This window comes from Mesonia sp. K7 (assembly GCF_003233725.1).
In the GTDB taxonomy this organism is placed as follows: Bacteria; Bacteroidota; Bacteroidia; order Flavobacteriales; family Flavobacteriaceae; genus Mesonia.
The window spans coordinates 115,344-230,686 of record NZ_QKQV01000003.1; the positions used below are offsets into that span (position 1 = coordinate 115,344).

112 protein-coding genes and 2 tRNA genes (2 of these 114 cut by a window edge) are annotated in these 115,343 nt (G+C 34.9%); 30 read left to right on the forward strand and 84 right to left on the reverse strand.

Features of this window, described 5'->3' with window-relative positions; all coding sequences use genetic code 11:
• Window positions 1-169, reverse strand: the start of a protein-coding gene (locus DNG35_RS03280; protein ID WP_111126329.1) for an aldehyde dehydrogenase family protein. 1,385 nt of this gene lie to the left of the window's left edge; only the first 169 of its 1,554 coding nucleotides appear in the window; it begins with the start codon at window positions 167-169; the stop codon falls past the left edge of the window.
• 57 nt (window positions 170-226) lie between these two features.
• Window positions 227-769 (reverse strand): 3-hydroxyanthranilate 3,4-dioxygenase, encoded by a 543-nt coding sequence (locus tag DNG35_RS03285; protein WP_111126330.1) that lies wholly within the window; start codon window positions 767-769, stop codon window positions 227-229.
• 68 nt (window positions 770-837) lie between these two features.
• Here DNG35_RS03285 and DNG35_RS03290 point away from each other — a divergent pair, with 68 nt between their 5' ends.
• From DNG35_RS03290 to DNG35_RS03310, 5 genes are all read left to right on the forward strand, one after another.
• Window positions 838-1,884, forward strand: coding sequence for an isoaspartyl peptidase/L-asparaginase family protein (locus DNG35_RS03290; RefSeq protein ID WP_111126331.1), 1,047 nt, complete (start codon window positions 838-840; stop codon window positions 1,882-1,884).
• A 109-nt stretch (window positions 1,885-1,993) separates the two neighbouring features.
• Window positions 1,994-2,473, forward strand: coding sequence for a GbsR/MarR family transcriptional regulator (locus DNG35_RS03295; protein ID WP_111126332.1), 480 nt, complete (start codon window positions 1,994-1,996; stop codon window positions 2,471-2,473).
• Between the two features lie 20 nt (window positions 2,474-2,493).
• Window positions 2,494-3,618, forward strand: coding sequence for an efflux RND transporter periplasmic adaptor subunit (locus DNG35_RS03300; RefSeq protein WP_111126333.1), 1,125 nt, complete (start codon window positions 2,494-2,496; stop codon window positions 3,616-3,618).
• Between the two features lie 17 nt (window positions 3,619-3,635).
• Window positions 3,636-6,779 carry an efflux RND transporter permease subunit gene (locus DNG35_RS03305; RefSeq protein ID WP_111126334.1) on the forward strand — a complete coding sequence of 1,048 codons (3,144 nt, stop codon included), beginning with the start codon at window positions 3,636-3,638 and terminating at the stop codon, window positions 6,777-6,779.
• A gap of 16 nt (window positions 6,780-6,795) precedes the next feature.
• A complete protein-coding gene (locus DNG35_RS03310) occupies window positions 6,796-8,202 on the forward strand; it encodes an efflux transporter outer membrane subunit (RefSeq protein ID WP_111126335.1) in 1,407 nt (468 codons plus the stop codon).
• Window positions 8,203-8,258: 56 nt separating this feature from the next.
• On the opposite strand, the gene DNG35_RS03315 is transcribed toward DNG35_RS03310, so the two are convergent.
• Genes DNG35_RS03315 through DNG35_RS03325 form a run of 3 tightly spaced genes read right to left on the reverse strand, consistent with a single transcriptional unit; the run spans window position 8,259 to window position 9,891 of the window.
• Complete coding sequence (locus tag DNG35_RS03315; RefSeq protein WP_233494441.1) at window positions 8,259-8,771, reverse strand: YciI family protein; 513 nt, start codon at window positions 8,769-8,771, stop codon at window positions 8,259-8,261.
• On the reverse strand, window positions 8,768-9,241 hold the full coding sequence (locus DNG35_RS03320) for a CYTH domain-containing protein (RefSeq protein ID WP_111126337.1): 474 nt from the start codon (window positions 9,239-9,241) through the stop codon (window positions 8,768-8,770). The genes DNG35_RS03315 and DNG35_RS03320 overlap by 4 nt, the downstream gene beginning before the upstream one ends.
• A complete protein-coding gene (locus DNG35_RS03325; protein WP_111126338.1) occupies window positions 9,229-9,891 on the reverse strand; it encodes an NAD(P)H-binding protein in 663 nt (220 codons plus the stop codon). Before DNG35_RS03325 ends, DNG35_RS03320 begins: the two co-directional genes overlap by 13 nt.
• Before the next feature lie 53 nt (window positions 9,892-9,944).
• Here DNG35_RS03325 and dinB point away from each other — a divergent pair, with 53 nt between their 5' ends.
• On the forward strand, window positions 9,945-11,039 hold the full coding sequence (gene dinB / locus DNG35_RS03330) for a DNA polymerase IV (RefSeq protein WP_111126339.1): 1,095 nt from the start codon (window positions 9,945-9,947) through the stop codon (window positions 11,037-11,039).
• A 4-nt stretch (window positions 11,040-11,043) separates the two neighbouring features.
• On the opposite strand, the gene DNG35_RS03335 is transcribed toward dinB, so the two are convergent.
• From DNG35_RS03335 to DNG35_RS03365, 7 genes are all read right to left on the reverse strand, one after another.
• Window positions 11,044-11,511 carry an RNA methyltransferase gene (locus DNG35_RS03335; RefSeq protein ID WP_199489092.1) on the reverse strand — a complete coding sequence of 156 codons (468 nt, stop codon included), beginning with the start codon at window positions 11,509-11,511 and terminating at the stop codon, window positions 11,044-11,046.
• 30 nt (window positions 11,512-11,541) lie between these two features.
• On the reverse strand, window positions 11,542-12,036 hold the full coding sequence (locus tag DNG35_RS03340; protein ID WP_111126340.1) for a hypothetical protein: 495 nt from the start codon (window positions 12,034-12,036) through the stop codon (window positions 11,542-11,544).
• A 1-nt stretch (window position 12,037) separates the two neighbouring features.
• Entirely contained in the window at window positions 12,038-13,468 is a 1,431-nt protein-coding gene (gene pyk / locus DNG35_RS03345) for a pyruvate kinase (protein WP_111126341.1), read from the reverse strand.
• Entirely contained in the window at window positions 13,468-13,944 is a 477-nt protein-coding gene (locus DNG35_RS03350; RefSeq protein WP_111126342.1) for an IPExxxVDY family protein, read from the reverse strand. The genes pyk and DNG35_RS03350 overlap by 1 nt, the downstream gene beginning before the upstream one ends.
• A gap of 76 nt (window positions 13,945-14,020) precedes the next feature.
• The gene (gene rnc / locus DNG35_RS03355; protein WP_111126343.1) at window positions 14,021-14,758 is read right to left on the reverse strand and encodes a ribonuclease III; all 738 of its coding nucleotides are present in this window, start codon (window positions 14,756-14,758) and stop codon (window positions 14,021-14,023) included.
• Window positions 14,759-14,763: 5 nt separating this feature from the next.
• Complete coding sequence (gene fabF, locus DNG35_RS03360; RefSeq protein ID WP_111126344.1) at window positions 14,764-16,017, reverse strand: beta-ketoacyl-ACP synthase II; 1,254 nt, start codon at window positions 16,015-16,017, stop codon at window positions 14,764-14,766.
• 9 nt (window positions 16,018-16,026) lie between these two features.
• Window positions 16,027-16,263: an acyl carrier protein gene (locus DNG35_RS03365; RefSeq protein WP_111126345.1), complete on the reverse strand. Its 237-nt coding sequence runs from the start codon at window positions 16,261-16,263 to the stop codon at window positions 16,027-16,029.
• A gap of 149 nt (window positions 16,264-16,412) precedes the next feature.
• On the opposite strand from DNG35_RS03365, the gene DNG35_RS03370 reads away from it, so the two are divergent.
• The gene (locus tag DNG35_RS03370; RefSeq protein ID WP_111126346.1) at window positions 16,413-17,000 is read left to right on the forward strand and encodes a phosphoribosylglycinamide formyltransferase; all 588 of its coding nucleotides are present in this window, start codon (window positions 16,413-16,415) and stop codon (window positions 16,998-17,000) included.
• A complete protein-coding gene (locus tag DNG35_RS03375) occupies window positions 17,000-17,638 on the forward strand; it encodes a viroplasmin family protein (protein WP_111126347.1) in 639 nt (212 codons plus the stop codon). The genes DNG35_RS03370 and DNG35_RS03375 overlap by 1 nt, the downstream gene beginning before the upstream one ends.
• A gap of 1 nt (window position 17,639) precedes the next feature.
• On the opposite strand, the gene bla is transcribed toward DNG35_RS03375, so the two are convergent.
• Together bla and DNG35_RS03385 are read right to left on the reverse strand one after the other, a co-directional pair.
• Window positions 17,640-18,380, reverse strand: a complete 741-nt coding sequence (gene bla, locus DNG35_RS03380; RefSeq protein WP_111126348.1) for a subclass B1 metallo-beta-lactamase — start codon at window positions 18,378-18,380, stop codon at window positions 17,640-17,642.
• Between the two features lie 2 nt (window positions 18,381-18,382).
• Complete coding sequence (locus DNG35_RS03385; protein ID WP_111126349.1) at window positions 18,383-18,601, reverse strand: hypothetical protein; 219 nt, start codon at window positions 18,599-18,601, stop codon at window positions 18,383-18,385.
• Window positions 18,602-18,639: 38 nt separating this feature from the next.
• On the opposite strand from DNG35_RS03385, the gene DNG35_RS03390 reads away from it, so the two are divergent.
• Window positions 18,640-19,569 carry a PfkB family carbohydrate kinase gene (locus tag DNG35_RS03390; protein ID WP_111126350.1) on the forward strand — a complete coding sequence of 310 codons (930 nt, stop codon included), beginning with the start codon at window positions 18,640-18,642 and terminating at the stop codon, window positions 19,567-19,569.
• A 14-nt stretch (window positions 19,570-19,583) separates the two neighbouring features.
• The gene (locus DNG35_RS03395; protein ID WP_111126351.1) at window positions 19,584-21,482 is read left to right on the forward strand and encodes an amidophosphoribosyltransferase; all 1,899 of its coding nucleotides are present in this window, start codon (window positions 19,584-19,586) and stop codon (window positions 21,480-21,482) included.
• A 187-nt stretch (window positions 21,483-21,669) separates the two neighbouring features.
• Here DNG35_RS03395 and DNG35_RS03400 read toward each other — a convergent pair whose 3' ends face one another.
• Window positions 21,670-22,278, reverse strand: a complete 609-nt coding sequence (locus DNG35_RS03400; RefSeq protein WP_111126352.1) for a superoxide dismutase — start codon at window positions 22,276-22,278, stop codon at window positions 21,670-21,672.
• A gap of 124 nt (window positions 22,279-22,402) precedes the next feature.
• Here DNG35_RS03400 and DNG35_RS03405 point away from each other — a divergent pair, with 124 nt between their 5' ends.
• The 5 genes from DNG35_RS03405 (at window position 22,403) to DNG35_RS03425 (ending at window position 31,133) form a co-directional block, all read left to right on the forward strand.
• Window positions 22,403-25,576, forward strand: a complete 3,174-nt coding sequence (locus DNG35_RS03405) for an exodeoxyribonuclease V subunit beta (RefSeq protein ID WP_111126353.1) — start codon at window positions 22,403-22,405, stop codon at window positions 25,574-25,576.
• 18 nt (window positions 25,577-25,594) lie between these two features.
• Window positions 25,595-26,794 carry a glycine C-acetyltransferase gene (kbl, locus tag DNG35_RS03410; RefSeq protein WP_111126354.1) on the forward strand — a complete coding sequence of 400 codons (1,200 nt, stop codon included), beginning with the start codon at window positions 25,595-25,597 and terminating at the stop codon, window positions 26,792-26,794.
• A 116-nt stretch (window positions 26,795-26,910) separates the two neighbouring features.
• Window positions 26,911-28,284 carry an OmpA family protein gene (locus DNG35_RS03415; RefSeq protein WP_111126355.1) on the forward strand — a complete coding sequence of 458 codons (1,374 nt, stop codon included), beginning with the start codon at window positions 26,911-26,913 and terminating at the stop codon, window positions 28,282-28,284.
• 72 nt (window positions 28,285-28,356) lie between these two features.
• Entirely contained in the window at window positions 28,357-31,059 is a 2,703-nt protein-coding gene (locus tag DNG35_RS03420; RefSeq protein WP_111126356.1) for a PD-(D/E)XK nuclease family protein, read from the forward strand.
• Window positions 31,060-31,133 (forward strand) — tRNA-Ala (locus DNG35_RS03425).
• Window positions 31,134-31,158: 25 nt separating this feature from the next.
• Here the strand turns inward: DNG35_RS03425 and DNG35_RS03430 are convergent.
• From DNG35_RS03430 to DNG35_RS03545, 24 genes are all read right to left on the reverse strand, one after another.
• Entirely contained in the window at window positions 31,159-32,379 is a 1,221-nt protein-coding gene (locus DNG35_RS03430; RefSeq protein ID WP_111126357.1) for a murein hydrolase activator EnvC, read from the reverse strand.
• A complete protein-coding gene (locus DNG35_RS03435; RefSeq protein ID WP_111126358.1) occupies window positions 32,372-33,148 on the reverse strand; it encodes a DUF4292 domain-containing protein in 777 nt (258 codons plus the stop codon). The genes DNG35_RS03430 and DNG35_RS03435 overlap by 8 nt, the downstream gene beginning before the upstream one ends.
• 10 nt (window positions 33,149-33,158) lie before the next feature.
• Window positions 33,159-34,409: a tetratricopeptide repeat protein gene (locus DNG35_RS03440; RefSeq protein WP_158524866.1), complete on the reverse strand. Its 1,251-nt coding sequence runs from the start codon at window positions 34,407-34,409 to the stop codon at window positions 33,159-33,161.
• Window positions 34,410-34,450: 41 nt separating this feature from the next.
• Window positions 34,451-35,467: a sugar phosphate nucleotidyltransferase gene (locus DNG35_RS03445; protein ID WP_111126360.1), complete on the reverse strand. Its 1,017-nt coding sequence runs from the start codon at window positions 35,465-35,467 to the stop codon at window positions 34,451-34,453.
• A gap of 14 nt (window positions 35,468-35,481) precedes the next feature.
• Window positions 35,482-35,916, reverse strand: a complete 435-nt coding sequence (gene dut / locus DNG35_RS03450) for a dUTP diphosphatase (protein ID WP_111126361.1) — start codon at window positions 35,914-35,916, stop codon at window positions 35,482-35,484.
• A complete protein-coding gene (locus DNG35_RS03455) occupies window positions 35,894-37,339 on the reverse strand; it encodes a polysaccharide biosynthesis C-terminal domain-containing protein (protein ID WP_233494442.1) in 1,446 nt (481 codons plus the stop codon). Before DNG35_RS03455 ends, dut begins: the two co-directional genes overlap by 23 nt.
• Before the next feature lie 90 nt (window positions 37,340-37,429).
• The gene (atpG, locus tag DNG35_RS03460; RefSeq protein ID WP_111126362.1) at window positions 37,430-38,308 is read right to left on the reverse strand and encodes an ATP synthase F1 subunit gamma; all 879 of its coding nucleotides are present in this window, start codon (window positions 38,306-38,308) and stop codon (window positions 37,430-37,432) included.
• A 69-nt stretch (window positions 38,309-38,377) separates the two neighbouring features.
• Entirely contained in the window at window positions 38,378-39,958 is a 1,581-nt protein-coding gene (gene atpA, locus DNG35_RS03465) for a F0F1 ATP synthase subunit alpha (RefSeq protein ID WP_111126363.1), read from the reverse strand.
• Between the two features lie 38 nt (window positions 39,959-39,996).
• Window positions 39,997-40,548, reverse strand: a complete 552-nt coding sequence (gene atpH, locus DNG35_RS03470) for an ATP synthase F1 subunit delta (RefSeq protein ID WP_111126364.1) — start codon at window positions 40,546-40,548, stop codon at window positions 39,997-39,999.
• A gap of 7 nt (window positions 40,549-40,555) precedes the next feature.
• The gene (locus tag DNG35_RS03475; protein ID WP_111126365.1) at window positions 40,556-41,056 is read right to left on the reverse strand and encodes a F0F1 ATP synthase subunit B; all 501 of its coding nucleotides are present in this window, start codon (window positions 41,054-41,056) and stop codon (window positions 40,556-40,558) included.
• 84 nt (window positions 41,057-41,140) lie between these two features.
• Window positions 41,141-41,332, reverse strand: a complete 192-nt coding sequence (gene atpE, locus DNG35_RS03480) for an ATP synthase F0 subunit C (RefSeq protein ID WP_053970734.1) — start codon at window positions 41,330-41,332, stop codon at window positions 41,141-41,143.
• 33 nt (window positions 41,333-41,365) lie between these two features.
• Entirely contained in the window at window positions 41,366-42,454 is a 1,089-nt protein-coding gene (atpB, locus tag DNG35_RS03485) for a F0F1 ATP synthase subunit A (protein WP_199489093.1), read from the reverse strand.
• 97 nt (window positions 42,455-42,551) lie between these two features.
• Complete coding sequence (locus tag DNG35_RS03490) at window positions 42,552-42,944, reverse strand: DUF6168 family protein (RefSeq protein ID WP_111126366.1); 393 nt, start codon at window positions 42,942-42,944, stop codon at window positions 42,552-42,554.
• Entirely contained in the window at window positions 42,934-43,176 is a 243-nt protein-coding gene (locus tag DNG35_RS03495) for an AtpZ/AtpI family protein (protein WP_199489094.1), read from the reverse strand. The genes DNG35_RS03490 and DNG35_RS03495 overlap by 11 nt, the downstream gene beginning before the upstream one ends.
• A complete protein-coding gene (locus DNG35_RS03500; protein ID WP_111126368.1) occupies window positions 43,127-43,555 on the reverse strand; it encodes a polymer-forming cytoskeletal protein in 429 nt (142 codons plus the stop codon). Before DNG35_RS03500 ends, DNG35_RS03495 begins: the two co-directional genes overlap by 50 nt.
• Window positions 43,556-43,557: 2 nt before the next feature.
• Window positions 43,558-46,161, reverse strand: a complete 2,604-nt coding sequence (locus DNG35_RS03505; RefSeq protein WP_233494443.1) for a hypothetical protein — start codon at window positions 46,159-46,161, stop codon at window positions 43,558-43,560.
• Between the two features lie 154 nt (window positions 46,162-46,315).
• Entirely contained in the window at window positions 46,316-46,843 is a 528-nt protein-coding gene (locus DNG35_RS03510; protein WP_111126369.1) for a hypothetical protein, read from the reverse strand.
• Between the two features lie 9 nt (window positions 46,844-46,852).
• Window positions 46,853-47,419 (reverse strand): hypothetical protein, encoded by a 567-nt coding sequence (locus DNG35_RS03515; RefSeq protein WP_111126370.1) that lies wholly within the window; start codon window positions 47,417-47,419, stop codon window positions 46,853-46,855.
• A 12-nt stretch (window positions 47,420-47,431) separates the two neighbouring features.
• Complete coding sequence (locus DNG35_RS03520; RefSeq protein ID WP_111126371.1) at window positions 47,432-49,156, reverse strand: hypothetical protein; 1,725 nt, start codon at window positions 49,154-49,156, stop codon at window positions 47,432-47,434.
• Between the two features lie 104 nt (window positions 49,157-49,260).
• Entirely contained in the window at window positions 49,261-49,956 is a 696-nt protein-coding gene (locus DNG35_RS03525; protein ID WP_111126372.1) for an ABC transporter ATP-binding protein, read from the reverse strand.
• A gap of 6 nt (window positions 49,957-49,962) precedes the next feature.
• Entirely contained in the window at window positions 49,963-51,435 is a 1,473-nt protein-coding gene (locus DNG35_RS03530; RefSeq protein WP_111126373.1) for a DUF5687 family protein, read from the reverse strand.
• 40 nt (window positions 51,436-51,475) lie between these two features.
• Window positions 51,476-52,180 (reverse strand): hypothetical protein, encoded by a 705-nt coding sequence (locus DNG35_RS03535; RefSeq protein WP_111126374.1) that lies wholly within the window; start codon window positions 52,178-52,180, stop codon window positions 51,476-51,478.
• Entirely contained in the window at window positions 52,177-52,800 is a 624-nt protein-coding gene (locus DNG35_RS03540) for a hypothetical protein (RefSeq protein ID WP_111126375.1), read from the reverse strand. The genes DNG35_RS03535 and DNG35_RS03540 overlap by 4 nt, the downstream gene beginning before the upstream one ends.
• A complete protein-coding gene (locus DNG35_RS03545) occupies window positions 52,797-53,138 on the reverse strand; it encodes a PadR family transcriptional regulator (RefSeq protein WP_111126376.1) in 342 nt (113 codons plus the stop codon). Before DNG35_RS03545 ends, DNG35_RS03540 begins: the two co-directional genes overlap by 4 nt.
• A gap of 199 nt (window positions 53,139-53,337) precedes the next feature.
• Here DNG35_RS03545 and DNG35_RS03550 point away from each other — a divergent pair, with 199 nt between their 5' ends.
• Window positions 53,338-54,390 carry a ferredoxin--NADP reductase gene (locus DNG35_RS03550; RefSeq protein ID WP_111126377.1) on the forward strand — a complete coding sequence of 351 codons (1,053 nt, stop codon included), beginning with the start codon at window positions 53,338-53,340 and terminating at the stop codon, window positions 54,388-54,390.
• A gap of 9 nt (window positions 54,391-54,399) precedes the next feature.
• Here DNG35_RS03550 and DNG35_RS12145 read toward each other — a convergent pair whose 3' ends face one another.
• From DNG35_RS12145 to DNG35_RS03585, 8 genes are all read right to left on the reverse strand, one after another.
• A complete protein-coding gene (locus DNG35_RS12145; protein ID WP_146228829.1) occupies window positions 54,400-54,579 on the reverse strand; it encodes a hypothetical protein in 180 nt (59 codons plus the stop codon).
• 86 nt (window positions 54,580-54,665) lie between these two features.
• Window positions 54,666-55,703 carry a glycosyltransferase family 9 protein gene (locus tag DNG35_RS03555; protein ID WP_111126378.1) on the reverse strand — a complete coding sequence of 346 codons (1,038 nt, stop codon included), beginning with the start codon at window positions 55,701-55,703 and terminating at the stop codon, window positions 54,666-54,668.
• 148 nt (window positions 55,704-55,851) lie between these two features.
• Window positions 55,852-56,040, reverse strand: coding sequence for a DUF559 domain-containing protein (locus DNG35_RS03560; protein ID WP_111126379.1), 189 nt, complete (start codon window positions 56,038-56,040; stop codon window positions 55,852-55,854).
• A 78-nt stretch (window positions 56,041-56,118) separates the two neighbouring features.
• Window positions 56,119-56,727, reverse strand: a complete 609-nt coding sequence (locus tag DNG35_RS03565) for a DUF4254 domain-containing protein (protein ID WP_111126380.1) — start codon at window positions 56,725-56,727, stop codon at window positions 56,119-56,121.
• A gap of 92 nt (window positions 56,728-56,819) precedes the next feature.
• Complete coding sequence (locus tag DNG35_RS03570; RefSeq protein WP_111126381.1) at window positions 56,820-57,203, reverse strand: endonuclease domain-containing protein; 384 nt, start codon at window positions 57,201-57,203, stop codon at window positions 56,820-56,822.
• A gap of 78 nt (window positions 57,204-57,281) precedes the next feature.
• Window positions 57,282-58,280 carry a DNA adenine methylase gene (locus DNG35_RS03575; protein WP_111126382.1) on the reverse strand — a complete coding sequence of 333 codons (999 nt, stop codon included), beginning with the start codon at window positions 58,278-58,280 and terminating at the stop codon, window positions 57,282-57,284.
• The gene (locus DNG35_RS03580; RefSeq protein ID WP_111126383.1) at window positions 58,277-58,912 is read right to left on the reverse strand and encodes a hypothetical protein; all 636 of its coding nucleotides are present in this window, start codon (window positions 58,910-58,912) and stop codon (window positions 58,277-58,279) included. The genes DNG35_RS03575 and DNG35_RS03580 overlap by 4 nt, the downstream gene beginning before the upstream one ends.
• Window positions 58,906-59,835 (reverse strand): DUF6427 family protein, encoded by a 930-nt coding sequence (locus DNG35_RS03585; protein WP_111126384.1) that lies wholly within the window; start codon window positions 59,833-59,835, stop codon window positions 58,906-58,908. The genes DNG35_RS03580 and DNG35_RS03585 overlap by 7 nt, the downstream gene beginning before the upstream one ends.
• Before the next feature lie 47 nt (window positions 59,836-59,882).
• Between DNG35_RS03585 and DNG35_RS03590 the strand changes: the two genes are divergently transcribed.
• Window positions 59,883-60,128, forward strand: a complete 246-nt coding sequence (locus DNG35_RS03590; protein WP_111126385.1) for a uracil phosphoribosyltransferase — start codon at window positions 59,883-59,885, stop codon at window positions 60,126-60,128.
• On the opposite strand, the gene purD is transcribed toward DNG35_RS03590, so the two are convergent.
• The 4 genes from purD to DNG35_RS03610 are packed head-to-tail and all read right to left on the reverse strand — an operon-like array spanning window position 60,125 to window position 65,096.
• Window positions 60,125-61,399: a phosphoribosylamine--glycine ligase gene (gene purD, locus DNG35_RS03595; RefSeq protein ID WP_111126386.1), complete on the reverse strand. Its 1,275-nt coding sequence runs from the start codon at window positions 61,397-61,399 to the stop codon at window positions 60,125-60,127. The two genes, DNG35_RS03590 and purD, sit on opposite strands and share 4 nt — an antisense overlap.
• A 51-nt stretch (window positions 61,400-61,450) precedes the next feature.
• Window positions 61,451-62,800, reverse strand: a complete 1,350-nt coding sequence (locus DNG35_RS03600; protein ID WP_111126387.1) for an undecaprenyl-phosphate glucose phosphotransferase — start codon at window positions 62,798-62,800, stop codon at window positions 61,451-61,453.
• Window positions 62,801-62,803: 3 nt separating this feature from the next.
• Window positions 62,804-63,790: a UDP-glucuronic acid decarboxylase family protein gene (locus DNG35_RS03605; protein ID WP_111126388.1), complete on the reverse strand. Its 987-nt coding sequence runs from the start codon at window positions 63,788-63,790 to the stop codon at window positions 62,804-62,806.
• A 1-nt stretch (window position 63,791) separates the two neighbouring features.
• Window positions 63,792-65,096 carry a UDP-glucose/GDP-mannose dehydrogenase family protein gene (locus DNG35_RS03610; protein ID WP_111126389.1) on the reverse strand — a complete coding sequence of 435 codons (1,305 nt, stop codon included), beginning with the start codon at window positions 65,094-65,096 and terminating at the stop codon, window positions 63,792-63,794.
• Window positions 65,097-65,325: 229 nt separating this feature from the next.
• On the opposite strand from DNG35_RS03610, the gene DNG35_RS03615 reads away from it, so the two are divergent.
• Both DNG35_RS03615 and DNG35_RS03620 read left to right on the forward strand, forming a co-directional pair.
• Complete coding sequence (locus tag DNG35_RS03615; protein WP_111126390.1) at window positions 65,326-66,279, forward strand: glycosyltransferase family 2 protein; 954 nt, start codon at window positions 65,326-65,328, stop codon at window positions 66,277-66,279.
• 10 nt (window positions 66,280-66,289) lie between these two features.
• The gene (locus DNG35_RS03620) at window positions 66,290-67,759 is read left to right on the forward strand and encodes a glycosyltransferase family 39 protein (protein WP_158524867.1); all 1,470 of its coding nucleotides are present in this window, start codon (window positions 66,290-66,292) and stop codon (window positions 67,757-67,759) included.
• A 22-nt stretch (window positions 67,760-67,781) separates the two neighbouring features.
• On the opposite strand, the gene DNG35_RS03625 is transcribed toward DNG35_RS03620, so the two are convergent.
• The 3 genes from DNG35_RS03625 to DNG35_RS03635 all read right to left on the reverse strand — a co-directional run bounded on the left by DNG35_RS03625 (window position 67,782) and on the right by DNG35_RS03635 (window position 71,049).
• Window positions 67,782-68,993, reverse strand: a complete 1,212-nt coding sequence (locus tag DNG35_RS03625) for an O-antigen ligase (protein ID WP_111126392.1) — start codon at window positions 68,991-68,993, stop codon at window positions 67,782-67,784.
• Window positions 68,994-69,073: 80 nt separating this feature from the next.
• Window positions 69,074-70,192 (reverse strand): glycosyltransferase, encoded by a 1,119-nt coding sequence (locus DNG35_RS03630; protein ID WP_111126393.1) that lies wholly within the window; start codon window positions 70,190-70,192, stop codon window positions 69,074-69,076.
• A gap of 20 nt (window positions 70,193-70,212) precedes the next feature.
• Window positions 70,213-71,049: a glycosyltransferase family A protein gene (locus DNG35_RS03635; RefSeq protein WP_111126394.1), complete on the reverse strand. Its 837-nt coding sequence runs from the start codon at window positions 71,047-71,049 to the stop codon at window positions 70,213-70,215.
• A 53-nt stretch (window positions 71,050-71,102) separates the two neighbouring features.
• Here DNG35_RS03635 and DNG35_RS03640 point away from each other — a divergent pair, with 53 nt between their 5' ends.
• On the forward strand, window positions 71,103-72,206 hold the full coding sequence (locus DNG35_RS03640; RefSeq protein WP_111126395.1) for a polysaccharide pyruvyl transferase family protein: 1,104 nt from the start codon (window positions 71,103-71,105) through the stop codon (window positions 72,204-72,206).
• Here DNG35_RS03640 and DNG35_RS03645 read toward each other — a convergent pair.
• From DNG35_RS03645 to DNG35_RS03685, 9 genes are read right to left on the reverse strand one after another with little or no spacing between them, the layout of a single operon-like run.
• Entirely contained in the window at window positions 72,169-73,584 is a 1,416-nt protein-coding gene (locus tag DNG35_RS03645) for an O-antigen ligase (RefSeq protein ID WP_111126396.1), read from the reverse strand. The genes DNG35_RS03640 and DNG35_RS03645 overlap by 38 nt on opposite strands.
• 6 nt (window positions 73,585-73,590) lie before the next feature.
• Window positions 73,591-74,820 (reverse strand): hypothetical protein, encoded by a 1,230-nt coding sequence (locus DNG35_RS03650; protein ID WP_111126397.1) that lies wholly within the window; start codon window positions 74,818-74,820, stop codon window positions 73,591-73,593.
• A gap of 8 nt (window positions 74,821-74,828) precedes the next feature.
• A complete protein-coding gene (gene cysQ / locus DNG35_RS03655; protein WP_111126398.1) occupies window positions 74,829-75,584 on the reverse strand; it encodes a 3'(2'),5'-bisphosphate nucleotidase CysQ in 756 nt (251 codons plus the stop codon).
• On the reverse strand, window positions 75,585-76,436 hold the full coding sequence (gene rfbD / locus DNG35_RS03660) for a dTDP-4-dehydrorhamnose reductase (RefSeq protein ID WP_111126399.1): 852 nt from the start codon (window positions 76,434-76,436) through the stop codon (window positions 75,585-75,587).
• Window positions 76,433-76,978: a dTDP-4-dehydrorhamnose 3,5-epimerase gene (gene rfbC, locus DNG35_RS03665; RefSeq protein WP_111126400.1), complete on the reverse strand. Its 546-nt coding sequence runs from the start codon at window positions 76,976-76,978 to the stop codon at window positions 76,433-76,435. Before rfbC ends, rfbD begins: the two co-directional genes overlap by 4 nt.
• 1 nt (window position 76,979) lies before the next feature.
• Window positions 76,980-77,930 (reverse strand): hypothetical protein, encoded by a 951-nt coding sequence (locus DNG35_RS03670; RefSeq protein ID WP_111126401.1) that lies wholly within the window; start codon window positions 77,928-77,930, stop codon window positions 76,980-76,982.
• Window positions 77,920-79,605 carry a hypothetical protein gene (locus DNG35_RS03675; protein WP_111126402.1) on the reverse strand — a complete coding sequence of 562 codons (1,686 nt, stop codon included), beginning with the start codon at window positions 79,603-79,605 and terminating at the stop codon, window positions 77,920-77,922. Before DNG35_RS03675 ends, DNG35_RS03670 begins: the two co-directional genes overlap by 11 nt.
• Window positions 79,606-81,099: a GH3 auxin-responsive promoter family protein gene (locus DNG35_RS03680; RefSeq protein ID WP_111126403.1), complete on the reverse strand. Its 1,494-nt coding sequence runs from the start codon at window positions 81,097-81,099 to the stop codon at window positions 79,606-79,608. It lies immediately after the preceding gene.
• Window positions 81,100-81,102: 3 nt separating this feature from the next.
• Complete coding sequence (locus DNG35_RS03685; protein ID WP_111126404.1) at window positions 81,103-81,975, reverse strand: M23 family metallopeptidase; 873 nt, start codon at window positions 81,973-81,975, stop codon at window positions 81,103-81,105.
• 114 nt (window positions 81,976-82,089) lie between these two features.
• Between DNG35_RS03685 and tatA the strand changes: the two genes are divergently transcribed.
• A complete protein-coding gene (gene tatA / locus DNG35_RS03690; protein WP_111126405.1) occupies window positions 82,090-82,299 on the forward strand; it encodes a twin-arginine translocase TatA/TatE family subunit in 210 nt (69 codons plus the stop codon).
• Window positions 82,300-82,302: 3 nt separating this feature from the next.
• Here tatA and DNG35_RS03695 read toward each other — a convergent pair whose 3' ends face one another.
• Genes DNG35_RS03695 through pgk form a run of 3 tightly spaced genes read right to left on the reverse strand, consistent with a single transcriptional unit; the run spans window position 82,303 to window position 85,998 of the window.
• On the reverse strand, window positions 82,303-83,277 hold the full coding sequence (locus DNG35_RS03695) for a DUF4837 family protein (RefSeq protein WP_111126406.1): 975 nt from the start codon (window positions 83,275-83,277) through the stop codon (window positions 82,303-82,305).
• Window positions 83,278-83,313: 36 nt separating this feature from the next.
• Window positions 83,314-84,801: a LysM peptidoglycan-binding domain-containing protein gene (locus DNG35_RS03700; RefSeq protein ID WP_111126407.1), complete on the reverse strand. Its 1,488-nt coding sequence runs from the start codon at window positions 84,799-84,801 to the stop codon at window positions 83,314-83,316.
• Between the two features lie 12 nt (window positions 84,802-84,813).
• The gene (gene pgk / locus DNG35_RS03705) at window positions 84,814-85,998 is read right to left on the reverse strand and encodes a phosphoglycerate kinase (protein ID WP_111126408.1); all 1,185 of its coding nucleotides are present in this window, start codon (window positions 85,996-85,998) and stop codon (window positions 84,814-84,816) included.
• An 88-nt stretch (window positions 85,999-86,086) separates the two neighbouring features.
• On the opposite strand from pgk, the gene DNG35_RS03710 reads away from it, so the two are divergent.
• Window positions 86,087-87,235: a DNA polymerase III subunit delta' gene (locus DNG35_RS03710; RefSeq protein WP_111126409.1), complete on the forward strand. Its 1,149-nt coding sequence runs from the start codon at window positions 86,087-86,089 to the stop codon at window positions 87,233-87,235.
• On the opposite strand, the gene DNG35_RS03715 is transcribed toward DNG35_RS03710, so the two are convergent.
• The 7 genes from DNG35_RS03715 to DNG35_RS03745 form a co-directional block, all read right to left on the reverse strand.
• Window positions 87,236-88,081: a DUF4249 domain-containing protein gene (locus tag DNG35_RS03715; protein WP_111126410.1), complete on the reverse strand. Its 846-nt coding sequence runs from the start codon at window positions 88,079-88,081 to the stop codon at window positions 87,236-87,238. It lies immediately after the preceding gene.
• A gap of 4 nt (window positions 88,082-88,085) precedes the next feature.
• Window positions 88,086-90,449: a TonB-dependent receptor gene (locus DNG35_RS03720; RefSeq protein WP_111126411.1), complete on the reverse strand. Its 2,364-nt coding sequence runs from the start codon at window positions 90,447-90,449 to the stop codon at window positions 88,086-88,088.
• Between the two features lie 68 nt (window positions 90,450-90,517).
• Complete coding sequence (locus DNG35_RS03725; protein ID WP_111126412.1) at window positions 90,518-91,027, reverse strand: OmpH family outer membrane protein; 510 nt, start codon at window positions 91,025-91,027, stop codon at window positions 90,518-90,520.
• Between the two features lie 209 nt (window positions 91,028-91,236).
• Window positions 91,237-92,088, reverse strand: coding sequence for a class I SAM-dependent methyltransferase (locus tag DNG35_RS03730; RefSeq protein WP_369908031.1), 852 nt, complete (start codon window positions 92,086-92,088; stop codon window positions 91,237-91,239).
• Window positions 92,089-92,139: 51 nt separating this feature from the next.
• Window positions 92,140-94,011, reverse strand: coding sequence for a tRNA uridine-5-carboxymethylaminomethyl(34) synthesis enzyme MnmG (gene mnmG, locus DNG35_RS03735; RefSeq protein ID WP_111126414.1), 1,872 nt, complete (start codon window positions 94,009-94,011; stop codon window positions 92,140-92,142).
• Window positions 94,012-94,019: 8 nt separating this feature from the next.
• Entirely contained in the window at window positions 94,020-94,439 is a 420-nt protein-coding gene (gene ybeY, locus DNG35_RS03740) for an rRNA maturation RNase YbeY (RefSeq protein ID WP_111126415.1), read from the reverse strand.
• A gap of 1 nt (window position 94,440) precedes the next feature.
• On the reverse strand, window positions 94,441-97,863 hold the full coding sequence (locus tag DNG35_RS03745) for a hypothetical protein (RefSeq protein ID WP_111126416.1): 3,423 nt from the start codon (window positions 97,861-97,863) through the stop codon (window positions 94,441-94,443).
• A 97-nt stretch (window positions 97,864-97,960) separates the two neighbouring features.
• On the opposite strand from DNG35_RS03745, the gene gltX reads away from it, so the two are divergent.
• Together gltX and DNG35_RS03755 are read left to right on the forward strand one after the other, a co-directional pair.
• Window positions 97,961-99,487, forward strand: coding sequence for a glutamate--tRNA ligase (gene gltX / locus DNG35_RS03750; protein ID WP_111126417.1), 1,527 nt, complete (start codon window positions 97,961-97,963; stop codon window positions 99,485-99,487).
• A 30-nt stretch (window positions 99,488-99,517) separates the two neighbouring features.
• Window positions 99,518-100,516: an SPFH domain-containing protein gene (locus DNG35_RS03755; RefSeq protein WP_111126418.1), complete on the forward strand. Its 999-nt coding sequence runs from the start codon at window positions 99,518-99,520 to the stop codon at window positions 100,514-100,516.
• Between the two features lie 29 nt (window positions 100,517-100,545).
• Here the strand turns inward: DNG35_RS03755 and DNG35_RS03760 are convergent, their stop codons facing one another.
• The 4 genes from DNG35_RS03760 to DNG35_RS03775 all read right to left on the reverse strand — a co-directional run bounded on the left by DNG35_RS03760 (window position 100,546) and on the right by DNG35_RS03775 (window position 103,429).
• Window positions 100,546-100,842: a DUF6327 family protein gene (locus DNG35_RS03760; protein ID WP_111126419.1), complete on the reverse strand. Its 297-nt coding sequence runs from the start codon at window positions 100,840-100,842 to the stop codon at window positions 100,546-100,548.
• Window positions 100,839-101,255 (reverse strand): hypothetical protein, encoded by a 417-nt coding sequence (locus DNG35_RS03765; protein ID WP_111126420.1) that lies wholly within the window; start codon window positions 101,253-101,255, stop codon window positions 100,839-100,841. The genes DNG35_RS03760 and DNG35_RS03765 overlap by 4 nt, the downstream gene beginning before the upstream one ends.
• 8 nt (window positions 101,256-101,263) lie before the next feature.
• A complete protein-coding gene (locus tag DNG35_RS03770; protein ID WP_111126421.1) occupies window positions 101,264-101,638 on the reverse strand; it encodes a YtxH domain-containing protein in 375 nt (124 codons plus the stop codon).
• Between the two features lie 111 nt (window positions 101,639-101,749).
• A complete protein-coding gene (locus tag DNG35_RS03775) occupies window positions 101,750-103,429 on the reverse strand; it encodes a glutamine--tRNA ligase/YqeY domain fusion protein (RefSeq protein ID WP_111126422.1) in 1,680 nt (559 codons plus the stop codon).
• 122 nt (window positions 103,430-103,551) lie between these two features.
• Between DNG35_RS03775 and folB the strand changes: the two genes are divergently transcribed.
• Window positions 103,552-103,908, forward strand: a complete 357-nt coding sequence (folB, locus tag DNG35_RS03780) for a dihydroneopterin aldolase (RefSeq protein WP_111126423.1) — start codon at window positions 103,552-103,554, stop codon at window positions 103,906-103,908.
• Between the two features lie 283 nt (window positions 103,909-104,191).
• Window positions 104,192-104,262: transfer RNA gene (locus DNG35_RS03785), tRNA-Cys, on the forward strand.
• Here the strand turns inward: DNG35_RS03785 and DNG35_RS03790 are convergent.
• From DNG35_RS03790 to rnr, 3 genes are read right to left on the reverse strand one after another with little or no spacing between them, the layout of a single operon-like run.
• Window positions 104,234-104,971: a LysE family translocator gene (locus DNG35_RS03790; RefSeq protein WP_111126424.1), complete on the reverse strand. Its 738-nt coding sequence runs from the start codon at window positions 104,969-104,971 to the stop codon at window positions 104,234-104,236. The two genes, DNG35_RS03785 and DNG35_RS03790, sit on opposite strands and share 29 nt — an antisense overlap.
• 39 nt (window positions 104,972-105,010) lie before the next feature.
• Window positions 105,011-105,679, reverse strand: a complete 669-nt coding sequence (locus DNG35_RS03795; protein WP_111126425.1) for a head GIN domain-containing protein — start codon at window positions 105,677-105,679, stop codon at window positions 105,011-105,013.
• Between the two features lie 6 nt (window positions 105,680-105,685).
• Window positions 105,686-107,887, reverse strand: a complete 2,202-nt coding sequence (rnr, locus tag DNG35_RS03800; RefSeq protein WP_111126426.1) for a ribonuclease R — start codon at window positions 107,885-107,887, stop codon at window positions 105,686-105,688.
• Between the two features lie 848 nt (window positions 107,888-108,735).
• On the opposite strand from rnr, the gene rpiB reads away from it, so the two are divergent.
• From rpiB to DNG35_RS03820, 4 genes are read left to right on the forward strand one after another with little or no spacing between them, the layout of a single operon-like run.
• Window positions 108,736-109,167 (forward strand): ribose 5-phosphate isomerase B, encoded by a 432-nt coding sequence (rpiB, locus tag DNG35_RS03805; RefSeq protein WP_111126427.1) that lies wholly within the window; start codon window positions 108,736-108,738, stop codon window positions 109,165-109,167.
• Window positions 109,168-109,169: 2 nt separating this feature from the next.
• Window positions 109,170-110,078 (forward strand): cation diffusion facilitator family transporter, encoded by a 909-nt coding sequence (locus DNG35_RS03810; RefSeq protein WP_111126428.1) that lies wholly within the window; start codon window positions 109,170-109,172, stop codon window positions 110,076-110,078.
• A gap of 3 nt (window positions 110,079-110,081) precedes the next feature.
• Complete coding sequence (locus tag DNG35_RS03815; RefSeq protein ID WP_111126429.1) at window positions 110,082-110,525, forward strand: GNAT family N-acetyltransferase; 444 nt, start codon at window positions 110,082-110,084, stop codon at window positions 110,523-110,525.
• A 59-nt stretch (window positions 110,526-110,584) separates the two neighbouring features.
• Window positions 110,585-112,114 carry a SulP family inorganic anion transporter gene (locus DNG35_RS03820; protein WP_111126430.1) on the forward strand — a complete coding sequence of 510 codons (1,530 nt, stop codon included), beginning with the start codon at window positions 110,585-110,587 and terminating at the stop codon, window positions 112,112-112,114.
• Window positions 112,115-112,135: 21 nt separating this feature from the next.
• On the opposite strand, the gene DNG35_RS03825 is transcribed toward DNG35_RS03820, so the two are convergent.
• The 4 genes from DNG35_RS03825 to DNG35_RS03840 form a co-directional block, all read right to left on the reverse strand.
• Complete coding sequence (locus DNG35_RS03825; protein WP_111126431.1) at window positions 112,136-112,864, reverse strand: DUF1853 family protein; 729 nt, start codon at window positions 112,862-112,864, stop codon at window positions 112,136-112,138.
• An 84-nt stretch (window positions 112,865-112,948) separates the two neighbouring features.
• Window positions 112,949-114,577, reverse strand: coding sequence for a S41 family peptidase (locus tag DNG35_RS03830; protein WP_111126432.1), 1,629 nt, complete (start codon window positions 114,575-114,577; stop codon window positions 112,949-112,951).
• Between the two features lie 131 nt (window positions 114,578-114,708).
• On the reverse strand, window positions 114,709-115,080 hold the full coding sequence (gene rnpA, locus DNG35_RS03835) for a ribonuclease P protein component (RefSeq protein WP_111126433.1): 372 nt from the start codon (window positions 115,078-115,080) through the stop codon (window positions 114,709-114,711).
• A 73-nt stretch (window positions 115,081-115,153) separates the two neighbouring features.
• Window positions 115,154-115,343, reverse strand: partial view of a M1 family metallopeptidase gene (locus DNG35_RS03840; RefSeq protein WP_111126434.1) — the 3' end only. 1,679 nt of this gene lie beyond the right edge of the window; 190 of the gene's 1,869 nt are visible here — the last part of the coding sequence; the start codon falls outside the window, past its right edge — the gene reads right to left on this strand; the stop codon is at window positions 115,154-115,156.

The following is a 115,343-nucleotide window of genomic DNA, read 5'->3' on the forward strand; positions in this document are numbered from 1 at the left end:
TAGTTGCTTTTACTTTCCCTATTAAAGCTCCATCTACTGGAGAATACGATTCGATAATTTCGCCTTGAGCGAAAAAATATTTTCCTGTGGAAGTTCCATCGTTGATCTCTTGAAGGTCTAAATCTTTTAAGACTTGAGCCATGCCAAAGTCTTTTGCTTTTTTACTCATTAAATCTATTTTTACAGTTTTATGTTAGGTTTTTGCGAATGTAAGAAAAATAAAACGCTATTCCTCATCGGCAGTAAAACGTTCGTCAACGGGCATTTCCGTTCCGCATTTATCACAGGTTCTCAATTCTTTACTTCCGTAGAAATGCTTAAAGTGTTTTAAGAAGTCCTTTTCAACATCTTCCAACGGGAAATAAACCTCATGCAATTTGTGATTACAATTGTCGCAAAACCATAGCAAGCCATCTTTTCCGCTAAGGTCTTTACGTTTTCGTTCTACCACCAGTCCGATAGAATTTTCGCCCCTTTCTGGAGAATGTGGGACTTTTCCTGGATGTAAATACATATCTCCTGGGCCGAGTTTCATGGTTTTTTTCTCACCATTTTCTTGGATGTGTACTTGTATATTACCTTCTAATTGGTAAAACAATTCTTCGGTTTCGTTATAGTGATAGTCTTTTCTGGCATTTGGTCCAGCCACAACCATCACAATATAATCCCCTGCATCTTTATAGAGGTTTTTATTTCCGACAGGTGGTTTTAACGTATCACGGTTTTCTTCTATCCATTGGTTAAGATTAAAGGGTTTTTGAATAGCCATAGCGTTTATTTTTTTAATTTAGTAAATCGAAGTTTTAGGATTTCTAAAATTACTTAATTATTCATAAAATGAAAAACATTCTGCTCCTATTCATCGCTATCGCTTTTTTTGCTTGTAAGCAAGAAAACAATTTACCTCTAGTGGAAAAAAATTCAACGAAAGTTGAACCCGAAAAAGTAGCCGATTATGGGATTGTCATTCACGGTGGCGCTGGATTTATCAAAAAAGAAAATATAAGCGACTCTCTAGAAAAAGTGTATAAACAAAAGTTACAAGAAGCTATTTTGGCAGGAAACGAAATTCTAAAAAATGGCGGAAAGGCTGTTGATGCTGTAAAAGCAAGTATTGTTATTTTAGAAAATTCACCCTTGTTTAACGCTGGAAAAGGAGCCGTTTTATCCCATGAGGAAAAGGCAGAACTTGATGCTTCCATTATGGACGGAAAAACCTTAAATGCGGGAGCTGTCGCTGGAGTTACCACTATCAAAAACCCAATTCTTTTAGCAGAAAAAGTGATGATCAATTCTAAACACGTGATGCTTTCGGGAAAAGGAGCTGAAAAATTTGGTGAAGGACAAAAACTAGAAATGGTTTCTCCCGAATATTTCATCACCGAAAAACAGTTAGAAAATATCAAACGCATTAAAACTGAAGAGAGTAAAAAAGTGAGTTTTTATGATCCTACACTTCAAAACGCAAAATTTGGAACGGTAGGTTGCGTTGCCCTTGATAAAAATAGTAATCTCGCTGCAGGAACTTCTACAGGTGGAATGAGCAATAAAAAATACGGTAGAATTGGCGACTCTCCCATTATTGGAGCCGGAACTTATGCCAACAACCAAACTTGTGCGGTTTCTTCTACGGGTTGGGGCGAATATTACATTCGTGGTGTTGTAGCTTACGATATTTCTACCCTGATGGAATATAAAAGGCTGACTCTTGAAGAAGCCACCAAAGAAGTGATCCACAAAAAACAACCTCAACTTGGCGGAAACGGAGGCATTATCGCTATTGATAGAAATGGAAATATTTCTATGGAAATGAATACTCCCGGAATGTTTAGAGCAAGTTTGGTGAATGAGGAATTAGACATTCAACTTTACGGAAAACCTTAATTTTTTTTATCCATTTATAGGTGTAATTCTTATTTAACTTTAAATTAATTTCTTTTACTTCGGAAAATTCCGAACTAAACGTATATTTGCCATTTCAAATCATAATTTTATGACCCCAAACGAAAATAAAAAATGTAAATTAGTTGAAAAACTAGGTATAAGCATAGAGAAAAAAGAGCAAATGGCTCCTATGGCCGCACGCATTTTTTCTTATGTTATTTTAAATGGAAAGCAAGGTGCTACCTTTGAAGAATTGGTTTCTAACCTTTGTGCAAGTAAAAGTACCATTTCCACGCATCTTAACCATTTGCAAGATTTAAAAAAGCTAAGTTATTATACCAAAACCGGTGACCGGAAAAAGTACTTTATACTCAATCAAGACACCATGATTCAAGGTATTAATAATATGATTGAAGAATGGAAAGAAGAAAAACAATTACACCTAGAAGTGATGTCCTATAAACAAGAAATGAATAAGACATTAAATAAAGAAAACCTATTTGAACTTAGTTTTCACGAAAGTTTTATTGGTTTTTTAGATGGGGCTATTTCTTCTATTACTAAACTAAAAGAAAACTATAGTAAATAATAAACACTAATTTATAAAAAATGAAACACCTAAAAATATATCAAATTACCTTTCTTGCTTTAAGCAGTATTTTTTTTACTAGCTGTAAGCAAGAACAACAACAAGCTCCACAACAGCAGGCTTTACCATTGGCTGTAACTCAAGTTCCACAAAAAAATGTTACGGCCTACACCAGTTACCCAACAACCATAGAGGGAACTATAAGTAGCGAGGTACGTGCCAAAGTATCGGGCTATATTCAAGCAGTATTGGTAGATGAAGGGCAAAAAGTAAATAAAGGTCAAGCTCTTTTTAAGTTAGAAACCCAGTCGTTAAGCCAAGATGCAGAAGCCGCAAAAGCAAATGTAAATGCAGCTCAAGTAGAAGTAGACAAACTAAAACCGCTGGTAGAAAAAAATATCATTAGTTCAGTACAGTTAGAAACAGCAAAAGCCAAATTAGCCCAAGCAAAGAGTGCTTATAATAGTTTGATGGCCAATATTGGTTACGCTACGGTAACAAGTCCGGTAAACGGATATGTAGGAGCAATTCCGTATCGCGAAGGGTCGCTGGTAAGTGCTACCAGTGCAAAACCCCTAACTACTGTAGCTAGTATTGAAAAAGTGTTTGCTTATTTTTCGATGAACGAAACCGAATACCTCAACTTTATTCAGAAGGCCGAAGGAAAAACATTGCAAGACAAAATCGATAATTTCCCAAAGGTGAAATTGCTATTGGCTAACGGACAAACCTATGCACAAAAAGGAAAAATAGAAACCGTTACGGGCCAAATAGACGCCAATACAGGAACAGTAAGCTTTAGGGCTACTTTTGAAAACCCTAACTTATTATTAACCAACGGAAATAGCGGAACCATTAAAATCCCAACCACATACGAAAATGCTTTAGTCGTACCACAATCGGCTACCTATGAGCAACAAGGTCAAACCTATATTTATGGGGTCGATAAAGAAAATAAAGCGATAGCAACTTTAATACAGGTAAAAGACAAAACAGATCTTTTATATATCGTGAAAAGCGGTATCAAAAAAGGGGATTTAATTGTAGTAAAAGGCATCGGAAAGTTAAGGAACAACATGCCTATTCAACCACAAAAAGTAGCTTTTGATAGCATTGTTAAGCCTATCAAACCCTTATTTCAATAATTTTCAGAAAAATTGTTATGTTAAAAACATTTATAGAAAGACCGGTTTTATCTACCGTTATCTCCATCATCATTGTGATTTTGGGAGTGTTGGGCTATACTTCCCTTCCGGTGGAACAATATCCTGATATCGCTCCGCCAACCATTCAGGTAAATGCCACCTACCCAGGTGCCAGTGCCGAAACCATATTAGAGAGTGTTATCATCCCGATAGAAGAACAAATTAACGGAGTAGAAGGAATGACTTATATGACTTCTTCTGCCGATAATAACGGTACGGCCAATATCACCGTTTATTTTGATCAAGTAATGGATCCAGATATTGCTGCGGTAAACGTTCAAAACCGTGTAGCCCGTGCCAATCCTTTATTACCACAAGAGGTGATTCAAACTGGGGTAACCACACAAAAACAGCAAACCTCAGCCTTAATGTTCTTATCGGTGTATTCAGAAAACGATGATTACAACGCTACGTTTGTTCAAAATTATTTAAAAATAAATGTAATTCCTGCTTTACAAAGGGTAAATGGCGTAGGAAATGTAAATGTATTTTCTAACCAAGATTACGCCATGCGTGTATGGTTAAAACCAGAAAAATTAGCTGCTTATAATCTAGTTCCTACCGATGTGACCGCAGCATTAAGAGAACAAAGTTTAGAAGCTTCTGCTGGATCTTTAGGTAAAAATAACGGAAATGCTTTTTCGTACAACATTAAATATAGTGGGCGTTTTAAAACCGAAAAGCAATACGAAGACATCATCATTAAAGCGATGGATAATGGCGAGTATTTGCACTTAAAAGATGTGGCTAAGATCGAATTAGATGCACAAGGTTACGACTCATACGGGTTTACAGGAGGTCACCCAAGTGTTAACATGGGAATTTACCAAACTGCAGGCTCAAATGCGCAGGAAATCATAGAAAATATAAAATCTGAATTAGACCGTTTATCGCAAAGCTTTCCTGAGGGCATAAAGTATGAGATTAATTACGACACCAATGAGTTTTTAACCGCCTCGATGAACAAAGTAAGAAACACTTTAGTCGAAGCCTTCTTACTCGTATTTTTGGTGGTTTTTATTTTCCTTCAAGACTTTCGTTCTACTTTAATTCCGGCTATTGCCGTTCCAGTAGCTATTGTAGGAACTTTCTTTTTCTTAAACCTATTTGGCTATTCGGTTAACTTATTAACCTTATTTGCGTTAGTTTTAGCAATTGGTATTGTAGTAGATGATGCTATTGTAGTGGTTGAAGCTGTACACGCCAAAATAGACGAAGGTGCTAAAAGTGCTAAAAAAGCAACGATAGATGCAATGCATGAAATTTCAGGAGCTATCATCTCGATTACCTTAGTTATGGCAGCGGTATTTATTCCGGTAACCTTTATTCAAGGGCCTACGGGAGTATTTTACGAGCAATTTGGAGTTACTTTAATTGTGGCCATTTTAATTTCAGCGGTAAACGCCCTCACTTTAAGTCCGGCTCTTTGTGCGCTATTCTTAAAAGGACACGATGATCACGAAGATAAAAACAAAAGTTTTTTACAAAAATTCTACGATAAATTTAATGCAGGATTTAACGCTACTACAGAACGCTACGGAAAATCATTACAATTTTTATACAAAAACAAATGGATTACCGGAGCTATTTTGGTGTTGTCTGGAGTAGGAATTTGGTGGACAGCCAATACCACGCCTACTGGTTTTGTTCCTAACGAAGATCGTGGTATCATTTTTATGAATGTAGAGTTACCTGCTGGAGCTTCTATGGATAGAACCAATATGGTAACCCAAGAATTGTATCAAAAAGCAACACAAATTCCAGGAGTAAAAGGCGTAACCGTTATTAACGGAAGAAGTTTAATTAGTGGTGCTGGTAGCAATTTCGGATTAGGTTTTGTAAAGCTAAAAAATTGGAGCGAAAGAGAAAGTGACGACCAATCGTCTAATGCCATTGTCGGAAAACTTTTCGGAATTGCAGCTACTATTCCCGATGCTAATATTATTTTCTTTGCACCACCAAGTATACCTGGTTTTGGACTCTCTGGCGGATTTGAAGTAAACTTATTAGACAAGTCTGGAGGAAGTTTTGAAGATCTCGATGCAACCACACAAGAGTTTATTGGCAATCTAATGAAGCATCCAGAAATTCAGTACGGGCAAACTTCTTTTAACACAAAGTACCCACAATACGAATTAGATATAAACGTTCCTCTAGCCAAAAGATACGGCGTCTCGGTAAGTAGTATTTTCTCTACTTTACAAGGTTACATAGGCGGGGTTTATGCCGCAGACTTTGCCCGCTTCGGAAAACAATATCGGGTATATGTACAAGCTTTACCAGAAGACAGAACTGATAAAAACTCACTCAACGAACTGTACATCAAAACCAAAAACGGAGAAATGGCTCCTATCACACAATTTGTTAATTTAAAACGGGTATATGGACCACAATCGGTAACCCGCTTTAACCTGTATAATTCTACTAAAATTAGCGGAGCTTCTAACCCTGGATTTAGTACAGGTGATGCTATTGCTGTAGTTCAAGAAGAAATCAAAAATCTACCTAGTAATTTTGATGTAGCCTATTCTGGGCTATCACGAGAGGAAGTAAATGCCGGTAACCAAACCATGGTTATTTTCTTATTGGTAATCGTGTTTGTATACTTTTTATTGGCCGCTCAATACGAAAGTTATTTGCTACCTCTTGCCGTAATTTTCTCGTTACCTCTAGGAGTATTTGGCGCTTTCTTTTCTACCAAAATGATGGGACTAGAAAACAACATTTATTTTCAAATTGCTTTGATTATGTTGGTCGGCCTCTTGGCAAAAAATGCTATTCTTATTGTAGAGTTTGCCATACAAAGAAGAAGGCACGGAGAAAACCTTGTTGATGCAGCCATTCATGGAGCCAAAGCACGTTTACGCCCTATTTTAATGACTTCCTTTGCCTTTATTTTAGGATTAATGCCGTTGGTATTAGCCAAAGGTGTAGGAGCCGAAGGTAATAACTCGATCGGAACAGGAGCTGCTGGAGGAATGCTTATCGGAACTATTTTAGGGGTCCTTATCATTCCTATTTTATTTATTCTTTTCCAATGGTTGCAAGAAAAAATATCAGGTCAGCCAAAAGATAAAACAGCCATTGAAGCTACAAACTAAAAATTGTACCCTAAAGATGAAAAAAAACAAAATATATCATATATCTCTAGTAATGATTTCTTCTTTGCTCATGACCTCGTGTTTTGTAGCTAAAGATTACGAAAGACCAGAATTAGAAGAAGAAACAGAAAATCTTTATAGAACCAACGAGCTGCCACAAGATAGCCTATCAATGGCAAATATTTCTTATCAAGAATTGTTCAACGATGCTTTTTTAAAAAACTATATAGAAGAGGGATTACAAAATAACCTCGACATTAGAGTAGCTTTACAAAACTTAGCTTCCGCGGAAGCTTATGTAAAACAAGGAAAAGTAGGCTATTTACCAAGCCTCTCTGCCAACGGGCAAGCAACGCATCAAGAGTTTTCAAAAAACAGTCAGTTTGGAAGTATCTTTAACGGCGGTTTAACTCAATACGAACTAACAGCCAACCTCTCTTGGGAAGCCGATATTTGGGGAAAAATACGCAGTCAAAAACGTGCTTTTGAAGCTTCATACCTGCAAAGTGTTGCTGCACACCAAGCGGTAAAAACACAATTGGTGTCTAGCATTGCCACTACCTATTACCAACTTTTGGCTTTAGACGCACAGTTAGAAGTTACCCAGCAAACTATTGCTACAAGAGACAGCAGTGTTACGACTATAAAAGCTTTAAAAGATGCTGGGCAAGTAACCCAAGTAGCGGTAGATCAAAACATTGCTCAGTTTAACAATGCTAAAGCTTTAGAAATAGACTTAAAAGCTGCTATTTTTGAAACTGAAAATGCCCTAAATTTACTTTTAGGTCGCGGGCCTATGGCCATCGAAAGAAGTAAATTAGACCGACAATCACTTAACGCAGAAATAGCTTTGGGTTATTCAGTTTCTTTATTGAGCAATCGCCCCGATGTAATGCAAGCAGAATATGCCTTGGTTGAAGCTTTTGAAATGACCAATGTATCACGTAGTAACTTTTATCCATCACTAACCATTACAGGTTCTGGTGGATTTCAAAGCTTAGAATTAGATGAGTTGGTAAATGTCAATTCTCTTTTTGCCAATATTGTAGGCGGTATAGCGCAACCTATATTTAATCAAAGAAAAATTAGAACTCAACATGAAGTTGCCAAAGCACAACAAGAACAAGCTTTATTAAACTTTAAAAAAGCTTTACTCGTTGCCGGAAACGAAGTTTCTAATGCTTTATACAACTACAAAGCAGAAACAGAAAAATTTGAATATAGAGAAGAAGAAGTTAAAGCATTAAAACGAGCAGAAAGTAACTCAGAAGAACTATTAAATAATGGTTTTGCCAATTATTTAGATTTATTAACGGCAAGACAAAGTGCCTTGAGTGCAGAGCTCAATATGATAGATAACAAATTACAACAATTGTTAACTACCGTAACTTTATACAAAGCTTTAGGTGGCGGTTGGAGATAATTTTAATATTTGATGTTTGTAAGTGAAAAGTCTTGTACCAAAGTGCAAGGCTTTTTTTATTGAAGTTTTCCGCCTTTACCTACCCACCAAGGATGAACTTCAACTTCTAACCTTCCCGCTTTTACGATCGGATCGAGTTTTGCCAAACTGTCGGCCATTTCTATATTTGGTGTATTGTAAACAACAATCCCACGAATATCTCCATCATCACCAAAAGGCCCTGTCAAACTCGTATAACCTTCGTTTGCCATTCGGGTTAAATGAGCTAAATGTTGTTTCTGTAACTCAGCTGTTTCTGTAGAGTCTTGATTTCTGTTTTCTCCTTTTTTTAAGAATACCATAAAATATTGTTGCATCAAATAAGTAGAATCTTCTGCTTTGTAATGAAAAACCTGATAGCCTTTTTCTTCGAGTGCTTTTGTTCTTTCTTCTAATGTTAAAACCTTTGATTCTTCTCTTTTTGAAATCGTATCCTCTGATTTTTCATCATCTAAATTTCCGTTTTTTATAGTCATCTCGCAGGAGCAAAACAATATTGACGATAAAAATAGAAAAGTAATTTTTTTCATGATTTCCATGTTTTAAAAGGTTGTTTAGACAAATAGGCGTTATAATATTTTTGATCTCCGGTTACTTCTTCGCCAATCCAATCGGGAAGATTGATAATTTCATTTTCATTTTCTAATTCAACCTCAGCGATGATTAAGCCTTGGTTTTCTTCTTCAAAAACATCTACTTCAAATATATGGTTTTTGTACGTAACCAAATACCTGGTTTTAACTACACAACCATTTTCGCACAACGCAAAAAGTTGTTCGGCTTCTTTGGTATCGATTTTCTTTTCCCATTCAAACCGTGACATTCCAGATGCTGAAGATTTTCCCTTAATGGTTAAAAAAGCTTGATTTTCAGTAATTCTAATACGTACAGAACGCTCCGGATGTGAGCTGAGATAACCTTGTTTTATCGAAAATTGCTTTTTCGCGAAAGCCATAAAACCTTGATTTTTGACTAAAAACTTACGCTCTATTTCTTGCATATCTCTTTCATTTCTTCTGATTCTATAATCGCTTTAGGATAATTGTTTTTAGCTAAAAAATGCATACAATTGTCTATGGTTTTCGCTTTTATTGAGCGGTACTTTTTTAAAGGCCCAAACATCAATAAATTAGCTAATTTCATTATTTTTTTCCAAGCAAACTCAAAAGGTCTCGTTTCGTCTCTGTTACCATCAATAAGCGAAGGTCGTAAAATATAGGTTTCCGGAAGTTGCTGTTTGAGCACTTTTTCTTCCATTTCTCCTTTGGTTTTGTTATAGAAAAACCGACTTTCTTTATCAGCTCCCAAGGCAGAAACTACAATCATTTTTGAGATGTTGTTTGCCTTTGCCAATTTTGCAGCCGTTACTGGAATACCGTAATCTACTTTTTTATAAACCTCTTGGTCTGGGGTTTTCTTCTGCGTACTTCCTATACAGCAAAATACCACATCGGCATTAAACTGGTTTTGGTATTTTTCCAACGCAAATAAGTCGACCAAATGCTCTTCTATTTTGGGATTTTGTTGGGTTACTTTTCTTCTCGAAAATAATATTACCCGTTCAAAATTATCGTCTTTTAGAAGCAAGTCTAACAACAGATTACCTGTTAAACCCGTTGCGCCAAGAATAATTGCTGTTTGCTTTTTCATTATAGAAAGATATAAAATAAACTTCAAAAAAGAAGATTGGTTAACTTTGTCTTGTGGAGCAAAACAGAAAAATCATACACATCGATATGGATGCTTTTTACGCCTCTGTAGAGCAGCGTGATCATCCCAATTTACGCGGAAAACCTTTGGCTGTTGGCGGAGGTTCCAAACGTGGTGTGGTAAGCGCTGCGAGTTATGAAGCTCGGAAATTTGGGGTGAAAAGTGCGATGAGTGGTGTTTTGGCTGCAAAACTTTGCCCAGACCTGATTTTTGTACGTCCCGATTTTGAAAAGTACCAAAAGGTGTCAAAACAGATTCGGAAGATCTTTTTTGAGTATACCGATCTGGTCGAACCGCTTTCGCTCGACGAAGCTTATCTAGATGTGACCGAAAACAAAAAAGGAAACCCAAGTGCAAGTTTGATTGCCGAAGAAATCAGGCAGAAGATTTTTGAGAAAACGGGTTTAACTGCTTCCGCTGGAATTTCTATCAATAAATTTATTGCTAAAATTGCAAGCGATTACAACAAACCCAACGGACAAAAAACGGTAAATCCGGAAGAAGTTTTAGATTTTTTGGAACAATTAGACATCAAAAGGTTTTACGGAATCGGTAAAGTTACCGCAGAGAAAATGTACAACTTGGGCATTTTTACGGGTAACGATTTAAAAAATAAAAGTTTAGAATTTCTCGAACAGCATTTCAGTAAAAGCGGAAAATATTATTATCACGCTGTTCGCGGAATTCACCGAAGTGAGGTAAAACCAACTAGAGCTCGTAAATCACTTGGTGCCGAACGCACTTTTTTTGAAAACATCACTTCGGAAATCTTTATGCTCGAAAAGTTAGAGAAAATTGCTATCGAACTCGAACGCAGACTTCAAACAAGCAATGTTGCAGGAAAAACCATTACTTTAAAAATAAAATACAGCGATTTCACCGTACAAACACGCAGCAAAACCCAAAGTTATTTTATCGCCTCTAAAGATTTGATTTTTGAGGCCGCAAAAGAATTATTATTCCAAGAAAAAATGAAAGATTCAGTCAGGCTTTTGGGCATTTCGGTAAGTAACCTTAACACGGATAGAAAAGAGAAAAATGAACCGGAAAAACAAGAATTGTACGTGCAGTTACGTTTTGATTTTTAGAGTACTATCTTAAAATCACCGTACCTTTGGTGTTTCTGTCATACATCACAATACTTCCTGCGACAGAGACATTTAAACTTAACTGCGAAGAAAATTGCACTAAACGATGACAATGTTGTATCGCTTCTTGCGTCAGACCATGATCTTCTGCTCCCAATAAATACACACAACGTCTTGGATGTTGAAAATCTTCTAGTTTATCAGCATTTTCTGTTTTTTCTACCCCAATAAGCAAAGCACTTTTAGGTAAATGTTTATAAAAATTCTCGAAGTCATCATAATGAAAGTAAGGCAAGGCTCCAACTGCTTTGTGCGTATCACACGCTTGTTTTTCGTATCTATTGCCAATGGTAAATATAAAACTTGCCCCCATATTTTGGGCACTTCGCCACAAAACACCTAAATTTTCTGGGGTTTTACCGTTTTGAATTCCAATACCAAAATAGCCTTGTGATAAGTTGTCCAGTATCATAGCTCATAAATTCTATAACGAAGATAAAATTTATTGATTGATAATTTGCCTTACTTTTCTTTCTATGTCTAAAGCATTTTCAGCAATAATTGTCAATTTCTTTTTCCCAAAATTCAAGTTTAAGGAATAAGGTTTTCCGAAAAAGCTTGAAACTTTCATACTTTTTAAAGCAGAAATAGGATAAACTTTATCTTGTCTATGCAAGGTAACAATTAGGTTTTGATTGGTTATTTTTAAAGGTATTTGTTCAGGGTATGTTGTACTAAAATCATAGGTTTTATATTCATTTAGTAAACTTTCTCCATCCTCTAATTGGTATGTTTTTCTCTTGTTAATCAGCATCAATAATTTAGCAATTTTTGGTACAAGAAAAACAAATACAATACTAAAGATAATTATATAAACTATTTGATATGTTAAAGATGCTTCTATTTCTTTAAAAATTGTGAGCCTATTAAAGAAAAAAAATGCAATACCCACAATCACTATCTGGATTGCTATCATCAAATAAATTCTACTTTTCATTCTATTCCATTTCAGAAACCCGAAGTGTATTCACCATCCCTTTATCTGCAATAGGCATTGCTGCAAGATTAATAATAAAATCTCCTTTTTTTACATATTTATGATCCAAGGCAATTTGGTTAACGTCTTCTACAGTTTCATCGGTACTCACAAACTTGTCATAATAAAAAGAAGTTACTCCCCAAAGTAAACTCAGTTGGGTCAAAATTCTTTTATTGGAAGTAAATGCCAAAATACTCGCATCGGGTCGCCATGCCGAAATCTGAAAAGCTGTATAACCACTATTGGTTAACGTACAAATAGCTTTGGCTTCTATCTCATTTGCCATAATTGCCGCGTGGTAACAAACCGATTTAGTGATATACCTTTTGGTTCTGATATGAGGTGGATTATGTGGCACTTGTATCAAATCTGAAAGCTCTACACTTTTGATGATTTGCGCCATTTTCTCGATCACCTGAACAGGATATTTCCCAACCGAAGTTTCTCCACTCAACATCACGGCGTCTGCACCATCCATCACCGAGTTGGCAACATCGTTTACTTCGGCTCGTGTTGGCGTGAGACTGCTGATCATGGTTTCCATCATTTGGGTCGCGATAATCACCGGAATTCTTGCTTTTTTTGCCCTTAAAACCAATTCCTTTTGTATCAAAGGAACTTCGTGTGCCGGTATTTCAACCCCTAAATCGCCACGAGCCACCATCAATCCGTCGCAAGACCCAATAATTTTATTGATATTTTTAACCCCTTCTGGTTTTTCTATTTTCGCAATAATTGGAATTTTATGATTGCTTTCTTTTTCAATAATTCTGCTTAACTCCTGTAAATCTTGAGCATTTCGTACAAAAGAAAGTGCAATCCAATCTACTTCTTGTTGTATCGCAAATCGAGCATCATTGATATCTTTTTCCGTTAATGCAGGTAATGATATATCGGTTTGAGGCAAGTTTACTCCTTTTCGCGAACGTAATGGCCCACCTTGAATGACTTTAGCTTGTACTTCGTCTTTATGGTTGGTGTTGAGCACTTCAAAAATAAGTTTTCCATCATCAAGCAAAATTCTTTCTTTAGGCTTTACATCCTGCGGAAAGCTGCTATAGTTCATATAAATTTTTTCTTTATCACCTTCAAATTCATCTCCAGTAATAAAAGAAATCACATCGCCTTTGTTGACTACGACTTCGCTTTTCATATTTCCTACACGAAGTTTTGGCCCTTGTAAATCGGCTAAAATACCCGCATTAAAACCATATTTGCCGTTTAATTCTCTAATGGTTTTAATAAGTTTCTCTACCTCTTCGTATTTGGCATGAGAAAAATTGATCCTGAAAATATTCACCCCTTCTTCCAACATCGCTTTTAAAGTGGTTTTATTGTTGGTTGAAGGACCTAAAGTGGCTACTATTTTTGTTTTTTTGAGGCTACGCATTAATTAAAAATTAGATTTTCTTTGGTTTTTATTTTTGAAGGTTCGATCACATAACTTGTGATAATGTTAGGTATTTGCTGTAAACTATTCACAATTTTCTTTTCGAAAAAAGAAGAAACTTCATTCTCTATTTTCAAAAAAAAATCAATCTTTTTAAATTCTGGCAGCAAATATATCGAATAACTTGTTTGCTGCATAAATAAAGCATTGTCTAACGCTGTTTCACTATTTATTTTACATTTGTTTTCTACCAAATAATAAGAACATTCTTGTTGAAAATTCCAGTAATGGTAAAGTTTGTAATAAGCAGTTTGTTCTTTATCTAAATAGTCTAAGTCGGTTTTTTCACGACAAAAACTGGTTTTTAAATGTTTATTGATCAAAAATGCTAACTGAAAAGCTTCTAAAGAGGTATGAATACCTATCAAACTATAGGTTTCGTCCAAACTCGTATCTAGCAACAATTTATTAGCCATATCTTTTTTAAAAACAATATAAAAATAGCTTACGCGAAATGATTTTCGCAGAGAAATACGTTAAAAAATAATCAAATTATTTTTGATCAATCTCGTTCTGAAAGGCAAAGTAAGCTCTTTTGGAGGCTTTTTCTTCAGCTTTTTTCTTGGAAGTTGCTCTTGCTTTCGCAATAACTTTACCATCTACATAAAGTCTTACGCCAAAATGCTTTTGCAGGTCGACGCCGTTGTCTTCATATATCTCGTAATTGTAGTTTTTCTTCTCTTTCTGGCACCATTCTATAAATAAACTTTTATAACTTATCACTCGACCTTCCAGTTTATCGATATCAACATAAGGTTTGATCACGCGTTTAAAAATAAACCGCTCACAAGCTTTATAACCTTGATCTAAATAAATCGCTCCGATAAGTGCTTCAAAAAGATTTCCGTGAATGTTGTCGCCATAATGAGACGTAGGAATATTGCTCCGTACAAATTCTGCAAGATTCAAATCCATTCCTAGTTCGTTCAGGTGTTGTCGACTCACTACTTTAGATCGCATTTTGGTGAGGTAACCTTCGTTACCTGTAGGGACTTCGTTAAACAAATATGCCGAAATAATAGAGCTCAACATCGCGTCACCTAAAAATTCGAGACGTTCGTAGTTTAGTTCATTCCCTTTTTCGTCTTTCAGGTTTAATGATTTGTGGGTAAAAGCCCTTTGGTAGTGAGCAATGACTTTAGGTTTAAATCCTAAAATTTGCTTTATGGCAGAAAAAAAATTCCCGTCTCTTTCAGGACGGGAATTCCATATATTTCGAATAATATTCATAAAAATTATTCGCTTATTTTTTTAAATAATATACAGGCATTATGACCACCAAAACCAAACGTATTACTCATCGCTACATTTACTTCACGATTTTGTGCTTTGTTTAGCGTTAAGTTGAGTTCTGGATCGATATTCTCATCTACCACTTCGTGATTAATCGTTGGAGGAATGATGCTATTTTTCATCGCGAGTATAGAGGCAATCGCTTCAATTGCTCCAGCAGCTCCCAACAAGTGACCTGTCATCGATTTGGTAGAATTGATATTGATTCTCTTTGCGTGATCTCCAAAAACTTTACTAATCGCTTTGAGTTCTGCCACATCGCCTAAAGGCGTCGAAGTTCCATGTGTATTAATCATATCTACTTCTTCAGCTTGCATATTGGCATTGTCTAAACAGTTTTGCATCACGGCAATCACACCTATTCCTTCTGGATGTGGAGCTGTCATATGGTATGCGTCAGATGACATTCCGCCACCAACAACTTCTGCATATATTTTTGCTCCTCTTGCTTTTGCATGCTCATATTCTTCCAAAACTAAAGCTCCAGCTCCTTCACCTAAAACAAAACCATCTCTGGTTGCATCAAAGGGTCTTGAGGCTTTTTCTGGCTCGTCGTTTCTTGTAGAAAGTGCATGCATTGCATTAAAACCACCCATTCCGGCTTGTGTTACTGCTGCTTCACTCCCTCCAGTAACAATTACATCACAATGACCTAATCTGATATAGTTTAAGGCATCTATAATTGCATTGGCTGAAGAAGCGCACGCAGAAACCGTTGTGTAATTTGGCCCCATAAAACCATGTTTTATAGAGATATTACCTGGCGCGATATCGGCAATCATTTTTGGAATAAAAAACGGATTGAACTTTGGAGTTCCGTCACCATTGGCAAAGTTTTTTACTTCTTCCTGAAAAGTTTCTAAACCGCCAATTCCTGCACCCCAAATTACTCCAACTCGATATTTATCTACGTTTTCTACTTCTAGCGAAGCGTCTTTTATAGCTTCGTCTGATGCTACAATAGCATATTGCGCAAACTTATCGAGCCTTCTGATTTCTTTCCTATCAAAATAAGCATCGAAATCGAAGTTTTTTATCTCACAAGCGAATTTAGTTTTGAACTTTTCGGTGTCAAAATAGGTGATAGGAGCGCTTCCGCTCTTGCCATTTTTTAACCCTTCCCAATATTCTTCAATATTGTTCCCTATTGGAGTTAATGCACCTAAGCCTGTAACTACAACTCGCTTTAAATTCATATATGTATATTATTGTTTTGCAGTTTCGATGTATGAAATTGCTTGACCAACAGTAGCAATGTTTTCTGCTTGATCGTCTGGAATCTGAATATCAAATTCTTTTTCGAATTCCATGATTAATTCTACGGTGTCTAAAGAATCCGCACCTAAATCGTTTGTGAAGCTAGCTTCGTTTACTACTTCGTTTTCGTCAACTCCTAATTTATCAACGATAATTGCTTTTACTTTTGATGCAATGTCTGACATAATCTTATAATTTTTAAATTTGATTAAGTGGCAAAAATAAAAAACTTTAGTTTAAAACAAGTTATCTTGCCAAAAATGTGTGTCTAATTTACATTTTTTTAAACTAAGTCGCTATTTTTACGGTCTAAAATAGTATAAATTTTAACATCTTGGAATCAAAAAATAAGTATTCACCAAAAAAAATTGTAATTTTTGCTTCGGGCACCGGTTCTAACGCCAAAAAAATTATCGAATATTTTGCAGATAACCCCAATATAGTTGTGTCTCAGGTGTTTTCTAATAACATCAAAGCAAAGGTTTTAAAAACTGCACATGAACTCGATGTGCAAGCTTTACATTTTGATAAAGCCGCTTTTTATGACACCAATGAAGTGTTAAATGTGCTAGCAGATATCAAACCAGACCTCATTGTTTTAGCTGGATTTTTATGGTTGATGCCAAATAAGGTCCTTAAAGAATTTCCGGACAAGGTCATCAACCTTCATCCGGCACTTTTACCAAAATATGGCGGAAAAGGTATGTACGGAAATCGGGTACACGAAGCAGTTTTGGCAAATAACGAAAAAGAAACAGGCATCACATTCCATTATGTGAACGAAAAATACGACGAAGGTAAAATCATCGCTCAAGAGAAAGTAACAATAGAAGAAGGCGAAACCTTAGAAAGTTTGGTCAAAAAAATACACGCTTTAGAACACAAACATTTTGTAAAAGTGATTGAAAACCTGTTGACCTAATGGCAAAAAAACAGAAGTTTTACGTCGTCTGGAAAGGTAAAAAACCTGGTATTTATGAGTCTTGGGACGATTGTAAGGCTCAAATAACAGGTTTTAAAGGAGCTCAATACAAAAGTTTTTCTTCTTTTGAAGAAGCAAAAAAGGCCTACAATAAAAGTTATCACGAGGTAAAAGAAACGAAGACCCCTAAAAATGAACCTACTTTAGAGCAGCTAGAAAACCGTGTAAAATATGTCGATTTTAATGCGATTGCTGTCGATGCCGCTTCTAGCGGAAATCCTGGAAAAGTGGAATATCGTGGGGTGAACTTAAAAAACAACCAACAAATTTTTCATCAAGGACCGTTTGAACAAGGCACCAATAATATTGGTGAGTTTTTGGCTTTGGTACACGCTTTGGCTTTATTACAAACCAAAAAAAGCAATAAAAGTGTTTATTCTGACTCTAAAATTGCGATTGGTTGGGTTTATAAAAAGAAATGCAATACCAAGCTAGAAGCAACTCCCAAAAACAAAGCTATTTTTGAATTGGTCACCCGTGCAGAAAACTGGCTAAAAACCAATCGCTTTCCCAACAAAATCATCAAATGGGACACCAAAAATTGGGGTGAAATTCCTGCAGATTTTGGGAGAAAGTGATTTAATCTTGAAATAACTGAATCGTGTAGTCTAACAATTCAGTATTTCCAAAGTTACCATGGCCCGGAATGACTACTTCTACTTTTGGGTAGGCATTTTTTATACTTTTAACCGTTTTAGACCACTCTTTTTCATTGGCATCAGCTAAATTACCCTTACTAGCACCAATTGCTTTTATCAAACAACCGCCAAACAAAACTTTTTCTTTCGGAAAATAACCCACTACATTGTCCTGGGTGTGACCTTCACCAAAAAATTTAACCACTACTTTTTCTTCACCTAAGTATAAAGTGATTGCGTCTTGAAAGCTCATTTTTGGGAGTTCATTATTTTCTACTATAGCAAAATCTATGGTTTTCTGATAGGCAAAAGAGGTCAGACCACTTTCGTGAAAGGCATTGAGACCGCCTAAACAATCTTCATGAAAATGGGTTGGAATAATTGCTTTTATCTCAAACTCTTGCTGTTTTAACCATTCTATCAGTTCAACGGAAGTTTTGTCATCAATCGGCGTATCAAAAACAATTGCTTGTTGATTGTTGGTAAAAATTGCTCCGTTGCAGGGTACATTTCCCCAATCTTGGGTTTCTAAATAAGAAGTATGCACAAAACTGTTTTCCGTAACTTGTGTGATTTTTAAAGTTTCCGTTTCGTAAACAATTGTTTTGTTAATGGCTCTTTTTTGAGCTTCACAAGCAATTAATAAAAGAACAATAACTATAAAAACCTTCGGTTTAAGCATTTTTAATTTTTAAAGTAACTATAAAACCCATAAAGTATGAACAAAAACCCTATAAGCGCCAATAGATATTTTATGATTTCATTGTGCTGAAAAAAACCAGCACTTGCGGCAATTATTGTTCCTAAAATATAAGCTTGTCCTGGTCGTAATCGAAAAGTTTTTTTCCCTTCCATAGATGGTAAAAGTAAACAATTTATATCAAGGCTAAAATCATTCTTCATATTGTTTATTTCAACGTATATTTGCACAAAAATTTGTGATGAACAAACTTTTAATTGTTGGTACGGTTGCTTTTGATGCGATTGAAACCCCTTTCGGTAAAACCGATAAAATCTTAGGCGGAGCCGGGACTTATATCGCTTTAGCTGCAGAAAAATATAAGGTAGACTCTGCTATTGTTTCTGTAGTGGGCGGTGATTTCCCGAACGAATATTTAGATCTTTTCCGTAGAAAAAAAATCAACACACAAGGTATAGAAATCGTTCAGGACGGAAAAACTTTCTTCTGGAGTGGTCGCTACCATCACGATATGAATAAACGCGACACCTTAGATACACAACTGAATGTTCTTGCCGATTTTCGGCCCAAAGTACCTGAAGCCTACAAAAATGCTGAAGTAGTGATGTTAGGAAATTTACATCCTGCCGTGCAAATGAGCGTGTTGGAACAAGTAGAAAATTCTAGCCTCATTATTTTAGACACTATGAACTTTTGGATGGACCAGACTTTAGAAGAACTAAAAGAAGTGATTGCCAAAGTAGATGTGATTACCATCAATGATGAAGAAGCAAGACAACTTTCTGAAGAATATTCTTTGGTGAAAGCGGCCCGAAAAATCCAAGAAATGGGACCAAAATTTGTAGTGATTAAAAAGGGAGAACACGGCGCTTTGTTATTTCACCAAGACCAGATGTTTTTCTCACCGGCTTTACCACTAGAAGAAGTCTTTGACCCAACAGGAGCAGGAGACACTTTTGCTGGGGGTTTTGCAGGATATTTGGCAGAAACCAACGATTTTTCTTTCGAAAACATGAAAAGTGCAATCATTCACGGTTCTAACCTCGCTTCCTTTTGTGTAGAAAAGTTTGGTACCGAAAAAATGCTTGATCTCGAAAGGAATATCATCAAAAAACGACTAAGGCTTTTTAAACAGTTAACCCAATACGAAATCAAAGAAACTAATTCTTAAAAGACATATTATTTATGAGTGATGCTCTAAAACACGAATGCGGAATCGCCCTTATTAGACTTCTAAAACCTCTTGAATATTACAAAGAAAAATACGGCACCGCATTTTATGGGCTTAACAAAATGTACCTCATGCTCGAAAAACAGCACAATCGTGGTCAAGATGGTGCAGGTTTGGCAAGTATAAAATTCGATACTGCCCCAGGCGAAAGGTACATCAGCAGAGTTCGCTCAAACCAGGCACAACCCATACAAGATATTTTTGCCCAAATAAACGACCGCATCAACGAAGAACTGAAACTTCACCCAGAATACAACGATGATGTTGCCGCACAAAAAAAGAACATTCCGTATATCGGAGAGTTGTTTTTAGGTCACGTGCGATACGGGACTTTTGGTAAAAACAGTATCGAGAGCGTTCATCCGTTTTTAAGACAAAACAACTGGATGCATCGTAACCTCATTGTTGCGGGTAACTTTAACATGACCAACGTTTTTCAGTTGTTTGATAACTTAGTAGAATTAGGACAGCATCCTAAAGAAAAAGCCGATACGATTACCGTAATGGAAAAAATCGGTCATTTTTTAGATTCTGAAGTTCGTAAACTCTATAAAAAATTAAAGAAAGAAGGTTTCTCTAAAAAAGACGCTTCACCTCATATTGCTGAAAAACTCAATGTGGCCAAAATCCTTAGAAAATCATCTAAAGATTGGGATGGTGGGTATGCGATGGCCGGATTGATGGGTCACGGAGATTCTTTTGTATTGAGAGATCCCGCAGGAATCAGACCAGCTTATTATTATCAAGATGATGAAGTGGTAGTCGTTGCCTCAGAAAGACCCGTCATACAGACTACTTTTAATGTAAAGTTTGACGAGGTAAAAGAGTTAGCTCCTGGTCATGCTTTAATTACCAAACAAAGCGGAAAAGTTTCTATCGAAAAAATTATTGAACCTCTAGAAAGAAAAGCTTGCTCTTTTGAGCGAATTTATTTTTCTCGCGGAAGCGATGCCAAAATCTATCAAGAACGTAAAAATTTGGGACGTTACATTATGCCGGAAGTTTTAAAGGCGATAGATTATGATACCATTAATTCGGTGTTTTCTTTTATCCCAAATACCGCAGAGACTTCTTTTTACGGAATGGTAGAAGCGGCTCAAGACGAACTTAATCGTCAGAAAAATGACACTATTTTAGAGGAAAAAGAAAACTTGACCGACGAACGCTTATCAGAAATTTTATCGCACCGTCTTCGCACCGAAAAAATCGCGATAAAAGATGCCAAACTCAGAACTTTTATCACCGAAGATAGTAGCCGTGACGATTTGGTCGCCCACGTTTACGATGTCACTTATGGTGTGGTAAAACCAGAAGATAATCTGGTAATTATCGACGATTCTATTGTACGCGGAACAACGCTCAAAAAGAGTATCATTAAAATGTTAGACCGCCTTGGCCCTAAAAAAATTGTGATTGTTTCATCGGCACCCCAAATTCGATATCCTGACTGTTACGGTATAGATATGGCAAAACTTGAGGATTTTATCGCTTTTAGAGCGGCATTAACCTTGTTAAAAGAGAACAATAAATATCATATTGTAGATGAGGTTTACAAAAAATGTAAGGCTCAAATTAACTTAAAAGATAAAGATGTACAGAATTTTGTGAAAGACATTTACGCTCCGTTTACAGCACAAGAGATTTCTGATAAGATTGCAGAACTCTTATGTGACGAAAGCATAAAAGCCGATGTAAAAATTATTTATCAATCGATAGAAATGCTGCACAAAGCTTGTCCAGAGAACTTAGGCGATTGGTATTTTACGGGTAATTATCCAACTCCAGGAGGAAAAAGAGTGGTCAATAGAGCTTTCATCAATTTTTATGAAGGTAATAATGAAAGGGCTTATTAGAAGATAAAAACTCAATAAAAAAGTATTTTCACTGAAAAGTTTTGGAATTATTTTGATTTTTAATAAAAATTTCTATATTTACAAAACCATAACAAGTAGGTTAAGTTTATGGTAAAATTTGGGGCAAAAAAGGTGGCTATATTTTAACCACCTTTTTACTTTTTATATGTTTTCGCTTTAAGCTAAACTATTTATTTTTAGCATATCTCGAAGCTACTTCTTCCCAGTTAATCACATTAAAAAAAGCATTGATATAATCTGGACGTCTATTTTGATAGTTAAGATAGTAAGCGTGTTCCCAAACATCAAGTCCTAAAATCGGGTAACCACCACAACCAATGCCTGGCATAAGCGGATTATCTTGATTTGCCGATGAGCAGATTTCTAGTTTTCCTCCTTCTTGCACACAAAGCCAAGCCCAACCCGAACCAAATCTCGATCCTGCTGCTTTAGAAAACTCATCTTTAAAAGCATCGAAAGAACCAAACGCGCTATTAATTGCTTTTTCTAGCTCGCCTGTAGGCCTTCCTCCACCTTTTGGAGACATCACAGCCCAAAACAAATTGTGGTTATAAAAGCCACCTCCGTTATTTCTTACGGCTTTGTTTTCCATATCTAAATTAGACAATATATTTTCGATGTTTTTTCCAGCCAAGTCAGTACCTTCGACCGCATCATTCAATTTGCTAGTATATCCTGCATGGTGTTTTCCGTAATGGATTTCCATGGTTTTGGCATCAATATTTGGCTCTAAAGCATCAAAATCATATTTCAGTTTATCCTGTTCAAATGGCATAATTATAATTTTTTATGGTTAATATTTTTCTGAAAGATACCAAATTTAAGCATATCCTTATTTATAACGAAATAAAATAATGTTATAATATCCTTAAAAGAAATTATCGTAAATTGATTTTTAATTGAAAAAAATCATTATAAATTTAAGCTCCCAAAAGAAAATCAACCAAAAAATGCAACTAAATCCAGCACCTTCTTTTTTTATTTATAATGCTTCTGCAGGTTCGGGAAAAACCTATACCATAGTAGTAAAATATCTGGGTATTTTGTTGCTTTCACCCAAAAAAGATACTTATAAAAACATTTTGGCCATTACGTTTACCAATAAAGCTGTCGCTGAAATGAAGACCCGAATCATCACTGCGCTCAAAAACCTTTCGGAAGAAGAAACTGAGGCTACTCAAAATTTATTCGATTCTGTTGTCGAAGAAACGGGTTTATCTAAAACCTCGATTCGTCAGCGAAGTAAATCTATCCTTTTAGAAATTCTGCACAATTACGCAGCGCTCGAAATCAACACCATCGATGGTTTTACGCATCGACTAATTAGAACTTTTGCCAAAGAGCTAAAAATATCAAGTGCTTTTGGCGTTGAGCTTGACACGCCATATATTCTGCAAAAAGCAGTCGATCAGGTTTTAGACCAATTGGGTACAGAAAAAAACATTACCAAAGCGGTAGTCGATTTTGCGATGCGAAAGGTTGACGATGACAAAAGCTGGAATTTAGGCCGTGATTTAACCAAGTTTGGGCAGATTCTTTTTAATGATAACCACCTAGAAGCCATTTCACGATTAGAAAAATATGAATTGGAAGATTTTTCTGTTTACACGAAAGAATTGCAACAGAAAATAAGTGCTTTAGAGCAAAAAGCGATTGATATTGCAGAAGGTTTTTTTGAGTTATTAAATGAAAACAACCTCGAAGATGGCGACTTCACTAGAAAAACCATTCCTAATTATTTTCATAAAATAATTGATAGAGGTGATTGGTTTCCATCACAAAGTCAATGGCAAACAAATATTGAGGAAGCTTCTTTTTACAACAAAACTTTAGATGAAGTAAAAAAAGAAACTATCGAAACCCTTCGCCCTAAAATTGCAACAACTTATAGAGCAATAGAACAAATTGCTTATCGCAAAAAATTGTACGAAGACGTTTTGCGAAATGTCTCTCAGCTCTCACTGCTCAACGCGATCGAAAAAGAAATAGAAAACATCAAAGCTGAAGAAGATCTTTTACTCATTTCAGATTTTAATAAAACCATTTACGAAGCCATCAAAGATTTGTATGCTCCTTTTATTTATGAGCGTTTGGGAGAAAAATTTAATTACTTTTTTATTGATGAATTTCAGGACACTTCGGTTTTACAGTGGGAAAATATATTACCGCTTCTAGATTACAGTTTGACTAATTCTTTACAAATACAACCACAAGGAAAATTGTTTACCGTGGGCGATGTAAAACAGGCGATTTATCGTTGGCGTGGCGGAAAACCTGAACAGTTTTTAGAACTTACCGAGGGTAAAAATCCTTTTCAGGTAAAAGAAGAAGTTTTAAGCCTTGAAGACAACTGGAGAAGTTACCAAAACATCATCGATTTTAATAACGATTTTTTTAAGTTTCTAACTCCTGTTTTCGGAAAAGAAGCTTATCAAAAGTTATATCAAAAAGCGAGTCAACATAAGAAAAAGCAGGAAAAAGGCTATGTTGCTATAAATTTTGTAGAAGCCTCTAAAAAGGAAGAGCGTTTACAATTATACGCCGACAAATGTCTCGAAATTCTAAAAGATTTACAGGCAAAAAACTATATTTTGGGAGAGGTTTGCATTTTGGTCAGAAAAAAAGATATAGGTGTTTTTATTTCTAACTATCTCGCAGAGAATGGTTTTGAGATTAACTCTTCAGAAACTTTGTTGCTAAAAAACTCGAAAGAGGTTAATTTTATTATCAATATTTTATACAGCATTCTCAACCCAAAAGACAATCATTTTAAGTTTGCTTTACTTTATTATTTATACCAACATTTAAAAATAGAAGAAGATGTATATACTTTTGTTTTTGAAAAATTGAAGTATGCTGAGCAAGATTTTTTCAGACAGCTCATTCCGTACCATATTTATTTTGACCTTCATCAGTTTTCACAATTCAGTTTTTACGAAAGTGTAGAATACCTCATCAGAAGTTTTAATCTACCCAAAGAAGCCTCGGCACATCTTATTTTCTTTCTCGATTTTGTGTACGAATTTTCACAAAAAGAAAAAGCCTCTCTACTAACATTTTTAAAGAAATGGGAGCAAAAAAAAGACAAACTCAGTTTAAAAAATTCTCAAAACAGAAATGCCGTAAATGTGATGACCATTCACCAATCGAAAGGTTTGGAGTTTGACACCATTATTTTACCACTGGAAGAAGACAAATTTACAGATACGAGCAAAGATCACTTATGGATAAACTTACCAGAGAATTTCAGTGTCAATCTAGGTTATATCAACGTGAGTCAAAGCACACCTTTGCTTTCAGAAAATATTGCTTTACAATATGAAGAGTTGCTACACGAAAAGCAATTGGATATCATCAATTTATATTATGTCGCTGCGACAAGAGCCAAGAAAAACCTATTTATTCTACCACAAAAAGTAAAGAATGAGAAAAATTCCGTTAACGGATATTTGCAAACTTTTCTTTCACAACAAAAAAATTGGGACGGTGAAAGTCTTTTTGAGATGGGAAACATGTTAGAAAACCAAACCAAAAAAAGCCAGCCTGAAGCTACAACGCCTATTTATTTTGAATCGGTGAGTCCGCAACAGCATCAGATAAATATTATTACCAAATCGGGATTACTTTGGGACACCCCGCAGGAAACCAGCATCCATTTTGGGTTATTGCAACACGAGACCCTAAAGCACATTCATTATGTAGGAGATATCTTCACTTCTGTGGAAAAACTTACCGCTGAAGGTCTGATTTTGGAAGAAGAAAAAGAGCTTTATGTCAGAGAAATTGAAAAAATTGTGCTTCATCCGGAGCTCAAAAAGTATTATGAAAAACCCTATGAAATAAGAAACGAAGTAGAGGTTTTGCATCAAAAGGAGTTTATTCGCTTAGATCGTTTATGCTTACACAAAAATAAAGCTGTGATCATCGATTACAAAACAGGAAGCCCAAAAGAAAAAGATGAAATTCAGTTAAAAAATTACGCGGAAGCAATAGAAAATATGGGCTATCAGGTCGAACAAAAAATATTAATCTACATAAAACATGATGCTCCCATAAAGATTGTTTATTTTTGAGCTAAAATTTTAAGAATTATGTACAGCAATAACATCAAAGATTTCTTACAACAAGAGTTAAACGATATCAAAGAAAGCGGATTGTATAAAAAAGAGCGTATTATTACGACACCACAAGATGCAGTCATAAAAATTAACACTGGTGAAGAAGTCATCAATTTTTGTGCAAACAATTACCTGGGGCTTTCTTCTCACCCAGAAGTGATACAAGCTGCAAAAGACACCTTAGATTCGCATGGTTTTGGGATGAGCAGTGTTCGTTTTATTTGCGGCACACAAGACATTCATAAAGAGCTAGAGAAAAATATTGCCAATTTCTATCAAACAGAAGATACCATTCTTTACGCCGCAGCTTTCGATGCTAATGGTGGTGTTTTTGAACCTCTATTAACTGCTGAAGATGCCATTATTTCAGATTCTTTAAACCACGCTTCGATTATAGATGGCGTTCGTTTATGTAAAGCAGCAAGATACCGTTATGAAAATAACAATATGGAAGATTTGGAAAAACAGCTGCAAGCTGCCAATGATAATGGAGCACGGTTTAAAATTATTGTAACCGATGGCGTTTTTTCGATGGATGGTTTAGTAGCCCCACTAGATAAAATATGCGATTTAGCTGATAAATATGACGCATTGGTAATGATAGACGAATGTCATGCCGCAGGTTTTATTGGTGCTACCGGAAGAGGAACACTCGAAGAAAAGAACGTGATGGGAAGAATCGACATTATTACTGGAACGCTTGGAAAAGCACTAGGTGGAGCCATGGGTGGTTACACAACCGGGAAAAAAGAGATTATTGAAATCTTGAGACAACGTTCTAGACCATATCTATTTTCAAACTCTTTAGCGCCAGCAATTGTAGGAGCTTCTAATAAAGTTTTTGAAATGCTTTCCTCTAATACGGAGTTGAGAGATAAATTAGAGAGCAATACCAAACAATTCAAAAATGGGATGAAAGAAGCAGGTTTTGATATTGTAGATGGAGATTCTGCAATCGTTCCCGTAATGTTGTATGATGCCAAGTTATCACAACAAATGGCAGACATGCTTTTAGAGGAAGGTATCTACGTCATCGGATTCTTTTACCCTGTAGTTCCTAAAGGAAAAGCGAGAATTAGAGTGCAATTATCTGCTGCTCATTCTGAAGAAAATATCGAAAAAGCAATTGCTGCATTTACAAAAGTTGGAAAAAAATTAAACGTGATTTCTTAAAATATTGTTGTTATTGTATTCGTATTAAGAAAATTTTATTAAATTTAATTTTGTATAATCACACTTAACAAAGTATTTTTGTGAGTAATTAACACTTAAAATTAAATCAATTAAATATGAAACATCTTAGCAGATTATTATTAGTGTCTATGTTTTTTATGGTAGCATTTACCGTAAACGCACAAGACAAAAACAATCCTTGGGTTCTTGGTATTGGTACTAATGCCGTAGATTTTTACCCAGCTCAAAAAGACGCTCCTTTTAGTGAGTTTTTTAATGCAGGAGATCACTATAACATTCTCCCTGCTGTATCTAGAATCTCATTAACGAGATATATTGGGTCTGGTTTTTCTGGTCAGTTAGCAGGTTCTTTAAATAACATAGATCAAATTGGTGATTATGGCGTAGAAGATTTTATGTATTATTCTGCAGATGCTACAGTTTTATACAATTTGAGATCGCTTATTAATCCAGAAGGTTGGTTTGATCCTTATTTAGGTATTGGAGGAAGTTATGTATGGCTTGGTGAAGAAGAAACTTTTATGGCAAATGGTACAGCTGGTATTAATTTTTGGGTAGCTGACAATATAGCTATAAACTTGCAAACTATTTTCAAATATGATGTTTCTGACGAATTGATGTTTGAAGATGTACCAGATGGTGCTAGCCACTTCCAACACGTATTAGGTATTAAATTTGCTTTTGGAGGAACAGATACTGATGGTGATGGTATTTATGATGATGAAGACGAGTGTCCAGAAACACCAGGTTTAGAAGAATTTAATGGATGTCCAGATTCTGACGGAGATGGTATCGAAGATAGAAAAGATGACTGTCCAAACGAGGCTGGTCCTGCTGAATTAAACGGATGTCCTGACTCTGATGGTGATGGTATCGCTGATAAAGATGATGATTGTCCAAATGAAGCTGGTTCTGCTGAACTAAACGGATGTCCTGACTCTGATGGTGATGGTATCGCTGACAAAGATGATGATTGTCCAGAAGAAGCTGGTCCAGCAGAAAACAATGGTTGCCCATGGCAAGATAGAGACAATGATGGTGTTTTAGACAAAGACGATCAGTGTCCTGATGTTGCTGGTACAACTGCAAACAATGGTTGCCCTGAAGTAACTGTTGAAATCATCAACGAATTAAATGAGTACTCTAAAACTATCTTATTCGACTTGAATAAATCAACAATCAGAAAAGAGTCTTATGATGCATTAAATTCGATAGCAAGTATTATGAATGAGTATCCAAACGCTAAATTTCATATCGAAGGACATACAGATAGTCAAGGTAGCGATGCTTATAACATGAAGTTATCTAAAGAAAGAGCTGCTTCTGTAATGACATACTTATCTGGTCACGGAGTATCTGCTTCTAGAATTACTTCAGAAGGTTATGGTGAGTCTAGACCAATTGCAACTAACAAAACTGCAGCTGGAAGACAACAAAACAGACGTGTAGAAATTTCTTTACAGAAGTAATAGAAATTTAAGCAAAAATAATTCAAATAAAACGCCCTCTTTTTAGAGGGCGTTTTTTATTTTAGTAGGTATATGAAAAGTTTTTTAGAGGAATCCATAGACCATATTTTAGAAACAGAAAGTGAAATAGAAAAACTCACTTTTATACTACCGAGTAAACGTGCTGTCGGGTTCTTAAAACACCTTTTTAAAAAGAAAATAAAACACACTGTTTTTGCTCCAAAAATTCTAAGCATAGAAGAATTTATTGAAGACATAACCCAACTTCAAAGTTTATCTTTTATTGAAACAACATTAGAATTTTATAAGGTATACAAAGCAATTGTTCCTAAAGAAAAGCAAGAAAACCTCAACGATTTTTTCAATTGGTCGCAAACCATCATTCATGATTTTAATGAAATAGATCGATACCTTATCGATGACCAACAGTTTTTTACTTACTTATCAAATATTCAAGAAACCAATTATCTCTTCTTAAAAGGAACTTCCGATATTTTAGACAGTTATTTAGATTTTTGGCAGAACCTACCTCAACTCTATCAACAATTAAAAAAGAACTTGTTAAATCAACAAAAAGCTTATCAAGGTTTAGTTTACCGAAAAGCTGCAGAAGACATTCATAAATATATTTCAAAAAGCAATTCTAAACACTTTTTTTTAGGTTTTAACGCATTAAATAATGCCGAGCAATATATATTCCAACAATTCATAGAAAAGGGAAAAGGAGAAGTATTCTGGGATGCAGATGAAGCTTTTATGCAAACCAATTATGAACACAGTGCTGCTTTGTTTCTAAAAAAATATAAAAAGACGTGGCACATCTTCCAAAACAAGCCTTTTTATTTTATTCGAAACAATTATGCCCAACCTAAAAATATTCAACTTTTGGGTATTGCCAAAAATATTGGCCAAGCGAAAGCAGTTTATCAAGTTTTGGAAGATTTACCTTCAGAAGAAATAAAACAAACCGCTATTGTACTAAATGATGAAGCCATGCTGCCCATTGTCATCAATTCATTACCTGATAAAATTGATGAGATAAATATTACTATGGGCTTTCCGTTGGCTCAAACACATGCTTCGAAATTATTTGATATTTTCTTCGCTCATCAAAAAGACCAGAAACAAGACATCTATTATAAGCAAATTATTGGCTTTCTAAAGCATCCACTTATTCAAAAAGTTATTGGGAGTGATGCCAAAACACTTGAAAAACACCTTATTTCCAATAATATTATTTACCTCAAATTGAGTGAAATAAAGAACTTGAATCTCACTCAAAGTGAATTTTTTACCACTTTCTTTCAAAAATATGATTCCAGCGAAAGTTTTTTAAATGCTATTTTCAAAATCATAGTGCACATCAAGAGCAAGCTCAAAAAAGAAGATACTTTAGAATTAGAGAGTCTATTTCATATTCATCAATTGTTTGTAGAACTAAAAAATAATCTTTCCAATTATCAATTGGATATTGATATTAAAACACTCTACCTGTTTTATAAGGCTTCTTTACAGCAAAAAAGTTTAGACTATCAGGGTTCAGCTTACGAAGGCTTACAACTAATGGGAATGTTAGAAACGCGGTGTCTCGATTTTAAAAATATTATCCTTACCAACGTCAACGAAGGTTTATTACCTTCAGGGAAATCTGTAAATTCTTATATTTCTTATGATCTAAAAAAGGAATACGGCTTACCAACCTACAAAGAAAAAGATGCCATTTATGCTTATCATTTTTATAGGCTTCTACAAAGAGCAGAAAACGTATATATCTTGTATAATACCGAACAAGAAGGTGTTTACGGAGGTGAAAAAAGTAGGTTTGTTACCCAGTTAGAAATAGAAAAAAACATAGAGCCGAAACAAGTTAACTTTTACAGTAAAACCGCTCAAAAAGAACTTTTAGTGATTGAAAAAACACCCGAAGTGATTGAAAAAATAAAAGACTTCGCAAGTTATGGTTTTTCACCTTCGGCATTAACTACTTACATCAGGAATCCGATAGATTTTTACAAGCGTTATATTCTTGAGATTAAAGACGAAAATAGCCTTGAGGAAGTTATCGAAAGCAACACGTTCGGAACGATTATACACGATACTTTAGAAAATTTATATCAAGATTTTAAAGGTAAAATTTTACAAAATGAAGATATAGAACATTGTCTTGACGTTTTTGAAGTAGAATTAAAAAAGCAGTTTCAAGAAAATAACCAAATAAAAAATATAGCTTCTGGAAAAAACTATTTGGTGTATGAAGTCGCCAAAAAATATGTTTACAATTTCTTGAAAATAGAGCAGGAATTGATTTCTCAAAACGATATCAAAATCGTTTCGTTAGAAAAACCATCAAGCTGCGAACTCAATAACTTACCGTTAGATTTTCCTGTAAAACTTCGCGGAAAAGTAGACAGAATAGACCTCATGAATGGACAAAAGCGTATTATCGATTACAAAACTGGTAAAGTCTTACCAACCGATTTAACAGTAAAAGATTGGTCGCTTCTACAAGAGGACGAAAAGTACAGCAAAGCTTTTCAAGTGCTGTGTTACGCCAAAATGGAAATCCAGGACAATGAATTTGATACTACACAGATTGGCGTGATTTCTTTTAAAAATATGAAAGCAGGTTTTTTACCTTTTAAAGAAGATAAAAACAATTTTATTTCTAAAGAAACTTTACTTACATTTGACCAAATTCTTTCAGAACTGATTGCAGAAATCTGCAATCCCGAAGTTCCTTTTATAGAAAAAGAGCTCAAAGAAGTCAAATTTTAGGGGGAATTAGCTCAGTTGGCTAGAGCGTTTGGCTGGCAGCCAAAAGGCCACCGGTTCGAATCCGGTATTCTCCACAAAAAATCCGCTTAAAGCGGATTTTTACATTTTATAAACCCACGTGGCTGGATCTAAATACTGTGTGTTTTTAAGGATATAAAAAAAGACCGTTGGTCTTCCGGTAGAAGTCGCGTGACCAACTCTACCAATAGTTTGCCCTGTCGTCACTTTATCGCCCGTTTGAACACTTACACTAGAAAGGTTGTTATATACCGAAATGTAATTACCATGGGCAATCATCACGGCTTTATTGGCTCCTTTGATAGCTTGTATTTTAATCACTTGACCGTTAAAAATAGATTTTACAGCCTCGTTTTCGTTGGTTTCTATTCGAACCCCATTACTTTTTATGGTCGTTGTTCGCACCACAGGATGCGGATGAACTCCAAAACGCATCGAGACATTTCCAGACTTTACTGGCCAAGGTAATTTTCCTTTATTGGCGGTAAAATTGTCTGCCAATTCTTTGGCTTCTGGGGTCAACTCGAAGGTAGAAGTATTGCTCGATTTTCCTTTTTTGGCATTTTCGGCGGCAATCGCTTCTCTAATCAGTTTTTCTATCTGAGCATCTATCCTAGAAATTTCTTGTTGTCGTGTTGCCAATTGCTTTTTAAAGGTTCCTGCTTTGGCTTGTATCTGCGCTACTAAAGCTTCTTGCGTTTTCTTATCTTTTAGTAGTTTACTTTGGGTTTCTCTATTTTCAGTAAGCAGTTTTTCCTTTTCTTTTTTCTGATCGACCAACTTTTTATTAAGCTCTTGCAATGCCAAGGTTTGTGATTTGATTTCTTCCCCTTGCTGCTCACGATAATTGGCATATTGCTTCATATATTGCATACGCTTGTAGGCTTGTAAAAAGTTTTCGGAAGACAATAAAAACATAATACGGCTTTGTTGTGATTTGCTCTTGTATGACTTTCTGATCATTTTAGCATAATCTTCTTTTAAAACCTCCAATTCTTTTCGCAACTCAGCAATTTTATTGGTGTTAGTGTTGATCTCGCGCGTCAGTAAATTGGCTTCTTGATTGGTTACCTTTATTAAGTTCTCCGTTGCTTTTATCCTTCGGTCGATATCTTCTACTTGTGTTAAAACCGATTGCTTTTCCTTGACGTTTTTTTCCAATAATGAGTTAATCTGACGAATCTCTTGACGTAATTCCAAACGCCTCTGCTCAAGTTTTTCTTTTTCGCTTTGTGAAAATCCGGCGAAAGCCATCAGAAAACAGCAACTCACCAACACTATTTTGATTATCTTGTTATTCATCTATTTTTATTTCTTCGTATCCGTTTGGTATTTCAAAAGGAAAAGTCACCTCAACATTGGTTTCTATTTGGCGGTAATCTATCTCTATCTGTGTAGTTTTATCGTCTTCTTGAGCGATAATTTTAATCTCGTAAGGAAACCATTCTTCTCCAACTTTTTGATAATTTGCATAAGTGATGGTTAAGGTTTGGTTTTTTAGCTTTCGCGAAATGATTTGTTTATCCAACAAATAATGAGAAGGATTGATGTGGTATTCTTTCTGAACAATCTCATTTTTGCTCTTTAAAACATAAGCCGTTGGAGTGTTTTCTTGGCTAAATTTATCGTCGTTTAAATCGTAGATACTTTGTCCTAAAAACATGTTTTGAACTTTCTCAAAATCGAGATCTGTTCCGAGCCAATCGGTCAACAAGAGAAAATCACCATCAAAATATTCTTGATTGATTTTTTCGTAAAACTGCACTTTTCCTGGCGTAATATAGGCTTTTGCCAACGGAATCACACCGCCCAATTTAGCACTTAACCAAATCGCTTGATCTTTCTCCATTCGCAAAGCAATGGCGATAGATTGCTCATCATCTTCACTTTTGTATGCGCCTCTTACTCTTGCCTGAAGCGTTCTAAAATCTACTTCTGCATCTTTATGGGCTTTGACAAGAGTTTTGGTACTAACGTTGTCTGCAACCTCGCCTACAGGCAATTTTTTTTTAGCTCCGCACGAAACCAAAAACAGAAAACTGCAAATTATTAAACCTATTTTACGAATCATTTAATCTTTTTTACTGTAATTTTTTAAGTTCAGTATTTATCTTTAGAGTTAGATTTTCATCATCTATGATATAATCTAAACCTTCTTTCAGCAAATTTATTGCCTCTTGTTTTTTGCCGATTTGGCTGGCCGCAACTCCTTTATAATAATAAAAATAAGGTTGTGACGGGTAAATTTCTAAAGCTGCATTACTCCTTTTGTAAGCCAAATCGTAGGCTTTTTGTTCAAGCTCTAGTTCGATGACTTTTTTAAGCAACTCAAAATTGGTCGGATCGTTCTCCAATTGCTTGATGTAAACGTTATAACCTTTTTTAGTGTCTTCACTCACATAATAATTTTCGATGATTTCTTGGTCGGTAATTTCGCTTTCAACCAATTGCATCAAGCTATTTTTATATTTGGTGTCTCTCTGTGCTAATTTTACAAAATCTTGTAAAAGCATTTTTTTAACGGATTCATCTTCAGTGTGATGAACAACATTTTTTATTTTTACCACAGCTTCATCGTGTTTGTTTTCTTGCAATGCAACTTGATATCCATAAAAATCGTTCAAGACGGAATTAGGATGGTTTTTCTGTAATTTTTGAGCCACTTCAACCATTTTATTCTTCTGATTGGTGGTTTTGTACATATACATCAAACGCAAGTAAAAGTTTGGATTTGCCGAATTTCCATCTACTTGTTCTTGCAAATAATTCATTTCAAAATTAGGGTTCTTTGCTTTTGCAAAAATTTTACCTCTCAATTCTTGATGAAACTCATTAAAGCCTCGCTTTTCGTCTAATTTTTCAACCGATGCTAAAGCTTTTTCATATTGATGGGTCAAGCCATACAAATTGGCTAAATCTTCGTAATAATCGACATTTTGAGTTGCCAGCTTTTCAGCAATCGGGATGGCTTTTTCAGCATTTTGTGTCAAAGCATAAACTTCGTAAAGTTCTCGCAAAACATCATTATCGGTAGGTTTTTGTGTTAAAACTTTTCGTAAATAATCTTCTGCAGTAGTGTAGTTTTTAAGGCTTTTATAGTTTTTCCCAAGTTCAAAATCAACAATAATTGCTTTTGGGTTTATTTTTTTGCAGGCTTCCAACAAATCTATAGCGCGGTCGTAGTTTTCGATGGCTTTTTGTGCCAACGCATCAAAAAACTTCTCCTGAAACTGGTTTTCTTCTTGATTGATCTTTTTCGAGGCAATCGAATCAAAATCGGGATCGTCTATTTCTTGAGCAAAATTTACTTGAGTGGAAAAAATTATTCCCACCAACAACCAAAGTTGATATGAAAAATTTCGCTTCAAGCTCATTATTCTAAAATACTGTAATCGCCAATGCTAATTCTGGTAAAATTGCCGTCATATTTGGCGTGATTGCCAATCATCGCTTCATGAAGTTGGGCATTTTTTATCGCCGTGTGATTTTGTATCAAACTGTTTTTGATAGCACTATCTGTTATTGTACAATTTGCCCCAATCGAAACGTTTGGCCCAATCGTACAGTTTTCTAAAACCGTATTTTCACCAATAAAACAAGGTTCGATAATGGTGGTATTGTTCTTTTTTACACTTTCGTGGATGAGTTGCCCATTATCTTTGTGTAAAAAGCCAAGCATTTTACTGTTGGTTTCTAAAGTCACATTTTTGTTTCCGCAGTCCATCCATTCATCAACCGTTCCTGTTTTGAAAATTTTACCGTCAGCCATCATTTTTTTTATGCCATCGTTGATTTGGTATTCGCCTCCATGCATCAAATTTTCTTCTAATACTTCTTGCAACTTCCCTTTTAAAACGGAAATATCCTTAAAATAATATATTCCGATAACGGCTTGATCGCTTACAAAAGTTGTTGGCTTTTCTACCAATTCGACGATTTCGTCTCTCTCGTTCAGGTTAACGACCCCATAAGCTTCTGGATTATCTACTTTTTTGGTCCAGATTACGGCATCGGCTTTTTCGTCTAACTCAAAATCTGCTTTGATCAAGGTGTCCGCGTAAGCGACGACTGCAGGACCCGAAAGTGAATCTTTGGCACTCATAATTGCGTGGCCTGTTCCTAGCGGTTCACCTTGACGGTAAATAGAAGTTTTGGCGTTGAGACTTTGCCCGAGTTTTTGTAAGCTCTGTACTACATCGTCACCAAAAAAAGCGGGATCGCCCAAGATAAAAGCCACCTCTTCGATGGGTTGTTTGAGTACTTTGGCGATATCTTTTACCAAACGGTGTACAATAGGTTCTCCAGCCACTGGAATAAGCGGTTTTGGAACGGTTAATGTATGTGGACGTAATCTTGAGCCTCGACCAGCCATCGGTACGATTATTTTCATTTTTTTATGTTTGATTAGTTAGTTCCTGTACTGCCAAATCCTCCTTCACCACGAACAGTTTCGGTTAGTGTTTCTACTTCTTCCCAAATGGCTTGTTTGTGCTTGGCAATGACCATTTGTGCAACTCTTTCTCCGTCTTCGACCACAAAAGTTTCGTTCGATAGATTCACTAAAATCACACCTATTTCGCCTCGATAATCGGCATCGATAGTTCCTGGAGCATTCAGCACGGTAATTCCTTTTTTTGCAGCCAGACCACTTCTAGGCCTCACTTGCGCTTCGTAGCCTTCAGGCAATTCGATAAAAAGACCTGTTTTGATAATGGCTCTATCTAAAGGTTTTAAGCTAACCGATTCGTCTAAGTTTGCCCGTAAATCTACTCCAGCAGAAGCGGTGGTTTCGTAGTTGGGAAGTGAGTGTTTGGATTTATTGATGATTTTTATTTTCATTTCTTCGCATTAATGACATTAAAGTTTGTTTTTCCATTACATAGATAATTATCAAAAATATAAAAAGTAAGCTGCTTCCTATCCATAAATCATTATCAAATTTATAATAGGATATAAACGCTATAAAAACAGCAATTGATAAATAGGCCAAAATACTTTTTAAAGCGTAAGGAACGGGATAATATTTTCTTCCTAAGAAATAGGAAATAAGTGTCATACTTAGATAAGCCAATAAGGTTGCCCAAGCAGCAGCCATAAAACCAATTTTTGGAATCATTATATAATTAAAAGCAATCGTAATTAAAGCTCCTATAACCGAAATATACATCCCGTATTTTGTTCTATCAGTGAGTTTGTACCAAATAGCCAAATTAAAATAAATCCCTAAAAACAAATTGGCTAAAAGAACAACAGGGACGATGTCTATCGCCTCCCAATATATTGGATTATCTACTAAAAGCTCTTTAAAAAAGTCTAAGTAGACCGTTATAATTACTAATATTAAACAACCTAACACTACAAAATATTTCATGATTAGGGCGTATGTTTGTTTAGCATTTTTTTCTTCAGAATGAGTAAAAAAGAAAGGTTCTGCACCTAAACGAAAACCCTGAATAAAAAGGGTCATAAATACTGCTATTTTATAACAAGCACCATAAGCACCATTCACTTCTTTACTTATCATCTCCGGTATGAGCCATTTATCAAAATTCTCATTAATTACATAAGCCAAACCTGCTACCATAATAGGCCATCCGTAGTTGAGCAATTGTTTAAAAATGGAATAACTGAAACGCAATTTTTCCTTAAAAAAGTAAGGTAGTAAAAGAAAAAGCGTGACTAAACTAGCGACAACATTAGCTATAAAAATATATTGGACTAAATCTTCTGAATTGAAAAAAGGAAATTCCATCTTATAGGTAGGAATCAACCACAAAAAGAAAAAGTTTAAACCTACATAAATTAGTAGATTAGTTAATTTAATAAACATATACTTAAATGGTCTGCCTTGGGCTCTTAAATAAGCAAAAGGAATAACAACGAGTGTATCTAATGCCAGTATAGCTATCAATAAATTAAAATAATGGACTCTAAGATTAAAAAAGGCAGCTAACTCTTCATTAAAAAACCACGCTGTTCCTATCAATAGAAAAGTACTTATAATAATACTCGTAAATGCCGTTGTAAAAACAAGACCTTTTTCTTTAGCTTTACTAAAAAACCTAAAAAAAGATGTTTCCATCCCGTAAGTAAGCAATACGTTGAAAAATGCAGCATATACATAAAAGTATATATTATCTGAATAACTTGTAGTTTCTAAAGTGTCGGTATGAAGACGCACTAAAACAATATTCATTAAACGAGGAAGTACCGTCGCTAAGCCATAAATAATGGTATCTCTAAAGAATCTTTTTAGTGCCAATCGTTTTATTGCATTTAATGCTAAAAGTACATAACAAAAAAAAGCCCTACAAATTGTAGGGCTTGAATATTTATCATTTTTGCTAAAACTCTAACTATTTAACGCCTCTGCACCACCAACAATCTCTAAGATTTCATTCGTAATGGCAGCTTGACGTGCTTTGTTGTACTGAAGTTTTAAGCTATCTCTTAATTCGGTTGCGTTTTCAGTTGCTTTGTGCATCGCAGTCATACGCGCTCCGTGTTCTGAAGCAAACGAATCTCTAAGTGCTTTAAACAACTGCATTTTTAAAGATTTTGGAATCAATTCCTTAATGATATCTTCTTTATTAGGTTCGAAAATATAATTAAGTACATAACCGCCTTCTTTTACTTCTTCGGTTTCTTTTTCTGCTGGCACAATGGGTAACATTTGTTCTGTAGTCACCACTTGTGTTGCCGCATTTTTAAACTGGTTGTAGACTAAAACTACTTTATCATACTTTTCATCTACAAAAGCATCCATGATTTCTTGAGCAATTTCTGCGCTGTAATCAAACTCTAAACGATCAAAAATATCGGTGTTGTTTTTATGAATGTTTTGTGTCTTCTTTAAAACATCATTGGCTTTTTTACCTAAGGTAAGTAAGCTCACATTTTTTCCAGCAAACTCCTGCTGAACCAAATTGTTTACCGCTTTGATGATACTCGAGTTGAAAGCTCCAGCAAGTCCTCTATTAGAGGATATCGCTACGATCAATACGTTTTGTACTTCGCGTTGTTCTGCAAATTTACTTTGGCTATCACTATCTAAAGTTGCACTTAGATTTTGTAATAATTCGGTTAATTTATCTGCATAAGGACGCATCGCCGTGATGGCTTCTTGTGCCTTATTTAATTTTGCAGCAGAAACCAATTTCATCGCACTCGTGATTTGCATCGTGCTCGAAACCGAGGAAATTCTACTACGTAACTCTTTTAAATTTGCCATGTTATTTTAGTAATGAGTCGTTAGTGATGAGCATTGAGAAAGTTAAATCTCAATGCTCATCTCTCAAATCTAATTTTTATACTTTGCCGAAATTTCTTTCGCAACATTTGTCAACACTTCTAAAGCTTCGTCGGTTAATTTACCTGCTTTTAAAGTATCTAACGTATCTCTATGCTTAGCTTCTAAGTAAGCTAAATAATCTGCTTCAAATTCCTTCACCTTCTCTACAGGAACTTCTCTTAACAAGTTTTTAGAACCTGCATATACAATCGCAATTTGGTTTTCTACTGGATACGGATCGTTTTGTGCTTGTTTTAAAATCTCTACGTTACGCTTACCTTTTTCGATCGTGTTTAAGGTAGAAGCATCAAGGTCTGAACCGAATTTCGCAAAAGCTTCTAACTCACGGTATTGGGCTTGATCTAATTTTAACGTACCTGCAACTTTCTTCATCGATTTAATCTGAGCGTTACCCCCAACACGCGATACCGAAATACCTACGTTAATCGCTGGACGAACACCAGAGTTAAATAAATCTGATGTTAAGAAAATCTGACCATCGGTAATCGAAATTACGTTGGTTGGGATATAAGCAGAAACGTCACCTGCTTGTGTTTCGATAATTGGTAAAGCTGTTAACGAACCTCCACCTTTTACTTTATCTTTTAAAGATTCTGGTAAATCGTTCATGTTTTTAGCGATATCATCATCGTTAATCACCTTTGCAGAACGCTCTAACAATCTTGAATGAAGATAGAAAACGTCTCCAGGATACGCCTCACGTCCTGGTGGACGACGTAATAATAACGAAACCTCACGGTAAGCTACCGCTTGTTTTGATAAATCATCATATATAATTAAGGCTGGACGACCTGTATCTCTGAAATATTCACCAATCGCAGCACCTGTCATAGGAGCATAAACCTGCATCGGTGCAGGATCTGATGCGTTTGCTGCTACAATCGTTGTATATGCTAAAGCACCTTTATCTTCTAATACTTTTGCAATACCTGCAACCGTAGAAGCTTTTTGACCAATCGCTACATAAATACAGTAAACTGGCTCTCCTGCATCATAAAATTCTTTTTGGTTCAAAATGGTATCGATACAAACAGTAGTTTTACCTGTTTGACGGTCACCAATCACCAACTCACGCTGACCTCTACCAACAGGAACCATCGCATCGATAGATTTAATACCCGTTTGCATTGGTTCTGTTACCGGCTCACGGAAAATTACCCCCGGAGCTTTTCTTTCTAATGGCATCTCGATCGTTTCACCACTAATTGGGCCTTTACCATCGATTGGTTTTCCTAAAGTATCCACCACACGACCTACAATTCCTTCACCAACTTTTATCGAAGCAATTCTTTCGGTACGTTTTACAGTGTCTCCTTCTTTAATTTCTTTTGAAGATCCTAATAATACCACACCAACATTATCTTCCTCTAGGTTTAATACCATTCCTTCTAAACCGCCTTCAAACTCTAAAAGCTCACCATATTGTGCATTTGAAAGTCCGTAAACGTTAGCAATACCGTCACCTACTGTAAGCACGGTTCCTACTTCATTTAATGAAGCTTTTGCTTCAAAACCTGAAAGTTGTTCTTTAATGATTGCTGATACTTCAGCAGGATTTACTTCTGCCATAATTAATTATTATATAATACTTTTTTAAGTATTGTGATTTAATTTAAAATATATGCGTTGTTGTTTAACTTGTTTTTTAGTCGGTTCAGGTTACCCGATACACTAGCGTCGTATTGAATATCTCCAACACGTAAGATAAAACCTCCTAAGATAGTTTTATCGATTATCTTTTTTAGTGTTGCTTGCTTTCCTGTAAGACTTTGTACTTTATCAAGTACTTTTTTCTCCATTTCTGGAGTTAATTCTTCGGCTGTGGTTACTTCTGCCACCGTTACATTTTGTAAAGCATCGTATTGCTCGATAAACTTCTGCGCTACTTTATCTAACTGATCTACTCTGCCGTTATCCACCAACACATCAAACGAATTGCCGGTAATATCTTGTGTATTATCAAAAACCTTCTTTAAAATAGAAAGTTTGTCTGATGGTTTTACAACTGGACTTTTTAGCACATTTGCCAACTCTTTGTTGTCTGCAATGGTTTGGTGAATCAAACGCATATCTGCATTTACCTCAACGAGAATATTTTTCTCACCCGCTAATTCTACCAGTGCTTTTGCGTAACGTTGTGCTGCTCTACTACTCGCCATGGTTCAATTAGTTTAGCTTAACATCTTCAAGCATTGTATCTACCAATTGCATTTGGTCGTTTTTGCTTGATAATTCTTTGTTGAGTACTTTTTCAGCAATATCGATAGAAAGCGCTGCTACTTCTTTTTTCAACTCGTTTAAAGCGGCTTGCTTTTCCATTTTGATTGCTTCTTGCGCTGAAGCAATAATGCTATTGGCTTTTTGCTCAGCTTCAGAAGAAGCATCAGCAATCATTTTTTCTTTGATCTGACGTGCTTCCTTCAACATCGAGTCTCTTTCTTCTCTTGCTTCTTTCAACAACTTTTGGTTGTCTGCCTGAAGATTTTCCATCTCCTTTTTAGCATTCTCTGCAGAAGCCAAAGCGTCTTTGATTCCTGTTTCTCTTTTCTCTACTGAATTAAGAATAGGTCTCCAAGCAAACTTTCTTAACAATAAAACTAAAAGTAAGAAAAGTAATAACTGCCAGAAAAAAAGTCCAAACGAAAACTGTTCTATTAATTTATCCATTTTAAAATGTATTTAATACCTAAAAGTTAATTTTTAAATCAAACACCAACAACAACCAACCGTTGCTGTTGATGTTTTACATTTTTATGCAGCAAATAATGCAGCAAATCCAATACCTTCAATAAGTGCAGCTGCAATAAGCATAGCTGTTTGGATTTTTCCTGAAGCTTCTGGTTGTCTAGCGATAGCTTCCATAGCTTGACCACCGATTCTACCGATACCTAAACCAGCACCGATTACGATTAAACCAGCTCCTACAATGTTTGGAATTGTCATAATATATAATTTAAAAATTAAACATTCAATTTATTAGTGGTCGTGGTGTTCTTCTTTTGCCATCCCGAAATACAATGCCGATAACATTGTAAAGATATAAGCTTGTAAAGCAGCTACCAATAATTCTAATAGCGCTAGTACAAAAGCTAAACCGAAAGATAACGAACTTCCTAACCAGTTTTTAAATATAAACATCAAACCAATAATACTCATTAAAACGATATGCCCTGCTGTAATGTTAGCGTACAAACGAATCATAAGTGAGAAAGGTTTGATAAAAGTACCTAATAATTCTATAGGTGCTAAAATAATCTTCATCGGCCAAGGCACACCTGGCATCCAGAAAATATGTTTCCAATAGTTTTTATTTGCTGTAAATGTCGTTAACAGGTACGTCATTAAAGCCAAAGCAAAAGTTACCGCAATATTGTTGGTTACGTTCACACCAAGTGGTGTTAACCCTAGTAAGTTGATAATCCAAACAAAGAAAAATACAGTAAGTAAAAAACCCATATATTTTCTGTAATGCTTTTTACCAATGTTCGGGATCGCAATATCATCTCTAATAAACAATACTAATGGTTCTAAAAATCTACCCATTCCTGATGGTAGTGGGTTTTTCTTGTATGACTTTGCCATACTAGCAAACATCAACACCATAAATAAACTCACCGCAAAAATCACAAAAATGTTTTTGGTAAATGAAAAGTCTAATGGCTTTTCATTAGTAGCGTGATGCTCTTCGTCTAAATTGATAGTTCCTTGAGCGTCTGTTTTATAAATTTTTCCATGAAAAACTTTGTAGTAATTACCGTCTACCTCAGCAACACTCTCACCATGATTTAGCTTTGAAGATGAAAAGATTTTTAAACCGTCATCCCATAAAATGACAGGTAAAGGAAAGCCAACATAATGATGCTCGCCATTTTCTTCGTAAGAATACAAACTAAAATCGTAAGAATCCTGTAAGTGATGATTGATATAATCTTTGATTTCTGTTTTTAAATCTTTATCACCCTCGTGTTGTGGAGCAATCTCATGAACCTCTTCTTGAGCATTCATGCCAAAAGATAACATCAAGAGAAATAAAGCAAAGGCCTTAGTCGAAATTTCCTTTAACATATTTTTAGTTTCTTAAAAATCGGTGCAAAGGTATGCTTTTATATTAAATTGTAAAAGCAAATATTTACAATATTTTAATTAATTTTTAAAGCTCGTTTTAGACGTCATAATTTTGTTTCGCCAAAAGCTTGATTCCTCCTAAAGTTTCTGTGATTAAGCAAATTACATAAGGAATAAAAAATGAAGTGAATTCCACTTTAGTGACCGCATCATCTTCTCTAAAGATAGGATAGAAAAAAATAAAAAAAGCAGCAAACTTCAAAAAACTTCCAGCCATAAATAAAAAGCCTAATTGATCTTTAAATTTTTTCCTTAATATATAGAGCACAGACAAAACAACAACTGCTAAAATTATATTGGCAAAATAACACCAAAACAAGTAAGATGCAGAAATAACTAGCTCGGAAAGGATAAATCGGTGTATAAAAAAGCCTACAAGACCAGAGATAGCAATGATAAAGATATATTTCAGAAAGTATTTACTCTTCATTTATCTTTTTGAGTTGTCGCAAAACCACAAAAATCGAAATCGCAACTCCTAAGAGTGTTCCGATAATTAAAAACAATTTTCCGTCGCCTTCCATTTTGTCGTCCAACCATTTTCCTAGTATCACAAAAAGATAAATGGTAATACCCATCTGAATGGCAACGCCAGACATCAAAGCAAAATTCTTAAGCTGTTTGTTCCGCTTGTTCTTTTTGTTGTTCTGGTCTTGACTCATGATTCAGTTGTTTTACGCTACCGCTCATATTACACGTGGCATTAAATTCTGCTCCTGGTTCTACCGATAATTTGGTTGCAGTCACATCACCTTCGATAACCGCTGTAGATTTTAAGGATAGCGTTTCTTTTACTTTTAAAATACCGGTAAGTTTCCCTTCAAAATCAGCGTTGGTGCATTGCATTTCTCCATCGATAATTCCTGTTTTAGAAACGACCACTCTTCCCGTGGTCATAAGTATGCCTTCTACTTTTCCTTCGATTCTAAAATCTCCTTGTGCTTCTATGGTTCCTTTAAAAATGGCACCCTGCGCAATTTTGTTTTGTGAGTTTTGGGTTTTACTTGGTGTAGATTTTACTTTTTTGTTTTCTGAAAACATGATTATTTAATTTTTTCTTGAAATGAGCTTTTATAAGCTTCTAAGCTCTTGTGTACTTGAACTTTTTTGTAATCCTCTGAAGCTATTGCCACATTTTCAATCGTAATTTTATATTTCTTTTCTTCGGAAAGCTTAACACCAAAACCTTTGGCGCCCAATAAACTTTTTAATCCGTGTACCACCAATAATTTCTGATTTTCATCATAGAAATCTATAGAGGTTTTGAGGTCTTCGTAGCCAAACTCCAAGATGGCTTCGTCTATTTTTTTCTTTACTTCCAAGATTTTGTTGTCCGCAACTTGAGGCGTATTTCCCTCAACAGCTAACGTATCTGTTGGTGTATTTTTAAACCAATACACCAATTTGTATTCTTTGGCATCTTCCGGAAAAGTAAACACGGTATCTTGCAACACCGGAATCGTATTTTTAATTAGCTCTTCGGCTTTTTTGCCTTCTTCACTTTGCGGATAGTTCAGCGCTACAAAGTTGAGTCCTTTTTTGTAGGCTTCAAACCCATCGTAACGTCCTTGAGCGGTTGCTTTTAGCAATTCAAATTTAGGAACAATATCATTTCCTGCAAAGAGGTTGATGTTTTCGTTCGATTCGTCGATTACCGCTTTGTATTCTTGGTTTAAAAACTTTTGGTAAACCGCATTATACACATTTTCGGGATTGTTCTGATCGTCTCGCAACGCCTGTGGGTTTTTCAGAATACTTGCATACCTCGTTTCTGGGTGATTGGTAATGATGTCATTTTTCCACTTATTGGCGTTGACTTCGTCACCAATAGTTTCGTATATCTTATACAAATTGTATTTCGAAGGAATCACCAAACGCTCTTCTGGATTGCTTTCTAATAAAGCTTCTAATTTGGCGATTGCCAAATCGTATTCCCTAAATTTTTCTTTGTATATGATTCCTAGCTGGTAATAGGCAAAGTTTCTGTCTTTATATAAACTATCTATCACTGCTTGATCGGTTGGAATGGTGGTTAAATAGGTTGCAGGATCATATTGCGGATCGTTTTCAAAAGCGGTCATCAAAGCTTGTTCTTCGCTCACTTCTTCACTACCTGAGGTTTTTCCGATAGATTTTGGTTCGTAACGCCAGTTGTCTGCCAATTCGATATCGCCCCATTTTCTTTTGAAATCCAATAAACCTTTGGCTACTTGATTTCCGTTATAAAAATAGAAACTTCCCGCTGAAGCGGAACTTCCGCCTGATGTCGCAGAGCTCGGCGTTTTCCCAAACAAATTGGTGGGCGCCGCATTCTGGCTTGCTTTTAAATCTTCTAAGGCTTGTTCTTTAAGGTTTTTGGTATATTCTTCAAAATAAGCTAACCTTTCGCTTTCGCTAAAATTGACTAAACGAAGAATACTATCATTTTTTACCGCAATGTCTTCGTATAAAATTACGTCCTCCAGGTTTTCGCGTTTCTTTCTGATGAGTCGGTATTCGCGTGTTCCTTCCGAAAGGTTGGTTAAGGTGCTGTCATAATAATTTCCAGCAATTTTATATTGCGCGTCGTCAAAATTGAGGTTCCCTAAGGTAAGATAGGTTCTGTATTTCAGATTAGCGTCTTGCGTATCGGTACGTAAAGATTTGTTGTAATAGACCACTGCTCTGTCAAGCGAATCTATTTCTCGGTAATATTCTGCTTTTTGGAAATAAATAATGTCTAAATAAGGCCTGTTTTCACGATTTTCTTCCAGTTCTGTTAGCGTTTCTTCTAACATGCTTTGGTCTTGATTGTCAAGGTCGTAATTTCTTGCTTTCTGTAAAAACGCATTGATGTAATAAATACGTGGTGTTCTCCGCTTTAAAGCAATAATTTCATCAAAAGTTTTGTTGGCACTATCTTTTTCGCCCAAGCGGTTGAGCAATTGCCCCTTGATAAACAAATACCTGCCCTTTTTCTCGTTATCGTCTACATAAGCCAACGCTGAATCTATCGCCACTTTGGCACTATCGAGATGTTCTAAGTTGATGTGCAACTGTGTCATCGTTGCATAGGTATGCGTTAAATCTTCTTCATCAATTTCTAAGGTGTCCTGTAAGAGTTCCTTTAGGTTTTTTAGGGCGATTTCGTAATTGCCCATCCGCATATTGGTTTTCTCGCGCCAAACCCTTGCGGTTGCAAATTGGTTACTCTCCGGATAATCGGTAATCACATAGTTAAAAGCTTCGAGTGCTGGGAAAAAACGTTGGTCGTAATAGCGCGACTTTCCGAGCAGGATAAAGGCTTTGTCCATCTGCGGGTTATATTCTGTCCCTTCGATAGACATATTGTGCTTTTGGATGGCTTTGGTGGCTTTTTCTTCCGCACGTTCAAAATTTTGATTGGTTGTGGTATCGGTATCGTCTTTGAGCATCATTTGCTCGACGGGTAAAATCTCCCAATAATTATCGAAATAAGTTTGTGCTAATTCGGCTTGACCATCTTCTAACGCCAATTTACCATTGTAGAGCGTGTTGTAATAAGCGCCCATTGCATGGTAATTGCGGTTGATCCAGGTATTTTTTTTACGAGAACAAGCCATTACCATTAGCGTGGTAACGGTAATGAGCAATAATTTTCTGGCGATGCTCGCGTAATTTATCTTCATTTCCTATCGTTTCTTTTCTATAACATAACTAAAACTTTTTGGTTTTAGTATGATTTACCATTTCAAATAAAACTGGTAGGCTGTAAAAATACAGTTTTTAGAAAATTATAGAGTATTTTAGAGGGAAATGTTTTATGGAAAACTTGTACTGTAATTAATCTTCTATTGATAAATAAAGAAATTTCTGGCATATAACTTGCCAACTCTCATTTATATCTTTTTTAAAAATCAAAATAGATTCCTCATTTCTTCTTTTTAAGTAAAGAATCGCTTTATTATTAACTAAAATTGGTTTGGTAATGAAAACTAAATTTTTATGCTCAATATCACTACTTAATTGAACGTTTTTAAGTTGAGTTTGAATAATGTTTTCTCCAGTTTTAAAATTAGAAATTTTATCGACTATGCCATCAATTTCCTTTTTTGTAAAAAACCTTTCAAAACTTACTTTTTCATTTTTTTCTATACAAGGTTGACCATAGAGATTTTCAAAAATATTTGGCTGATCAATAAAAATCTTAATCCCTTTAAAATCAACAAATTCCGTATACAATTCTGTCTCTGTTTCTTTAAAAAAATTATCAATTAATAGGTGTTCTTCATTTATTGCTTTTTCTTGCGAGAATGACGAAAAATACACAAAAAATAACAGTATAGAACTATATAATCTATTAGTCTTCATAGTTTGAAATCATTCCATCCAACTATTAAACTCACAAAAGTAATTGTAGTTTCCTTTCGTATCCTTTTTATAAACTTTAATCCCACCTGACTTACTCCCTTTAAGACCTTTACTATATTCAAATAAAATAAAATTTAAATCTTCAGTGATCAATAAGCTACTAATATTGTATTCATAAATGTTAGTGTGTAAAGGAATTCCTATTTCTAGGTTATTCTTAAATAATTCATTTTTATAGCAATCGTATTTTACGTTCTTTGGTATTTCTACAAGGTAAATGAATTCATTATCATTAAGCTGATTTTTATATTTTATAAACTGGTTCTTATTAAATATCTTATAATAATTTTCTTTTCCTAAACAATTAACCAAATCATCAAAATCTTTAATATCATCCTTGTGGGAAATATAGTTTGTTGTTATAAATTCTTCTAAAATTTTATCTCCACTATAATCAAATATGATTAAGTCTGATTCTATATAGCTCAATTCTTTTGAAAGAATTCTTTCTTTAATCTCAATGTGATTTTGAGCTTGTAATTGAAAACTTATAAATAAAAGAAAAAGCAGTCTCATCTCTTCGTATTTTTAAGGGCAAGGATTTCCTTTAGGCATAATAGGGTTTCCTTGACCGTCATTATAATTATTACTATTATCTTGTTCTGCTGCAATTGTGTTGACTATTGATACCCATTGTGGATTTATATCTCCATTAGGAAGATGCATTGGATAAATTTCTTTAAACGCATCAGTTTCCAACAGTCCTCCCCATGATAAAGTTTTGTAATAATTTGAGTTTAAATTATACCCATTCATATTACCATAATTCTCTAAAGTAAGAGTAATATCATCATTTAAATCCGCAATAATTTCATGTTGCTCCCCTGAATAGTGTGACGAACTGCTATTATGCATATATAGTAAAAAAGCATCCATCAATTCTGTATAATCAGGGTCTGTTTGTCCATTAACTGAAAATAATCCATTTAATACACCATAGAGTAACAAGGCATGAATAGATTCATGTATCATAGTCCTTGCTATAGAGAGGTCTGTACCATTTTGTAAATAATTTTCATTAAAAGTAATATTAATAAAACAGTCCTTAGTTTGGGCATTATAATGTATAACACTTGATGTGCTGGCATTTGTAGAAATATTATCAGATGTGACAATTAACTTAATATCATCATTTTGATCATTAAATGTATCTTTGAGGATGTCCATTAATAATGTATCTGAATCTATTACATCAGAAATAATTTTTCTTTGACATTCATCATTAATATCAATAATAATAAGTTCCTCCCAATCCACTTCGCCGTCTTGTAATAAAACACTTTTTGCTTCTTTGGCAAAGGCTAAGCTTTCTGCATTTACACCGTTATCGATAAAAAACTGTATTATTTCTAATGCTATAGTTAGGTCACTATTGGGGTGACTGATGTAATCACTTAGTAGAATGGTAGATTCTATATCTCGTAAACTTTCCCACCAATCTTGGTATTCTGTATTTTCTGGTGCATCCAATAAACTAAAAAACTCTCTACTGATCGGGTAAACCAGTATAGGGTTAGGCACTGTACCATAATTTACAGGGTTGCCACTTTGTGTAGAACCGGTTCCACCACTACCAGAACCAGGTAGTGTCGGATTAGTGCCACTTACGGGTGCGCCACCTCCTCCATCATGTAAGACTATAGATACAATCTCATAGGAATAGCCTGGTAAACAATCAACATTTGGCAAGTGACAATTACAATTGGGATGACCTGGCTCATGGTTACCTCCTGTGCAATTAATTACAACTATTTCTGTTGTAAAATATGAAGTTTGGTGTGTAGTTATCTCATAATTGTTTTCCTCAATTGTACTAACACCTCCTATCAAATCTATAGGCTGTTCTTCCCACCATTCTACTCTTGGGTGATATTGTATCAAAACTGTTTCTATTTCCTGTTCGGGTCTCTCAAAATAGACCAAGTTGCTAAAAGTGCCCAAGGTATCGGCGATGGTTCTTACCCCAAAATTGTAGGATGTCATATTCTCTAGTCTTACAACATATATTTGTGTGGTATCTATTTCGGTAATAAAAGCTTCTCCCCCTCTTGCGGCATAGCCTCTCAAAACACTTGGGTCTTGCCCTGTTTGTTTTTTAAACTCCGAAAAACTAATGCTGGGTATATCGTGTGTATGGTTTGATATTTCCTGACCTACTTCCTCTTTCTCTATTTCTATATCGGGTTCACAACCCACCAATCCAACAAAAATTAAACAAAGTAGTAGCTTAAGCGTGTAGCGTGTAAATTCCATGATTAGCCTTAAAGTTTGTTAATGTTTTGCTAATAAAAAAAATTTTATCGATAAAATCAAGTTTTCAGCGAATAAAGAGCTGTTATCAAATAGTTATGATATGATTACCCCCCAAAATAAGATTCCAATTCTTGTAAGGTGCTTTCGCTGGTCATCGTATCGTTCACGATTTTTCCTTTTTCTAAAACGACAATACGTTCGCACACTTCGGTCACGTGCATCAGGTCGTGGCTGGAAATAAGTACGGTAATGCCTCTTTTGGCAGCTTGTTCTTTTAAAATGGCTTTGAGGCGAATTTGCGTGGTCGGGTCGAGGTTGGCAAAAGGTTCGTCAAGGATAATTACTTCTGGGTTGCCCAAAAACGAAGCGATAATGCCTACTTTTTTCTGGTTTCCTTTAGAAAAATCACGCAAATATTTTTTCTGGTTAAGAATTTCTTCGTGAAAAAAGCTACTGAATTCTGTTAACAAAGCATCGACATCGGTTTTGGTGACGCCACGTAATTCGCCAATAAAGTAAAAATATTCTTCTGCGGTCAGGTAACCTATCAAAAAACTTTCGTCGATAAACGCCGAAGTATGAGGTTTCCAATCTTCGCTTTCGCTCACGATGATGTTGTTGTTTTTGATGTGTCCTGTCGTGGGGTGTATCAAGTCTAACAAAAGGCTAAATAGCGTCGTTTTTCCTGCTCCGTTGTTACCCACCAGACCAAAACTTTGTCCTTTTGGAATATCGAGGCTTTCTATATTTAAAACTTCGGTTTGGTTGTATTTTTTTGAAAGTTGGTGTACTGCTATCATTTTCTTTTAGTTTTTTTCGTCGTAAGCGGCGATAGTTTTGTATTTGGTTTTTTGGTAGACTTCCTCAATTTTATTTAAGATGGGTTTGTAAAAAACAAGTCCGATTATTCCGCTTAAAGCAAGGGCAAAAATGCCTGCTTCAAAATTGATAAATTTATACGGGATGTAAAAAATAAGCATCGGCCCGACCATTTTAGGAATGGCAATAATAAGCTGGGTTGGGTTAAACCCTTGCGTGTTGGAAAAAGCTTTGGCTTTCTCGTTGAGTTTTACGGGGACACGATTCAACACGCCGCCCAACAAAGTGATAAACGAATTTAACCCTACATTAAAAGCAGCGCCAGCAGCAATCATCAGAAAAATATCCATCCCAAAATAAAGGTAAGGAATACTCAACACCAACGAAACCAAGCAACCCACAATCATTAATATCCATTTGGACTTGAGGTAAAGTCTGTACGGAATGTTTTGGCTCATCATCATTTTGTAATATTCGCTGTCCCAAGAAGGTACGAGTTGCCCAAAAGTCATGAGGAAACCTCCTGTGACAAAAACCGAAGCAAAAACCAACACAGCTGGCATATCTCGATAGATATCTTGGGTAAAAAATATGAGTCCGTAAAAAAGAAACAAAAATGACATCAGTAAAACTTGTTTCGGTCGTGCATTTCTGATAATAAGTTTGATATCGTTTTTTAAAAACGGAGCGACATCGCCAAAACGGTTGAGAAACGACATGTCTTGAGAAGAAACAGCTTTGGTTTTTTTACGGATTTCTTCATCGAGGTAAAAGCCTTTTCTGATGATGGTGTAATTTATTCGGTATAACAAAATCAAGGCTAAAAGCGGAATTAAAAACCCGTAGCCGATTTCGTAAATTTTATTGAAAAACATTCCGCCATAAACCGTAAAATCTACGATTTGATAGATTTGTAGGGCAATTCCGCCCAAGAGAAGTGTGGCAATGATATAGAAAAACGTGTTGTTTTTATTGATGAGAAAGTTGAGAAAATTCACGCAAAGTGTAAAAAACAACATCGCCAAATACCAACCGATCACCAATAATGGTGAATAACCCTGAAACAGCAACACAATGCTAAAGGGCAAAAAGAAAAACTGCGGTAGAAAATTGAATACCGAAAAAGCGGTTTTCCCGAGTACAAAATGAATGAGTTTTTCTCGTTTGATAGGCAATACCATAAAAGGCTTGACGTTGAGTACGGGCATTTGTTGCATAAAAAAGCGGTAAAACATATCAAACAAAAACCAGTAAATAAGGTAGTTGTTCACTACGGTAATTGGATCTTGATCAGGAAAAGCATCTTCGATGATAAAAAATGCACCTACACCCAGAAACAAAAAACTAACAGCAAAATATACCACTGCTAGAATCAAGATGATTTTTATCGCCAAGCCTTTCTGGAAGTTGGGCGAACGTTTAAACTGTTTCCATTCTAGACTGAGAAGTTTTCTGACCATGGTTTGTGTTTTATGATTGGTAGGCTAAAAATAAAAAAAGTTACATTGCTAAGTGGTAATCGGGGTAAACTTGTTGTAAAATTTCGTTTTGCTTCCGCGGAATTTCAAACAACATCACATACCCGATAATGATGACAAAAGACATAAATACCGAAAAGCCTACGACACTCCAAAAAGTGAAATTTTGGAAATCTCCAGGAAGGTGAATAATGATTTGAAAAAGAAAATGAAGTAAACCCAACGAGGCTCCACAAGTTTCTAATAAATGCTCTAATAAATAAGGTTTTCGTTGGTTTGCCCTGATGGCTTGTTTTCTTGCCTTTCTATTTTTAAAAGCCAGATATGCTTGCCAAACTAAAATCAGAAAAACAGCCCCTGTAACCACATAGCCGCCATAAGGAACCTGCATAAAGACCGTACAAACTACTGTAATCAACAAAAATGTCATTATCATTTTAGGTAAAAACAAAAAGCTGAGTAGTTCTTTAAAAATAAGTTTTAAGTACTTTTTGGTCATTGCTTTTTCCCTAGCTTCGACCACATTCATAAACCCAAAAATTCCAAATTTTTTAAACTCTTCATATAGAGCTTTTTCAAAATCCTTGTCTGGGTTTTCTTGCCATTGTTCTTCGATGGCGTTGGCCAAGTGATCGACCAATTCGGTTTGTACATCATAATATTCGACATAATGTTGTGCCGTAAATTGGTATAACCGCTCTACTTGTAGTGGAGTTACTTTTTTCATGAAAGCAAAAGTTTTTTCTGGTAATTGTCATATACTTTTTTGAGCGAAATCAAAAAAGAGGAGTTGATAGCCACATATAAAATCAAGTATAACAAATAGTGTTCACTCATTTTATGTAAAAAAACAATCTGATATAACTGAAAAGTATGTGAGGAGATGAAAACCAATCTGTTGATATAAATGTACTGTTTTCCTCTATTTTTTTTACTTAGCAAACCTCTCATAATAACTAAAGAAAGCATTAGAAATAAGAACAGTAATACAAGTGAAAAAAAGGCTGGACCTTCTTTTATCGTATTAAAAAACTCTTTTGTAAAAAGCCAACCCAAAAAGCTTACTCCTATTGTAATCGGATGAAATAAATTAGCTCCCAGCATTTTTAAAACTTTCAAAAAAGCTTCTTTCTTAATCAAGCTAACTTCTTTAATAAGCTCTTTTTTGTTTTTGATCATATAGCTTTTAAAAGCGTCATAAAAAGTTAGGTTTTCAGTGTCCATCTTTTCTTCAACCGCTTTAGCTACGTGATCGACCAATTCTAAACGAATGTCATAAAACTTTACTTCAGAATTCTCCAAATACTTGTCGATAAAACCTATTTCTTCAGGTGCTAACTTTCTCATGCCAGTTTTGGGTTTTTAGGAGCCATTAGCTCTTGTAAGGTCTCAACAAAGCGTGTGAGTTCTTCAACTTTTATGACCGATTCTTTTTCTCCTTTTTCGGTCAGCTTATAATATTTTCTGAGGCGATTATCTACTTTTTGCATCTCGACTTCGAGCATTCCCGAACCTTCTAATTTATGTAAAGCAGGATATAAAGCCCCTTCGGTAATCGTGAGCTCACCTTTGGTAAGCTCTTTTACTTTTTGAGTGATTTCGTAACCATACATTTTGTCACCTTTGGCAAGTAGCTGCAAAATGATGGTTTGTAAACTTCCTTTGTATAAATTGTTGTTGCTCAAGGCTATTTTTTTTTAATTTTCTCTCTGTTTTCGATATAATTTTTTCACTTAGTGAAAAAACCACTCAAACTGACGAGAATTTCTTATCAACTGTTCAAAGATATAAATTTTAGTATACCTAAAATGCTTAGGTATTAATTTTTCGGCATTTCTGTTAAAAATAAAAGCAAGTTTGTACTTTTGCCAAAATTTTTGATTGATGAAGAATTTTCATTCGCTAACGGTAAAAGAAATCATTAGAGAAACCTCAAAAGCCGTGAGTTTGGTTTTTGATGTCCCCCATAACTTGGCTGATATTTTTGCTTTTGAGCCAGGACAATACATTACCATCAAAAAAGATTTCGACGGAAAAGAATTACGCCGTTCGTATTCTATTTGTTCTACGCCAGAAAGCAACCAGCTCAAAGTCACTGTAAAGGAAGTACATAACGGAACTTTCTCGCGTTTTGCCAACAGAGAACTTCAAGTGGGCGATGTGTTGGATGTTTTTCCGCCGGAAGGAAAATTTGTTTACGAGCCCAACCGTAATGGAAAACAAAACTACTATGCGGCCTTCGCTGCCGGCAGCGGAATTACACCGATTATGTCGATTTTAAAATCCGCGTTAGCGAAAGAAGAAAATAGTAAATTTGTCTTGGTGTACGGTAACAAATCACCTGAAGAAACTATTTTCTACAAAGAATTAAGCGATTTGGTCTTAAAATACCAAGACCGGTTTTATTTGATTTATTCTTTTAGCCAGGCACAAGACCAAGATTCTTTTTTTGGTAGAATAGAGCGTAACACAGTCAATTACATCCTTAAAAACAAGTTTAAAGGACATCACTTTGAGAAGTTCTTCTTATGTGGCCCAGAAACTCTCATTGATACCGTAAGCGAAGTATTACAAGAAAACAATATCGATAAACAAGATGTATTGTTCGAACTTTTCTCAAGCACCGAAACTGGTGAGGTAGATGCCAAGCTTGACGGAAAAACACAAGTTACTGTTACGGTTGACGACGAAGAGTTTAGTTTTGAAATGGATCAAAAGCACACCATTCTCGATGCGATTTTAGAAAAAGATATCGATGCGCCTTATTCTTGTCAAGGCGGTATTTGCAGTAGTTGTATTGCTAGAATTGTGGAGGGAAAAGCCGAAATGGCAAAAAACCAAATCTTAACGGATGATGAAATCGAAGAAGGTTTAACGCTTACTTGCCAAGCTCATCCTACGACAGCCACTATCAAAGTAGATTTTGATGATGTGTAAGTAAGACAGCTAAACTTGTTTTTGCTTTAGAAATTTGTGGTATACAAACAACCCGAACCAAACTAATTCTGCCAAGACAAAGAAATAGTTTAAGGCTAAGTTTTCGCTGTTATAGCTAAACATAAAAATAGCAACTGCGAAAAGAATTAGGGCGTTGATGAGGTATTTCCAATTGGTTTTGTAAAACATCTTTTTTATTTTTTTGTTTATCCGTCATTATGCTTTTATATATAATAATGAGAACCTGAAACAAGTTCAGGTTGACGAAATATTGTTCAACCCAAAATATCTTCTACTTTCTCTATTATCGCTTCTGGTGAAATGCTTCGCATCGCATTTTCGTATCCTTCTACTTTTTTGTTACCGTAGATAGAAGTGGGTAATAACGGATATTTTTTAAGATCTGGCAAAATTTGTTGGTCTTTTGTTTGACCAAATGGTGCAAAGCCTGCATACGGATGTGTGTTTCCCCAAACCGTAATCACCGGAACTTGATACATTGCTGCCAAATGACCGTTTCCGCTATCCATCGAGAGCATCAGGTCGAGGTTGGCAATGGTATGCAACTCATCCTTAAAACGGACTTTCCCCGCTAAGGAAACTACATTTTTAAATTTATTTTCCCAAGCCGCCAATTGTTGCTCTTCGGTTTTTCCACCACCAAAAAGTAACATTTGGTAGTTGCCTTTTTCCGACAAGCTTTTTATCACTTTTTCCATCAAATCTAATGGGTAAGACTTGGTTGGGTGTGCTGCAAAAGGAGCAATTCCTATCCATTTTCTGGAATCTGATTTTAGCAAAACCTTTACGCTTTTGGGCACACTTGGTTTGGTTTGAATGATTTTTTGAGGTAAATCAACTGGAAATCCTAATTTTTCAAACACCTCAGCATAACGTTGGTGGGTTGTTTTTATAGGGCGAATGGTTTTAGGTGAAAGCCTTGTCAATACTTTTTTTTCGGCTCGCCCTTTATCAATTACTGCCGATTTTATCTGCATAAAAAAGAAAAAAAAGCGTAAGATTTTTGAGCGTAGCACATTGTGTAAATCCGCTACAGCGGAAATCTCTAAATTTCTAATTTCTTTAGCCAATCGCCATAATCCAAAAAGTCCTTTGTGTTTACCATTAACCTCAGCTTCCAGAACTTCTACTTGTGGTAAGTCCTGAAAAATTGTTTTGAAAAACGGCTTGGTCAAAACGGTGATTTTTACTTCGGGATATTGTTGCAAAAACCGTTGCAAGACAGGAATCGTCATCGCGACATCACCCATCGCCGAAAGCCGAATGACCAATATGTGTTTTGGTGGTTTCAAAAATTGATTGCTTTAAATTTACACACCCCTAAATCCTCTTTCTTCAACTAAACTCAGTACAGGCTTAACAGAAGGAACTTATAATGTTCTTTTATTACTTTCCCCTCTAAAAAGAGGGGAAGATTTTGAAGAATGTAATTCTGAAAAATCAGGGGTGTGTTTTATTCTCTTCAAAATTCGATATAAAGTTTTCTATTGCTAGAATAACAATCTGAAAGTCATAATTATGCATTTGCTTTCCTTTCAAAATATTCCATAATTTTATTTCTGATTTTGTGGCATTATTCCGTAATTTTCGAGCTAACTTTTTTAGTTTAGGGTTGTTATAGATTTTCATTTTGATAAGTTTACACAAGTGTATATTTCCTAATAACACACCCCTAAATCCCCTCTTTTTAGAGGGGACTTGTTAGGTTTATTTCTTCCCGCGTAAAACAGGATTCAGTTCGTCGTCGTTGTACATTTTCATCTGCTTGTAGACCTTCATATACTTATCGCCGTTTTCGATATCTTGAAGCAATTGGTCGATAGCGCTCGACAAATCTTTACGTTGTTCTATAAGCACATTTAGCTTTTGCTGGCATGTTTGTTTGTGCATTTCCGAAGCATCTGGACGCGTAGCTTCTTCCTCCATATGGTAAACCTTTAAGGCTAAAATAGAAAGCCTATCAATTCCCCAAGCTGGACTTTCGGTATTGATGGTCGCATCTGCTTTGGGTTGTACGTCTTTGTATTTTTCCAGAAAATAACTATCGATGTATTCTACCATATCGGTACGGTCTTGGTTAGACGCATCGATTTGTCTTTTGAGCTTTAAAGCGGAAACCGGATCGATTTGCGGATCGCGAATAATGTCTTCATAATGCCATTGTACCGTATCTATCCAACATTTTCTGTACAATAAATGCTCGATGAGTTGTGATTTTTCGTCATACGGATTTTCAAACGGCTGATCTACCGTATTGATCACATGGTATCTGTCTATGGCTTCTTGAAATATCTTATTGGCTTTTTCTGTAAACATGGTTTTTTATTTTTGATTAAAAAGTGGATGTTTAATTTTCTTGACATCCCCTCTAAAAAGAGGGGAAGATTTGAAGCGTTTTACGCTTCAAATCAGGGTTGTGTTTTATTATTCTCTCCAAAAGTAAGAATATAATCTTCAATGGCTCTTACTACGTTGTTTATATCATTCATTATTTCATAATCTGAAAAACGTAACACATTGATTCCTAATTTATTTAAGTGCTTCATCTTTAACTGGTCTTTTTTCCAAACCTCAAGTAATTGATGTGAATACCCATCGCACTCTATGGCTAAAGTCAATTTATTACAGAAGAAATCAACAATATAATTGTCAATTGGTTTTTGACGATGAAAATCATACCCATACATCTTTTTGCCTTTTAACAATTTCCATAACTTGATTTCAGATTTTGTTGCGTTGTTACGTAATTGCCTCGCAAGTTCCTTTAGTTTAGGATTGTAATAAATTTTCATATTGATGAATTTACACAAGTATAAATTTCCTAATAACACACCCCTAAATCCTCTCTTATTAGAGGGGACTTGAGTTTTTTATTTTTCTAAAATATGTAAATATTCTTCTGTGCTCGATGCCTTATGGTTTCTATTGTTGGTTTTATCTGCTTTAAAACGTTGGTATTTTTTGGTTTCCAACTGGTATTTTCCAAATTTTTCAAATATAGCTCTAATTTGCGCAACACTCAATAAACCTTCGTTATTATAGCTTAAAAAAATGTATTTGAATTGTGCGTTTTTAATGAGTTCCTCCAATTCTTCGGCGACTTTTCCCTTTTGGCAATACGCCGATTTATAATAATTCCGTAACCCTGTTTTACCTTTCGGAATAAAATTGTCATACTCCGCTATTGTATTAAGCAAGTGATAATTGGCTCCATATTGCCGTGCGTTGTAAGGCGGATCGAGGTACAACACATCTCCTTCTATTTTTTGAATGAGCTGGTTGCTGTCTTGGTTAAAAACCTGGTGTTCGTTTTTAGTAATTTCAAAGTTTGCAGGCTCAATGACAATAGGCTTTTCAGCGGATTTCTTTAATTTTTTAAGAAATGCGCCATACACCGAAGCCGTATTGGCCACTTTATCGGCACTTTCTAGCAGCGAAGCCAGCAAAAAATAATATTCATTTTCTGAAATTTCACCTTTCTTTTTCCAAGTTGCGATGGTTTGGCGACAAGCATCTATTTTTTGTGCATTTTCTTCTGAAAAATAAAGCCGATTAGCCTGCCCGTTTTCACCATAATTTTCAGCAATAAATCCTTTTTTATCGGAAAGTGAATTCAGTTTTTCGATAAAAAAAGCTGCTTTCGCTATAGGCAAATGGTTGCCGATATAGTTCTTTAGTAAAACATAGCTGTACAACTCTACATCATTGGCGATTACTTGTTTTACTTCGGGTTTAAATGTGCGACCCACTATTCCGGTACCCGCAAATAAATCACAAAAAACCACTTCAGAAAGTGGTGTGGTTATGGTTTGGGTAATGTTGTTTTTTATCCAACCCGAAAGTTTGTTTTTAGAGCCTATATAATTCATCTAACCGCCCAAATGATATCCGCGAAAGCGTGATTTTCTTTAAAGTTTAATTTTGTTAACCGAGCAGCGTCAAAGGTAAACACATAATTTTTAATACGGGTAGAAAGCCATTTGATTTCTGCTTTGAGTTTCCAATGTTGTTGGTCTTGTTGGTAAACCACTAGAAAAAGTCGGTTTTTGAGGTGTTTTCTACCTTGTTGACTCTGGTTCTGGTATAACCAATGCAAGAGTTCGCATGGGTTTTGCTGAGCTTCTGATAGACTTTTGGGATATCTTTTTGGAAAAACTGATGTTTTATGATCAAACGAAATGTTTTCGATATAAAAATCGCAGGTTTTACTTTTTGTATTTTCTACAGGTCTTACATTTTCACAAGACGTAAAAATCTGTTCGATCGCTTTGGCACTCCAGAAATTATACCACCGATTCGCCGCATACTGAAAAAGTTGGTCTTTATCTACTTTTATCTTTATAGAAGCGTTTTCTATTTGGTGACACAAGTCCTTCCAGGTTTGGGTTTTGTAAATAAAGTTGGTGTGTTTGTCCCAAGCGTTGTTCTGTTTTCGCATCCAGCGGTAAGGAAATTGGTGGCGTTTTTTGAGTTCGGTTTCTATTTGTTCTAGGCTTACCAAAAAAGTATCGGAATTAAGATATTACAGACAATTAAAGTTAGTAATAATAATTCTTTTAGCCATTTTTCGCCTTTCTTTTCAAAGAAAAACGTGGTAATCATTCCTGCAGGAAGGCATAAAAACAAAAGCTCTTCGCCTGTTTTTTCCGGCGAAAGCAAAATCATAAGTATTCCCAATACAGAAATTACCGCTAGCAAATATAAAAGTGGTTTTTCTTTACGGATTTTCTCTTGGGTTTCTTTGTAAAAACTAACAAAAGACCAAACCAAAATCGCCAACAAAATACTTAACGGAATGATGATTTCTAAAGCATGGTAACTTTTAAAATCTATGCTTGGTGCTGAAAAATAACCTTCAAAAAGAAAAAACTCATTACTGGTAAGTAGCGAAAATGTTGTTACCAACACAAAAAAACAAAATATCGCTACCAGCGGAATAAATAGGTTTTTTATATTGTCATTGGCGTAATAAAAAACGCCCATCACTGGGATAATGAGGTACAGATAACTGTAAGAAAAAAACAGACTTGCGATGAGTACCCAAAGGCAAGCATCAAAGATTTTGATTTTGATATTTTTTCCTGATTTTAAGCTAAAAACTCGACGGAAAGCCAAGGTGATAAAAAACACTGCTAACACGGCGTCTGCTGACTTTAAAATTGGTAAAAAACCGACGGAAAACAGTACAAACAATAAGACGCCAAAACTGTTGTTTTTATGAATGTCGTTGCGTTTGAGAATAAAGTTAAGCACCAAAATAAGTAAGACAAAAAGGAATAAATAACCTATCTTTTTAAAAAGATAGCCTGCCGAAATTTCATTTTCGTAAATAAAAAAGTTGGCAATTAAAAAATAGAATGCAAAGTAACAGCAAATAATGAGGTAATTTACCGGCTTAGATTTCTTAAAAAAACTTGTTAACATAGACTAATTTGTTACTTTTGTAGAAATTTATAACAAAGCATTTTATCATGAAAGATTTTTTTGAATTAATACAGTGGCTTTTTGAAGAGTTTTTGTTCTTACCTTTTCATGCTTTGAGAGAATTAGAACTTACTTCATGGTTTTTGGCCAATGGTATTAATTGGTTGTTTTTTATCGTTGCTTTTGCTGCCTTTATCTATTGGATGGGCCAACTTAAGAAGTTTAACGATAACAACGAAGAAAACAGAGATTCTAAAGCACACCGTTTTTTAGGTAAAAACGCAGAAATTTAAGCCAAGTCTTTACCTAGATCTCTACGATAATACATCTTATCAAAATGTAGTTTCTCTACATTTTGGTAAGATTTTTTTATGGCCTCTTGGTAATCTTTCCCAAAAGAGGTAACGGCAATCACACGCCCTCCATTAGTTACAACTTTCCCTTCTTTTTCTGATGTTCCTGCATGAAAAACGATCGAGTCGGAAATATTTTCGATCCCTGTAATTTCTTTTCCTTTTTGGTATGCTTCCGGATAACCACCAGAAACTACCATTACGGTTGTTGCAGCTCTTTCGTCTATTTCTAAGGTGCTGTTATTTAACTGTTGCAGGCTTGTTTTTTCGAGTAATTCTACCAAGTCTGTTTTTACCCTCGGTAAAACCACTTCGGTTTCTGGGTCACCCATTCGTACGTTGTATTCTATCACAAACGGGTCGTTACCAACTTTTATCAACCCAATAAACACAAAACCTTTGTAATCGATGTTCTCTTTTTGCAAACCGTTGATGGTTGGTTTTACAATACGTTCTTCAATTTTTTGCATGAAAGCTTCATCTGCAAACGGAACCGGAGAAATCGCGCCCATTCCGCCCGTATTTAAACCAGTATCGCCTTCGCCAATACGCTTGTAGTCTTTTGCCGTTGGTAAAATTTTGTAGTTTTTGCCATCAGTCAAGACAAAAACGCTTAATTCTATTCCTGATAAAAACTCTTCGATAACTACGGTGTTGCTTGCTTCACCAAACTTTTGGTTGGCAAGCATATTTTCCAACTCTTGTTTCGCTTCCGCTAAATCATTTAAAATCAAAACTCCTTTTCCTGCGGCTAAGCCGTCTGCTTTTAATACATACGGAGCCGAAAGGCTTTCTAAAAATTTCTTTCCAGCTTCGAGCGATGCTGCGGTAAAACTTTGATAAGCCGCTGTTGGAATATGATGAGCCATCATAAACTCTTTGGCTCTTTCTTTACTTCCTTCGAGTGCTGCACCTTTTTTTGATGGACCAATGAGCATTACTCTTTTTAGGTCGTCATCGTTTTGAAAGTAATCGTAAATACCATTTACCAAAGGGTCTTCTGGACCTACAACTACCATATTGATTTGATGCGCTAAAACTGCTTTTTTTATCGCTTCAAAATCATTTACGTTAATAGGTATATTAGTTGCTATTTGTTGTGTCCCTGCATTGCCAGGTGCGACAAAAAGCTGATCGCATTTTTCGCTTTTAGAAATTTGATGTGCAAAAGTATGTTCTCTTCCTCCAGAACCTAAAACAAGAATATTCATCGGTAAATTTTTTAGCAAAAATAGGTTTTTAAAATCCGTAAAGCAAAAAGATTAATAGGCTTTATCTTCACCTTTTATAGCATTTACAATTGTTTGAATCGTAATTCTAATATCGAGTAGCAACGACCAGTTTTCGAGGTAAAATATATCATATTTTACACGGTTGATGATATCTTTTTCGGTTTCGACTTCGCCTCTAAAACCACTCGTTTGAGCTAACCCTGTTATTCCGGGTTTGATAAAATGGCGTACCATAAATTTGTCGATACGTTCCGCATACATATGCGTATGGCTTACCATGTGTGGTCTTGGTCCAACAACTGACATGTCGCCAACCAAAACATTGAAGAATTGTGGCATTTCATCGATACTTGTTTTTCGAAGAAAAGAACCCATTTTGGTAATTCTTTGATCCCCCCGAGTTACCTGGTGTAAATCTGCTGTTGGGTTGACTTTCATCGAGCGAAACTTATAACAGTTAAACTCTTGGTAATCTAAACCATTTCTTTTTTGTTTGAAAAAAACTGGCCCTTTTGATTCTAATTTGATGAGAATTGCCAGTATGGGCGTAAGCCAAGACAAAATACAAACAATTACAAAAATAGACATCACAATATCAAAGCTACGCTTAATAAGTCGGTTTAAGGGATCGTTTATGGGAATATCCCTCAGGGAAAGAATAGGTAAATACCCAAAATAATCTACTTTGAGTTTTCTAGTATAAACGTCTTTATTGTCGGGAATAATCCGTAAAATCTTGAGGTTGTTGTCAGCAAAATCTATAAAATCATTGATTTGTTCATTCTCTAGAGCACTGATCGAACAATAAATTTCGTCAACTTCTTTGTCTAAAATCAGTTTAAAGACTTCATCCAAATCTGAGTCTGGATTGATTTCAACAATTGGTTCGCTTTTATAACCATATTCTGGTTTGTTATCAAAAAGTTTTTTTAAATCTCTTGTTTTGCTGTTATTTCCAACAATTATCACCTTACGGTAATTACCTCCTAAATCTTTTCGGTAAAACTTAAAAAAATAATAAACCGATAACTTGATAACAGTAATCACTCCAAAAACTTTGAAGAGGTAAGTAAAAATTGCCTGATTGGTACTGCTTATTTCTTTGAAAAAACCAAAGAAAGAAAAAACCAAAAGTGTAAAAATGGCTAACTGTAAAACTATTAAAGAAATGATCGTGGTCACTTTCGTAAATCGGTAAACTTCGTAGAAACCGGTTTTAACAGAAATAATTAACCAACCAATGGTAACAAACAAAAAGAAGTTGAAATAATCTAAAACTCCAAAAGAAAATTGAAAAGCAAACAGCAGCATGACCGCTAAATCCAAAACATAGATAATTGGTTTTAAAAACGATGAATATCTGCCTTGTCTTTCGACCATGCCTTACTTTTTATTATGCTCAGAAAAGTCCTTATGTTCTTTTTTGTTGAGTTCTTCTATAGGTAAACTTTTAAAATAGTCATAGGTGATTTTGATGCCTTCTTTTCTACCTATTTTTGGTTCCCAGTTCAATATTTTTTTAGCGAGCGAAATGTCAGGTTGACGCTGTTTTGGGTCGTCTTGAGGTAATTCTTTATGTACTATTTTCTGTTTTGTTCCTGTAAGTTCAATTATCTCTTCCGCAAATTCTTTGATGGTAATTTCGTGGGGGTTTCCAATATTTACAGGAAACACATAATCGCTCATCAACAGTTTAAATATGCCATCAATTTGGTCATCAATATAACAGAAAGATCGTGTCTGCAAACCATCGCCAAAAATGGTCAAATCTTCTCCTCGAAGTGCCTGACCAATAAACGCAGGTATCACACGGCCATCATTGAGCCGCATTCGTGGGCCATAAGTATTAAAAATGCGTACAATTCTGGTTTCCAATCCGTGAAAACGGTGGTAGGCCATTGTCATAGATTCTTGAAATCTTTTGGCTTCATCATAAACGCCTCGTGGCCCGATTGCGTTTACATTTCCGTAATATTCTTCATTTTGTGGATGCACCAATGGATCACCATAAACTTCTGAAGTACTCGCAATTAAAATTCTAGCATTCTTTGCTTTCGCTAAACCTAATAAATTGTGTGTACCTAAAGAGCCTACTTTTAAGGTTTGAATCGGAATTTTTAAATAATCTATCGGGCTTGCAGGACTTGCAAAATGCAAAATATAATCTAGATCTCCCTCGACGTGAACAAATTTGGTGACATCGTGATGGTGAAACTCAAATCGTTCTGAAGGCATTAAGTGTTGAATGTTTTTTAAATCTCCTGTAATTAGGTTATCCATCCCGATAACGTGATATCCTTCATCAATAAATTTATCGCAAAGGTGAGAGCCTAAAAAACCTGCGGCTCCTGTTATCAAGACTTTTTTCATACTAAATTGATTTTCTCCCTATTGAGATATAACTAAACCCTTCTTTCTCTACATCAGAAATATCGTAAAGGTTTCTTCCGTCAAAAATAATAGGTTGTTTTAAATTTTGCTTAAGTTTTTGAAAATCGGGTGTTCTAAAAATGCTCCACTCTGTTGCAATTACAAGGGCGTCTGCCTCTTCTGTTGCATCGTACATACTTTTCGCGAAAGCAATTTTATCGCCTAATTTACTTTTGACATTATCCATCGCTTCAGGATCAAAGGCTGTTATTTTTGCACCTTTCTCAAGAAGCTTATTAATAATTGAAAGTGCTGGCGCTTCCCGGATATCATCAGTTTCTGGCTTAAACGCCAATCCCCAAAGTGCAATTTTTTTTCCGTTAAGGTTGCCTAGCTTTGCTTCTATTTTTGGAAGAAGAATGGTTTTTTGTGCTTGATTGATTTTTTCAACAGCATCGAGAATCTTAAAATCAAAGTTGATGTCTTTTCCCGATTTGTGTAAGGCTTTGACATCTTTAGGGAAACAAGAGCCTCCGTAACCTATTCCTGGAAACAAAAAGCGCTTGCCAATGCGAGAATCGGTTCCCATTCCTATGCGCACTTTATCAACATCGGCACCAACAAGTTCACAATAGTTGGCAATTTCGTTCATAAAGGTAATTTTGGTTGCTAAAAATGAGTTCGCCGCATACTTGGTGAGTTCAGCCGATTTTTCATCCATCACAATGATGGGGTTCCCTGAACGAACAAAGGGTTTGTAGAGTTTCTGCATATGCTCGATAGCACGAGGGCTTTCAGAACCTATGACAATTCTTTCTGGTTTGAGGAAATCATCTACAGCAAAGCCTTCCCGTAAAAACTCTGGGTTGGAAACCACATCAAATTCAGTGTTTGTTTCTTGAGCAATGGTTTTGGTGACCAATTCTGCTGTCCCAACAGGAACGGTACTCTTGTCAACTATAATTTTGTAGCTGGTAATGTATTGTCCTATTTCTTTGGCAACATTCAACACATAAGACAAATCTGCCGAGCCATCTTCACCTTCTGGTGTTGGTAAGGCCAGAAAAATAATGTCGCCGTGGTCTAAGCCTTCGTGTAAACTTGTGGTAAATTTTAGTCTTCCTGCATCTATATTTCGTTCAAAAAGCACATCGAGGTGTGGCTCATAAATAGGCACTTCTCTATTCCGCATGCGCTCTACTTTGTTTTTATCTATATCGACACAGATGACTTCATTTCCTGTTTCTGCTAGGCAAGTTCCTGTAACTAGACCTACATATCCTGTTCCTACAACTGTTATTTTCAAATCTCTTGATATTTTTATATTTAAAAACTACCTAAATCTTATTATGATATGATTTAGAAACGAAAAATGTTTCTTATATGTTATTTTTAAAGTAATTTTTTGTCAAAAATAAGAAAATCCCTACTTAATTTTAGTTTAATCTTTTTCAATAATATAATATATGTAGGTTTATATTAGATATTATACTTTATTTTGCAATAAATAATATTCATATATTCCTAAGAAAAATATGATTACTCCTGATATTTCTGTTGTTATTCCTATACACAATGAAGAGCAAAGTATTTCTGAATTGCATACTCGCTTGTCTAAAGCGGTCTCTAAAATAACACCTAATTATGAACTTCTTTTTGTAAACGACGGAAGTAAAGACAATTCATTATTTCAATTGGTGAAATTGGCAGAAACAGACAATAAATCTTTTTACATCAACTTTAGTAGAAACTTTGGTCATCAAATTGCCGTTACTGCTGGATTAGATTATTCAAAAGGCAAGTGTGTCGTAATTATAGATGGTGATTTGCAAGATCCTCCTGAGCTTATACCAGAAATGTATCAAAAACATCAAGAAGGATACGAAGTGGTTTATGCCCAACGAAAAAAGAGAGAAGGTGAGTCTTTTTTTAAAAAAATAACGGCTAAGTTTTTTTATCGAATTCTTAAAAAATTGACCTCAATTGATATTCCAGTAGATACGGGCGATTTTAGACTTATTGACAGGAAAATTGTTGATTGTTTAAAGCAGATGCCAGAACAAAATAAATTCTTGCGAGGGCAAGTAGCTTGGTTAGGTTTTCGGCAAACCGCAGTATTTTTTAAAAGAGATAAAAGAAAACACGGAGAAACGAGCTACCCACTTAGTAAAATGCTAAAATTTGCAATGGATGGTATTACAAGTTTTTCTGAAAAACCTTTAAACTTTGTTACAAAAATGGGCTTTTTTATTTCAGGTATTTCGTTCTTAATTATTCTTTATGCTGCGTTTTCTTATTTCGTTTTAAACGAAACTATTACTGGATGGACATCACTTATTATAAGTTCAATGTTTATTGGTGGAATTCAACTCATATCATTAGGGATTATTGGAGAATACATCAACAGAATAAACAAGAATATATTAGACAGACCTCTTTATATTATTGAAAAAACAAATATTTTAAAAACCCAAGATATTCAATCTTAACACTATGATTTTGAGTCAAAAAAGTAAGCTAGTAAAGATTATAATAATTGGATTATGGCTAATAATTATAGCTATCCCTTTTTTTTGTTTTTTGGAGGTTTTAACGCTTAGAATATTTGATGAGTCAAGAAATGCAAATAATGCTTTTGAAATGTATAAAAGTGGACTTTCAATAGCAACAACCTATGAAGGAAAACCAGAACTTTGGAACACTAAGCCTCCCCTTTTAATATGGTTGCAAGTAATTTCCTTTCATCTATTTGGAGTAAATGCATTTGCTTTTAGACTTCCTGTAGCTTCTCTGGGATTTCTTACTTGTGTCGGATTGTTTTTATTTTCCTTCAAACATCTTAAGTATTTCTGGCATGGGATATTTACTAGTTTGGTTCTCGTGACATCGCTTGGTTTTATGAAAACTCATGGAGCTACTACTGGAGATTTTGATGTTCCATTAACTTTTTTTACTACACTATATTGTTTATCCTATTTTCTTTATATTAAGCATAAAGAAAATAAATTTTTAGTTCTCTTTTTTGTTGGTTTATTGTTTTCTATTTTAACAAAAAGTGCCGCAGGTCTTTTATTTTTACCTGCTTTATTTATTTTCACAATATATAAAAAATTCCTTTTTCAACTTCTTCAAAACAAAACCCTTTATTTAGGTATATTTTTTTTAATTGTTTTTATAGGAGGTTACTATATCATTAGAGATAATCTTCAGCCCAACTATATAAAAGAAGTTATTGAAAATGAATATACCGGTCGGTATAATACACCTCAAGAAGGTAACAAAGGTGGTTTTGATTATTATTTTAAGCTGATAAAAAATCATCGTTTTTTTAATTGGTTCTATCTTTTATTTATTAGTTTCTTTTTAGGTTTTTTCAATAAAAATAAAAAGCTTTGGGATTTACATCTTTTTTCTTGTATCCTAATAATCTCATACTTTATAGTTATTACTCTAGCGAAAACAAAGCTAGAATGGTATGACATTCCTATGTACCCTTTTTTTTCAATTATCATAGCCAATTTTATATATATGCTATATGACTTTATTTCAAAACAGAATATTGGCTTCAGAAAAACACCTATTGGTTTAACCTTAGTGATTCTCTTTTTTACATTTCCTTATATAAAAGTACTTAATTTTTTAAGCGAAGAAGAAAAAGCAGTTTACTTAGAACACCATTTAATGCCAAAATATTTATCAGAGAACTCTTCATTTTTACCTGACAGTGTTAATGTATTGTTTCATTCTGGTTATAAACCTAATCTCCTGTTTTACTCTAGAGCTCTGCAAGAAGAAGGAAAAAGTATAAATTTTATCAATTATGATGAAATTGATAATTATAATAGTTTTATTGTTAACAATAAAACCTATATTGATTCAATTGAAAAAAACTATGATTTTAAAAAAAAGAAAATCTACGAGTTTAAAAATGTACCCATATATAAGTTCGAAAATTTAAAGAAAAAGTAATTTTCCTTTGAAAGTGAAATTTTTATACTATAGGTTTTTTTGTTTGTTTTAAAGTAATATACAAAGCTACAAATATACCAAAAAGAAAAGCGCCTAATTGTCTCTGTAAAACGTTTTCGACTATAAAAAACATAAAAAATAGCGTTAATATTACTTTTAGTTCAAAACTAATTTTTCTAGAGAAAAAGCTTACGAGAAACGCCAACAATAATAGAATTGCCGGTAGGTAACCTCCAAGCATGGCAAAATCTAAAAATTGGTTATGGGTGTTGAATTTTGCCTTTAAATAATAAACTCTTTTGCTTTCATTGTAATCTATCGTTTTATCATAACATTTTACTAATTCATCTTCTATCTCTTGTTTGTTTTTGTGTCCAAAAGCTATAATTGTTGGATGAGCCATTTTTTCAAAGATACAAGGCCAAATCACAAAGCGGGGCTCTGTATCTACCACCATTTTTTTAGTTCGTTCAAAATCGTTATCGATAAACATTCTTTTTTGAAGGTTGTTGCTTAATCCAAAAGCTAAAGCTATTAATAGTGTCAAACCTATGCCTATTCCTAAAGTGGTGTTTTTATTTCTTTTGGAAAGTCTAATCGTGTAAATAACAATAAGGAGTAAGCACATAAGAATTCCTAAACGAGCAGAAATATAAACGGCAAATGCCGTAAAAACAACGGCTAGGATATAGCCTTCTAGGTTTGATTTTCTGGTTTCGGTATATTTTAAAGCTATAAAAGTACCTAAAGCCAAAACAATACCAAAATAAGGTCGTTCTAATAAGAGAACCTCGTTAACAGTAGCGTTATTAGCAAGTACAAACTCTGGGTTGCTTTGATATTCAACAAAAATATTTATTATTGAAATTCCTACAGCAATTATTACACCTAATAAAAAAGCTAATTCTATATACTTAACTTTCTTTACCTGTGTAAAAAACAAGAAAAATAATAGTACGATATACATTCTTCCGAAATAAGCAATGTCGTCTATAAAAGTACCTTTTAGAAAAGAAAAAAGAGTTAAAACTGCAATGCTTGCAAAATATAATAATATTGTTTTCGACTTTATATAAGAATAGTCATTTCGCTTTAAGCGAAAAAGAAAAACAACACCTAAAGGAATGAGCAGTAAATTGGGTAATGCCTTTGAAAGCGGTAGCATCAACACCAAAACTGATGCGATGATGTCGTAAATGTTTTCTTTAGAAAAGAAACTTTTCAAAGCATTCATAAAGACTTTATTATGGTGGTTTTCTTATTTATAACGAAAATAGTTAATTTTTAATACTTTTTAGTGGTATTGTTTCAAGTCTACTTTTCTTTAAGCAAATTTCTATATAAATGCAGTGTTTTATCTGTCATCTGCTCAAGCTTAAAATGGTTGTTAAAACGACGTTGAGCATTTTCAGAATATCTTACTTTCGATTTTTTATCTGAGAGTATAATTTTAATCGCATCTGCTATTACAATTGAGTTTTTTGGTGTAACCACGAGACCTGTTTCTTGATGCTGATTTACCCAAGATGTTCCAGAGCCAATTGAAGTTGTTATTAAAGGACAACCTAAAGCCATTGCCTCAAGTAAAACAATACCAAATGCTTCAGATCTTTCTATAGACGGAAGACAAAACACATCAGCTCTTTTGTAGTATTCTGCCAGTTCTGACGATGGAATTTTTCCTATTAACTTTACTTTTTTTTGTAAATGGTTGTCTATAATTTGCTTTTGTAATTTATCTTTTAAAGCCCCTATTCCTCCAATTAAAACGATAGTATTTTCATCTAAATGTTTTGCCGCCTCTATTAAATATTCAAAACCTTTATAATAGATAAGACGCCCAAGACTAAATACAACTTTCTTGCTTTTATATTTTTCAGCTAGTTTACTTCTAAAATCTATGTTTTCTTTTAGGTAAGTTTCATCAATTCCTAACGGAATTACATGGCATTTATCTTTATACGATTGTAAGTCTTTTGAACTCTCTAAATAATCAGGAGAGGTTACAATTACCGCGTCTGCTTTCTTTAAAAGATGAGTTTGAAAAGGTTTATACGCAGTTTTTATAAGTTTTTGTTTTACAATATCAAGATGCCAGTGTAAAATTATCTTTCCTTTAAAAGGTAAAAACTGTAAAGCAATTGCTGCAGTTGGGTTAGGCATATGAAGATGAATGATATCATAATGCTGATAAATCTCATGCAAATCTTTAAAAATAGAAAATGAGATTGGCGTAGAAAATTTCGTTATCCAAACTCCTGTTCGCTGAATTTTATATTTACGCTGAGTTGTCTGACTTCCTTTTTTATGGTTAAAACAAAAAACATCGGTTTGTATTCCTTTTTCATTTAGGGTTTCTACCAAGTCGTAATTAACTTTTTCTATACCGCCATAAAAAGGAGGATAATATTTGCCTACGTGAAGTACTTTCAAAATTGTTTTTTTAGTGTTTTTTAATCATTTCTCTTGTTACTTGTAGTATTTGTTTTAATCCAAACTTTTGAAATAAAAACTCTTCTCAGGTATTTTAAAAAAGAGAAGGTATAGAAAAATAGGCTTTCAAATGTATTGATGATTCCTAGTTTTCTAGCAATAGAAACTCCTTTAAGTTCACCTTTTTCCATCTCCCATAAATTAGAACTTAATCCCGATTCCCCAAAAGACATTTTTCCTTTTCCAGTAATCACTAAACTCTTATTTAATAAATATAGGTGATGATGGTGTGCAAGGCGTACAAAATAAATTAAATCTTCGGCATAGCGCATGTTTTCATTAAAATAACCAACGGTATGAAAGGCTTCTCTTTTCATAACCACTGTTGGCGTGAGGGCAAAATTTTTAAGGAATAGCATTTTTGCCGGTATTCTTTGAAGGACTTTAAATTTATTCCCTAAAAAAGAATCAAAGTGCTCTTGATTTCGGTTGCAAGAAATTATATCAACCTTATTATTTTCATCAAAAACCTTCATTTGCTCTTCCAGTTTTGTTGGGAGCCATTCGTCATCACTATCTATAAAAGCGATAAACTCTCCTAATGCTTTTTTTAGTCCCAGATTTCTTGCCACAGACACTCCTTTGTTTTCTTGGGAAATATACTTGATTCTTTTCTCAGGATATTTCTTGATAATCGTTTGAATGATTTCTTCAGACCGATCTGTAGAACCGTCATTTATGACAATTACTTCTATATTTTTGTAGCTTTGCTCCAGTACCGATTTCAAACAATAATCAATACTTTTTTCAGCGTTATAAACGGGAAGAACAACACTAACAAGCGGAAAATTGTACATTTGAATGATGTAGATTTAAAAAGCCAAAGATAAATAAAAGCATAGAGTTATATATGAATATATTATTTGAAGGATACTATGGATATAAAAATGCAGGTGATGATGCATTTGTTGAAGTTGCAAGTTGGGGTTCTCAAACCTATTGGAATTCTGAAAACAACACCTTTATTGGTCAAAATCTCCCTCAAACTATTTCTCCTATAAAAACCAAAAGCTTTTTAAACAATAAAAAGGGCTTTGACAGAATAAGTTTCCTAAATGCTTTTTTAACGAATGACTTTTTTATTTCGGCTGGCGGTTCCACTTTTAGTGAAATGCCGATACATTCTAACAAATCTCTGGCAAGATTAATTTCCTATACAAAAAAAATGAAGTTAGGAGCTATCGGTGTCTCTGTTGGTCCTTTTAAAAACCTTAAAGATGAAGTAAAAGTTCAGAAATATTTAAAATCGATTTCTTTTTTAGCTTTAAGAGATACTCGTTCTTATGAATATGTCAAAACTTTAAATCTACCTTATCAACCTGTGAAAGCCTTTGATTTAGCGGCATTACTGCCCGAGGTTTATCAATATCAAAAAAAATCTTCACCTACAAAAACAACCATTGGGTTAAGTATTTGTAATTATGAATCTTATACCGGTGGAAGTCCCAAAAAAGAAAAAAATAGAAATCTGTTTTTTAAAGAAGTAGTAAAACATCTAGACAAAAATATGAATATTCATTTTAAGGTTTTTATTATCAATGGTAATCCTATTTTTGGGGATCAGGAGATTTCAAAAAATTTGGTAGAAGGAATTAACCCTGAAAAAATAGAATTTATTCCATATCAAAAAGAATTGAAAAAAACCTGGGATGAAATCGCTTCTTGTGACTTGGTGATTTCAACACGATTGCACGCCAGCATTTTTGCTTGTTTTGCCCAAGTGCCTTTTTTATTGATTGAGTATCATAAAAAATGTACTGATTTTTTAAAAGACGTTGGGCAATCTAAAGATTATTTTTTAGGTGATGCCGAGCTTTCGCCCAAAAAAGTCTTTACTATAGTGGAAGGGATTTTAAATGAAGGTTATTCTTCTCCCAAGAATATAGGTCAATCGATAGATTTAGCTCGAAGTAATTTTACTCATCCAAATATTTTAGGTCACTTTCAGAAGTAGGTAGCGTTTTTCTTTGGTTGTAGATGCCGATTAGCCTTATAAGCACACATAAGTATATCCAAAACCCGTATATTCTAAGTGTGTCAATTTGTAAAAAATTAATCAATAATCCTACAAAAGAAATGATGAGGATAACAGTAAGGTGTTTTTCTTGGTCATTGGTGTTACGGTATAATTTGAGTAAAGCGTAAAAAATAGCAAGTATAAAAAAACAAAAAATAAAAAAGCCAACAATTCCTGTTTCGGCTAAAGTTCTTACATATAGGTTATAGCCTGGCGGGAATGATTTTAAGCGTTGGTCTTTATAAAAAAGAGTAAACTCATAATTATCATTTGTAGCCCATTTGGGATAATGAAGCCTGTTATGATAGGTTTGTTGCCCATAACCAACACCAGCAATAGGGTTTCTTTTAAAGACTTCCATAGAAGCAAACTGAATTCCTATTCTAGATTTATTTGAAACGTTTTCGGTTAGGTTTTCTTTAAAATTTAAGGAGTCTATTTTTTTTGCAATACTTTGTGTGATTCCCTTTGGATTTAGAACCACAATTACAAAAATCAAGAAAAGAAAGCCACCCACAAACCGAAGAGCTACTTTAAGTTTTTTCTTATGCAACGCCAATATAAAGAGGAACAACAAAAATTGTACTGTGACGACAAATAACCCAGTTCTTGAGCCTGAAAAAAAAGTAAGAAGTAAAACAATGAGCGTAGGTATATATTTTAAAAGTTTTCTATGAGAGGTTAGAATATAGCTAAACATCCAGCCCGCAACGGTAATAAGGTAAATAGCTAAAAACGGTGATTCGTAGGAAACACCCGAAATTCTATCTCCAAAAACCTTTACCTCTAAAAAAGGGAAATAGCTAAATAACTCTATAATTGGTCTTACTTGTTCTATATGAAAAACAACAATTAAAACCTCAAAAAAACAATATAACGTATTAAAAAGTAAAGAAGCTAAAAATGCTGTTCTGATTGTTTTTAGCATTTCTTTTAGGTCCATATCTTTTACACAAGCCCAGAAAAAAGCAACCAATAAGATAGAGGATATAAATAAAGAGGCTATTTGCCTGAAAGCTCTATTATACCCTGTGGTATATTTAAAATAATTGTCTATAACCGTTGAATGATTAATAAAAACAGAACAAATACACCAAAAAAAGAATATCAAGAATATCTGATACACAAAGCTTTTTAAGGGTAAAGGAATTTTCCTTTTTATAAAAAACTCTATTCCTACAAATAAAAGACCTATTAAGAAAAAATAAATGGCAGACTCGTTTCTATACTCTCCTAGTATATCAACATTTTCAAAAGAATTGAAAGGGATAAAAAACAAACCTAAGACAAATAATATTTTCTTAATCTTATCCATGAAGAATTAATTCTCTGTGATATTCTTTTTATAAAAATAGTAAATTACTAAAGCATAAATTATTGTAGCAAGCAACATTGCCGACAAAATTCCATAATAAAAATTAAAAAAGCTAAAAGTGATTAACGTAATAATAGAAGTTAAAAAAGCAATTGTATGGGCGTAGAAAAAAGGCACTGTTTTTTCTTTTGCTTTTAAGGCAACCCCCATTGGCTTTGCTAAAATTATTAAAAATTGAAAAAGTAACATTCCTAAAAACAATACTAGTGCAGATCCGTATTTTTCAAAATAAAAAAAGTGGTATGCTCCCAAGCCAATGGGAGTTGCAATAACAAATAGCAATATGATTTTTTTATACTGTAATTTATAAACTTCTTTTACCTTTTCTGAAAGTTTCGTTATTTGACTCGAAAAAATTGGATTGTAATGATTTTCGATGGTAACACTCAAAATCCCAAAAACCCCTAAAAAGTTATGCAATACTCTAGTTTTTGCTATTTCTTCTGAAGAATAATTCAAAAATTCTGCTGCATTATAAACTCCTTGCGAATAACCCCAAAAAATAAGTCCTCCCACAATAAGCCATTTCGCATATACATAATGCTGTTTAAAAACTTTTTGAAAGATTTTCAGATTAAAAACAGTTCTTCTTGAGGTTAAAAACTTAATATCCTTATGGTTTATCAAACCAAGAAAAAGTATGCCTGAAGCTCCTAAAAATGAAACAGCATAAATATTAAAAATAGTTGTTATAGAAAGGTCGCTTGAAAAATAGTAAAGTAACCCAAAAAAAGTGATGTTCAGCAAGCCGCTTAAGCCTAATAGAGTTTTTAATAAGCCTTTCTTTAAAACATAAACAAACTTTCTCAACAAGTCATACAAATACATTCCGAAGCAAAAAAGAAAAAAACTGATAAAAGAGACTTCTGTTACTTGACTCCTCAAAAAAATAAATAAAACTCCGCAAACCGCAAGTATAATAACTATTCCAAGGAAAATGTTTGATAGAAGGTATTCTTTCCCTTTATCAAACCAATTTTTCACATAAAAAATGAGAACTGGTGAGGCTAATAACGCATTTGTCAGAAAAAAAAGGAAAATCACATAGCTGTAGGCAAGAGTGTATTCTGCAAACAACTCAACCGATACATATTTAGAAATCAAAAATATAGACCCAAAATTTAGCAACGAAACCAAGGCCTGTTCTGCAAGACTACATATTTTTGAGTTGAGCATATTTTTTTTTAATTCTCTACCAAAAAGTAAGGATTGAGTAAGTTCTCTTTATTATACCTTAACGGAAGTTTGTCTTCTTGATTTATCACTTCAACATTTAAGCCACGTAAAACGGCATGCGCTGCTGCGGTATCCCATTCCATCGTGGGAGCAAAACGAGGGTAAATATCGGCTTTTCCTTCGGCAATAAGCATAAACTTTAATGAACTGCCCATACTTACAATTTCTGCATTTGGGTATTGGTCTATAAAATTTTTTGTTTCATCATTAAGATGCGAACGCGAAGCTACAATGCGTTTATTAGAAGTGTTTTCTGAAAGTTTGAGTGTTGACTTTTCTCCTGTCTCATTTATCATAAATGAACTAATATCTGTACCTCCAACATAAGTTTTTCCTAAAACAGGAGCGTAAACCACTCCCAAAACAGGTTTTGAGTGATGAATTAGCGCAATATTTACCGTAAACTCGCCATTTTTCTTGATAAACTCTTTGGTTCCGTCTAGCGGATCAACCATCCAAAAATACTCCCAGTTTTTTCTTTCCGCGTAAGCAATATTTTTACCTTCTTCAGACAATATCGGAAATTCTGTTTGAGACAAATAGCTCATAATGGCTTCATGAGCCATTTGATCGGCCTTGGTTAATGGGCTATCATCTCCTTTGGTTTCTACGCCAAAATCGGCTGAGTGATAAACTTCTAAGATTTTTTCTCCTGCTTGGTGAGCAGCTTTAATAATGAGTTGAATGTACTTTTCTGTATTCATCTAATTGTTGTTTTTAATAAGTTTTTTGAGGCTTTCTTGCCAAGAATCGATCTGATAATTAAATGTTTTTATGATTTTTTCTTTAGAAAGCACACTGTATGTTGGTCTTTTTGCTTTTGTCGGATAAATATCTGTTGGTTTTACCGTAAACACGGCATTAGGATGCAACTTTACAATTGCTTGTGCAAATCCGTACCACGTGGTTTCTCCTTGGTTGCTGAAGTGATATAATCCGTATGCTTGTTCTTCTGAACTGATGACTTCTAAAATCAGTTTTGCTAAATCGATGGCGTTGGTTGGTGTTCCTGTTTGCTCGGTGGTAATGCTAAAAGTAGTCTCTTGGTCTAATTTACTTTCTATGGTTTTAAAGAAGTTATGTCCAAACTCAGAATACAGCCAAGAAGTCCGGATAATAAAAAATTTTTCTAAAATCTCTTGAATATATTCTTCTCCTTGTAGTTTTGATGCCCCATAAATGTTTATGGGGTTGGTTTGAGCGGTTTCGGAATAGGGTTGAGATTGTGTGCCGTCAAAAACATAATCGGTAGAAATATGGATGAGCGTAGAATTATTTTCCTTACAGGCTTTCGCTAAATTTTTTACAGCTTTGGCGTTTACCAAAAAAGCTTGTTCTTGTTCACTTTCGGCTAATTCTACATTGGTAAAAGCTGCACAGTTGATACAATAATCATAAGCTTTTCTTTTAAAAGTTTCCGCAAAAGCGCTAAAATTGGTAATGTCTAAATCTTGACTGTTTTTAAAATCGAAAGCTACATGAGGGTAGTTATGGGCAATTTTTTGCAAGCACTTTCCTAATTGACCGTTTGCTCCTGTAACTAATACTTTTTTCATTTTAAAAACGCTTCTAGGGTTGGCAGTGCTTTATCTTTTTCAGACAGGATGATATAATCCTTGTCTATTTGCCAATCGATATTCAATTCGGGGTCGTTATAAATAACTCCAGCTTCCGAAGTTTTATCGTAATATTCGTCACACTTATAATTGAATACTGCAGTTTTGGAAAGCGTGACAAACCCGTGTGCAAAACCTTTTGGAATAAACAATTGGTAATTGTTTTTGTCATTCAAAAAAACGCCATGCGCTTGTTTAAAGGTAGGTGAATCTTTTCTTAAATCGACCACAACATCATAAACCTCGCCTGCAACAACCCGTACCAGTTTTGCTTGGGCTTTATCACCAATTTGTAAATGCAACCCCCTTAACGAACCGTACTGAGAAACCGAATGGTTGTCTTGTACAAAATCTATATTTAACCCCGTTTCTTGATGAAACCTCTTTTTATGATAGCTTTCAAAAAATAAACCGCGTTTATCTTTAAAAACATTGGGTTTGATCAAGAAACAGTCTTTTAGCTTTGTTTGTTCGACAACCATATTATTTTAATTGACGTGCTTTTACAAAAATTCGCCCAATGATAATACTTAAAACAAAGGCTATAATTAATAAAACAGGGGTGATCACTATTTTATTAAGTTTCAATAAAAAATTATCTTTTATAGCTTGAGTATTACCCTGATCGATAACAAACACAAAGTCTTGATTTTTATTGAGCCTTGTAATTAGTTGAGAGGTTTTCTTTTGCAATTCAGATCTTCTTAAAATCAACCCGTTAAAATCAAAATTAGCCCCATTGACTACCACTGTGCTTGTTGCCTTATTCTTGCCATAGTTCGTAATTAAACTATCTAAAGACTGTATAAAATTTTCGTTACTTTTGATTTGCTGAGCTAAAAATTGTTTTTGGTCTTCGTACAGTTTTCTGTAAAAATTATTGCTTCTTAATTCCTCGAGAATTAAACTGTATACTTTTTGAATTTCAATTTTTTGGGGGTGTTTTAAAATAATTTTATGGGTTTTTAAAGAGTTACTCCAAATATCTTCTTTCAACTTTTCATTTACTGAGGCTGTTTCATCAATAAATTCGAGATAGGTTTCTTCTTCTTCGGTAAACTCATCAAAAAATAAAACAGGTTCTATTTCTAGCTTTAAATTACCCGTCTCTTCAATGCCTAATTTTTGTTGATAGTTTTCATTTTCATTAGAAAATTTATAGTTGATTTCTTCTATCTTTTTATAGATATAAGGTGAAGCTTCATAATCTGCACCGATAATGCTTTGTGTTTGTACGTACTTAGGAGTGTTTTCTTGCCAGAAATAACCTAAAATAACACCTATGACTATTAAAACTGCCAAAATCACCGCAAACCTTAAAATAAAAGCCGCTATTCGCACAAAAAAATTGACAATCGCATTGCCTATTTTCTTAAAAACAATAAACAAATCGTTTAAATCTATTTCCTCGTTATTTCGTTGATTATTTTCCATCAGGTTGAAATATTTGTTCTAGTATTTTTTCTGTTATTAAATAAGTGGGTTTTACTCCTGAGGTTCCTAAACCTCCTGAAGCCAAAGTACTTCCTGTCTCTAAAGGGTTGTCACTTGCATAATAAGCATAGCGTACTTTCACTTTAGATTTGATGTTTCCTCTAATTTTTGAAGCCGCTTGTATGGCTTTTTGGTAATGCGCTCCTTCCATTTCAAGACCAATTACGTCCCAAGTAGATTCGTTAAAGAACCGCAAAATTTCTCTGTTTTGAAGTGATGTTCCTAAAACCGTAATCATCGAACCTTCATATACATCAATTCCATTTCCGGCAAGGTGCTTTTTCTTCAATTTATTTTTTACAGGGTAATTGTCTGCAGTTCCTTCAAAAACATGTGCTTTAGGAATCATAATATCTCCTTTTCCACCTTCGAGAATTCCTGCTTTTCCCATAATGGAAATAGAAGCAACATCTAAATGAAACTTCTTCCCTTCTTTCTTAAAAGGTTTTAAAAGTTCATCCATGGTTTCGTAAGCTTGTTCTCCAAAAGCATAATCCATTACAATGATCACAGGTGCATTTTCTTCACTTACTTTAAACGAACAATTCTCTATTTTAATTTTAGAAGTGTCAAAAATTTGAACATCGATATTCGTTCCGCTTTGATCATCGATAAAAATCATGCCATTACTCATAGCGTGTTCGTTTACTTTTAAACGTAATTTACCGTTAGCCGTATCGCTTAAAAACTCATAGATTTCTAGCTTTGAACTTTTCTGAAGCTCATTTGATAAGGCCGCTTCTGCAAAAAGTGTATTCATCACACTGTGCATATTGGCACTGATGATATGTAGCTCTCTATCGAGTAAATTGTTTTCTGCTAAAGTGTTTTTGATGCGATTTGCCCAGCGTTCACCATAAATATGATGTCCTAATCGCTCTCTTAAAACCGGGCTGAAAGTGACTATTCGCTTTTGATCTTCGACAACTTCTCTTATCGCTTTACTTCCTAAATAATAAATGATTTTTAAGAACCGGTCTTTATCATCTAGTGTACTAAATAAAGGGTGAAAAGCTCTAACTTCTTGATAAGTTCTTCCTAAAAAATTGGCAACATGCGAGATTATCGTTTCTCTTTCTTCTTCTGTTAGACTGTCTTTTTTTACAGCTAACTCCAGTTTTTTCCAATCCCGCGTGTAATCTTTTCCATCCTCAATCAATACACTACACATAATTTTATGCGACTCGATAAACAAAAAAGTAAGATGGGTAAGAATGTCATAGATTTCTGACCTGCCTCGCGTCACCTCAATATTCATTTGGTCTTCATCGATACGGTAACAGTTTCTTCTACGTTTTTTAGGAATAATAGGTTTAAAATGCGAGTTTTTATAGCCTTCGTCGCTTGTAAGATTGATGTATGTACATTCTTCTATACCTATTGGCAAACGATCGATTACATACAGCAATCCTTGTAACTCTACTTTTTCTTCGGCAATAGCCCCGTAGATTTCTGGGCGAAGTGTAAACAAAGATTCTCTCAACGATTCCCCAGAAATGCCCATAGGTTTGTAATAACCTCTATTAAAAAGATGTCGCATCGTGATATACATACGTTCGATAGCATTAGAGCTTTCTTGTGCCTTACTTCGACCTTGTATGTTGAATGTGTTCATCTAAATTTTATATTTTGAAATTGCTTCTGCAATTTTTCTATCATTAGAAAGTCGAGGCAGTTTGTTTTGTCCGCCAAGCTTTCCGATAGATTTCATATAGTTCTGAAAACCTTGTTTGGCAATCTTTGTAATCACCAAAGGTCGCAATATTTTTCCATCAATTAAATCAAAATAATAACTATTTTGCTTTTGCATACTCTTGTCAAGGCTTTGCGCGAAAGCCTCAAAGTCTCCTTCTTCGCTAGAAAATTCAATTAACCATTCGTGGTAAGGTAAACCTTCTTTCGGATTGGTTTCTGGAGCGACGGTAAACTCGTTTATTTGTATACCATGTTTTTCGGAAGCTTCGGCCATCGCCTTTTCTACTTCACTGGCAATGACATGTTCTCCAAATGCTGAGGTAAAATGCTTGATTCTTCCCGAAACAATCACACGATAAGGTTTTATTGAAGTAAATTTTACGGTATCGCCTAAATTATAACGCCACAAACCAGCATTGGTAGAGATAATCATCACATAATTTACCTCTTTTTCTATTTCTCCAATCGTATAACTTGTTGGGTTTTCTTCAAAAAATTCATCCGCTTTGATAAATTCATAAAAAATTCCTGCATCAAGTCGCAACAACATTCCTTTTTGGTGCTGTTGGTCTTGGTAGGCAAAAAAACCTTCAGAAGCAGGAAAAAGCTCAATACTGTCTATCTTTTTCCCGATTAATTCATTAAATTTTTCTCGGTAAGGTTCGTAATTAACACCCCCGTAAATCAACAAATCAAAATTGGGGAATATTTGGCTTATTTTCTTCTTCTCTTTTTGTACTATTCTCTCAAAGTACATCTGCAACCAAGACGGAATACCACTAAAAACGCTCATGTTTTCGGGAAGTGTTTCTTCGATGACTTTATCTACTTTGGTTTCCCAATCTTCGATACAATTGGTTTCCCAGCTTGGCAAACGGTTGCTTTGTAAATAGGCTGGTACAAAATGAGCGACGATTCCTGAAAGGCGACCCACTTTGATTCCGTTTTTTTCTTCGAGTTCTGGGCTTCCTTGCAGAAAAATCATTTTTCCGTTGACGAATTTGGTTTTTCCTGTTTCAGAAATGTAGTTTAGTATTGCATTTCGAGCACCTTTGATGTGGGATGGCATCGACTCTTTGGTTATCGGAATGTATTTGGCTCCGCTTGTGGTACCTGAAGTTTTAGCTAAATAAAGTGGCTTTCCTTTCCAAAGGATATTTTCTTCTCCAGCAACCACTTTTTCGATATAAGGTTTTAGTGCTTCGTAATCTCTAAGAGGTACTTTTTTTACAAAATCTTGTGGTGTTTTTATTTCACGAAAGTGGTGATCTTTGCCAAACTCTGTGTCTTTTGCCTCAGAAATAAGATTCTGAAAGACTTTCTGTTGCGTTTCAACAGGGTTGTTCGCCCATTTGTTGATCTGAGCTTTAACGATTTTGGCAAATATTTTGGCTCCTATTTCCTTAATGCTCATAAGTTATTCTTCAAACTCTAAAAAATCGGTTGGATTAAGCGGATAACCATCACTCCATAACTCAAAATGTAAATGAGGTCCTGTTGTGAGTTCGCCTGTCGAACCCGTCATCGCGATGACTTCACCGGCTTTTATCAATTCGCCTTGCTCTTTTGCCAACGAAGAATTGTGTTTGTACACCGAAATCATACCGTAACTGTGTTCTACAATAATCACATAACCGGTTGCGGCTGTCCATTCAGAGAAAATTACCGTTCCGTCGGCAACGGCTTTTACGGGTGTATTTTCTTTGACGACAATATCAACTGCATAATGCTTCTCTTTGACGTTGTAACCTTCGGAAATTTTCCCTTTAAGCGGAACCATAAGCTTGATAGCGCTTTTGGAAATTGCCTTGTCAAACACATTGAATTTATCTTCTTCCTCGACCTTTTTTCGTAAAATCGAGTCTTGCTTTGAAGGCTCTAAATCGACACTATCTGGGTTTATTGGCGTGGTTTCGTTAACATCTTCTTCGGTAAAATCATACGGAGAAGCTTCTCCTTTTAAAACCCTTGCAATGGATGCGTAATATTGGTTTTTCTTATTGATTACTTGTTGAAGTGAATCGGTTTTGTAGACCAATTTTGTAGCGGTTTTACGTAATTCTGCCGAAGAATAACCTGGAATATATTCCCGCAAAGGGGTAAAAGCAATGAGGATCGTCGTAGAGGCAATGAGAATAATAGACAAAAGACCAACGGCTACAAAAACATTGAGTCGCGTGAGTTTAAAAGAAACTTTTTCTTCAAAAGTGTCTTCATTTAAGATAATGAGACGGTACTTATGAAGTAGTTTCTTTGCAAATTTTTTCTTTTCTGGGTTATTTTTTGCCATATTTTTTACTTCCGTGAAAACAAAGATAGCATAATATTCGTATGTATATTTACCATTATATTAACGAGCAATTAGAATATTAATTGCTAAATTTGTTGAACTAAATTTGAAGTTATGTTATCAAATATAATTCTTGCTATCGGAGCATGGCAAATAGTAGTCATCGTATTAATTATTCTTCTTTTATTTGGAGGAAGAAAAATCCCTGAATTAATGCGCGGTTTAGGTAGCGGTATCAAAGAGTTTAAGGACGCTTCTAAAGACGAAGACGTTAAGGATTCTAAAGATGCAAACGCTAGAAATCAAGTAGAAAATAAGAACTAAATCTTAATTGATTTTAGCCGATTTTAGGATCGCTTCGAGTTCAAATACATTATCTCTCTTGGTTGCGGAGGGTTTAAACACAAAACCTTCTAAAATCACATAGCGATTGTTGGCTTTATCTTTTACTGCATAATTGATAAATGGCCCCGCCATAAAAGCATTTCTAACATCCCAAACTCCTTTGGTTTCGTAAGCAAATTTACCATCTATTGTTGTTTCAAATAAGTAAGGTGCAAATGCTTTTTCTGTCGCTAGATAAGAGTCTTCATTTGGTCCTGGAATAAACTTTTTTCCGATAGAATCTCTCATTTTTATGATGTTACCAACGATGTTGGTGTCTTTTTCAATTACCGAAAAAGGGACTTCGTAAACCAGGATTTCCATACTTCCGTTAGGGATATCTTTGCGAATCCAAAAGAAATCTTTTTCGTTTTTTGCATAACGATACGCCGTAGGAAACTTTAAAGAAACTCCTAAGTTTTCTTCTAGTTGATCATCTTTTTTGAGTGATTTAAGAATACGTCTTTGTTGTTCTGCTATTTCAGCTGCCTTAAAATTGCGTATAATTTTATCTTTATGGGTATTGATGTTATTGACAATCTCAGAAACATTTTGCCCAGTGATAAAAATTCCTGTTTGTGGTTTAGCAAAGGTGTCTTTTACAACCGTAAAAGAAGTTTGTTTAGACTTATCTATTTTTAAAAAAGTGCGGTTGTTTCTCGCAAAATCTTTAAAGGCTGCAGCAGGCATTTGGTTAATGGTAAACAAAGGCTCTTGTTGTGGCAATCCTTCGACTTCAGAAGCTAAATTTTTGCGTAAAACTTCTCCTATTTCGCCTTCCCAAAGCTCATTAGAAACAATAATATTGATGTTGTTGATGCGCCCTGAAGAATCTGGCAATAATCCTTTGTCGTTCTTTTTATCTTCGCATGCCCAAAATGTAGCTATGATAATGATAAGAAATAATACTTTTCTCATGGTAAATGGTAAAAATGTTAGTTAGTTAGCTTGATTTTACCCGTTGGTCACTTTTAGTTTCATTCCGGGTTTGATATTCTTACCACTAATACCGTTCCAATTTTGAATATTTTGTACACTAACTCCAGGATATTTTTTTGAAATGCTCCATAAAGTGTCTCCAGGTTTAACGGTATAAACCTCTTGTCTTTCTGTGTTTTCAGCAATATCAGAGCCATTTTTACTATAAATCGTAAGTTTTTGACCTATGTTAAGCCTACTGCTTCTTAGTCCATTCCATTGTTTTATACTCGAAATACTTACCCCAAATCTATCGGCAATTTTACCTAGATAATCGCCCCTTCTTACACGGTAATAGGTTTTTTGAGGTTCATCTAATGCTTTTTTTGCTTCCGCTTCAGCTTCTTCTTGCGCCAATAGTTTTTTTGCGTAATCGTAAATCACACTTTCGTTGGAAACAAAAACACCCGCTTCTGCTTTTGGTAATCTGATGTAGTGATTTTCGTTTTCGATATACGGAACGATCTCTAATTTATAACTCGGATTTAAAAACGAAAGCAACTCACGGTTGACCCCTGTGGTTTTTTCAATCTGATCGAATTTGATTTGTCCTTTTACTTTAATCGTATCGGTTTCGAAATAAGTAATTTCTGGTTGATAAGGCTTAAAACCGTGCTCATCTGCATACTCAAACATATACATGGTTGCAATAAAAGAAGGTACATAACCTGCAGTTTCTCTAGGCAAATAGTTTCTCAGCTCCCAATAATTAGTGTTACCACCACTTCTTCTAATCGCTTTTGCCACATTTCCTGGGCCAGAATTGTAAGATGCTAAAGCCAAATCCCAATCTTGAAAAGTATCGTAAAGATTTTTTAGATATTTACAAGCTGCTTCGGTAGATAAAACAGGATCCATTCTTTCGTCATAATAACTCGTCACATCCAGACCGTGCATTTTTCCGGTAGCATACATAAATTGCCACAAACCTGTCGCGCCAACTCTAGATTTTGCTCTCGGGTTAAGTGCCGATTCTACAATTGCGAGATATTTCATCTCCAACGGAATATCGTATTTGTCTAATTTTTCTTCAAACATTGGAAAGTAATAGTGACTAAGAGCCATTAAGTTTTCCACCGCTTTACGATTTCGTTTTAAATAAAAATTAATCACACTTTCTAAAGTCGGATTGTACTCAATCACAAATGGTGTTTTAGCGTTCAGATCTTCCAATCGCTGTTTTAATAATTCTGTGGAAACCTCTTTAATGATGCTTTCCTCATCAAGATGATCTATTTGTCTAATTGATAAGCTTAGTTGGGGATATAATTTTGAATTGTAAAGTTTTGAAGCCCAAACCGAATCGATAGCAGTTGCTTCTTCATAATCGACAATAAAATTGACGATAGTGTCTTGTTCTACAGGAACACTTTCGCCAATATCACCTTCGACTTCCTTTTTGTCTTGTGCGTATAAAAATAAGTTGGTAAAGAGTAGTAAACTACTGATTACAAATTTCTTCATCCTATGAATTTTTTACTTTTTAATTGCTTCTATTCCTGGTAATGATTTGCCCTCTAACATTTCTAGCATGGCACCACCACCTGTTGAAACATAACTTACTTCGTCTTCTATATGGAACTTTTTTACGGCGGCAACGCTATCACCTCCACCTACTAACGAAAAAGCGCCTTGTTTTGTTGCCTTAGCAATGTCTTTTCCGAGAGAAATGGTTCCGAAAGCAAAATTAGACATCTCAAAAACACCCAAAGGTCCATTCCAAAGTATGATTTTAGATTCCTCAATAACCTTACCAAAATTTTCGATGGTTTTTTTGCCTACATCAACACCTATCCAACCCGCTGGAATTTCATCTATTTTGACGGTTTTGGTTTGAGCATCGTTGTTAAAATCATCGGCGATAAGAGTATCGACAGGCAAATGGACTTCTACATTTTTCTTTTTTGCTTTCGCTAAAATTTCTAAAGCAATTTCTTGTTTATCGTCTTCTACAAGCGAATTGCCTATTTTTCCGCCTTGAGCTTTGATAAACGTATAGGTCATTCCGCCACCAATAATGAGGTGATCTATTTTGTCTAAAATATTTTCGATTACCGTAATTTTGGAAGAAACTTTTGCGCCCCCAATAATTGCGGTTACGGGCTTTTTATCTGAATTTAAAACCTTATCTAAACTTTCTATTTCTTTGGCCAATAGATCTCCAAAACACTTCTCATTAAAAAACTGTGCGACAATCGTGGTCGAAGCGTGAGCCCTGTGAGCGGTACCGAAAGCATCGTTGACATAAACATCCCCATGCTTTGCCAATTTTTCAGCGAAAGCTTTATCTCCCGCGGTTTCTTCATCATAAAAACGAAGGTTTTCTAACAACAATATTTCACCCGGTTGTAGGTTTTTGGATGCTTCTTCGGGATTTTTCCCAATACAATCATCAACAAAGTTTACTTGCTTCCCTAAAACATCGCTTACCGTTTGGGCAATATGCCCTAAAGAAAATGCCTTGTCTTTACCCTTTGGTCTTCCTAGATGAGACATCAAGACCACAGAGCCGCCATCTTTTAAGATTTTGTCGATGCTTGGCTTTGCTGCTTCTATTCTTGTTTTATCGGTAACTTCAAATTTTTCGTTTAACGGAACATTGAAATCTACCCTTATCAATGCTCTTTTATTTTTAAAATCAATTTGGTCTAATGTCTTCATTTGCTAAAAAATTTCTCAAATTTAATTAATTCTAAGTTTTGAGGAAATCCCGGTTTTACTTTTTTAAAATTTAACTACTTTCGTCACTATGTTATTTTCGAGTATTTTAGGTTTACCGCACATCAAAAACCACCTCACCACAAGTGCTGATAACGGTCGTGTGCCACACGCACAGTTGTTTGTGGGCAAGGACGGTAGCGGAACTTTGGCTACGGCAATTGCTTATGCACAATATTTGTTATGTAAGAACACTCAAGGTGAAAACACGACCGGAAATGAAGCTTGTAACTTAAAAGTAAACAAATTTGCACATCCCGATTTACATTTTGTTTACCCTACAGCCAACAACAAAAAAATCACTAAAAATAATTGTGCCGAAGACTTTACGGAAGAATGGCGAAATTTTCTCGCTTCTAATATTTACCCCACACTTTATGATTGGTATAACTTTTTGGGCATCGAAAACAAACAAGGTGTCATTAACGTGCGCGATGCACAAAACATCTCGAAAACACTTAGCCTAAAATCATACGAAGGTGGTTACAAAATCATGGTTATTTGGCACGCAGATAAATTGAACAACCAGGCTGCCAATAAGATTTTAAAACTCATCGAAGAACCGCCCAACCAAACTGTATTTTTATTGGTCACCGAAAGTGAAGATCAGATTTTGGATACGATAAAATCGAGATGTCAAATGATTCATTTTCCGCCATTGAGCACCAAAGATATTTCACAAGAGTTGATGAACAGAGGTGTAGATGAAAGTTCTGCTAAAAAAATTGCTCACAAATCTGATGGCGATTTTTGTAAGGCATACCATTATTTAAGTCAAGACAGTGACGATTCTCAGTTTGAACAATGGTTTGTTTTTTGGGTACGCTCCGCTTTTAAAGCCAAAGGAAATAAAAGCAGTATCAACGATTTGATTGCTTGGAGTGATGAAATCTCTAAAACCGGTCGTGAGACCCAAAAACAGTTTTTGTTGTATTGCCTTCATTTTTTTAGACAATCGATGTTGCTCAACTACGGTGCCAAGGATTTGGTTTTTATGGAACCCGAAACCGAAGGTTTTAGGTTAGAAAACTTTGCTCCTTTTGTACATCAGAATAACATTATGGAAATCACTGAAGAGCTCGAAAAAAGTATATACCACATCGTGCGCAACGGAAATTCTAAAATTATCTTGACCGATTTATCGATTAAACTTACACGCTTATTGCATCGTAAAGTTTAATTATTGAATAGTAAAAGTTGTTTTATCTACTTGGGTTAACCTAAAGTACCCAAATGCAGGCTCGGCTGCTGGATTTTCATTGACAATATTACCTTTGAGTTCTGCGGGTATCGCTGCAAAAGGATTTCCTGAAGCTTCAGATTGGTTAATCAACAAGGTCAGATAGTCATAATATGCCTTTGAGATTCCATAAAGTTCTACCTCTGCCACATCTCCAGCTTCAAAAGGTTCTACGCCAGTATCTTGATCTTCCAAAAGTTCATAAAAAACACTTATGGTATTTCCATCAAAATACTCATCGCTTATTGTTATGAAGTTATAAAAGCCCATTTCTTGATTTTTACATTTGAGCAAATAATAATTTTCAACATTTTCTTTGTCATCAAAAACGATATTGATCTCAATGATTTCGTCATCAAAACCTTCTTCTTTCGATTGTGTAATCTCTATAATCTTTGTTCCTTCCACTAGAGTTTCTGTAGAACGATAGCTGTGTTCTTCGTTGTTTACTTCTAATCGGTAGCTGTTGTCTATTATCGGGTTAAACGTATCGTTAAAGTAATAGCCATTATCTGCGTGTGTAAAAACAAATTCTTCTTGGGTTTCTTCGTTAATTACTTTTACCTGAGCAGTAGTGACGGGCTCGTATAAATTCTCAGTAAAGTAAGGTGTCGATTGGCTTACGCGAATTGTTTGGTTGTTTCCGTTGGTTTCAAATTCCCAATCCAGTGAGGCCTCAACGACCAATCTTGATGCTGCTTCTGGTACATCAACCGTTACCACATCGGTACAAGAAATGCTTATTCCAGCTATGAAAAACAAAAATACAAGACTAGTTTTTTTCATTTGTCTAAAATTTAAAATTGTAGGTTACTGAAGGAACAATACCAAAAATAGCTGTTCTGGTCGCTTCGTTATTCCCGGTTTCCCTGTTTTGACCAAACGTAATCGAAGCGGCATTTTTTCGGTTATAAACATTGTAAATGCTAAAAACCCATTCGCCTTTCCATTTTTTAGCTTTTTGAGGTTTTAAGGTAGCCGAAACATCAACTCTGTGGTATGCTGGTAATCTATTTTCGTTTCGTGAAGCAAAGTTAGCAACCGAAAACCCCTCATATAAATATTGGCTGTTGGGATAAGTGACAGGTCTTCCGGTCTGAAAAATACCATTAGCGCTAAAACTCCATTTCTCATTCAGTTGGTAGCTGGTTGTAAGTGAAATATCGTGTGTTCTATCATACGGAGTCAAGTACCAATTGCCTTCGTTAATCCCTAGTCCGCCAGCATTTCCGCCAAAAGCTCGTTGTTCTGATTTTGATAAGGTATATGCCAACCAACCGGTAAGTTTCCCTTTATTTTTTCGAAATAAAACTTCTAAGCCATAGGCTTTTGCCTCTCCGCTTAAAATTTCAGTTTCGATATTTTCGTTAGCGATGAGCTCTGCTCCATCTACATAATCTAAACGATTGTCTACCGTTTTATAATAGGCTTCTGTTTCTAAACTATACTTACCCTCTTCCAGTTCCCTAAAATAGCCTATGGCATATTGATGGGCTAACTGTGGTTTTATATATTTTCCGCTGGGAGCCCAAATGTCTAATGGCGTTGCTGTAATCGTGTTGGATATTAAATGAATATATTGCGCTGTTCTGGCATAACTCGCCTTTACGGATGCCTTTTCGGAATATTGATAAGCCAATGATAAACGGGGTTCGAATTTAGTAAAATCTGCTATGCTTTCTCCGTTATCGTAAACCTCTTCACCTGTAATTGTACCTTCTTCATAAATACCAAGTGTGGGATTGTAAACCACTGGTTGATCATTGGTATAAATATTTATTTTTTCTTCTCCAAAACGGTCAAACCTGCTGAGGCGAAAACCGTATTGTGCGGTGAATTTTGAAGTGATTTTGTGCTCTGAATTCATATAGAATGCCGATTCTAAAGCTTGTTTTTCTTGTAATTGGCGGTAATTGATTGGCGAGGTTGTTGTGGAAGGTTTTACTTCGCCTGGATTAAAATCATAACGTATAGCTTCTAAGCCAAAGTCCAGATTAATTTTATTGTTGAGAAAATAAGAAAAGTCGTACTTCAAATGGTAATTTTCGATATCAGATTTCCAATCGAGTTCGATAAAATCTAAATTCAACTGATAATCATACTTGCTATAAATAAGCGATAAGTTGGAGAACAATTTATCGTTAAAAATATGATTCCAACGTAAGTTGCCTGTCGCATTGCCATAACTGGTGTTTACAATTCCGTTAAGATCGAATACATCACGTCCGAAATAACCTGAAAGGTAAACTCTATTATTATCGTTAAACTGATAATTGGTCTTTAGATTGGCATCATAAAAATAAGCACTGTTTTCGTTATCGGTAATTTTTAAAAATAGATGGGCATACGAACCTCTACCCGCTAAAATAAAAGAACCTTTTTCTCCAAAAATTGGTCCTTCTGCTGCTAATCGGCTAGAAACGGCTCCTATTCCGCCTGTAAATTCATAGTCTTTACTGTTGCCGTCTTTTTGTCTAATATCTAAAACCGAAGAAACCCGACCTCCAAAATTCGGAGGAATTGAACCTTTATAAAGTTTGATATCTTTGACCACATCGGCATTAAAAACAGAGAAAAAACCAAACAAATGCGAAGCGTTATAAATTACGGCTTCATCCAATAAAATCAGGTTTTGATCTGCAGCTCCACCTCGAACGTTAAATCCGCTTGAACCTTCACCGTTGTTAGTCACGCCAGGAAGTAACTGCAGCGATTTCACCACATCTACTTCACCTAAAACCACGGGGATTTGTTTAATCGTTTCCGCTTTAAGTTTATTTACCCCCATTTGTGGACTTTTTAAACTGGCTTTTTCGGTTTCTTCAGCGACTATAACTACCTCATTGAGTTCTGCGGTGTCTACTTCGAGTTCGATATCAAATTTTTGACTTTCGTCAAGAGTTACTTCTTGTTCATACCTTTTATAGCCTATAAACGAAATGACCAAAGTGTATTTACCTTCTGGTGCAGAAAGCGAGAAAAAGCCATATTCATTTGTTAAAGTTCCTATGCTTGTATTTTTTAAGAATACTGAACCTCCAAAAATACTTTCACCATTAGTAGCGTCTTTTATGGTTCCGCTTAAAGTGAAATTATCCTGCGAATAGAAAATCGTTGTTGTAAATAAGAAAAGTAAAAGTAAGGTTTGTTTCATGGTTTTGCTCAAAAAAAAAGCCAGACAAATGTCTGACTTTTATATATTCTCTTTGTTACACAATTGTTTTATTTTTTATACTTCTCATTAAGTTTCTTTAAAACTTCTTGTGTAATATCTTTACCTTCTTTGGCATACATAATATTTGCAGTATCGTTAGATCCAAAAATAAACGTATAACCGTTTTCTTTTCCGTAATCAGCCACAAAATCTTTTACTTTGGTAATTAAAGAATCTATTACTTGATCACTTTCTTCTCTCAACAAGTTAGACTGTGTTTGTTGCTGACGTTGTAACGTTTGTTGCTTTTGCATCAATTCTGCTTCTCTTTCTTGTCGCGCAGCAGTAGACATCGAAGCCATTTTAGCTTGGTATTCCTGGATTTCGGTTTGTAAAGCTAAGGCAATAGAATCTAACTCTTTTCTAATTTTTTCTGACTTTTTTGTAAATCTCGCTTCGGTGTCTTTCATTTCTTGAAATTCACTCGCCAAGACATTATTGTCTACATAAGCTGTTTTTTCTTGATTACAACTCATTAATCCGATGGAGGCAATAAGAACAAAAACAATTTTTTTCATTTCTCTTATCTGTTTTAAAATTTAGGTAAAAGTACTATTATAATTTGAATCTTATAAAAATTAATTTGTCATCAAAAATATTTATATATAAACATTTATCAATAAGCGTTTCTTATTAAGAATAGCGCAAAATAAAACGATTTAGGAGCTTATTTCTTTTTGGTTAGGCAAAACCCTGTTCTGTCAGATAAACGCTCGAGAATTCTTTTTTAAATGTCTTTTTTTAAGAAATAAATCAAAGACGAATACTCTTTTGAAGAAATAGCTTTCAGATTGCTCATTAAACCCACAAAAAGAGGTTTTATAAAATTGCTGGAGTTCGATTTGTATTTTTCGGAAAGCAGACTCACATAAAAAGCATCGAACCAAAGTGGTTTACTTTTTTGAATTGAAAATTGATGCGCTGCAAAAAGTCTTTTTATTCCCTTTTGGGAAAAATGCCACAAATGTCTTGGCACATCATAAGCCGCCCAAAAGTTTTGGTAATATCGCGCATCATAACTTTTAAAATTCGGAACGGCAATAATTAAAACTCCGTTTTCTGTGAGACGGCTTTTTAATTGTAAAATAAAATTTTCTAAATCTGGAATATGCTCTAACACGTGCCAAAGGGTAATTACCTCAAATTTATCATCAGTAGGTAATTCTGAAATATCTTGGTGTAAAGTTATTCCTTTTTGTTCTGCTAGATTTCTTGCAGACGGATTTGGTTCAACTCCCTTAACTTGCCAATCCTTCTTTTTTAAGTATGCTAAAAAGTCCCCTGTTCCTGCTCCGATATCCAAAATGGTTTTATTTACAGGCTGACAATTTTCTATCAGTTTTAATTTATGTTGAAGCATAAAACTTTTTACTGCTTGGTAAGCTCTTTCAAAAAGATTTCTTTTTCCATCGGTATGCGAAATATAATTTTCGCTTTTATAATATTTCGGTAATTTCGAAATATCTGGAATGGGAGACGTGATTAAAATATCTTTTTCTTCATTCCAAAACAAATCAAAGCGCTCTTGACTTACACTAAAATCTTTACAAGAAAGGTATATTTGATTTGATTTTTTCAATAGAATAATTTAGATTTTTACATCAATGTTCCACGTGGAACATTGTGAAAGTTACCTTCCCATATAAACCAACAAAACAGAAATATCTGCCGGGCTAACACCACTAACTCGAGAAGCTTGTGAAACTGTTTTGGGTTGAATCTTATTTAGTTTTTCTCTCGCTTCCATCGACATCGATTGTAAATGAGAATAATCGAAGTTCTCTGGGATTTTTATATTTTCAAGGCGATGCAGTTTATCAGCATTGTTTTTTTCCTTCTCAATATATCCCGAATATTTTATCTGAATTTCTGTCTGTTCCAAAGCTTCTTGTCCGATATTATTCTCTTGAATATAATCTTCAACAGCAGAAAAATTTCGCATGTCTTGCATGGTAATGTTAGGACGAGCAAAAATCTTAAACATCTTTCCGCTTTGAGAAACTGCGGCAGAATTTTTAGCTTCTAAAACTGGGTTTGCTTCTTCAGGAGTAACGCTAGTTTCCTTAAAAAAGGAAACAAAATCTTCCGATTGCTGCTTCTTTTCTTCCATTTTTTGCAATCTATCTTTGCCTGCCAAACCTAAACGATAAGATTTTTCCGTTAAACGGAAATCTGCATTATCCTGACGCAACAGCGTTCTATACTCGGCACGAGAAGTAAACATACGGTAAGGTTCTTCTGTTCCTTTGGTAATTAAATCGTCAATTAGAACGCCTATGTAAGCTTCATCACGGTTCAGAATAAATTCTTCTCTTTCTTGCACTTTTAAGCTCGCATTTATTCCTGCCATCAAGCCTTGTGAAGCTGCTTCTTCATAACCCGTTGTTCCGTTAATCTGTCCTGCAAAGTATAAACCGTCAACCAACTTGGTTTCTAACGTATGCTTTAATTGTGTTGGAGGAAAATAATCGTATTCTATTGCATATCCAGGTCTAAAAAACTTTACGTTTTCAAAACCTTTTACTGCTTTTAGTGCTTTGTACTGTACTTCTTCTGGCAACGAAGTAGAAAAACCATTAATATAATACTCTATGGTATTCCAACCTTCTGGCTCTACAAACAATTGGTGTCTGTCTTTGTCGGCAAAACGATTTATTTTATCTTCTATACTAGGACAATAACGCGGACCGATACTTTCTATAGCGCCGTTAAACATAGGCGATCTATCAAAACCTTCTCGCAGTAAATCATGAACTTCTTCTGAAGTATACGACATATGACAAGAACGTTGCTCTTTGAGAGGCTGTGTGATGTCTAAATAAGAAAACTTGGCAGGGTCGTCATCGCCTGGCTGCTCAATCATTTTAGAGAAGTCTAAAGAACGCCCGTCAACTCGGGGTGGAGTTCCTGTTTTCATTCTACCTGCTTCAAATCCTATATTTACTAAATCCTCAGTGATTCCTGTTGCCGCTCTTTCTCCTGAGCGTCCTCCTCCAAAATTCTTCTCACCTATATGTATCAATCCGTTAAGAAAAGTACCGTTGGTTAAAATCACCGATTTTGCATAGACTTCTATACCAAGTGACGTTTTTACTCCAACAACTTTATTTTTTTCTATTAATAATCCGGCAACCATTTCTTGATAAAAATCAAGATTTGGTGTTTGCTCTAACATCAAACGCCATTCTTCTGCAAAACGCATGCGATCGCTTTGCACTCGAGGACTCCACATAGCTGGTCCTTTGCTTTTATTCAGCATTTTAAATTGTATAGCGCTTTTGTCACTCACAATTCCACTGTAACCTCCTAAAGCATCGATTTCTCTTACAATCTGTCCTTTGGCGATTCCTCCCATTGCAGGATTACAAGACATTTGAGCAATGTTTTGTAAATTCATCGTAATCAGCAAGGTTTTACTACCCATATTTGCGGCCGCTGCTGCCGCTTCACTTCCGGCGTGACCGCCGCCAACAACAACTACATCATATCTACTTTCAAACATAAAATTGGCTATTGTTCCACGTGGAACATTTTTATTTTTTCATTTTCTTTCTGACGCATCAACTCTTTTTGTTTGTCTGATTTGTCTTTAAAGTCCATTAAGTGGAGGACTCCATGAATCATTACTCGTCGCAATTCTTCTTCAAAACTTACATTGAAGTCCTTTGCATTGTCTTCTACCCTTTCCGTAGAAATAAAAATTTCTGCACTCAAGATCTTGTTGATGGTGTAATCAAACGTAATGATGTCGGTAAGGGTATCGTGATTGAGGTATTCCTTATTCAGATTAAATAAAAAATCATCTTCACAAAAGATATAGCTGATTTCTCCCAATTCGAAGTCTTCACTTTTGATCACATCGATTATCCAGAGCACATACTTTTCTTGGCTTGGTAAAACAAACTTCGCTTTGCTTACAAAATCAATCATCCTAGTCTTTTGTGAAATATTCCTTTACTAACTCTTTGTAATTTTTTTGCAAAGGTAAAGTTTGTCGATTTAAAATCTCATCAGAATTGAAATATTCTTTCGCTTTGATATTTAAAACATTATTCTGATGATTAAACTCTTTGTCGTTGGTTTTGGAAGTGCGCTTACTGTCCTGTTCTTTTTGAAAAGCCGCATTTTCGAGTTGTAACAACCGGTGTTTTACATTCAACATTTGTTTTTCGGTCTCTCTAGTAATCCCTTTGTTTAAAAGATCATCTTCTATCTTTTCAAGCGACTTTAGTAAGTTCCCAGCGTCTTGTTGTAATCCTTTGGCTTTGATAATATCTTCTAGCTGAAACCTTAAAGTTTGTTGTTCTTTAAAGATTTCGTACAACTCTTTGCTCCATTGCTCCCCATCACCATCGCCACCTCGTTGGCCGTTTTGACCTTCTTGTCCGGGTTGCTTTCCTTTTTCTCCTTTACTTTGTTTTTTGCCGTCTTCAGAAGTTTTTTTAGGAGTTCCGTTTTCACCCTCTTTTTCTCCTCCTTCATTTTGAGGTTGACCATTCTTGCCTTGCTGTTTGGCTTTTTCTCCAGCCTTTTTACTTAATTGCTCCTGACTCATGATAATGTCCTGTAACTGAAAACCGCCTTGTCCTTGACCTTGTCCGGGTTTTGGCTGACCCTGACCCTGACCTTGCATCTGCATCATCTGTTGCATGTTGCTTAAGGTTTGATCTAACATGTTGGCTAAATCATTAGCTCCTTTAAAGACGTATTGCTGACTTGCGATACCTTGCCGTTGCATATTTTCTGCAAAGCGTTCTAGTGCCTGATTGATATTGTAATCTACATCTACCAATTTTTCGGTAATCTCCTCTTCCAACATCGGGTTTCTAGAAGCCAGTACAAATAGACTATCATCAATATGCTTAAAGTTTTCTTTTAAACTCTGTTGCCTTCGTAATTGAGACGCATAATTCTGACTATTGGTGGAAGTTTTTTCGAACTTTAGCATCAAATCTTCTTGCTCGAAAGAAAAAACCAATAAGTTCTCTAAAATTTGTTTGAGCATTTCGGCGTCTTCCTGCATTTGGCTTTCCATATTCTGAGCTATCATTTGCTGCATCTGATTGGCCATTTGTTGCATTTTCTTGGCGGCAGATTTTTGATTTTGAGACGCTTTTTGTTTTGAACTCTGCTGTTGAGAACTGCTTTTTTGCTGTTCTGATTGCTCTAAATTTTCTTCGGCTTTTTGCTGTTCTTTAGAAACTTCTTTTTCTCCTTGTTCGTCCCGCGGTAAATCCATCGGCTGTTTTAACCCTTCATTTTCTTTTTGAAGTTCGTCGAGTTCTTTTTTTAGTTCTTCAAATTTTTCAGAGACTTCTTTTTGAGCTTCCGAAGTGTTTTCTTCTTTTTTATCACTTAGTTTTTGTTGTTCTTCAGCCAATTTATCCATTTCTGAGGCAATCTTCTTGGCTTTTTCTTCTACATAAAAACGTTTGGTTAGTTCCACCAATTGTTCTAAAGTTTTTTCCTGAAAAGAGCTGTTTTTTTGTAGCTCTTCGATCTTTTTATGAAGTTGCTCTTTATTGAGTTTATCTTGGTATTTTTCTAACTCCTCTAACAGTTTATTGTCTTGTTCTAACTTCTCTTTACTATTTTCTAACTTTTCTTCCAATTGCTCTTTTAGCTCATTATTTTCTTCTAATTTATCGAGATTTTCTTTTAGCTTTTCAGAGAAATTTTTCATCATTTCGTTCTGTTGCTTTTCTCTTTCCAGAAAATTTTGAAGCTTTTGTCGGTCTTGGTAATTAAGGTTTTCTTTTTCTAGTTGGGTTTTGCTAAACTCTTTTAAATCTTGTGAAGAACTCTTCATCTGTTCAATTGTTTTAGAAATTCCATCGATGGCTTCACTTTGGTTTTCAAGATTTTGTTCTAATTCTTCTTGCTTTGTAAGTAACTGATAATTAAACACTTCACTATTAGTGGATTTGTATTTATGTAAAGCGTCATTATCGCTTACGCGGAAATAAAACGCATAAGGTTGGCCTTTTTCCAACTCTAAATTATTAGGAAATTGATAAAAAAATGCTGCATAATCTTTACCGTCATAATCAATTTTAGCTGTTTTGATGTCGTTTTGATTGTTTGTAGGGTAGTAAACGATTTCAAGACGAGAAATGGCGTAATCATCACTAATAATTCCCTTAAAATAATGAAAACTATTGTTGGTGGTATCCACTCTTTTCTCTACCTCTATTTTCGGATATTGATCTTTGATTACTTTTAAACTATAGTTGAGTGTCTCATGATTTTTTACTGCTTGGTTAGAAGTAATCACCGCATAATCTACCGAACTATAGATGGACTTCTGGATGTCAAAAACTTGGTTTGACTTTTCAAAAATATAGGTAGAATCGGGCATTACTAAATCTACATTTTCCGTAGCAACGGTATTCAAAATCCATTTGATAGTTGTGCCTTCTGGAATCGTAGCATTTCCTGTACCTGAAACAATTTCGGAAGCTTGATTGACGTGCTTAGGATAAAATAACTGCATTTTAAAATCGGTCAGTTCAGGAACATCTACCACTTCTATCGTATATTCTTGTGATTCTACACCATTAGAAATTATTCTAAAGGAAGTGTTTTCTGTAATTTTAGAAAAGGTATAATTAAACTTCCCTATTCCATCGCTTTTTAAAATAGACGCTTGTCCATCAATAATTATGTTTGCGTTCTCAGGCGCTATATCGCCATAAGTCTCGATACTTACGTTTAAGTCTTGGTTTTTGTAGACTTGCAATTTGTTGGGTAAAACTCGAAACTGAAATGGCGCTGGTGGTACAAATTGCTTTTTGTAGTTCACTACTCGATGGTAACTTTCTGAAAACAATTTCTCATGACCCGAAATATAAATTGCTAAGATGATTCCCAGCGGAATAACCGCATATTTAGCATAGCCTAAACTTTTTTTATAGTTGATTGCTGAAGTAAACGGCACGGGTTGCAATTCTTGCGATTTTTGCTCGATACTTGCCAACAACAAATCGGTTTGATGCGCGTTGGGTTGTTGCTGCAACTGTAAAATATTGAGCAATTTATCATCTACCTCAGGAAAGTGATTGCCTATCATTTTGGAGGCTTCTTCGTGAGAAATTCCGCCGGCGAGCTTTAATAATTTTGAAAGCGGAATCGCAATAAATCGTAAAAACAAAAAAATTTCAACTCCAATAAATAACCAAAATAAAATGGTTCGCCCCATTGGGCTTAACCAAAAGACTTGTTCAAAAAAAACCGTAAACAAAAAATACAACAAGCCTATCGCCAAAAATAAAATACCTCCTTTGATGAGCTTATTGGTATAATACTTTTTAATAAACTGCTCGAGTTTGTCTTGTATGGCTTGGTAATTACTCATAGGCAGCGATAAATGTACAAATTATAGACCATTTTCTATTCAATTTCAAATTTAAAAAGTTGAAGAAGATTGTATCTTTGTGTTCAAAAATTAGTCCATGTCACAAAAAGTAAGAGTTCGATTTGCTCCCAGTCCCACAGGGCCTTTACATATTGGTGGTGTAAGAACTGCCCTTTTCAATTATTTATTTGCCAAAAAACACGGCGGCGATTTTATTCTGCGTATCGAAGATACCGATCAAACCCGCTATGTAGAAGGTGCCGAAGATTATATTGTCGAAGCTTTGGCTTGGCTCCATATGTCTTTCGACGAAAGTGTCAACAAACCCGGAAATGTTGGCCCTTACAGACAAAGCGAACGAAAAGATATTTACCAAGCAAATATTCAGAAATTAATAGATAACGGGAGTGCTTACTACGCCTTTGACACCGCAGAAGAATTAGATGCACATCGTAAAGATCATGAAGCCAAGGGTAAAACTTTTATCTACAATTGGCACAACCGTTTAAAGCTAAAAAATTCGCTTTCGCTGGAACAAAACGAAGTAGAAGAAAAACTGGCTAACGAAGAACCTTATGTCATTCGCTTTAAGTCGCCACAAGACGAAATTTTAAAAATGTATGATGAAATTCGAGGTGAAATTACAATAGACACCAATATTCTCGACGATAAAGTTTTGTTTAAAAGCGACGGAATGCCAACCTATCATTTAGCCAATATTGTTGATGACCATCTCATGGGCATTTCGCATGTCATTCGTGGCGAAGAATGGTTGCCATCGATGCCTTTACATATTTTACTGTATCGCGCTTTTGGTTGGGAAGCTCCAAAATTTGCTCATCTACCGCTTATTCTAAAACCTACTGGAAAAGGAAAACTCAGCAAACGCGATGGCGACAAAATGGGCTTTCCAGTGTTTCCTCTACAGTGGAAAGATCCAAAATCTGGAGAAATCTCTAGCGGTTACCGTGAAGATGGTTATTTACCTGAAGCGGTAATAAATATGCTAGCCTTATTAGGTTGGAACGAAGGTAAGGGTTCCGAAAAGGAGATTTACGCGATGGAAGAGTTAATCAATGCTTTTTCGTTAGGACACGTATCGAAATCTGGTGCCAAATTTGACCCAGAAAAAACCAAGTGGTTTCAACATCATTATTTACAACAAGAAAGTAACGAGCAATTAGCAACTGCATTTCAATCGATCTTGATGGACAAGAACATTTCTGCCGAGAAAGATTATATCGAAAAAGTGATAGCAGAAATAAAAGAGCGCGCCACTTTCGTGGATGATTTTTGGGAATTGAGCAATTTCTATTTCGTGGCTCCTACTTCATTAGATGAAAAAAGCTACCAAAAAGCTTGGAAAGAAGATACTTCGGAAATTTTAACCGAACTCAAGCAAGTCATCGATTCCGCTTTAAGTTTTGAGCAAGAAGCCTTACAGGCTCATGTAAAAGCTTGGATTTCTGCTAAAGCTATTGGCTTTGGTAAAGTGATGCAACCGCTTCGTCTTTCGCTGGTAGGCGAAATGAAAGGTCCGGATTTGTTTCATATCATGAGCTTGATTGGCAAAACAGAAACGCTAAAAAGAATAGATTTTGCCCTCAACTATTCGAAAAATTAATATCTTTAAAATCAACTAAAAACAATTGTTATGGGACAAATCTTGTTGTACTTCGCCATCTTTTTATTTATCGTCATTCTTTTCAGCGGAATCTTTGTGGTAAAACAACAAACTTCTGCAGTTATCGAGCGTTTTGGGCGCTTTCTAGGTGTCAGAAATTCGGGTTTACAGTTTAAAATTCCTGTATTTGATAAGATTGCTGGAAGAATTAATTTAAAAATCCAGCAGTTGGATGTTAACGTAGAAACCAAAACCAAAGATGATGTTTTTGTACACTTAAAAATATCGGTACAGTTTCAGGTGATTAAAGATAAAGTTTACGAAGCCTTCTACAAGCTCGAAAATCCGCAAAACCAGATTACATCTTATGTTTTTGATGTGGTTCGTGCCGAAGTTCCTAAAATGAAATTAGACGACGTTTTTGAACGTAAAGACGATATTGCCATTGCCGTAAAAACAGAACTCAACGAAGCGATGGAAGAATACGGTTACGACATCATCAAAACTTTGGTTACCGATATCGATCCTGACGCAAAGGTAAAACAAGCGATGAACCGCATTAACGCTTCAGAAAGAGAGAAAGTAGCTGCCGAATACGAAGCAGAAGCAGAACGTATAAAAATCGTAGCCAAAGCCCGTGCAGAAGCCGAAAGTAAGCGTTTACAGGGTCAAGGTATTGCCGACCAACGCCGTGAGATTGCCCGTGGTTTAGAAGAATCTGTAGAGGTTTTAAACAATGTAGGGATCAACTCGCAAGAAGCTTCGGCGCTAATTGTAGTCACGCAACATTACGACACCCTACAATCTATTGGTGAAGAGACCAACACCAATTTGATTTTACTGCCTAATTCGCCGCAAGCGGGAAGCGATATGCTCAACAATATGATTGCTTCTTTTGTGGCTTCCAACCAAATTGGTGAGCAGATGAAAAAAGAAAATGAAAAGAAAAAAATTACTCCGCCAAAGCGAAACAAAAATAAACCACAAGCCAACGACGACGAAAACGAAGATTTCTTTCCGGAGGTATAAAATTTAAGTTTATTCAAATAAAAAAGACGCTAAAACCAGCGTCTTTTTCTTTTTTTCTTTTTCTCTTCTTCCTTTTCTTTTTTCCCGAGTATTGCTGCAATGGGCAGCATCGCAAATAATCGGGTAGCAATCTTTAGATAAATCGCGTTCTTTGCAAAAGAACTTGCTACATCAGAAGCTATCGACAATGGATTAAGGTCTTCTTTTACACTTTGCACATTGAGCTTGATACGTTCTTCATCGATTTCGTTTTGCAACTTTAAAATACGTATTTCCTTTTCTAGCTCTTCATAGGTATCGTAAAAGCGAAAGTCATTCTTGATCATAGCTCTTCTCTTTTGTTTTCGATTTTTGGGTTTTCGTTGTTACCCTCTTCTTCTGATTCTTCGTCTTCTTTAAACACAATTTTAGAGGCTTCTCTCAATATAATTTTATCAAAAAGTGTTTTACTAAATGTCAATAAAATGATAAAGACCACAAAGTAAACTCCTGCTATAATAAAAAAACCATAACTTAAATTACCAAGTGCAACACCTATTAAATAGGCGAAAGCAAACGATAAAAAGAATAGAAAAAACAAAAAGAAACTACCAAAAACCATAAGTTTAACAAAAATAGCAGCACTTTTTGTCGCATTTTTAAAAGCAAGTAACTTATAATAATCAAGCGTACTTTTTACATACGCTTGGACATTATTTTGAAGTTCACTTATATGTTCTAGAAGATGTTGTATCGCCATACTTTAAATTAGGCTGTTGTTTTTTTTACTTTGCTTTTTACTTCTTCTGTAGCTGCTTTGGTGTGAAATTTAGCATTCTTTTGTCTTAGTTCTTCTAGCTTTTGTTCCATCGCTAATAAGACATCGTCTGCTTTATGACTTGCTGAAGAAAGCGTGTCATTCAGTTTTGCTTCGAAATTATACTTTGCTTTTTGAGCAGAATCTGTCAAGTTTTTTGAGGTTTGTTTCCACTGTTTGTCTAACTTCCCTTTAGCTTTATCTGCTTCGTCTCTTAATTTTTTTCTGGTTTTAGAACCTTTGTCTGGGGCGTATAGTAACCCAACTCCTGCTCCTATTGCTGCTCCGGTCAATAAGGCTAATAATGTGTTTGCTGATTTTGACATTTTCGTGTTTTTTAATTGATTCTTAATTTGTATTTCTCAAATTTAATATAGAATCAACAAAACACTTGTTAATAAGCGGTTAATAAAAGACTTATCTTTCCTAAATTATTCTTAATTTGATTTTTTAGCCCAACTGTCGCGCAAAGTGACTGTTCGGTTAAAAACAAGGTTTTTCTCCATAGAATTTTTATCAACACAAAAATAGCCCAATCTTTGAAACTGGAAATGCTGTAAAGCTTCCGCGGAAGCTAAACTAGGTTCTAAATAACCTGTAACAATTGCTAACGAGTTAGGATTGATAAATTCTAAGAAATCTTTTTCTTTATCGGCGTCTGGAGACTCTACTGTAAACAAACGATCATATAAATTTACTTGTGCTTTGATGGCATGTTTAGCCGAAACCCAGTGCAGAGTTCCCTTTACTTTACGCATCGATTCTTCAGTTCCGCTACCACTTTTACTTTTAGGGTCATAAGTACAATGCACTTCGATGATATTTCCGTTATCGTCTTTTACCACTTCTTCAGCTTTGATGATATAGGCATTTTTCAAACGCACTTCACCTCCTAATTTCAATCTAAAAAACTTACGGTTGGCTTCTTCTCTAAAGTCATCTTGTTCGATATAAATTTCTCTTGAAAAAGGTACTTCTCTATTCCCGGCAGTTTCGTCTTCGGGATTATTTTCGGCTTCCAACCATTCTTCTTTTTCTTCTTCGTAATTCGTAATGACAACCTTTAACGGATCTAGAACTGCCATCACACGCGGAGCGGTTTTATTTAAATCTTCACGAACAAAATGTTCTAAATGGGATAAATCGATGACATTTTCCCTTTTTCCTACTCCAATAGAAGTGGCAAAATTTCTGATTGCCATTGGGGTATAACCACGACGACGCATACCAGAAATAGTAGACATTCTTGGATCGTCCCAACCTTCTACAATCTTTTTTTCTACTAGTTGTGCAAGCTTACGTTTGCTCACTACGGTATGGCTTAGGTTTCTTCTTGCAAACTCCCTTTGTTTAGGTTGAAAGTCTTGTGGTGTACTTACCTTACTGATAAACCAATTGTACAATTCTCTGTGCGGTAAAAATTCTAGCGTACAGAAAGAGTGTGAAATGCTTTCAATAAAATCGCTTTCTCCATGAGCCCAATCGTACATCGGATAAATTTTCCAATCGTTATTGGTGCGGTGATGTGCTTTGTGTAACGTTCGGTACATAATTGGATCACGCATCAACATATTGGGCGAAGCCATATCTATTTTGGCACGCAAAACATGTTCTCCTTCTGCGGTTTCACCATTTTTCATGGCTTCAAAAAGCTGTAGGTTTTCTTCTACACTTCTGTCTCTATACGGACTTGCAACGCCAGGCTCTGTAGGTGTTCCTTTTTGTTCGGCAATGGCTTCAGAAGTTTGGCTATCTACATAAGCATCGCCATTTTTTATCATTGCTACAGCCCAATCGTACAACTGTTGGAAATAGTCTGAGGCATAGCGTTCTTCAGCCCACTTAAACCCTAGCCATTCGACATCTTTTTTGATAGCATCTACATATTCTTGTTCTTCTTTGGCAGGATTGGTATCATCAAAACGAAGGTTGACTGGTGCGTTGTATTTCAACCCTAAACCAAAATTTAGGTTGATGGAGGAAGCATGACCAATATGTAAATAGCCGTTAGGTTCTGGCGGAAAACGAAATTTTAACTCGTCTTTTTTGTAACCGTTTTTTAAATCTTCTTCTATGATTTGCTCAATAAAGTTTAAGCCTTTTTTTTCTTCTGACATCGTGTTAAAAAATGAAAGCTACAAAGTTACTAAATTTAAAAGCTCTTAAAAATACTTCTGCTTATTAAATGATAGTTATTTAAAATACTTTTCTTTGTATAAGCTATCGTAAAATTTAAATAATGGGAAGTATCAAACTTGAAAATATTAGAGTATTTACCAATCATGGTTGCTTGACAGAAGAAGGTAAAATAGGTAGCGAATATCGGGTAGACTTGACGATAAATGCCAATTTATCTAAATCCGCGTTAAGCGATCAACTAGAAGATACTGTAGATTATGTTTACCTCAACCAAGTGGTGAAAGAAGAAATGGCAGTACGTTCTAAACTTCTAGAGCATGTTGCCAATCGGATTTTGTCGCGAATTTTTGAAGAATCTCCTATGGTTACTTTCGCAGAGGTGGTGGTTTCAAAGATCAATCCGCCATTGGGTGGCGATGTAGAAATGGTAAGTATTCTGTTAAGCAAACAACGCTAATAATTAAAAAACCCTCACTAAAGAGGGTTTTTCGTGTAAATAAAACTCGAACGCATTGAAAACAGATACCAAAGCGTTCTGATAATGTCTATAAATAGACGCTAATAAAACTAATTTTATTATGTTGATAAACTTAGGTAAAATGTAAGCCATCGAGATTATTAAGTTATAAATAAATAATTAAGCAAACGTTAAACATACGGAAGAAAACAGAAAAGTATATTAAGAAGTAATTTGTTTTTATTATTTAAATTTTGCTACATTTGCATTCTTTACAACAAATGGTACCGTGGCCGAGTGGCTAGGCAGTGGTCTGCAAAACCATCTACAGCGGTTCGAATCCGCTCGGTACCTCTTCTTTTTTTACCTCTCTGCTCGTTAGTTCTCCTGGTAAAATTTCTTCTACTTGATGTTCTATTTTTTTTGTAGAATCAGGAAATAGACCTTTAAAAATCAATACAATTCCACAAGCCATAATAATGAGGCTAATCGTTCTTTTAAGTTTAAAAATACGAATAGGTGTAAGCTTGTGATTAAGCTTTTTGGCTAGAAGTATTTTAAAAATATCAATGATAAAATAAGTCAGTAAAACACTTCCGAAAAAGATAGTAAGTCGAGGACCTTCCATATTGAGTTGCGGACCAAAAACAATAATTAAACTCAACCAAAAACCAAGAACGCCAATATTGATAAAATTCAGTAAAAAACCTTTGGTTATCAAGCCCAACAAGTCACTTTTGTTAAGTTTTCTTACTTCTGAACTTTCTGGATGCGGAATTACTTTCTTTTCTTTTATAAACGTAATGATACCATAAGTTACCAAAATCATTCCACCAAAAATAAAAAGCGCAGGATCATCTTTAATGGTATTGAGTAATTTATTGGTACTAAAATAAGCAATCAATAGAAAAATAATATCGGCAACAATTACGCCAACATTAAAAGTTAATGCTGCTCTAAAACCCTTGATTGCAGCAGTTTCCAACAAAACAAAAAAAACTGGTCCGAGCATAAAAGCGAGCAGAAAACCTAATGGTAAAGCCAGTAGAATGTCTTGTAGCATAAACTATATTCGTTGGTTAAAAAGTCAATTTAACCAAATTTATTGCATTATCTTGATATTTCCTCCAAAAGTCTTTTTCTCTTCTACTTCTGTTGGCTTTCCGTAAACTTTGATGTTTCCGCCAGCGGTTACTTTTCCTCTAAATTTCTCTGAAGCATAAATTTTAGCCATTCCGCCAGCTTTCACATCTACATCTGCAGTTTTACCAACTATTTCTTTTCCATTAAACTGACCTCCTGCCCGCACTTCTATTACCTGGTTTGTTGCGGTTCCTTTTACCATAATTTCTGCACCGGTAATGATTCTTGCTTCCAGTTCTTCTACGTTTATTTCGGCGTAAATTCTACTGCCTTCTTGTGCTTTTAAAAGTATTTTGTTCTGTTGCAAACCTCTGAGTTCTACTTGAGCACCTTCGTTGCTATCTATCGTTTCCACGAAAGTAAAATACACTTTTACTTGAGTATCGTCTTCGCTCCAGATATTACTTACAGAAAGTCTTATATGTAGAATTCCTTCATCTACTTCGGTTTCTAATTCGTCTTTGTCAAATCCTGTCACAACCACTTTATTTTCGGTAGATGGGATTAAAACCGCTTCTATTTTATCAAAAATTTTTATTTCGCTAAAAGGCTCTGTGATCACAATCTCTCGTTGAGAAAAAACGGCTGTTGTAAACAATAAAGCTGTGATGATAAATAACTTTTTCATAACTATTTATTTTGAGTTTTTATATTCTGCTTCTGTACCGATAAGCTCAAAGTCGAGTTGTCTTTTTACTAGATCGGTATTTTTTACTTTCACATAAACTTCGTCACCTAATTGATATACTCTTTTGGTTTTTCTACCTACAATCGCATAATTTTCTTGGTCGAATTCGTAATAATCTCCTTGAATATCTCTTGTTCGTACCATTCCTTCACATTTATTGGATTCTATTTCTACATAAATTCCCCATTCGGTCACGCCAGAAATTACCCCTAGAAAAATCTCATCTTTATGATCTTGCATAAATTTGACTTGCATATACTTGATGGAATCCCGTTCTGCATTGGTGGCAAAATTTTCCATATTACTGCAATGGTTACAAGCTTTTTCGTATGCTTCTTGTTCTGGACTTGCTTTTTTATCTATATAATCTTGTAACAATCGGTGTGCCATCACATCAGGATAACGGCGAATGGGCGATGTAAAGTGTGAATAATAATCGAAAGCCAAACCATAATGACCAATATTATTAGTGCTGTAATAGGCTTTACTCATAGTTCGTACGGTAAGCGTATCTACTAAGTTTTGTTCTTTTTTACCTTTTACTTCCTTTAAAAGGAAATTTAAAGACGATGAGACAGACTTTCTGTCTTTTAGGTTAAGCTTATACCCAAATTTATTTACTAAGCTCTCTAAAGAGGCTAATTTATCTTCGTTAGGTTCATCATGACAGCGGTATACAAATGTTTTCTTTGGAGTTTTTTTTCCTATAAACTCTGCTACTTTTTTGTTGGCAAGTAACATAAATTCTTCAATGAGTTTATTGGCATCTTCTGAAGTCTTAAAATAAACCCCTATTGGGTTATTAGCTTCGTCTAAATGAAACTTTACTTCTACTTTATCAAAAGAAATTGCCCCGTTTGCCATTCTCCGTGCCCTCATTTTTTTTGCGAGTTCATCTAAAATGATGATGGCATCTACAATTTCATCGGAAGTTTTGTAAGCTCCTTCTTCTTTTATAGAAATGTCTTTTGGAATATGATTTTGCTTAGTTTCTATTACGTGTTGTGCTTCTTCATAAGCAAATCGAGCATCACTGTAGGTTACCGTTCTTCCAAACCATTGATCTACTACTTCGGCATCTTCATTGATTTGAAAAACAGCCGAAAAAGTATATTTCTCCTCTTGAGGTCTTAGCGAACAAGCAAAATTAGATAAAACTTCAGGAAGCATAGGTACCACACGATCTACCAAATAAATAGAAGTAGCTCTTTCAAAAGCTTCGTCATCAAGAATACTTCCTTTTTGCACATAATGAGATACATCGGCAATGTGAATGCCTATTTCATAATTTCCGCTGTCGAGCTTTTTAAAACTTAGCGCGTCATCAAAATCTTTGGCATCTTTAGGATCTATCGTAAACGTGAGTGTTTGTCGCATATCACGACGCTTTTTTATCTCACTTTCTTTAATGCTTGTATCTATTTTTTTTGCAAAATCTTCTACTACTTTAGGAAAATCTGTGGGTAAACTATTTTCGGCCAAAATGCTTTTCATTTCGGTTTCGTGCTCTCCAGGATTTCCTATAATTTCAACAATTTTACCTTCTGGAGAATCTGCTCTTTCTGGCCAATCTAGCATTTCTGCAATGACCACTTGCCCAGTTTTTGCTCCTTTGGTATTTTCTAATGAAACATAGATGTCGGTATACATTTTTGGATTCTGCATGACCACAAAACCAAACTTATCGTTGAGTTCTAAAATACCAACAAACTTGGTTTTGTTTCTTTTTAAGACTTCGATAATTTCACCTTCGTTCTTCTTACGCTTAAACACATAAACCTTTACATAATCACCATCGAGTGCTTTTTTTAAAAATTTGTGAGGTACAAAAATATCGTGCTCTAATTCTTCTACGACGACATAACCATCACCTTTAGAATTCATATCAAGAGTTCCTTCGTAATAGTAAGAAGTACCAAGTATTTTATATTTTCCTTTACGTACTTCTTGAATGCGTTCTTGTTGAGCTAGGGTAGATAACTCTTTTATAATTCTATTTCTATTATAACTATCGTTTACACCTAACTGTGCAGCAATTTGCTTATAATTAAAAAGTTGATCTTTATTTTTCTGAAGAATATGAAGTATTTTAGAGGATAAATCTGCTATACTTTTTCTTGATTTTTTTTTCTTTTTCTTGTTCGCCATATATTTTTTCGTAGGATAACAAAGCTACTTTTATTCAGCTAATTAAAATGAAATTAGTTTGATTCTTTAACTAATATTAACATATTTAATACATTTTATAGTGTTTTTTAAAACTTTATAATAAAAATGTTAAAGTTATATTAATATTTTATATCTTTGTTATTTATTATCCCTTAATATCCAGCGTCATGATTAGTTCTAAAAAATTACTCTGCGTTTTTATCCTTATATTTCTTCTAGGCTTTCTGATTATTGGTTATCTAGTCTGGCAATCGCTGTGATTTTTTCATTTCAATTATTTCGATAGTCACATTATTATTTTTTCTAAATCAGAAATTACATAAAATTACTATCAACAATTATTAATTACATCATTTCTTTTCTTTTAAAAATTTAAAAAAATATTGTTGTTTATAATAGTCTGTGAATTGCGGTAAATTATCATACTATTAAAATTTGATAAATGACTTATTAAATAAAATTGACAGTTTTAAGTACTAAATGTTAATTTTAAATACCTAATAAATAAATAATTACTAAACTTATAAACATCTAGTTGATATGTGTATTCATAAGAAAAAGTTAATTTATTTTAATAAACAAAGCTGTTTATAAATCTAATTTTAATGCTTATAAGTTTTCATTAAAAAGAAATAAAAATATTTTTATAAATGAGAATTTTTTAGATATGTAAAATTTAGGTTAACGAATTGAAAAATATTCTTAAAAAATAATGACAAACTATTAACATTTAGTGTTAATAACCTAAGCTTGAAAATCAGAGTTTTAAAAATCTCAATTAACAACTTAAAAAAAGTACCTTTGTAGAAACCAAAACCCATAAAAAAATGACTATTGCAATTGGTAACGATCACGCAGGAACACAGTACAAACAAGCTATTGTAAGCTTTTTAAAAGAAAATAATTACGAAGTAAAAGACTACGGAACCGAATCTTTAGACAGTGTAGATTATCCAGATTTTGTACATCCTGTTGCTACCGATGTTTCTAAAAAACAGGCAGATTTTGGAATTGTAATTTGTGGTAGCGGAAACGGTGTTGCGATGACGGCAAACAAACACCAAGATGTTCGTTGTGCTTTATGCTGGAATAAAGAAATTGTACAACTCGCTCGAGAACATAACAATGCAAATATTTTAAGTATTCCTGCGCGATATACCGCAGAAGCACAAGCCATAGAAATGGTAAAAGTATTTATAAATACTGCTTTTGAAGGGGGAAGACACCAACGTCGTGTAGATAAAATAGCTTGTAAATAAAAATGGGAAACCACCACCATCACGAACATTCTCATCAACACGTCGATGGAAAAAATTTAGGATATTCTATTGTTCTAAATGTGGTGATTACCTTAGCCCAAGTTATTGGTGGTTTTGTGAGCGGAAGTCTTTCTTTACTTTCTGATGCACTTCATAATTTTACAGATGTTGTTTCGCTCATTATCAGCTGGGTAGCTAATAAAATGGCCGGTCGAGAAGCGAGTTATAACCGAACTTTTGGTTATAAAAGAGCCGAAATCATTGCCGCTTTTGTCAACTCGCTTTCTTTGGTAGTGATTGCCATTCTCATTATCAAAGAAGCAGTAGAACGTTTGATAGAGCCACAAAAAGTAGAATCTAATCTAGTGATTATTTTGGCATTTGTAGCTATTTTAGGGAATGGTTTAAGTGTTCTTCTGATGAAAAAAGACAGTCAGAAGAATATGAACATGAAATCGGCTTACCTCCATTTATTAACCGATATGTTAGCTTCTGTAGCAGTTTTGGTAGGCGGTTTATTGATGAAATTTTACGAAATTTATTGGGTAGATCCTCTTTTATCAATCATTATTGCATTGTATCTAATTTATGTGGGTTACGACTTACTAAAATCGAGTTTTAAAGTATTGATGTTGTACACACCAGAAGACATCAAAACTAAGGAAATTGTAAAATCGGTTTGCGAAATTCCAGAAGTCAAAAATATTCATCACATCCATATTTGGCAACTCAACGAGGTAGAAGTTCATTTAGAAGCCCATATCGATTTTCACGAAGATATATCACTTTCTAAGTTTGATGAATTACTGGTTTTGATAGAAGAGAAAATCAAGTATTTTGGAATTAATCATATCAATATTCAACCCGAGTTTGATAAACCTGATGCAAAAGATATCATTGTTCAAGATTAAGACATGTTACAAATTTCAATAAAATCATACCCAGAATTATCTAAAGAAGAACTTTATGAGATACTTCGCTTACGCTCGGAAGTTTTTGTGGTAGAACAGAATTGTGTGTATCAAGATATCGACAATAAAGATCAAAAAGCGATTCATATTTTAGGGTTGAAGAATAATCAATTAGTAGCTTACTCGCGTTGTTTTCAACCAGGTGATTATTTTAAGGAAGCTTCCATAGGCCGCGTCGTGGTCAAAGAAAACCAGCGAAAATATGGTTATGGTCACGATATGATAAATGCTTCTATTCAAGCGATTGAAGAAAAATTTCATACCAAAACCATCAAAATATCAGCGCAAACCTATCTCAAAAAATTCTATGAAAGTCATCAGTTTATACAGGTTGATGAAGGCTATCTCGAAGATGGTATTCCGCACATCGCCATGATTAGAGGCTAATTCACTTTTATTTGATTAGAAAACTGTATTTTTGCGCGCTTAAAACGATAAAGACAGTAATGAAAAAAGTACTCAATCTCTTTGATTTTCAACAAAAAATAGATTATAAAATCGAAATTCTAGCTGGATTGACCGTTGCTATGACGATGATTCCAGAATCACTCTCTTTTGCTATTCTTGCGGGATTTCCACCCTTAGTAGGCCTATATGCTGCTTTTATAATGGGCTTGATTACCGCTATTTTTGGAGGAAGACCAGGACTTGTTTCTGGAGGAGCTGGAGCAACCGTAGTAGTGCTTATTGCTTTAATGAATTCCCACGGTCTTGAATATGTTTTTGCCGCTGTTGCCATGGCGGGAATTATACAGATTATTGTCGGTCTTTTTAAGTTAGGAAAATTTATAAGATTAGTACCGCAACCGGTCATGTTTGGCTTTGTAAATGGTTTGGCAATCATCATCTTTATGTCTCAGTTAGAGCAGTTCAAAACGGTTTTTAACGGTGAAACCGAATGGCTTTCAGGAACACCGTTACTCATCATGGGAGCTTTAGTAGCGCTAACGATAGCTATTATTGTGATTTTACCTAAAATAACCAAAGCTGTTCCCGCTTCATTAGTGGCTATTTTAGTGGTTTTTGGTATCGTTTTAACTTTTGATATCAACACCAAACAAGTTGCCGATATCGCTTCAGTAAGCGGAAGTTTACCGCCTTTTCATATTCCTCAGATTCCTTTTACCCTAGAAACTTTACAAATTATTCTTCCATACGGATTGATTATGGCTGCGGTAGGACTCACTGAAGGTTTGCTTACGCTTAATTTGGTAGATGAAATTACCAAAACCAAAGGAAACAGTAACCGTGAGTGTTTGGCACAAGGAGCCGCCAATATTGCCAACGGTTTTTTCTACGGAATGGGCGGTTGTCCGATGATAGCCCAAACTTTAGTCAATTTGTCTTCAGGTTCGCGCGCACGACTTTCGGGAATTGTTGCTGCTTTAACGATTTTGACAATTATTTTAGTAGGTGCACCCGTAATCGAACTCATTCCAATGGCAGCGTTGACCGGCGTCATGATTATGGTAGCTTTTGGTACGTTTGAATGGGCTAGTTTTAAAGCATTTACCAAAATGCCCAAACACGATATATTTGTGATGTTAGTGGTTACTTTAATTACGGTTTTCTTGCATAATCTAGCATTAGCGGTACTAATTGGCGTCATTATTTCTGCTTTGGTCTTTGCTTGGGAAAGTGCCAAACGTATTCGAGCGCGAAAAAGAATAGATGAAAACGGCGTTAAACATTACGAATTATACGGACCACTTTTCTTTGGTTCGACCACGGCTTTTATGACCAAATTTGATATCGAAAATGATCCAGAAGAAGTCGTGATTGATTTTGCCGAAAGTAGAATTTCTGATATGAGCGCCATCGATGCGGTGAACAAAATTACTGATCGTTACCTCAAAGAAGGCAAAAAGATACACCTCAAACATTTGAGTCCGGATTGTAGGCGATTACTCAAAAATGCTGAAGAAATCATAGATGTCAATATCATAGAAGACCCTACGTATAAAGTTGTTCCTTAGGATGCTTTCGCGGAAATAAGATTACCACCAAACCACAAAAATCCGTTCAAAACGAGGCTTGCTTTTTACCCAAATCATCGGTGACCGCTTTTGTGCTAACCAATATTCAATTTCAGGGACAATTTTTTCGAAAGATTTCCAATTTTTGTTGAAACTTGGATCAATCATCCAGTCTTTTTTATCAGGAATAAAATAGAGCGCATTTTTATCTAAAGCTTTAATTTCTTTTCGAAGTAAATAATAGCCTGAAATAGCTTTTGGATGAATAAAATTTAGACTTTCAGTTTTGCGGAAATTACTTGGCAAGAAGAGATGAGCCAAATAACAAACTTGTTGCTTTTTGATAGGTTGAGTTATGCCTAATGCTTCAACTCTCTTTAGCGTTGTGGGATGTTGCAAAAGAGGTAATTGCTTTTCTTTGAGCTTAGCCAGTTTTTTATGCAAGGCATCCTTTCGGTTCGGCCCGATCCAACGATAAAGTTCATTTTTATTAGTATCATCATACAAATAAAACTTATACACCAATTCCAGATGAATAAGTTCGTTTTGTTGATTTTTAAGGATAAAATCAATTTCACCAATCGTTATTTTATCCTCAATAACTTGAAGGTTTTTGGCAATAACCTCATAGTGTTTTGATTGTTTGAAAGCAGCTTCCAGATAAGTTTCAGCTTGCTTACCGAGAATCAAATCACATGGTTCACGTTCAACGATAGAAGGATCAATTTCTGCAAAGAAATGGGTATCCATAAATGAAATATCCACAAAAACTTCCTTAAAAAGACTATTGGTGTTTAGAAAACTCTGATATTGCTGCTGAAACGAAAAAATAAACTACGGCTTTAAAATTTTCTGGTATTGCGAGTTATTATTGAGTACTTCTACTGCTTTTTTTACTTCGCTGTCATTGTCATAACTATATTGGTACAAGCCTTTTTGATAATGGTATCTTTTGATGATTTCTTGGGTAAGTTCTTTTAAAATCTCATCTTTATTTTCATCAATACGCTTTTGTTTTTCCGCTTTTATTTCGTCTAAAATACGCTGCTGGTTTTTCTGTAAAATATCCTCAAAACCTTCGTCTTGGCTTACCAAAAGTAGTTTGTTGAGCTCTTGTTCTGTTTGGGTTTCATAAGTAAAATCTTGTGCTTTTGCGAAAGCTTTGAAAGCTTCAAAATCTTTATCTCCCAAACGGAAGGAATCTAAATTTAACGAAGGATGGGCGTAATAATAGTTGGTGACATAATCAAAAATGACCAAATTATCAATCAGGGCATGTGTAATCGGACTCACTTTTGCGGTTTCTATAGTGATGTCTGGCGCAATTCCGCCTCCGTCAAAAACGCTTCTTCCGTTGCGGGTTTTAAACTCGTTGTAATCTTCTTGTTTTACCCGAGTGGCTTTTCCGTTTTCATCACGATGCCAATAATCTAAAGACTGAATACATCTTCCGCTGGGTGTGTAATAGCGTGAAATAGTCACTTTCATTTGCGTGTTGTAGGCCAAAGGTTTAAAGCGTTGTACCAAGCCTTTTCCAAAACTTCTACCGCCAATGACAACTGCTCTGTCTAAGTCTTGTAAACTACCAGAAACTATTTCGCTTGCCGAAGCACTTCTTCCGTTTATCAAAACCACTAAAGGAATTTCGGTATCAATAGGAGCTTTTTGGGTTTTAAAAACGAGGCTGTTCGCCTCTATAACCGATTTGGTGTACGTAATGATTTCGCCTTTAGGCACAAAAATATTGACCATATTTACCGCTTCTGTAAGTAAACCACCAGGGTTATCACGTAAATCGAGCATGATTTTTTTAGCCCCTTGTTCTTTGAGTTCTTTTAGGGCTTGAGCCACTTCAAAAGAAGCACGAGGATTGAATTTTGAAACAACGATGTAACCAACATCATTGCTTTTCAGTTCATAAAAAGGAACGGATTTTTCTCCGACACCTTCAAGGGTAACCGTTGTTTTATTGGTTTTTCCTTGGCGGATATAGGTGATTTCCTTTTTGGTATTGGCAGCTCCTTTGAGTAATTCGGTGGGGTTTTGTTCTAAATCTTTAAGCGAAGTACTGCCTATTTGTATAATCTCATCACCAGGCTTTAAACCCGCTTTATCAGCAGCTAAATTTTCATATACTTCTAATACTTTGAGCTGGTCTTTTTCTGTTTTCAAGTTGGCGCCAATACTAATGTTGTTCCCTATTTTTTCGAGCCTTGCTTGCTCAATTTCTTGTTCGTTCCAGTATTTGGTGTAAGGGTCAAGCTCTTCTAGCATGCCGTCGATAGCCGCATTCATCAATCTCGCCGGATTGGTTTGATCGACGTAATTCATGTTGAGCTCTTTAAAGAAAGACGCAAAAATTTCGAGTTGTTTGGCAATTTCAAAATAATCGGGGTCTAAAGCCTTGCGTGTCGTAAAACCAACGGTAATGACCGCTACAACAATGAGGATATACTTTTTCATTTGTTTAAAATTTTATAGTTTTCTGAAAATGAAGAAACTAATCCCGAATTTCGGGACTGCACATTCAGGAATTCGTAAAAAAATTTCATCATTTTGGTTGATATGTAATGATCAAATTTTTGATACTCATTTCATGACTTTTCTTTTTCTATAAATATAGTTAATAAATCTAGCATTGCTTTTTCTATTTCTGCATAAGCGAAAACCTTATTTCCCAAATAAATAAACATGATAGCATAGTTTTGATGATTTGGAAGCATTTCTGCTTTGTTTTTACGGTAAACCTCCCTTAGTCTCCGCTTGAGCTTATTTCGTGTTACAGCAAGCTTAAAAGCCCTTTTAGGAACCGAAAAAGCAACTTTAGGTAAATGGGTGTCTTTATTTTCTATAGGGACGTACAATAACTTTATCGGAAACTTTTTGAGGCTTTTTCCTTCTTCAAAAAGCTGCTCGATTACTTTTTGGTTCGTGAGTTTTTCTATTTTAGGAAAGCTTTGTCGCATGGGCTAAAGATAAAAAATAAAAAATTCCGTGCTTGACACGGAATCTTTTTCTAATCATAAAGAATTACAATTCTTAAAAACTCATCTTATTATCCTCACGGTTGATATCTGCCATATTTTGGCTCGCATCAATTTCTACTGACTGTATAGAAGATTTTAGAAGAGAAGTTTCTAAAGTATAACTTGGGTTGGCCCAAGACCAAGCCTTTTGAACATTACCAGCATTTGGTTTTTGCCAGTACATCATCTGTAATGGAATATAA

Coding starts and splice junctions, on each gene's coding strand:
- DNG35_RS03285 (WP_111126330.1), bottom strand. CDS start 769: ATGGCTATTCAAAAACCCTTTAATCTTAACCAATGGATAGAAGAAAAC.
- DNG35_RS03290 (WP_111126331.1), top strand. CDS start 838: ATGAAAAACATTCTGCTCCTATTCATCGCTATCGCTTTTTTTGCTTGT.
- DNG35_RS03295 (WP_111126332.1), top strand. CDS start 1,994: ATGACCCCAAACGAAAATAAAAAATGTAAATTAGTTGAAAAACTAGGT.
- DNG35_RS03300 (WP_111126333.1), top strand. CDS start 2,494: ATGAAACACCTAAAAATATATCAAATTACCTTTCTTGCTTTAAGCAGT.
- DNG35_RS03305 (WP_111126334.1), top strand. CDS start 3,636: ATGTTAAAAACATTTATAGAAAGACCGGTTTTATCTACCGTTATCTCC.
- DNG35_RS03310 (WP_111126335.1), top strand. CDS start 6,796: ATGAAAAAAAACAAAATATATCATATATCTCTAGTAATGATTTCTTCT.
- DNG35_RS03315 (WP_233494441.1), bottom strand. CDS start 8,771: ATGAAAAAAATTACTTTTCTATTTTTATCGTCAATATTGTTTTGCTCC.
- DNG35_RS03320 (WP_111126337.1), bottom strand. CDS start 9,241: ATGCAAGAAATAGAGCGTAAGTTTTTAGTCAAAAATCAAGGTTTTATG.
- DNG35_RS03325 (WP_111126338.1), bottom strand. CDS start 9,891: ATGAAAAAGCAAACAGCAATTATTCTTGGCGCAACGGGTTTAACAGGT.
- DNG35_RS03335 (WP_199489092.1), bottom strand. CDS start 11,511: ATGATACTGGACAACTTATCACAAGGCTATTTTGGTATTGGAATTCAA.
- DNG35_RS03340 (WP_111126340.1), bottom strand. CDS start 12,036: ATGAAAAGTAGAATTTATTTGATGATAGCAATCCAGATAGTGATTGTG.
- pyk (WP_111126341.1), bottom strand. CDS start 13,468: ATGCGTAGCCTCAAAAAAACAAAAATAGTAGCCACTTTAGGTCCTTCA.
- DNG35_RS03350 (WP_111126342.1), bottom strand. CDS start 13,944: ATGGCTAATAAATTGTTGCTAGATACGAGTTTGGACGAAACCTATAGT.
- rnc (WP_111126343.1), bottom strand. CDS start 14,758: ATGAATATTATTCGAAATATATGGAATTCCCGTCCTGAAAGAGACGGG.
- fabF (WP_111126344.1), bottom strand. CDS start 16,017: ATGAATTTAAAGCGAGTTGTAGTTACAGGCTTAGGTGCATTAACTCCA.
- DNG35_RS03365 (WP_111126345.1), bottom strand. CDS start 16,263: ATGTCAGACATTGCATCAAAAGTAAAAGCAATTATCGTTGATAAATTA.
- DNG35_RS03375 (WP_111126347.1), top strand. CDS start 17,000: ATGGCAAAAAAACAGAAGTTTTACGTCGTCTGGAAAGGTAAAAAACCT.
- bla (WP_111126348.1), bottom strand. CDS start 18,380: ATGCTTAAACCGAAGGTTTTTATAGTTATTGTTCTTTTATTAATTGCT.
- DNG35_RS03385 (WP_111126349.1), bottom strand. CDS start 18,601: ATGAAGAATGATTTTAGCCTTGATATAAATTGTTTACTTTTACCATCT.
- DNG35_RS03390 (WP_111126350.1), top strand. CDS start 18,640: ATGAACAAACTTTTAATTGTTGGTACGGTTGCTTTTGATGCGATTGAA.
- DNG35_RS03395 (WP_111126351.1), top strand. CDS start 19,584: ATGAGTGATGCTCTAAAACACGAATGCGGAATCGCCCTTATTAGACTT.
- DNG35_RS03400 (WP_111126352.1), bottom strand. CDS start 22,278: ATGCCATTTGAACAGGATAAACTGAAATATGATTTTGATGCTTTAGAG.
- kbl (WP_111126354.1), top strand. CDS start 25,595: ATGTACAGCAATAACATCAAAGATTTCTTACAACAAGAGTTAAACGAT.
- DNG35_RS03415 (WP_111126355.1), top strand. CDS start 26,911: ATGAAACATCTTAGCAGATTATTATTAGTGTCTATGTTTTTTATGGTA.
- DNG35_RS03420 (WP_111126356.1), top strand. CDS start 28,357: ATGAAAAGTTTTTTAGAGGAATCCATAGACCATATTTTAGAAACAGAA.
- DNG35_RS03430 (WP_111126357.1), bottom strand. CDS start 32,379: ATGAATAACAAGATAATCAAAATAGTGTTGGTGAGTTGCTGTTTTCTG.
- DNG35_RS03435 (WP_111126358.1), bottom strand. CDS start 33,148: ATGATTCGTAAAATAGGTTTAATAATTTGCAGTTTTCTGTTTTTGGTT.
- DNG35_RS03445 (WP_111126360.1), bottom strand. CDS start 35,467: ATGAAAATAATCGTACCGATGGCTGGTCGAGGCTCAAGATTACGTCCA.
- dut (WP_111126361.1), bottom strand. CDS start 35,916: ATGAAAATAAAAATCATCAATAAATCCAAACACTCACTTCCCAACTAC.
- atpG (WP_111126362.1), bottom strand. CDS start 38,308: ATGGCAAATTTAAAAGAGTTACGTAGTAGAATTTCCTCGGTTTCGAGC.
- atpA (WP_111126363.1), bottom strand. CDS start 39,958: ATGGCAGAAGTAAATCCTGCTGAAGTATCAGCAATCATTAAAGAACAA.
- atpH (WP_111126364.1), bottom strand. CDS start 40,548: ATGGCGAGTAGTAGAGCAGCACAACGTTACGCAAAAGCACTGGTAGAA.
- DNG35_RS03475 (WP_111126365.1), bottom strand. CDS start 41,056: ATGGATAAATTAATAGAACAGTTTTCGTTTGGACTTTTTTTCTGGCAG.
- atpE (WP_053970734.1), bottom strand. CDS start 41,332: ATGACAATTCCAAACATTGTAGGAGCTGGTTTAATCGTAATCGGTGCT.
- atpB (WP_199489093.1), bottom strand. CDS start 42,454: ATGTTAAAGGAAATTTCGACTAAGGCCTTTGCTTTATTTCTCTTGATG.
- DNG35_RS03490 (WP_111126366.1), bottom strand. CDS start 42,944: ATGAAGAGTAAATACTTTCTGAAATATATCTTTATCATTGCTATCTCT.
- DNG35_RS03495 (WP_199489094.1), bottom strand. CDS start 43,176: ATGAGTCAAGACCAGAACAACAAAAAGAACAAGCGGAACAAACAGCTT.
- DNG35_RS03500 (WP_111126368.1), bottom strand. CDS start 43,555: ATGTTTTCAGAAAACAAAAAAGTAAAATCTACACCAAGTAAAACCCAA.
- DNG35_RS03505 (WP_233494443.1), bottom strand. CDS start 46,161: ATGAAGATAAATTACGCGAGCATCGCCAGAAAATTATTGCTCATTACC.
- DNG35_RS03510 (WP_111126369.1), bottom strand. CDS start 46,843: ATGAAGACTAATAGATTATATAGTTCTATACTGTTATTTTTTGTGTAT.
- DNG35_RS03515 (WP_111126370.1), bottom strand. CDS start 47,419: ATGAGACTGCTTTTTCTTTTATTTATAAGTTTTCAATTACAAGCTCAA.
- DNG35_RS03520 (WP_111126371.1), bottom strand. CDS start 49,156: ATGGAATTTACACGCTACACGCTTAAGCTACTACTTTGTTTAATTTTT.
- DNG35_RS03525 (WP_111126372.1), bottom strand. CDS start 49,956: ATGATAGCAGTACACCAACTTTCAAAAAAATACAACCAAACCGAAGTT.
- DNG35_RS03530 (WP_111126373.1), bottom strand. CDS start 51,435: ATGGTCAGAAAACTTCTCAGTCTAGAATGGAAACAGTTTAAACGTTCG.
- DNG35_RS03535 (WP_111126374.1), bottom strand. CDS start 52,180: ATGAAAAAAGTAACTCCACTACAAGTAGAGCGGTTATACCAATTTACG.
- DNG35_RS03540 (WP_111126375.1), bottom strand. CDS start 52,800: ATGAGAAAGTTAGCACCTGAAGAAATAGGTTTTATCGACAAGTATTTG.
- DNG35_RS03550 (WP_111126377.1), top strand. CDS start 53,338: ATGAAGAATTTTCATTCGCTAACGGTAAAAGAAATCATTAGAGAAACC.
- DNG35_RS12145 (WP_146228829.1), bottom strand. CDS start 54,579: ATGTTTTACAAAACCAATTGGAAATACCTCATCAACGCCCTAATTCTT.
- DNG35_RS03560 (WP_111126379.1), bottom strand. CDS start 56,040: ATGAAAATCTATAACAACCCTAAACTAAAAAAGTTAGCTCGAAAATTA.
- DNG35_RS03565 (WP_111126380.1), bottom strand. CDS start 56,727: ATGTTTACAGAAAAAGCCAATAAGATATTTCAAGAAGCCATAGACAGA.
- DNG35_RS03570 (WP_111126381.1), bottom strand. CDS start 57,203: ATGAAAATTTATTACAATCCTAAACTAAAGGAACTTGCGAGGCAATTA.
- DNG35_RS03575 (WP_111126382.1), bottom strand. CDS start 58,280: ATGAATTATATAGGCTCTAAAAACAAACTTTCGGGTTGGATAAAAAAC.
- DNG35_RS03585 (WP_111126384.1), bottom strand. CDS start 59,835: ATGTTAACAAGTTTTTTTAAGAAATCTAAGCCGGTAAATTACCTCATT.
- DNG35_RS03590 (WP_111126385.1), top strand. CDS start 59,883: ATGAAAGATTTTTTTGAATTAATACAGTGGCTTTTTGAAGAGTTTTTG.
- purD (WP_111126386.1), bottom strand. CDS start 61,399: ATGAATATTCTTGTTTTAGGTTCTGGAGGAAGAGAACATACTTTTGCA.
- DNG35_RS03600 (WP_111126387.1), bottom strand. CDS start 62,800: ATGGTCGAAAGACAAGGCAGATATTCATCGTTTTTAAAACCAATTATC.
- DNG35_RS03605 (WP_111126388.1), bottom strand. CDS start 63,790: ATGAAAAAAGTCTTGATAACAGGAGCCGCAGGTTTTTTAGGCTCTCAC.
- DNG35_RS03615 (WP_111126390.1), top strand. CDS start 65,326: ATGATTACTCCTGATATTTCTGTTGTTATTCCTATACACAATGAAGAG.
- DNG35_RS03625 (WP_111126392.1), bottom strand. CDS start 68,993: ATGAATGCTTTGAAAAGTTTCTTTTCTAAAGAAAACATTTACGACATC.
- DNG35_RS03635 (WP_111126394.1), bottom strand. CDS start 71,049: ATGTACAATTTTCCGCTTGTTAGTGTTGTTCTTCCCGTTTATAACGCT.
- DNG35_RS03640 (WP_111126395.1), top strand. CDS start 71,103: ATGAATATATTATTTGAAGGATACTATGGATATAAAAATGCAGGTGAT.
- DNG35_RS03645 (WP_111126396.1), bottom strand. CDS start 73,584: ATGGATAAGATTAAGAAAATATTATTTGTCTTAGGTTTGTTTTTTATC.
- DNG35_RS03650 (WP_111126397.1), bottom strand. CDS start 74,820: ATGCTCAACTCAAAAATATGTAGTCTTGCAGAACAGGCCTTGGTTTCG.
- cysQ (WP_111126398.1), bottom strand. CDS start 75,584: ATGAATACAGAAAAGTACATTCAACTCATTATTAAAGCTGCTCACCAA.
- rfbD (WP_111126399.1), bottom strand. CDS start 76,436: ATGAAAAAAGTATTAGTTACAGGAGCAAACGGTCAATTAGGAAAGTGC.
- rfbC (WP_111126400.1), bottom strand. CDS start 76,978: ATGGTTGTCGAACAAACAAAGCTAAAAGACTGTTTCTTGATCAAACCC.
- DNG35_RS03670 (WP_111126401.1), bottom strand. CDS start 77,930: ATGGAAAATAATCAACGAAATAACGAGGAAATAGATTTAAACGATTTG.
- DNG35_RS03675 (WP_111126402.1), bottom strand. CDS start 79,605: ATGAACACATTCAACATACAAGGTCGAAGTAAGGCACAAGAAAGCTCT.
- DNG35_RS03680 (WP_111126403.1), bottom strand. CDS start 81,099: ATGAGCATTAAGGAAATAGGAGCCAAAATATTTGCCAAAATCGTTAAA.
- DNG35_RS03685 (WP_111126404.1), bottom strand. CDS start 81,975: ATGGCAAAAAATAACCCAGAAAAGAAAAAATTTGCAAAGAAACTACTT.
- tatA (WP_111126405.1), top strand. CDS start 82,090: ATGTTATCAAATATAATTCTTGCTATCGGAGCATGGCAAATAGTAGTC.
- DNG35_RS03695 (WP_111126406.1), bottom strand. CDS start 83,277: ATGAGAAAAGTATTATTTCTTATCATTATCATAGCTACATTTTGGGCA.
- DNG35_RS03700 (WP_111126407.1), bottom strand. CDS start 84,801: ATGAAGAAATTTGTAATCAGTAGTTTACTACTCTTTACCAACTTATTT.
- pgk (WP_111126408.1), bottom strand. CDS start 85,998: ATGAAGACATTAGACCAAATTGATTTTAAAAATAAAAGAGCATTGATA.
- DNG35_RS03710 (WP_111126409.1), top strand. CDS start 86,087: ATGTTATTTTCGAGTATTTTAGGTTTACCGCACATCAAAAACCACCTC.
- DNG35_RS03715 (WP_111126410.1), bottom strand. CDS start 88,081: ATGAAAAAAACTAGTCTTGTATTTTTGTTTTTCATAGCTGGAATAAGC.
- DNG35_RS03720 (WP_111126411.1), bottom strand. CDS start 90,449: ATGAAACAAACCTTACTTTTACTTTTCTTATTTACAACAACGATTTTC.
- DNG35_RS03725 (WP_111126412.1), bottom strand. CDS start 91,027: ATGAAAAAAATTGTTTTTGTTCTTATTGCCTCCATCGGATTAATGAGT.
- mnmG (WP_111126414.1), bottom strand. CDS start 94,011: ATGTTTGAAAGTAGATATGATGTAGTTGTTGTTGGCGGCGGTCACGCC.
- ybeY (WP_111126415.1), bottom strand. CDS start 94,439: ATGATTGATTTTGTAAGCAAAGCGAAGTTTGTTTTACCAAGCCAAGAA.
- DNG35_RS03745 (WP_111126416.1), bottom strand. CDS start 97,863: ATGAGTAATTACCAAGCCATACAAGACAAACTCGAGCAGTTTATTAAA.
- gltX (WP_111126417.1), top strand. CDS start 97,961: ATGTCACAAAAAGTAAGAGTTCGATTTGCTCCCAGTCCCACAGGGCCT.
- DNG35_RS03755 (WP_111126418.1), top strand. CDS start 99,518: ATGGGACAAATCTTGTTGTACTTCGCCATCTTTTTATTTATCGTCATT.
- DNG35_RS03760 (WP_111126419.1), bottom strand. CDS start 100,842: ATGATCAAGAATGACTTTCGCTTTTACGATACCTATGAAGAGCTAGAA.
- DNG35_RS03765 (WP_111126420.1), bottom strand. CDS start 101,255: ATGGCGATACAACATCTTCTAGAACATATAAGTGAACTTCAAAATAAT.
- DNG35_RS03770 (WP_111126421.1), bottom strand. CDS start 101,638: ATGTCAAAATCAGCAAACACATTATTAGCCTTATTGACCGGAGCAGCA.
- DNG35_RS03775 (WP_111126422.1), bottom strand. CDS start 103,429: ATGTCAGAAGAAAAAAAAGGCTTAAACTTTATTGAGCAAATCATAGAA.
- folB (WP_111126423.1), top strand. CDS start 103,552: ATGGGAAGTATCAAACTTGAAAATATTAGAGTATTTACCAATCATGGT.
- DNG35_RS03790 (WP_111126424.1), bottom strand. CDS start 104,971: ATGCTACAAGACATTCTACTGGCTTTACCATTAGGTTTTCTGCTCGCT.
- DNG35_RS03795 (WP_111126425.1), bottom strand. CDS start 105,679: ATGAAAAAGTTATTTATCATCACAGCTTTATTGTTTACAACAGCCGTT.
- rnr (WP_111126426.1), bottom strand. CDS start 107,887: ATGGCGAACAAGAAAAAGAAAAAAAAATCAAGAAAAAGTATAGCAGAT.
- rpiB (WP_111126427.1), top strand. CDS start 108,736: ATGACTATTGCAATTGGTAACGATCACGCAGGAACACAGTACAAACAA.
- DNG35_RS03810 (WP_111126428.1), top strand. CDS start 109,170: ATGGGAAACCACCACCATCACGAACATTCTCATCAACACGTCGATGGA.
- DNG35_RS03815 (WP_111126429.1), top strand. CDS start 110,082: ATGTTACAAATTTCAATAAAATCATACCCAGAATTATCTAAAGAAGAA.
- DNG35_RS03820 (WP_111126430.1), top strand. CDS start 110,585: ATGAAAAAAGTACTCAATCTCTTTGATTTTCAACAAAAAATAGATTAT.
- DNG35_RS03825 (WP_111126431.1), bottom strand. CDS start 112,864: ATGGATACCCATTTCTTTGCAGAAATTGATCCTTCTATCGTTGAACGT.
- DNG35_RS03830 (WP_111126432.1), bottom strand. CDS start 114,577: ATGAAAAAGTATATCCTCATTGTTGTAGCGGTCATTACCGTTGGTTTT.
- rnpA (WP_111126433.1), bottom strand. CDS start 115,080: ATGCGACAAAGCTTTCCTAAAATAGAAAAACTCACGAACCAAAAAGTA.